The sequence below is a fragment of the Cytobacillus sp. genome (assembly GCF_032154635.1).
Classification (GTDB): domain Bacteria; phylum Bacillota; class Bacilli; order Bacillales; family Cytobacillaceae; genus Cytobacillus.
Genome location: NZ_JALDXW010000019.1, coordinates 1 through 86,046, shown reverse-complemented (window position 1 = coordinate 86,046; position 86,046 = coordinate 1). Strand labels below are relative to the sequence as shown.

78 protein-coding genes, 1 other RNA gene, 1 riboswitch and 3 other annotated features are annotated in these 86,046 nt (G+C 38.5%); of the genes, 7 read left to right on the top strand and 72 right to left on the bottom strand.

Annotation, left to right across the window (positions count from 1 at the left end):
- Positions 1-256: 256 nt before the first annotated feature.
- From ssrS to RUH74_RS14470, 4 genes are all read right to left on the bottom strand, one after another.
- Positions 257-441: non-coding RNA, 6S RNA (ssrS, locus tag RUH74_RS14485), on the bottom strand.
- Between the two features lie 67 nt (positions 442-508).
- Positions 509-2,278, bottom strand: coding sequence for an aspartate--tRNA ligase (gene aspS, locus RUH74_RS14480; RefSeq protein ID WP_313801158.1), 1,770 nt, complete (start codon positions 2,276-2,278; stop codon positions 509-511).
- A 109-nt stretch (positions 2,279-2,387) separates the two neighbouring features.
- On the bottom strand, positions 2,388-3,662 hold the full coding sequence (gene hisS, locus RUH74_RS14475) for a histidine--tRNA ligase (RefSeq protein WP_313801156.1): 1,275 nt from the start codon (positions 3,660-3,662) through the stop codon (positions 2,388-2,390).
- 81 nt (positions 3,663-3,743) lie between these two features.
- Positions 3,744-3,992, bottom strand: a binding site (T-box leader).
- Between the two features lie 91 nt (positions 3,993-4,083).
- The gene (locus RUH74_RS14470; protein ID WP_313801154.1) at positions 4,084-4,260 is read right to left on the bottom strand and encodes a hypothetical protein; all 177 of its coding nucleotides are present in this window, start codon (positions 4,258-4,260) and stop codon (positions 4,084-4,086) included.
- A 223-nt stretch (positions 4,261-4,483) separates the two neighbouring features.
- Here RUH74_RS14470 and RUH74_RS14465 point away from each other — a divergent pair, with 223 nt between their 5' ends.
- On the top strand, positions 4,484-6,250 hold the full coding sequence (locus RUH74_RS14465; RefSeq protein WP_313801152.1) for an N-acetylmuramoyl-L-alanine amidase family protein: 1,767 nt from the start codon (positions 4,484-4,486) through the stop codon (positions 6,248-6,250).
- A 33-nt stretch (positions 6,251-6,283) separates the two neighbouring features.
- Here RUH74_RS14465 and dtd read toward each other — a convergent pair whose 3' ends face one another.
- The 7 genes from dtd to RUH74_RS14430 form a co-directional block, all read right to left on the bottom strand.
- Positions 6,284-6,724 (bottom strand): D-aminoacyl-tRNA deacylase, encoded by a 441-nt coding sequence (gene dtd, locus RUH74_RS14460; RefSeq protein WP_313801150.1) that lies wholly within the window; start codon positions 6,722-6,724, stop codon positions 6,284-6,286.
- Between the two features lie 12 nt (positions 6,725-6,736).
- A complete protein-coding gene (locus tag RUH74_RS14455; protein WP_313801148.1) occupies positions 6,737-8,938 on the bottom strand; it encodes a RelA/SpoT family protein in 2,202 nt (733 codons plus the stop codon).
- Between the two features lie 233 nt (positions 8,939-9,171).
- Positions 9,172-9,684 (bottom strand): adenine phosphoribosyltransferase, encoded by a 513-nt coding sequence (locus RUH74_RS14450; protein WP_313801146.1) that lies wholly within the window; start codon positions 9,682-9,684, stop codon positions 9,172-9,174.
- Complete coding sequence (gene recJ / locus RUH74_RS14445; RefSeq protein WP_313801144.1) at positions 9,675-12,041, bottom strand: single-stranded-DNA-specific exonuclease RecJ; 2,367 nt, start codon at positions 12,039-12,041, stop codon at positions 9,675-9,677. Before recJ ends, RUH74_RS14450 begins: the two co-directional genes overlap by 10 nt.
- A 121-nt stretch (positions 12,042-12,162) precedes the next feature.
- On the bottom strand, positions 12,163-13,071 hold the full coding sequence (locus tag RUH74_RS14440) for a cation diffusion facilitator family transporter (protein WP_313801142.1): 909 nt from the start codon (positions 13,069-13,071) through the stop codon (positions 12,163-12,165).
- Between the two features lie 121 nt (positions 13,072-13,192).
- A complete protein-coding gene (secDF, locus tag RUH74_RS14435; protein ID WP_313801140.1) occupies positions 13,193-15,457 on the bottom strand; it encodes a protein translocase subunit SecDF in 2,265 nt (754 codons plus the stop codon).
- 218 nt (positions 15,458-15,675) lie between these two features.
- Positions 15,676-15,972 (bottom strand): post-transcriptional regulator, encoded by a 297-nt coding sequence (locus RUH74_RS14430; RefSeq protein WP_313801138.1) that lies wholly within the window; start codon positions 15,970-15,972, stop codon positions 15,676-15,678.
- A 165-nt stretch (positions 15,973-16,137) separates the two neighbouring features.
- On the opposite strand from RUH74_RS14430, the gene spoVB reads away from it, so the two are divergent.
- Positions 16,138-17,700, top strand: coding sequence for a stage V sporulation protein B (spoVB, locus tag RUH74_RS14425; protein ID WP_313801137.1), 1,563 nt, complete (start codon positions 16,138-16,140; stop codon positions 17,698-17,700).
- A 41-nt stretch (positions 17,701-17,741) separates the two neighbouring features.
- Here the strand turns inward: spoVB and RUH74_RS14420 are convergent, their stop codons facing one another.
- On the bottom strand, positions 17,742-18,392 hold the full coding sequence (locus RUH74_RS14420; protein WP_313801135.1) for a DUF421 domain-containing protein: 651 nt from the start codon (positions 18,390-18,392) through the stop codon (positions 17,742-17,744).
- 197 nt (positions 18,393-18,589) lie between these two features.
- On the opposite strand from RUH74_RS14420, the gene RUH74_RS14415 reads away from it, so the two are divergent.
- Positions 18,590-18,982, top strand: a complete 393-nt coding sequence (locus RUH74_RS14415; RefSeq protein WP_313801164.1) for a TIGR04086 family membrane protein — start codon at positions 18,590-18,592, stop codon at positions 18,980-18,982.
- A 125-nt stretch (positions 18,983-19,107) separates the two neighbouring features.
- Here RUH74_RS14415 and yajC read toward each other — a convergent pair whose 3' ends face one another.
- The 5 genes from yajC to ruvA all read right to left on the bottom strand — a co-directional run bounded on the left by yajC (position 19,108) and on the right by ruvA (position 23,348).
- Complete coding sequence (yajC, locus tag RUH74_RS14410; RefSeq protein ID WP_313801133.1) at positions 19,108-19,398, bottom strand: preprotein translocase subunit YajC; 291 nt, start codon at positions 19,396-19,398, stop codon at positions 19,108-19,110.
- 78 nt (positions 19,399-19,476) lie between these two features.
- Entirely contained in the window at positions 19,477-20,616 is a 1,140-nt protein-coding gene (gene tgt / locus RUH74_RS14405) for a tRNA guanosine(34) transglycosylase Tgt (RefSeq protein WP_313801131.1), read from the bottom strand.
- 35 nt (positions 20,617-20,651) lie between these two features.
- Positions 20,652-21,680, bottom strand: coding sequence for a tRNA preQ1(34) S-adenosylmethionine ribosyltransferase-isomerase QueA (gene queA, locus RUH74_RS14400; protein ID WP_313801129.1), 1,029 nt, complete (start codon positions 21,678-21,680; stop codon positions 20,652-20,654).
- Positions 21,681-21,695: 15 nt separating this feature from the next.
- Entirely contained in the window at positions 21,696-22,703 is a 1,008-nt protein-coding gene (gene ruvB, locus RUH74_RS14395; protein ID WP_313801127.1) for a Holliday junction branch migration DNA helicase RuvB, read from the bottom strand.
- Positions 22,704-22,736: 33 nt separating this feature from the next.
- A complete protein-coding gene (gene ruvA, locus RUH74_RS14390; RefSeq protein ID WP_313801162.1) occupies positions 22,737-23,348 on the bottom strand; it encodes a Holliday junction branch migration protein RuvA in 612 nt (203 codons plus the stop codon).
- A gap of 139 nt (positions 23,349-23,487) precedes the next feature.
- Between ruvA and RUH74_RS14385 the strand changes: the two genes are divergently transcribed.
- Positions 23,488-24,003, top strand: a complete 516-nt coding sequence (locus RUH74_RS14385; RefSeq protein ID WP_313801125.1) for an endonuclease — start codon at positions 23,488-23,490, stop codon at positions 24,001-24,003.
- A gap of 73 nt (positions 24,004-24,076) precedes the next feature.
- Here the strand turns inward: RUH74_RS14385 and RUH74_RS14380 are convergent, their stop codons facing one another.
- From RUH74_RS14380 to safA, 4 genes are all read right to left on the bottom strand, one after another.
- Positions 24,077-24,646 carry a BofC C-terminal domain-containing protein gene (locus RUH74_RS14380; protein ID WP_313801123.1) on the bottom strand — a complete coding sequence of 190 codons (570 nt, stop codon included), beginning with the start codon at positions 24,644-24,646 and terminating at the stop codon, positions 24,077-24,079.
- Positions 24,647-24,797: 151 nt separating this feature from the next.
- Positions 24,798-25,508 (bottom strand): YhcN/YlaJ family sporulation lipoprotein, encoded by a 711-nt coding sequence (locus RUH74_RS14375; protein ID WP_313801121.1) that lies wholly within the window; start codon positions 25,506-25,508, stop codon positions 24,798-24,800.
- Positions 25,509-25,614: 106 nt separating this feature from the next.
- On the bottom strand, positions 25,615-26,598 hold the full coding sequence (locus tag RUH74_RS14370; RefSeq protein WP_313801161.1) for a phosphotransferase: 984 nt from the start codon (positions 26,596-26,598) through the stop codon (positions 25,615-25,617).
- Complete coding sequence (safA, locus tag RUH74_RS14365) at positions 26,582-28,093, bottom strand: SafA/ExsA family spore coat assembly protein (protein WP_313801119.1); 1,512 nt, start codon at positions 28,091-28,093, stop codon at positions 26,582-26,584. Before safA ends, RUH74_RS14370 begins: the two co-directional genes overlap by 17 nt.
- Positions 28,094-28,288: 195 nt before the next feature.
- On the opposite strand from safA, the gene RUH74_RS14360 reads away from it, so the two are divergent.
- A complete protein-coding gene (locus RUH74_RS14360; protein ID WP_313801117.1) occupies positions 28,289-28,828 on the top strand; it encodes a transcription repressor NadR in 540 nt (179 codons plus the stop codon).
- Positions 28,829-28,869: 41 nt separating this feature from the next.
- Here the strand turns inward: RUH74_RS14360 and pheA are convergent, their stop codons facing one another.
- The 32 genes from pheA to RUH74_RS14200 all read right to left on the bottom strand — a co-directional run bounded on the left by pheA (position 28,870) and on the right by RUH74_RS14200 (position 61,136).
- The gene (gene pheA / locus RUH74_RS14355) at positions 28,870-29,745 is read right to left on the bottom strand and encodes a prephenate dehydratase (protein ID WP_313801115.1); all 876 of its coding nucleotides are present in this window, start codon (positions 29,743-29,745) and stop codon (positions 28,870-28,872) included.
- Between the two features lie 109 nt (positions 29,746-29,854).
- Positions 29,855-30,310, bottom strand: a complete 456-nt coding sequence (locus RUH74_RS14350; RefSeq protein WP_313801113.1) for an ACT domain-containing protein — start codon at positions 30,308-30,310, stop codon at positions 29,855-29,857.
- A 26-nt stretch (positions 30,311-30,336) separates the two neighbouring features.
- Positions 30,337-31,626, bottom strand: a complete 1,290-nt coding sequence (obgE, locus tag RUH74_RS14345; RefSeq protein ID WP_313801111.1) for a GTPase ObgE — start codon at positions 31,624-31,626, stop codon at positions 30,337-30,339.
- Between the two features lie 57 nt (positions 31,627-31,683).
- The gene (locus RUH74_RS14340; RefSeq protein WP_313801109.1) at positions 31,684-32,217 is read right to left on the bottom strand and encodes a Spo0B C-terminal domain-containing protein; all 534 of its coding nucleotides are present in this window, start codon (positions 32,215-32,217) and stop codon (positions 31,684-31,686) included.
- Between the two features lie 164 nt (positions 32,218-32,381).
- Positions 32,382-32,675 carry a 50S ribosomal protein L27 gene (rpmA, locus tag RUH74_RS14335; RefSeq protein ID WP_102274418.1) on the bottom strand — a complete coding sequence of 98 codons (294 nt, stop codon included), beginning with the start codon at positions 32,673-32,675 and terminating at the stop codon, positions 32,382-32,384.
- Positions 32,676-33,020, bottom strand: coding sequence for a ribosomal-processing cysteine protease Prp (locus tag RUH74_RS14330; RefSeq protein ID WP_313801105.1), 345 nt, complete (start codon positions 33,018-33,020; stop codon positions 32,676-32,678).
- A gap of 11 nt (positions 33,021-33,031) precedes the next feature.
- On the bottom strand, positions 33,032-33,340 hold the full coding sequence (rplU, locus tag RUH74_RS14325) for a 50S ribosomal protein L21 (protein WP_102274416.1): 309 nt from the start codon (positions 33,338-33,340) through the stop codon (positions 33,032-33,034).
- Between the two features lie 13 nt (positions 33,341-33,353).
- Positions 33,354-33,449, bottom strand: a sequence feature (ribosomal protein L21 leader region).
- Between the two features lie 73 nt (positions 33,450-33,522).
- Positions 33,523-34,968 carry an Rne/Rng family ribonuclease gene (locus tag RUH74_RS14320; protein WP_313801101.1) on the bottom strand — a complete coding sequence of 482 codons (1,446 nt, stop codon included), beginning with the start codon at positions 34,966-34,968 and terminating at the stop codon, positions 33,523-33,525.
- A 20-nt stretch (positions 34,969-34,988) separates the two neighbouring features.
- The gene (locus RUH74_RS14315) at positions 34,989-35,852 is read right to left on the bottom strand and encodes a M50 family metallopeptidase (RefSeq protein WP_313801099.1); all 864 of its coding nucleotides are present in this window, start codon (positions 35,850-35,852) and stop codon (positions 34,989-34,991) included.
- On the bottom strand, positions 35,845-36,627 hold the full coding sequence (locus tag RUH74_RS14310) for a peptidoglycan DD-metalloendopeptidase family protein (RefSeq protein ID WP_313801097.1): 783 nt from the start codon (positions 36,625-36,627) through the stop codon (positions 35,845-35,847). The genes RUH74_RS14315 and RUH74_RS14310 overlap by 8 nt, the downstream gene beginning before the upstream one ends.
- 152 nt (positions 36,628-36,779) lie before the next feature.
- Complete coding sequence (gene minD / locus RUH74_RS14305; RefSeq protein WP_131237885.1) at positions 36,780-37,583, bottom strand: septum site-determining protein MinD; 804 nt, start codon at positions 37,581-37,583, stop codon at positions 36,780-36,782.
- A 1-nt stretch (position 37,584) separates the two neighbouring features.
- Entirely contained in the window at positions 37,585-38,262 is a 678-nt protein-coding gene (gene minC, locus RUH74_RS14300) for a septum site-determining protein MinC (protein ID WP_313801091.1), read from the bottom strand.
- A gap of 310 nt (positions 38,263-38,572) precedes the next feature.
- A complete protein-coding gene (gene mreD / locus RUH74_RS14295; RefSeq protein ID WP_313801089.1) occupies positions 38,573-39,088 on the bottom strand; it encodes a rod shape-determining protein MreD in 516 nt (171 codons plus the stop codon).
- The gene (gene mreC / locus RUH74_RS14290; protein WP_313801087.1) at positions 39,085-39,969 is read right to left on the bottom strand and encodes a rod shape-determining protein MreC; all 885 of its coding nucleotides are present in this window, start codon (positions 39,967-39,969) and stop codon (positions 39,085-39,087) included. The genes mreD and mreC overlap by 4 nt, the downstream gene beginning before the upstream one ends.
- A gap of 121 nt (positions 39,970-40,090) precedes the next feature.
- Positions 40,091-41,107 carry a rod shape-determining protein gene (locus tag RUH74_RS14285; protein WP_313801085.1) on the bottom strand — a complete coding sequence of 339 codons (1,017 nt, stop codon included), beginning with the start codon at positions 41,105-41,107 and terminating at the stop codon, positions 40,091-40,093.
- A gap of 144 nt (positions 41,108-41,251) precedes the next feature.
- The gene (gene radC, locus RUH74_RS14280; protein WP_313801083.1) at positions 41,252-41,941 is read right to left on the bottom strand and encodes a RadC family protein; all 690 of its coding nucleotides are present in this window, start codon (positions 41,939-41,941) and stop codon (positions 41,252-41,254) included.
- A gap of 53 nt (positions 41,942-41,994) precedes the next feature.
- On the bottom strand, positions 41,995-42,567 hold the full coding sequence (locus RUH74_RS14275) for a Maf family protein (protein WP_313801081.1): 573 nt from the start codon (positions 42,565-42,567) through the stop codon (positions 41,995-41,997).
- Between the two features lie 291 nt (positions 42,568-42,858).
- Positions 42,859-43,962 (bottom strand): SPOR domain-containing protein, encoded by a 1,104-nt coding sequence (locus tag RUH74_RS14270; RefSeq protein ID WP_313801079.1) that lies wholly within the window; start codon positions 43,960-43,962, stop codon positions 42,859-42,861.
- Between the two features lie 128 nt (positions 43,963-44,090).
- Entirely contained in the window at positions 44,091-45,305 is a 1,215-nt protein-coding gene (locus tag RUH74_RS14265; protein WP_313801077.1) for a type II secretion system F family protein, read from the bottom strand.
- A 27-nt stretch (positions 45,306-45,332) separates the two neighbouring features.
- Positions 45,333-46,367: a type IV pilus twitching motility protein PilT gene (locus RUH74_RS14260; protein ID WP_313801075.1), complete on the bottom strand. Its 1,035-nt coding sequence runs from the start codon at positions 46,365-46,367 to the stop codon at positions 45,333-45,335.
- 50 nt (positions 46,368-46,417) lie between these two features.
- Positions 46,418-48,082, bottom strand: coding sequence for a GspE/PulE family protein (locus RUH74_RS14255; RefSeq protein ID WP_313801073.1), 1,665 nt, complete (start codon positions 48,080-48,082; stop codon positions 46,418-46,420).
- 179 nt (positions 48,083-48,261) lie between these two features.
- Positions 48,262-49,821, bottom strand: a complete 1,560-nt coding sequence (locus RUH74_RS14250; protein WP_313801071.1) for a hypothetical protein — start codon at positions 49,819-49,821, stop codon at positions 48,262-48,264.
- Positions 49,818-50,375 (bottom strand): hypothetical protein, encoded by a 558-nt coding sequence (locus tag RUH74_RS14245; RefSeq protein ID WP_313801069.1) that lies wholly within the window; start codon positions 50,373-50,375, stop codon positions 49,818-49,820. Before RUH74_RS14245 ends, RUH74_RS14250 begins: the two co-directional genes overlap by 4 nt.
- Before the next feature lie 42 nt (positions 50,376-50,417).
- Complete coding sequence (gene pilM, locus RUH74_RS14240; protein WP_313801067.1) at positions 50,418-51,566, bottom strand: type IV pilus biogenesis protein PilM; 1,149 nt, start codon at positions 51,564-51,566, stop codon at positions 50,418-50,420.
- A 26-nt stretch (positions 51,567-51,592) separates the two neighbouring features.
- Complete coding sequence (locus tag RUH74_RS14235; protein ID WP_313801065.1) at positions 51,593-52,825, bottom strand: hypothetical protein; 1,233 nt, start codon at positions 52,823-52,825, stop codon at positions 51,593-51,595.
- Complete coding sequence (locus tag RUH74_RS14230) at positions 52,803-53,261, bottom strand: prepilin-type N-terminal cleavage/methylation domain-containing protein (RefSeq protein ID WP_313801063.1); 459 nt, start codon at positions 53,259-53,261, stop codon at positions 52,803-52,805. Before RUH74_RS14230 ends, RUH74_RS14235 begins: the two co-directional genes overlap by 23 nt.
- A complete protein-coding gene (locus tag RUH74_RS14225; RefSeq protein ID WP_313801061.1) occupies positions 53,258-53,704 on the bottom strand; it encodes a type IV pilus modification PilV family protein in 447 nt (148 codons plus the stop codon). Before RUH74_RS14225 ends, RUH74_RS14230 begins: the two co-directional genes overlap by 4 nt.
- 11 nt (positions 53,705-53,715) lie before the next feature.
- Entirely contained in the window at positions 53,716-54,465 is a 750-nt protein-coding gene (locus RUH74_RS14220) for a prepilin peptidase (protein ID WP_313801059.1), read from the bottom strand.
- Positions 54,466-54,564: 99 nt separating this feature from the next.
- Positions 54,565-54,942, bottom strand: a complete 378-nt coding sequence (locus RUH74_RS14215) for a prepilin-type N-terminal cleavage/methylation domain-containing protein (RefSeq protein ID WP_313801057.1) — start codon at positions 54,940-54,942, stop codon at positions 54,565-54,567.
- A gap of 114 nt (positions 54,943-55,056) precedes the next feature.
- Positions 55,057-55,137: riboswitch (cyclic di-GMP riboswitch) on the bottom strand.
- 162 nt (positions 55,138-55,299) lie between these two features.
- Positions 55,300-57,015, bottom strand: coding sequence for a sensor domain-containing diguanylate cyclase (locus RUH74_RS14210; RefSeq protein WP_313801055.1), 1,716 nt, complete (start codon positions 57,013-57,015; stop codon positions 55,300-55,302).
- Between the two features lie 97 nt (positions 57,016-57,112).
- Positions 57,113-58,420, bottom strand: coding sequence for a bifunctional folylpolyglutamate synthase/dihydrofolate synthase (locus tag RUH74_RS14205; RefSeq protein ID WP_313801053.1), 1,308 nt, complete (start codon positions 58,418-58,420; stop codon positions 57,113-57,115).
- Positions 58,421-58,490: 70 nt separating this feature from the next.
- Positions 58,491-61,136, bottom strand: coding sequence for a valine--tRNA ligase (locus tag RUH74_RS14200; protein ID WP_313801051.1), 2,646 nt, complete (start codon positions 61,134-61,136; stop codon positions 58,491-58,493).
- 70 nt (positions 61,137-61,206) lie between these two features.
- Positions 61,207-61,482, bottom strand: a binding site (T-box leader).
- Between the two features lie 222 nt (positions 61,483-61,704).
- Here RUH74_RS14200 and RUH74_RS14195 point away from each other — a divergent pair.
- Positions 61,705-61,896, top strand: coding sequence for a hypothetical protein (locus tag RUH74_RS14195; protein WP_313801049.1), 192 nt, complete (start codon positions 61,705-61,707; stop codon positions 61,894-61,896).
- Positions 61,897-61,913: 17 nt separating this feature from the next.
- Here RUH74_RS14195 and ysxE read toward each other — a convergent pair whose 3' ends face one another.
- From ysxE to hemA, 8 genes are all read right to left on the bottom strand, one after another.
- On the bottom strand, positions 61,914-62,972 hold the full coding sequence (ysxE, locus tag RUH74_RS14190) for a spore coat protein YsxE (RefSeq protein ID WP_313801048.1): 1,059 nt from the start codon (positions 62,970-62,972) through the stop codon (positions 61,914-61,916).
- A 179-nt stretch (positions 62,973-63,151) separates the two neighbouring features.
- On the bottom strand, positions 63,152-64,291 hold the full coding sequence (spoVID, locus tag RUH74_RS14185; protein ID WP_313801047.1) for a stage VI sporulation protein D: 1,140 nt from the start codon (positions 64,289-64,291) through the stop codon (positions 63,152-63,154).
- A 195-nt stretch (positions 64,292-64,486) separates the two neighbouring features.
- Entirely contained in the window at positions 64,487-65,776 is a 1,290-nt protein-coding gene (hemL, locus tag RUH74_RS14180; protein WP_313801046.1) for a glutamate-1-semialdehyde 2,1-aminomutase, read from the bottom strand.
- A 109-nt stretch (positions 65,777-65,885) separates the two neighbouring features.
- The gene (gene hemB / locus RUH74_RS14175) at positions 65,886-66,863 is read right to left on the bottom strand and encodes a porphobilinogen synthase (protein ID WP_313801044.1); all 978 of its coding nucleotides are present in this window, start codon (positions 66,861-66,863) and stop codon (positions 65,886-65,888) included.
- Positions 66,863-67,654 carry a uroporphyrinogen-III synthase gene (locus RUH74_RS14170; RefSeq protein WP_313801042.1) on the bottom strand — a complete coding sequence of 264 codons (792 nt, stop codon included), beginning with the start codon at positions 67,652-67,654 and terminating at the stop codon, positions 66,863-66,865. Before RUH74_RS14170 ends, hemB begins: the two co-directional genes overlap by 1 nt.
- Positions 67,651-68,586 (bottom strand): hydroxymethylbilane synthase, encoded by a 936-nt coding sequence (gene hemC / locus RUH74_RS14165; protein ID WP_313801040.1) that lies wholly within the window; start codon positions 68,584-68,586, stop codon positions 67,651-67,653. The genes RUH74_RS14170 and hemC overlap by 4 nt, the downstream gene beginning before the upstream one ends.
- Positions 68,587-68,610: 24 nt before the next feature.
- A complete protein-coding gene (locus RUH74_RS14160; protein ID WP_313801038.1) occupies positions 68,611-69,444 on the bottom strand; it encodes a cytochrome C assembly family protein in 834 nt (277 codons plus the stop codon).
- Positions 69,445-69,458: 14 nt separating this feature from the next.
- Positions 69,459-70,805 carry a glutamyl-tRNA reductase gene (hemA, locus tag RUH74_RS14155; RefSeq protein WP_313801036.1) on the bottom strand — a complete coding sequence of 449 codons (1,347 nt, stop codon included), beginning with the start codon at positions 70,803-70,805 and terminating at the stop codon, positions 69,459-69,461.
- A gap of 248 nt (positions 70,806-71,053) precedes the next feature.
- Here hemA and RUH74_RS14150 point away from each other — a divergent pair, with 248 nt between their 5' ends.
- A complete protein-coding gene (locus tag RUH74_RS14150) occupies positions 71,054-71,539 on the top strand; it encodes a LiaI-LiaF-like domain-containing protein (protein ID WP_313801160.1) in 486 nt (161 codons plus the stop codon).
- Positions 71,540-71,580: 41 nt separating this feature from the next.
- On the opposite strand, the gene RUH74_RS14145 is transcribed toward RUH74_RS14150, so the two are convergent.
- The 11 genes from RUH74_RS14145 to leuC all read right to left on the bottom strand — a co-directional run bounded on the left by RUH74_RS14145 (position 71,581) and on the right by leuC (position 85,751).
- Entirely contained in the window at positions 71,581-72,318 is a 738-nt protein-coding gene (locus tag RUH74_RS14145) for an amino acid ABC transporter ATP-binding protein (protein WP_313801034.1), read from the bottom strand.
- A 15-nt stretch (positions 72,319-72,333) separates the two neighbouring features.
- Positions 72,334-72,981 carry an amino acid ABC transporter permease gene (locus tag RUH74_RS14140; protein WP_313801032.1) on the bottom strand — a complete coding sequence of 216 codons (648 nt, stop codon included), beginning with the start codon at positions 72,979-72,981 and terminating at the stop codon, positions 72,334-72,336.
- Positions 72,982-73,057: 76 nt separating this feature from the next.
- Positions 73,058-73,834: a transporter substrate-binding domain-containing protein gene (locus RUH74_RS14135; RefSeq protein ID WP_313801030.1), complete on the bottom strand. Its 777-nt coding sequence runs from the start codon at positions 73,832-73,834 to the stop codon at positions 73,058-73,060.
- A 293-nt stretch (positions 73,835-74,127) separates the two neighbouring features.
- A complete protein-coding gene (gene yihA / locus RUH74_RS14130) occupies positions 74,128-74,709 on the bottom strand; it encodes a ribosome biogenesis GTP-binding protein YihA/YsxC (protein ID WP_313801028.1) in 582 nt (193 codons plus the stop codon).
- A complete protein-coding gene (lon, locus tag RUH74_RS14125) occupies positions 74,706-77,033 on the bottom strand; it encodes an endopeptidase La (protein WP_313801026.1) in 2,328 nt (775 codons plus the stop codon). The genes yihA and lon overlap by 4 nt, the downstream gene beginning before the upstream one ends.
- 482 nt (positions 77,034-77,515) lie before the next feature.
- Positions 77,516-79,183 (bottom strand): ATP-dependent protease LonB, encoded by a 1,668-nt coding sequence (gene lonB / locus RUH74_RS14120; RefSeq protein ID WP_313801024.1) that lies wholly within the window; start codon positions 79,181-79,183, stop codon positions 77,516-77,518.
- A gap of 170 nt (positions 79,184-79,353) precedes the next feature.
- Positions 79,354-80,619, bottom strand: a complete 1,266-nt coding sequence (clpX, locus tag RUH74_RS14115) for an ATP-dependent protease ATP-binding subunit ClpX (RefSeq protein ID WP_313801022.1) — start codon at positions 80,617-80,619, stop codon at positions 79,354-79,356.
- A 535-nt stretch (positions 80,620-81,154) separates the two neighbouring features.
- On the bottom strand, positions 81,155-82,438 hold the full coding sequence (tig, locus tag RUH74_RS14110) for a trigger factor (protein WP_313801020.1): 1,284 nt from the start codon (positions 82,436-82,438) through the stop codon (positions 81,155-81,157).
- A 161-nt stretch (positions 82,439-82,599) separates the two neighbouring features.
- On the bottom strand, positions 82,600-83,622 hold the full coding sequence (locus RUH74_RS14105; RefSeq protein ID WP_313801018.1) for a tetratricopeptide repeat protein: 1,023 nt from the start codon (positions 83,620-83,622) through the stop codon (positions 82,600-82,602).
- A gap of 101 nt (positions 83,623-83,723) precedes the next feature.
- Positions 83,724-84,317, bottom strand: coding sequence for a 3-isopropylmalate dehydratase small subunit (leuD, locus tag RUH74_RS14100; protein WP_313801016.1), 594 nt, complete (start codon positions 84,315-84,317; stop codon positions 83,724-83,726).
- A gap of 21 nt (positions 84,318-84,338) precedes the next feature.
- Positions 84,339-85,751 carry a 3-isopropylmalate dehydratase large subunit gene (leuC, locus tag RUH74_RS14095; protein ID WP_313801014.1) on the bottom strand — a complete coding sequence of 471 codons (1,413 nt, stop codon included), beginning with the start codon at positions 85,749-85,751 and terminating at the stop codon, positions 84,339-84,341.
- Positions 85,752-86,046: the final 295 nt, after the last annotated feature.

Sequence of the window (86,046 nt, the reverse complement as noted above, 5' to 3'; positions counted from 1 at the left end):
TTCCGAAAGCCAATTCATTCCGTGAAAATTGATGCAACATTTATCTCAACTCCATCAAATTTTAATAAATATGTATTCTTAAAATATTTCCCGTAAATGAATATATCATACTTCATTATAAAAACAAGTAGAACGATAGGAATTTGTGTCATTAAACACTATAATTTTCTAACTCCTACAATTCATTCGTAACAAATTGTCGCACAAAAAATCCATGCCGTAAAAGACATGGATTTCAACATTTCATATGTACGTAAAGAGTCCCAATCGTGCCGTCGCTTCGATGCCTTCGTTTTGAACCCGCACTCAGCAGGTGGGTGACCTGTTTCTGCTTTTGTAAGTCCTCATCCATGAGGCGTTTACGCGGCTGGAAAACCCGATCTCCCGAAGAAATAATGTTGGTCAAAATTTTAGGTTACACAACGAACACATCAGGACTCTTTATTTAATTATCTGTATTTTATCATATACGATTTTCTCTTTCAAGCGCTCGCAAATAGGTCAATTCTCATTTTTTTAAATTTAGCTTTAAGTGTAAATCATCTAATTGCGCATCACTTACTTCACCTGGGGCATTCGTTAACACACAGCTTGCACTAGCGGTTTTCGGAAAGGCAATGGTGTCACGAAGATTCGTTCTTCCTGCTAAAATCATCACAAGTCTGTCAAGACCTAGGGCAATACCGCCATGTGGAGGGGTTCCATATTCAAATGCATCAAGCAAAAAACCAAACTGCTCATATGCTTCCTCTTTTGAAAAGCCAAGTACATTAAACATTTTTTCCTGTACTTCTCTTTCAAAAATACGCAGAGATCCTCCTCCAAGCTCGTAGCCATTTAATACAAGGTCATAAGCCTGCGCCCTTACTTTTGATGGATCTGAATCAAGAAGAGCTAGGTCTTCCCTCACAGGCATTGTAAATGGATGATGTGCTGCATAATAGCGGCCTTCCTCTTCCGCATACTCAAGCAATGGCCAATCCGTTACCCAAAGGAAGTTGAACTTGCTTTGATCAATTAGTTCAAGCTCTTTTCCTAGCTTGATACGCAATGCACCCAATGCATCCGCTACAACACTTGTCTTATCAGCCACAAATAATAGAAGGTCTCCTGCTTCAGCAGAAAGTGCAGTTTTCATTGCGTCTTGCTCTTCTTCAGTAATGAATTTAGAAATCGGTCCTTTCAGTCCATCTTCCTCTGCTTTTAGCCATGCAAGCCCCTTCGCACCATAGACGGAGACAAACTCTGTTAACGCATCAATATCTTTTCGGGAATATTTGCCAGCTCCATTTTTCACATTGATCGCTTTTACTTGGCCTCCAGAAGAAACAGCTCCAGCAAATACTTTAAAGCTTGAATCCTTTACAATTTCAGATAAGTCTATTAACTCCATTTCGAAACGTGTATCAGGCTTATCGGAACCGTAGCGGTCCATTGCTTCTTGATAAGTCATTTGCGGGAATGGGATTTGAACGTCAAGCCCTTTGACCTCTTTCATGATTTTACTCATCATATTTTCCATTAAGCTAATTATATCAGCTTGACTCATGAAGCTCATTTCCATATCGACCTGTGTAAATTCCGGCTGGCGGTCCGCACGTAAATCCTCATCACGGAAACAGCGGGCAATTTGGTAATAGCGCTCGAAGCCGCCTACCATTAACAGCTGCTTGAAAATTTGTGGGGATTGTGGAAGTGCATAGAATTCACCAGGATGAACACGGCTCGGAACTAGGTAGTCACGCGCTCCTTCAGGTGTGCTCTTGGTTAAAATAGGTGTTTCTATATCAAGGAAGCCTTCCCCATCGAGAAACTCTCTCATTGCTCTCGTTACTTGGTGACGCATTTTTAATGTTTCAAACATGACTGGTCTTCTTAAGTCCAGGTAACGATATTTTAAGCGGACATCCTCAGATACATCTGTTTTGTCATCAAGCATAAATGGAGGGGTTTTTGCTTCATTTAAAATCGTCATTTTCTCCGCTTTAATTTCAATATGACCTGTTTTTAAATTCGAGTTTACCGTACCTTCTTCTCTAGCAACTACAGTTCCTTCGATATCTAGGACAAACTCATTTCTCACTCGCTCTGCAGAAACCAGTGCCTCTGGAGATGTCTCCGGATTAAATACAACTTGCACGATTCCCGTTCGGTCACGGAGATCAATAAAAATTAAGCCCCCTAGGTCACGTCGTTTTTGTACCCATCCTTTTAAAATCACTTTTTCACCAATAGCCGCCTCTGTTATTTCTCCGCAGTAATACGATCTCCCAAACATGATGTTTCCTCCTGTAATGTAGTAATTTTATGAACAATAATTGATTGGCAATTATAAATATTTTTTTGCATGTTTATCTTTGCTTTTAAACGTTTTTCGCCACTATGCATTATTTTTGTAGTAATTCAGCAAACTTTTCTACAAAGGTTTCTAGGTCAAGCTCTGTTTGTTCCCCTGTATCCATTGACTTCAAGTTGATTTTATTAGCTTTCAGCTCATCTACACCAAGAATTGCTACATACTTCGCCTTTGCACGATCTGCTGCTTTAAATTGAGCTTTTATTTTTCGATCGAGATAATCTCTCTCAGCAGAGAAGCCTGCTAGACGTAGCTTGTGAAGCAGCCCAACAGTATAATCCTTCGCTTCTTCTCCTAATGAAACAAGGTAGCAATCAATTCCTTTATCAATTGGAAGCTCCACTTTTTCAGCTTCTAAAGCTGCTATAAATCGTTCAATACTCATCGCAAAACCAATGCCTGGTGCTTCTGGTCCGCCAAGTTCCTCTGTAAGCCCGTTGTAGCGGCCTCCCCCGCAAAGAGTAGTAATTGCTCCAAAGCCTTCCGCATCACTCATAATTTCAAAAGCAGTGTGTGTGTAATAATCAAGCCCGCGAACAAGATTCGAATCAACCTCGAAAGCAATACCAAGATCATTTAAATATTGTTGAACTTTATCAAAATAGTGCTTTGAATCCTCGTTTAAGTAATCAATGATTGATGGAGCATTTGCCATTAGCTCATGATCTCTATCCTGTTTGCAATCAAGGATGCGCATCGGATTTTTTTCAAGACGGTTTTGACAATCACTACAAAACTCGCCAATTCTCGGTTTGAAGTGATTGATTAACGCATCTCGATGTGCAGCTCTGCTTTCTTTATCTCCAAGACTATTAATAACTAGCTTTAGCTTTTTCAATCCTAATGATTGGTAAAGTGACATGGCTACCGCAATTACTTCCGCATCTATCGCTGGATCAGCGCTGCCAATCGCCTCCACACCAAATTGAACAAATTGACGATAGCGTCCAGCCTGCGGACGTTCATAACGGAACATTGGCCCCATATAATAAAGCTTGACTGGCTGAGTCGCATCACCGAACATTTTATGTTCAACAAATGATCGAACAACAGCAGCCGTACCTTCTGGTCGCAATGTTAAACTGCGTTCACCGCGATCCTCGAAAGTATACATTTCCTTTTGAACAATATCCGTTGTATCCCCTACACTTCGTAGAAACAGTTCGGTATGTTCAAAAATTGGCGTTCTAATTTCACGATACTGGAATTTTGCACAAAGATCTCTCGCCTTTTCTTCAATCAGGTGCCATGTTTCAATCTCACCAGGGAGAATATCCTGGGTTCCTCTTGGTAAACGAATAGACATATCGAATTTCCTCCTAATTTATATTTGGTTATGTAAAAGTTTATTAAATATAAAAAAGCCCCCGCCTCCTTGTATATACATACAAGGGACGAGAGCTTTTCGAGATTCCCGTGGTGCCACCCTAGTTGAAGCCGCTATGTTTCGCGATCTTCCTCTTTTACAGTTAACGCCTGTTAACGTTCAACTCCTACTAAAAGCTATTCCTTCTTTCAGAGAGAAACCTACGAAGTGTTCTTTCATTAAATCATCATGAAGAAATGTTTTCAGCCTATGACATTTCCTCTCTTTTCATGTGGGGTTTAATTACTCTTCTTCATCAAACGGTTATATAGCAGTGCCAAGTGCACATTGTCTTCAATAAATTCCTCTTAATATTTATATAATAATACGTATCATTAAGAGTATTGTCAATAGCGATTTGTTAAGATCTTTCCAAATGTTTTTTCAGCTTCCTAACGTCCTTTACGGTTAAGCCAAATTCTGAAGCCAATTCAATCATATTGGAACTTTGCTCCTTCTGAATAAAATCATGAAAATCCACACCAAAAAGCTGATTTTCCCCTAATTGAGCTGACATTCCCTTATCACCAAATCTCATTTCTATCACCCTCGTTTTCTTATTCTTATCTAGTATTCCCATGAATGGGAATAAACTATTCTTTCATCTAATTTCTTGTCTAATGAATCTTTTTGAAGGATATCGATAGCAAAAGAAGAATTTATAGTAGGGCAATTCTCGGGAAAGACTTGACTGACTGAAGCAATTTTGTTTTTCTAATAAGATGAGGACCGGTTAATCTAGCGAGGGGAGGAGTTTGCGCATGCATAGAAAGAAAAAAGTCATCCTATTTTTTTGTTTAATCCTTTTAAGCGGGATTTCATCGATTCACTTGTTACCTGCGAGTGCAGCGGGACAAACCGTTAAGATCGGAATCGACCGCTTAAATATTCGGGAGGGACCAGGATTAAGTTATCCTGTTGTTGCACAAGTGAATAAAGGGGAAAGCTACACGTATCTTTCAAAGAAAAAAGATTGGATTGAAATTCAATTAAAAGATGGAAAAAAGGGCTGGGCAGCTGACTGGCTCGTAACGCTGGAAAGCGGAGAAACCAGCACTTCTATTTCACAGCCTAAGAGCAATCATGCAACGATTAAGGCTGATGGACTTAGAGTTAGAAAAGGTCCAGGCACAAACTATCAAGTAATCGGAACGATTAACAAAGGAAAAAACTTTCAGGTTCTCGCAACAGATGGAGATTGGATACAGCTTGATACACCACATGGAGCTGGTTGGGTTTCAAGTGAATTTATCCAATTAAAAAGTAATTCTGTTACTAGTCCGACCTCACAAACGATAAATGGGAAAATCACAGTTAATTCACTTAATATTCGTAGTGAACCGTCACTGAACAGTTCAATTATTGGAAAATTAAATGCAGGGGATAAGGTGAAAATTTTATCTCAAAAAAATGGATGGACAGAAATCTCCTATTCAGGTAACCACGCCTGGGTCAGCAGCCAGTATGTTGAAGTGGATGAAGGGAAAGCAGAAAAAAAAGAACTAACAACGCAAAAATCTTCAAAATCAGGCAAAGCTGGGACAGGCACAGTAACTGCAACCACCTTAACTGTTAGAAGCAAAGGCTCACTTAACGGGAAAGCGATTGGTTCTGTTTCGATGGGACAAACCTTTAAAATCTTAGAGGAAGTAAATAATTGGGTCAAAATCGAATATAAAAAAGGCTCCTATGGCTGGGTTGCAAACTGGTACTTGGAAAAGCCTAATCATAAAGGAACTGAATCTAGCAAACAGGCTGTTCAAGAAAGCACGATTACGATCCTTCATAATGGTTCAAACATTAGAAAAAGCGCTGATCCTTCTTCTGCTATTGTTGAAAGAGCAGATCAAGGGGCAACCTATGATATCATCAGCGTACAAAATGATTGGTATGAGGTACGTCTTGCAAATGGAAAAAGCGGATTTATTGCTGGATGGATTGTATCTGTAAACGGTTCAGCACCTGTTGTTGAAAAACCGGGATCTAAAACAAGTTTAAAGAATAAGAAGATCATCATTGATCCTGGTCACGGTGGCAGAGATAATGGGACGACCGGTGCTAGCGGAACAATAGAGAAGACAGTGACGTTAAAAACCGCAAAGCTATTATATGATAAATTAAAAGCGGCTGGCGCCAATGTAATTCTTACGAGAAATACCGATACATTTATTCCTTTGTCCTCAAGGGTATACACAGCACAATATCATAATGCGGATGCTTTTATTAGCATTCACTACGATAGTATTGCCGATCGCAGCGTTAGAGGAATGACTACATATTACTATCACTCCTATCAAAAAGGACTTGCGGCTGATGTTCATTCTTCGGTTGCCGCTAATTCTAGTCTAAAAAATCGCGACTATCGCTTTGGTGATTATTATGTGTTAAGGGAAAATAAACGAAACGCAATTCTATTGGAGCTCGGTTACTTAAGTAATCCAGCTGAAGAAATGATCGTTACTTCAGATCAATACCAAGAAATGGTTACGACTGGGATTTATCAAGGGCTTGCGAAGCATTTTAATTAAAAAAAGGGCGAAATCGCCCTTTTTTATTTATCCTTATTTACTTTCCACGATTAATGTTACCGGTCCATCATTAATTAATTGAACGTCCATCATTGCGCCGAACATGCCCGTCGCGACTTTTATCCCTTTTTCCTCAAGGCTAGTATTTAAAGCCTCATAAATTTTAACTGCATGCTCTGGTCTTGCTGCATCCATGAAGTTTGGCCTGCGTCCTTTGCGGCAATCTCCGTATAAAGTAAATTGCGAGACAGATAATATCTCTCCGCCTTTATCTAAAATAGAAAGATTCATTTTTCCAGCATCATCCTCAAAGACACGCAGATTTGCTATTTTCTCCGCTAAGAACTGCGCATCTTCGATTTTGTCTTCATGTGTGACACCGACAAGCAATACAAATCCCTTTGCTATGCTTCCGACAATCTCTCCGTCTACAGTTACACTTGCTTCCTTGCTTCGCTGTACAACAACACGCATAACAAATACTCCTTAATTCATAATCCTGCGAACAGCATATACATCCGGAATTTGTTTAATCCGGTCGACAACTTTTTGTAAATGGCTGACATTATGGATGGCAATTGTCATATTAATTGTAGCTGATTTATTCCGATCCGAACGGCCTGTTACTGCAGAAATATTCGTTTTTGTCTCATTTACCGCCTGAAGAACCTCATTTAATAAACCCCGTCGATCATACCCGGTAATCTCAATTTCAACACTATATTCTTTCCGATCATTCAAGGCCGTTTCCCATTCCACAGGAATCAATCTTGCTTTCGCATCCTCAGTGACAATATTCGTGCAATCGGCCCGATGGACAGACACCCCGCGTCCCTTTGTAATGAAACCAACAATTTCATCCCCAGGCACTGGATTACAGCAGCGAGACAAACGAATAAGTAAATTGTCGATTCCCGCAACTCGGACGCCCGATTCTCGTTTTTTTGTAGATGGAAATGACTTTAATTCAGAAACTGCATTCGTAATAATGTCAGCTGTTTGCTCCATATCACGCTTTTTACGCCACTTTTCTGTAAGTCTGTTGGCAACTTGTAAAGCTGTCACGCCATTATAGCCAACTGCCGCATACATATCTTCTTCGTTGGTAAAATTAAATTTTTCTATCACTCTTTTAACATTTTCATTTGTTAAAATTTCCTTTAAATCAAAATCCATATTTCGGATCTCTTTTTCAACTAATTCTCTACCCTTTTCAATATTCTCATCACGTCTTTGTTTCTTAAAGAACTGTCGTATTTTATTTTTGGCCTGTGAGGTTTGGGCAAGCTTTAGCCAGTCTTTACTTGGTCCATAAGAATGCTTGGACGTTAAAATTTCTATAATATCGCCTGTTTTCAGCTTATAATCCAACGTCACCATTTTTCCATTTACTTTTGAACCAATCGTCTTATTGCCGATTTCAGAGTGAATTCGATAAGCAAAATCAATTGGGACCGAACCTGAAGGCAGCTCAATCACATCACCCTTTGGTGTAAATACAAAAACCATATCAGAGAATAGGTCTATTTTCAGAGATTCCATGAATTCTTCAGCATTCACCGTATCATCCTGAAACTCCAATATTTCACGAAACCATGTCAGCTTGTCCTCAATTGAGGGTGATCCTTCATTGACCTTTTTTCCTTCTTTATAAGCCCAGTGAGCAGCAATCCCAAATTCAGCAATTCGATGCATATCAAATGTACGGATTTGCACCTCAAGAGGATCTCCTTTTGGACCAATAACAGTGGTATGAAGAGATTGATACATGTTTTGCTTCGGCATAGCAATATAATCTTTAAATCGCCCTGGCATTGGTTTCCAGCACGTATGAATGATTCCTAGCACAGCGTAGCAATCTTTAATACTATTAACAACAATTCTTACAGCAAGCAAATCGTATATTTCACTAAATTGCTTATTTTGTAAAGCCATTTTCCGATAGATACTGTAAATATGCTTCGGGCGCCCTGATATCTCGGATTTAATCGCAACATCTTCCATCCTCATGCGCATCACTTTAATGACATCTTCAAGATATTGCTCCCGTTCTGCCCTTTTCTTTTTCATAAGGTTGACAATCCGATAGTATTGCTGTGGATTTAAATACCTTAAGGCCGTATCTTCAAGCTCCCATTTGATTTTTGAAATTCCTAGCCGATGGGCAAGTGGAGCAAAAATTTCAAGTGTTTCATTCGAAATTCGGCGCTGCTTTTCAGCTGGAAGATGCTTCAGTGTACGCATATTATGAAGTCTATCAGCTAATTTTATCAGTATGACCCGAATATCCTGTGCCATCGCTACGAACATTTTTCGATGGTTTTCGGCCTGCTGCTCTTCCTTTGATTTATATTTAATTTTTCCTAGCTTCGTAACGCCATCTACAAGCATCGCCACTTCCTCATTAAAGGCTTCTTTAATATCTGCAAGTGTGACATCAGTATCCTCTACAACATCATGAAGAAAACCGGCTGCAACTGTGGAAGGATCCATCTCCAAATCAGCTAAAATTCCTGCAACTTGAATAGGGTGGATGATATAAGGCTCACCCGATTTTCGATATTGTTCACGATGTGCATGCCTTGCAAATTCATATGCCTTCTTTACTAGTGCCGCATGCTCATCATTTAAATATACTTTTGTCCTGTCGATGACTTGTTCAGCGGTCAGAACATGATCGTTCGCCATGGGATCACCTTTATCTAATAGTAGTTTTATCTGAATTTCCGTTTACATATATTAAAAAAATTATGATTGTTACTATTATCGAAAAAAAAAACGAAGATGTAAAGGGTCAGGAGGTTATTTTTAAAGGAAAAGCAAAAAATCTGTCGAATATTGTCTTTTTTCTAACCTATTTTCTCTTTTTGAGATTGAATCAAAATATAAAAAGAGCGCTCTTTTTAGCGCTCTCATGAAAATTAAAATTCCATTAAAGTTAGTATATCATATTTTTCAAGCTTATCGCGACCTTTTAAATACGATAATTCAATTAGGAAAGCAATTCCAGCTACAATTCCACCAAGTTCTTCAACTAATTTAATTGTTGCCTCAATTGTTCCTCCTGTTGCCAGCAAATCATCTGTAATTAAAACACGCTGTCCAGGCTTGATTGCATCCTTATGGATAGTAAGAACATCTTTCCCATACTCAAGACCATAATCGACCTTAATTGTTTCACGCGGAAGCTTGCCTTCCTTTCTAACAGGAGCAAAACCTACTCCAAGTGAATAAGCAACCGGACAACCGATTATAAAGCCGCGTGCTTCAGGACCAACAACAAGATCAATTTGCTTTTCACGTGCATATTCCACAATTTGGTTTGTAGCATAGCGATATGCATCCCCATTATCCATTAATGTTGTTATATCTTTGAATTGAATACCAGGTTTGGGCCAATCTTGGACGATTGTAATATATTGTTTTAAGTCCATGCTTTCATTTCCTCCTCAATTTCAGGTAAACCTTGGATCACTTCGTCAAACCATCCTTTTAATTGCTGATAGGAAGAATACACTAAATCCCTTTCAAGTGTATACTGTGCCAGCACTTTCTGATATGTTAATGAATCTGACAAATCACGTTTTTCAGTAGCTTTATTAACAGAAATGAATCCATTTTCTATTTTAACAAAACCGAGTTCAAAAAACACCTTTGACATGAAGTCAATTGTTTGTCTGCTCCAGCCTTTGAATTTAGCAATGTCATCTTCATACTTTCTAAGATCAAAAGGTCCCTTTTTTACTAATAAGGCATAGAACCATTTAAAATGATCTCTTGTTGGAATCGTACTAAAATATGCATCATTTTCATTATAGAAATGGGCATATACTCTAGCTGGTCTTTTTCCAATAAATAATGTAGCCAATATTTCTTTGGAGGAGGGAAGATCTATCAAAATCACATTTTCCTTCTCTATGTTGAGTGCAGAGGCTTCCTCCACTGAACTTACTGTTATTAAATGATCATTCGTATACCTTTGAAATTTACTCAGATGATCTTGATTAAATACAATCCATTTCGATTGATCCTTTGGAATAATCTCGACTAAACTTTCAAGACGCTTTACTCCTCTAATATCAAAAAGCTGCCATGCATCAATAGCTAGATCTTGGAGAAACATTTGCGGTTTACGTATATTATTCCATTCATTTATCGATAGTTCCCCGATAACCGATATTTGTGAACTAGGAGAAATCTGTTCAAATAATGAACCAAGACCAAAACCAACCCCATCTAATGTGTGTCCATCATTTTCAATCGTCATCTTTAAATGATTTTGATCTGAGCCGATCTTTCTCATGGCAGATATATTGGCATTCTTAATCAATATTTTTGGTTTCGGATTATCCATTCCATATGGTGAAAGTTTTTGCAGTTCTTCTAAAGAAGACAAATGAATGTCATGTAATGCGATTTCCCCATCGATGTGGGTTACAGGGATAAAATCCTCCTCTGATAATTGCTCTTTCGCTGCCGTGTTAAGTCTACTCCGAAGATCATCCACATCATCTAGTTTCAATGTCATCCCCGCAGCCATCGGATGCCCGCCAAAATGTGGCAATATTTCTCTGCAATCTGATAAATTTTTAAAGAGATCAAAGCCTGCTATACTCCTAGCAGACCCTTTTGCGAGTCCCTTTTCTATATCATAGCTTAGAACAATGGCAGGCCGATAGAATTTATCTACGAGCTTTGATGCGACAATGCCAATTACCCCAGCATTCCAGCCTTCTCTTCCAATAACAAGAACAGCATTTTCTTTCACTGGGTATTTTTCTTCCACTTCACGAATCGCTTGCTCCGTAATTTCATTAACTATTGCTTGACGGTCCTTATTTAATTGCTCAATTTCCTCTGCAATAGCTTCAGCTACAAGATTATCATCCGTTAACAACAAATCAACTGCAGGATCAGCACTTTCCAATCTTCCTGCCGCATTCAAGCGTGGAGCGATAAGGAAGCCGATTGTTTCTTCATTTATTGAATTGACTTCTACTTTATTTAATTTTAATAATGCTTTTAATCCAGCATTTGATGTAGATTGAAGCCTTCTAATTCCTCTTTTTGCAATTAATCGATTTTCTCCTTTAAGGGAGACGAGATCTGCAATTGTTCCAATTGCAGCTATTTCAAGTAAATGTTCAGGAAGCCTTCCATACAGTGCATGTGCTAATTTAAATGCAACACCTACCCCAGCTAAATCGCGAAAAGGATAGTCACTATTTTCAAGCTTAGGGTGAATGATTGCCAATGCCTCTGGCAGTTCCGGACCTGGTTCATGATGGTCAGTAATGATAAGGTCAAGTCCTAGCTCTTTAGCCGCCTTCGCCTCATTTACTGCAGCTATTCCCGTATCAACAGTAATGATTAGTTTCATACCGGTTTCTGCTGCGTGCTGAAAAGCGGGTATATTTGGCCCATACCCTTCTGTAAAACGGTTTGGTATGTAAAATTCTACATTCGCCCCAAGCTCTTGAAGAGTTTTCATCATAACTGTAGTACTCGTTACACCGTCTGCATCATAATCACCATATATTAAAATAGCTTCTTGCTTCTCGATTGCCTCCTTTATTCTTGATACTGCAACATCCATATCTGTTAATAAAAAAGGATCGTGAAATTCCTGGTCTTGATCAAATAAAAAATGCCGTGCTATTTCCGGCGTTTCTATTCCACGATTAACAAGGAGTGAAGCCAAAAGAGGCGTTATATTTAATTCTTGTACAAGTAGATTTTCCTTTTCTTCATTTGATTTCCGAACAATCCATCGTGTTTTTGAATGTAACATCTGTTCACCCCTCAACTGTTTAATTATACAGGAGCGATTCTTTCGTTTCAATGAAAGAAAAGGATCTCATTTATGACAAAAAAAAACAGTGTATCGGACACTGTTTAAAACAACATCTTTATTATTCCATTTCATGCTCTCCATCATTAAACGGATTAATATGGACAAAGACATTCTGAACATTTTCCATCTCTAGCAACCGTTTCTTTACCTTTTTTCCTACTCGATGACCTTCTTCTACCGTCATATACGGATCTACTGATATTTTTAAATCAATAATTACATAATGCCCATGCTCCCTTGCATGTAATTCATCGATTTGCTTCACTTCTTCAAATTCTTCAACTGCCCGTCGCAATTCTACTGTATCTTCTTCATGAAGTACATGGTCAAGTGTATTATGTATAGCTTCTTTCCCAAGAGACCAGGCCATCCTAATTACCATCAATGAAACGATAATTCCAGCAACTGGATCGGCATATTCAAGCCATTCAATCCCGAGTTTCCCTCCAATAATAGCGCTGCCAATCCCCGCTAATGCAGCAATGGATGAATAGACATCTGAACGGTGCTCATAGGCATTAACAATTAAAGCGTCACTATTTAATTCACGGCCCAATTTATACTTATAGCGGAATAATATTTCTTTTACGATAATGGATAAGATCACTGCTGCAATAGCTATCGTTTTTGGTGCCTCAATCGGTTTAAAGAATGCCTCAAATGATGATTTGCCCATTTCAATACCTACTAATAATAAAAGAACGGCAACAATAATGGCAGCTATGGACTCTGCCTTTCCATGGCCATATGGGTGGTCTTCATCAGGCGGCTGTTTTGCAGCTTTTAAACCTAAGTAAACAGCAAATGATCCAGCTACGTCTGAAGCAGAGTGAACCGCATCTGCAACTAATGCACGGCTTCCAGCATAGACTCCAATCCCCCATTTAACAATAGCAAGAACAATATTTACAATGATCCCAAGCATAGCAGCAAACTCGGCTTTTTTAAAACGATCTTGATTACTCACATGAAATTTCCTCCCCTAATCATACAATTAGTTTAACCCATTTTCTCCAATAATACCTTTAATGAAATGAAAAAACCTCAGGAGATTCCTGAGGTTTCACTCTGTATACATTCTTACGCGTTTATACTTGTGGTTCGTCTGTGTACTTACGTTTTTCTTTAACTGTTGAAATTGGACCTTTTGCCTTTAATTCCTTGCACTTCCATTCATACCATATTTGTGAAGCTAAGAAGATAGAGGAATAAGTTCCTGCAACCGTACCAACAAGCAATGCGATAGAGAAGTTACGGATAGACTCACTGCCAAAAATCAGCAATCCTAGAACAGCAATAATAACTGTTAAAATTGTGTTGATCGATCGTCCCATTACTTGGCGTAGCCCTTTGTTTACGACATCAGCAATGTCTTCTTCCGTTTTCAAACGTTTTTTCTTCGCCATGATTTCACGCATACGATCATACGTAACAATTGTATCATTGATTGAATACCCGACAACTGTAAGTATGGCAGCGATGAAGGTAATATCGACTTCTAGTCTTGTTATACTGAAAAATGCAATAATGAAAAATGAATCATGCAGAAGTGCAAGAACCGCTGGAATCGCCATACGGTATTCAAATCGGATTGTAACATAAATAATAATTCCGATTGCTGCAATAACTAACGATTTCATTGCATTTTTTGCAAGTTCTTTTCCGACTGTCGGAGATACAGTGCTTACATTAGGCTCTTCTCCATATTTCTTCTTGAAGTGAGTTTTTAATTCAGCAATCTTGTCCTTGCTAAGTACATCATCTTTTACCCTCGCAACTCCAATATCTCTATTTTCTCCGGAAATTACAATATCCTCTGTTTTTATATCTAGTTTCGTAAGCTCAGCTTGAAATTCTTCCTTTGTTAAGGATTGATTCGCATCCAGTTCAATTCGAGAGCCGCTAGAGAAATCAATGCCCAGATTTAAGCGGAAGACAACTAACATAATAATTCCTATCGTCATCAACACACCAGAAAAAATAAAGAACTTTTTACGATGTTTAACAAAATCAATGTTATCAAATCTCGTTGGCAGGTCCTGTGCTTCATAATTTTCAGCAATATTTTTAATATCACCTTTTCTCACACCGAACCAGCCTGGTTTTTTGTTGAAAATATTGCTGTTAACCCATAATCCAAGTAGTAATCTTGATAAGTAGACTGCCGTTAAGAAGCTAACTACAATACTCAAAATTAGCATAGTAGCAAAACCTTTTACCGAGCTTGTTCCAAAAGCGAATAAAACAATCGCTGCTAATATTGTAGTAATATTCGCATCAAATATGGTAGCGAATGAATTCTTGCTTCCTGCTTGAAAGGCTGATTTTAATGTTCTTCCAACCTTCATTTCTTCCCTGATTCGTTCAAAGGTGATGATATTGGCATCGACAGCCATACCGACTCCCAGTATGAGTGCTGCAATGCCTGGAAGTGTTAATACTGCATTCATCCAGTCAAATACAACAAGAATAATGAAAATATAAATAGATAGTGTTACTGTTGCAATAAAGCCAGGAAAACGGTAGTAGAAGATCATAAATAAATAGATAATCGCAATCCCAACAATTCCACCAAGAACTGTTTTTTCCATGGCCTGCTCACCAAATTGTGCACCAACCGAAGTTGAATAAACTTCATCTAATTTCACGGGCAATGAGCCTGCATTTAATAAATCAGCTAATGTTTGTGCCTCATCAATTGTAAATTGACCAGTAATCGAAACGGTATCCTGATTAAATACTTGGCTTACACGTGGAGCAGATAAATATGCTGGGTCTTCCTTAGCCGACTCTGCTTTAAAGGAGTCTCCTTCTTCAAAATCAAGCCAAATAACAAGTAAATTATTTGGTGCACCCATATTCACAATCTTTTGTGTTACATCTTTAAATGTACTAGCACTCTTAAGTTTTAACGAAACACTAGGGTTTCCATTCTCATCAAAGGTCTGTTTTGCACCGCCTTCTGCAAGATCGGAACCATCCATCATTTTCACATCATTTACATCTCGAAAAGATAGATTAGCTTCTGTGGATAAAATTTCACGGGCTTTATTTTGATCCGTAACTCCCGCCAGCTGAACACGAATTCTGTCTTCCCCTTCAATTTGAATGCTAGGTTCACTAACCCCTAGCACATTAATCCGCTTGTCCAATGCTTTGGCTGTACTGGCTAAGGCAGCTTTATCGACCTTTTTACCATCAAGGGAAGATACTTTATAAAGAACTTCAAAACCGCCTTGAAGATCTAGCCCAAGTTTTATATTTTTTGTAATGCCATTAGTTGTTGCTCCAATCAAGCTCCCTACTAATATAACAATCAGGAAGAAGGCAACAATGCGACCGCGCTTTACCATTATGTAATTGTCCTCCTTAAATCAAGCCTAAAGGCTCCTTAGCGTAAACCGGTAATGCCATCTATGTTGACGCATTGACAGCATACAACATAAAAATGTATAAGTCGACCGGGAATATCAATATTTTTATTATGAAACAGTTTATAAAAGCTGTCAATTATCGGAGATGTCAGTTGATAGAAGTGTTCTTTAGCAAGTTTATCATACGAATATCTTTTCTATTTCAAAAGCTCCCGAAGCTCATCTTCATCATCAAATGCAAACTCCGCCCCTTTAAAAGCCTCAATCGTTGCAAAATTAAAGTAATCCCCCACTTTAACAGAGAGGATATCATCAACAATTTCAGCAATTCGTTTGTCTTCAGCAGACTTGCGCCATTTCTTCGTCGTTAAATAATCCCAAAGCTCCTGCTCTTTCACATCACCGTACCCTAATAAAGAAAATTCCTCCAACTTACTTGCAATTGCTGGCTGAACCTGATATCGAAAAGAATCAAATCTATGGTTTGTCCGCACTATTGACCCTCCTTTTATTCACTGTTCTAAAAATATTCTTTCACCCAATCCACTCAAAAAATGATTACACTGAAAAATTATTGAATGCTTGTCATGCTTTGTCCTTGTTCTTGCATATAGTTAATTGTATATGATAACACCTATTTTGAGAAGGCAGGGAAAGCAATGTCTAAGTTTTTAAAAGGCACAATGATCCTACTGGCAGCCGGACTTGTCACAAGGGTGCTTGGATTTATAAACAGAATTGTTATTGCACGATTCATTGGGGAGGAAGGCGTCGGGCTGTATATGATGGCCTTTCCTACATTAATGCTTGTCGTTACGATTACACAGCTAGGACTGCCTGTTGCTATTTCTAAAAATGTAGCAGAAGCAGAGGCACAAGGGGATTCAGCAAAGGTAAAGAAAATTTTAGTCGTATCACTTGCTATCACCATTTCACTATCAGTCCTTTTTACACCTGCTCTAATCTTGCTTGCTCCCATTCTATCTGAAACATTGTTCACAGACCCGCGAACAAAACTTCCATTGCTTGTCATTGCACCTATTGTGCCAATTATCGCCATTTCATCTGTCATTCGCGGTTATTTCCAAGGCAGACAACAAATGAAACCAGCAGCTGTTTCTCAAATGCTTGAGCAAATCGTAAGGATCACCTTAATCGCGGCCTTAACAAAGGCATTCCTCCCTTATGGGATTGAATATGCTGCTGCTGGAGCGATGGTTGCTTCCGTTATAGGTGAATTAGCATCTTTAGTCTACCTATTAACAACCTTCAAGCTTAAAAAGAAATTTCCTGTAAGAAAACAATTTTTCAAATATGTTAAAACAGGGAAAAGGACATTTAATGAGTTAATGAGTATTGCCCTACCAACAACAGGCAGCAGAATGATCGGATCCTTGACTTGGTTTTTTGAACCGATTGTCGTTTCGCATAGCCTTGCGATTGCTGGCGTTGCTGCCATTGCCGCGACAAAGCAATATGGGGCTCTCACCGGTTTTGCCATGCCTTTATTAATGCTGCCTTCCTTTGTTACTCTTTCTCTGTCAACTGCTCTCGTCCCCGCAATTAGCGAGGCAAATTCAATGAATAATAACCGACTAATCGAGTATCGCTTGCAGCAGGCACTTCGCTTCTGTCTTTTAAGCGGAGGATTAGCCGTTGTCATTATTTACGTTTTATCTGATGAATTGATGAGAGTGATGTATAATTCATCAAGTGGCACACAATTTATTAAATTAATGGCGCCCTTCTTTTTATTTCATTATTTCCAAGGCCCACTGCAGGCAGCTCTTCAAGCATTGAATTTAGCAAGAGCAGCGATGATCAATAGCTTAATTGGAGCAGTTGTCAAAACAGCGGTCATTTATTTATTAGCACGTCAAGCTGAATTCGGAATTACTGGAGTAGCAATGGGGATTCTCGTTGGCTTTGTCCTTGTTACATTGCTGCATTTCGCAACAATTTTAAAAAAAATACCTTTTACTTTTTATATGCGTGATTATATAAAAACCTTTTTTGTTATGGGGTTATCAGGATATATTGGCTATTGTGTTCTACAGAGCATAAATGAAGATATGCATCTCGTCATTCAGGTTTTACTTATCTCCATACTTATTACTGTTAGCTATTCCATTCTTTCTTTATTGCTTGGTTTAATCAAACAGGATGAATTGAAACGAATTCCTTGGATTGGAGAATACCTTTCAAAGTTTGCTTTTAAATAGTGTAGATCCTTGAGACACCCTTTCACTAGAGAAGGTGTCTTTTATCTTTTTTCATTTTTTAAATCAATATAGAACTGTCCATTTTCAAAGCTGCAAAAAGAAATTTTGCTCAAATCGTTATACCCTCTTTTTTTCAGCTGCTGCCGAAGCCAAAAATTTGTTTCATTTATCACTTCTAGATTTTCTTCCTGAACGATCCCATCTAAAATAAGCGGAATCGTCATATTTCCTTTCTTTTTCTTTTCTTTTTTTAACACAGATAGTTCCCCTGTTGTTTCAAGGATGGCAAACTCTACATCTGTTATGTTACGAATATCTTTCCCTCTAAGCTGCAGCAAGAGATCATCAAAATTATAGCGATGTTTCTTCATCGCCTCTTCATCAATTTTTCCTTTATTAATAATAATTGTCGGCTTCCCGTCCACAAGATCTCGGAGTCGCTTACTTTTTAGCGTAGCAAGAGAAAAACTGATTTGTATGAGCATCAATATCAACATTGGCAATATATTTGTAAGCAATGGGCTCTTTGGCTTTTCAATTGCCAATACAGCCATTTCAGCAATCATGATCGAAACAACTAGATCCACGGTACTTAGCTGACCAAGTTCTTTTTTCCCCATCATTCGAAATATCACCATGATAATGATGTACAAAAAAATGGTCCTTAATATAATTATGGAATACTCCTCCATACATCATTCCTCCTTAAAGATATCCCTTTTTAGTCTGAACAAAGGAAGAGAAATTATGTTTCAACTTTAGTTGCCTCATCTAGTGATAAGTTTTATATTCTATTTTTTCTTTATGTGAATATGCTTGTACTAAGGAATCAGGCGGCCTGGACGGCTGTACTGATTGATCCTTTAAGTTTAGAAGGGAGAGGAGCAAAATAGAAGATTCAAAAAATGTCGGCGGTGGAATTCTTTTCGGCTTAATTGCAGTTTTTGTACTTGCTATTATTAGCAGCTTAATCATTTCTTTGTTATTAACTTTTACATCTCTTCAGGAATCTTCCTTACAGTTCGTTGTAACGGCGATATCCTTTGTTTCACTTTTCATCGGGGGGTTCATCTCTGGGGGAAAGGGCAAACAGAAGGGGTGGATGGTTGGAGGGTTAACCGGCTTAATCTATTCCCTCATTATTTTTCTCTTTCAGTATTTAGGCCAAGATAGCTTATTTAATCTGCAGCAGATCATCTATCATATATGTTATATCCTTACAGCGATGATGGGCGGAATCTTAGGTGTGAATATGTCTAATAATAAGTCAAGAACCGCATAAGAAAAGCATAAGCATCTTGATCATCCAGTTTAAATCGGAGGGGATAAATAGTCGCCTATCCCTTTAGGTTAGTATCCTACCTTATAAAAAAGAAGCGGAACCCTAAGATTCCGCTTCTTTTACTATTAAGATTTTGCTAGCATATCTCCGCCAGCAGCTGATTCTGTTACTTCGCGAATAGCTGCACGGTCGTATGTAAGACGGCTTCCATCTCCACACTTGATGACAACTTTCCCTTCATCGATGGCATCGACAAAACCGTGGAGTCCTCCAATTGTTACGATTTTATCTCCTTTTTTCAAATCGTTCTGCATTTGCTGAACTGCCTTTTGGCGCTTCTGCTGCGGACGAATTAGCAAAAAGTAAAATAAAACAAACATTAACAATAATGGTCCTATTGTACTAATCATTTCCATATTATTTTCACCCCTTTCACCATGTAACGAATGTTCAAAACTCTAGGGTATGATCCTATTTTTGAACATCCATCTTGTTTAGAAGTTTTTCGCATTTGGCTTATTAAACCCATATCTTTCGAAAAATTCTTCTCTAAAGTCCCCCAGACGATCCTCTCTGATCGCTTGTCTGACCTGTTCCATTAATTTTAACAGAAAATAGAGATTATGGTAAGTTGTAAGTCTTATTCCGAATGTCTCATCACAGCGAATTAAGTGGCGAATATATGCACGGCTGTAATTGCGGCAAGTATAACAATCACAATGTTCATCAATCGGCCCAAAATCTCTTGCAAACTTTGCATTTTTAACAACTAAGCGGCCTTCACTCGTCATTAGAGTTCCATTGCGGGCAATTCTCGTCGGAAGCACACAATCAAACATATCAATCCCACGAATCGCTCCATCAATTAAGGAATCTGGAGAACCTACTCCCATTAAATATCTTGGTTTGTTCGAAGGCAGCAAAGGTGTTGTAAACTCAAGCACCCTGTTCATTATATCCTTTGGCTCTCCTACTGATAACCCTCCCACAGCATATCCTGGGAAATCAAGTGAAACCAAATCCTTTGCACTTTGTTTGCGCAATTCTTCGTACTCCCCGCCTTGGACAATGCCGAATAGTCCTTGGTCATTCGGACGTTTGTGCGCTTTTAAACAGCGCTCAGCCCAGCGAGAAGTTCTTTCAACTGATTTCTGCATATATTCATAGGTTGCTGGATACGGCGGACATTCATCAAATGCCATCATGATATCTGAGCCAAGCGAGTTTTGAATATCCATCGCTTTCTCAGGTGACAAAAACAGCTTGTCCCCATTTAAATGATTGCGGAAATGGACGCCCTCTTCCTCTATTTTACGGAATTCACTTAGGCTAAACACTTGAAACCCGCCGGAATCAGTTAAAATCGCACGATCCCAATTCATAAATTTATGCAGACCGCCTGCTTCCTCTACGATCTCTTGTCCAGGACGAAGCCATAGATGATATGTGTTGCTTAAAATAATGCCAGCACCCATATCTACAAGCTCTTCTGGGGACATAGTTTTTACAGTAGCAAGCGTTCCAACCGGCATAAATACCGGGGTTTCAAAAGACCCATGGGGCGTATGAACACGGCCAAGTCTTGCACCTGTTTGTTTACATGTTTTAATTAATTCGTAACGAATGGCTGTCAATTGATTTGTTCTCCTTCCAACATGTCAGTTTACTCTTAAATTATAAGCATCGCATCTCCAAAGCTAAAGAATCGATATTTCTCTTCTACCGCTTCACGATAAGCGTTCAAGACATTTTCTCTGCCCGCTAATGCACTGACAAGCATAATAAGCGTTGATTTCGGCAGATGGAAGTTTGTTATCATCCCATCAATAGCCTTGAATTCATAGCCTGGATAAATAAAAATATCGGTCCATCCACTTGCCTCTTCAAAGCGGCCATTATTGGCAGAAGCGATCGTTTCCAGCGTTCTTGTAGAAGTTGTTCCAACAGAAATAATTCTTCCGCCTTCCGAACGTACTTCATTTAATAGCCTCGCTGTCCCCTCTGTCATTTGATAAAATTCAGCGTGCATTTCATGCTCACTTAAATCATCAACACTCACTGGTCGAAATGTTCCTAGACCAACATGAAGAGTAATGAATGCAATATGAACGCCTAACTCTTTAATTTCCTCCAGCAGTTGTTCTGTAAAATGAAGGCCTGCGGTCGGAGCGGCAGCAGAGCCGCGCTCACGGGCAAAAACGGTTTGATAACGTTCTTGATCATCCAGCTGCTCTTTAATATATGGCGGAAGCGGCATTTCCCCTAATTGCTCAAGAACCTCATAGAATATCCCATCATATTGGAAATCAAGCACTCTTCCCCCATGCTCAGCAGTCTGCGTACATACCGCACTTAATTTTCCATCACCAAATACAATTTTCGCGCCTTCTTTTACGCGTTTAGCTGGTTTAATGAGCGTTTCCCACGAATCGCCTTCCAACTGCTTTAATAGAAGAACTTCTATTTTTGCACCTGTTCCTTCTTTTTCCCCAAAAAGCCTGGCGGGAAGGACTCTAGTATCATTTAATACAAGACAGTCCCCTGCTCGCAAGTGTTCTTTAATATGTTTAAAAACAGTATGCTGGGTTGTTCCTTTTTTCTTATCCAAAACCATTAATCTGCTGCTCGTCCTCTCGACAAGAGGAGTCTGGGCAATTAATTCTTCTGGTAAATAGAAATCAAATAAATCTACTTTCATGATGCACCAACTTTATTAATATTCTGTTTTCGGTACCTCCATTTGGAAATGGCGGTACACTAAGTCTGTTACAATCCTGCCTCTTGGCGTACGCTGAAGAAAACCAATCTGTAATAAATATGGTTCGTAAACATCTTCAATTGTATGTGCTTCTTCACCAATTGTTGCTGCAATCGTTTCAAGACCAACTGGTCCACCGCGGAATTTCTCAATGATTCCTCTTAATAATTTATGGTCAATATGATCCAGCCCTAAACGGTCTACCTGCAAAAGCTCTAACGCTTCTTTCGCAAGCTGTTCATCAACGACTCCATTGCCTTTAACCTGAGCAAAGTCTCTTACTCTTCTTAAGAGGCGATTGGCAATCCTCGGGGTTCCCCTAGACCTTCTCGCTATTTCCACAGCGGCAAGCTCATCTATCTCCGTTTCTAAAACATCTGCCGTTCTAATAACAATATCCGTTAATTGTGTTTCATTATAATATTCCAGCCTGCTAAGTACACCAAACCGATCTCTTAATGGGGCAGACAAAGAACCCGCCCTTGTTGTCGCTCCGACTAATGTAAATGGAGGGAGATCAAGTCGTACAGACCTGGCACTTGGACCTTTTCCAATGACAATATCAAGACAAAAGTCCTCCATTGCAGGGTATAGAACTTCTTCAATTGTTCGTGGAAGCCTATGAATTTCATCAATAAATAGGACATCTCCTGGTTCCAGCGCAGTAAGAATAGCTGCTAAATCACCCGGTCTTTCAATGGCAGGCCCAGAAGTAGTCCGTATATTTACGCCCATTTCGTTTGCGATAATTGCAGCAAGTGTCGTCTTTCCAAGACCGGGTGGACCGTACAGCAATACATGGTCGAGTGTTTCCTGACGAAGTTTAGCAGCTTGAATGAAAATTTCTAGATTTTCCTTCACTTTATCCTGACCAATGTACTGTTTTAAATTCTGCGGCCGCAAGTTCTGCTCAAAGGACAGCTCCTGAATATCTGCTTCGCCAGAAATAATCCGCTCTTCCATTTATTATCACGCCTTTTATTCAAACAATTTATATTATTTTAATAGTCGCTGCAGCGCCTTTTTTATGTATTGATCTGTAGTGAGCTGTTCCTTCTTTAGCTCAGGTGAAATCTTTTTAATTTCCTTTTCCGAATAACCAAGAGCCTGCAATGCAAGCATTGCTTCCTCAAACTCTGATGAATAGCCATCTTGCACGGGCTGTATTTTATCAACTGAAAAAAGGTCAGGAAAGAAATCTGGCACAATGTTTTGCAGCTTTCCTTTCAAATCTAAGATAATTTGTCTTGCTGTTTTCTTTCCTACTCCTGGAAATTTAACAAGGAATGCTTCATCCTCATTCTCAATCGCTTGGACCACTTGCTCTGGTTCTCCAGAAGCAAGAATAGCTAATGCTCCCTTTGGCCCAATTCCTGTTACATCTAATAGCTTTATAAATAACGTTTTTTCCTCGCGAGAATGAAAGCCATATAGGGCCATGAAATCTTGCCTAACATGGTGGTATGTAAATACCTTTACTTCCTTCCCATATTCGTTTTTAAAGCTAAATGGATTCGGTGTAGAAATTTGAAAACCTATCCCATTATTTTCAATTACAACAAATTCCGGTCCAATATAGTCGACCCGGCCTTTTATAAATTCAAACAACATACTCGCTCCCCCGAGATTTTTACGTACCTCATTGTACCATACTTTAAATTAGGTTCGTAGAAAAAAAGGTTGCAAAAGAAGAATAAGGATTATTATAATTGAAAATGTTTCCAAAACATCATAGGAGGTCATTCAAATGAAGAAACTATTAACCTTATTCGCAATTTTCTCTCTCTTACTTACAGCTGCAGGATGTTCCTCTTCCACGGAAGAACCAGCTAAAAAATCTGCAGAGAAAAAGACTGCTGAACTCACTGATTCTATTAAATCAAAAATATATAATTCAGTAAGAATCGCAGAATTAAAGGCAAACGAAGTATTCCATAAAGAAGTTGCAGCAGACGAAACAACACCTATAATTAATGCTAATTTTGCAGATAAAAAAAAGGCAGTAGACTTTCTCTCCAAATATTATAGTGAGGAATTAGCCAAGGATATTTATTCACATTATGCAACGGAAGAAAAAACTGATGAAGAACAAATGATCATAAATGCTGAATCCTACTTCACCTCATCCTTCCTTGATACAAATCAAGAAAGTGTAACGATTGAAGGAGACGAAAATGAAGCGACTGTCACTACAGCAGAAAATGTTACTTACCATTTAAAATTAAAGGATGGACAATATATAATCACTGGCATTGAAAAATAATAGTCAAAAGCTCCAGCACATATTAAGAAAGGTCGCTGGAGCTTTGATCTTATTTAACTGAGTTATCGCAGATTTACATGCCATATGCCTTCGCTGATTGAAGATTCACTTTATCTCCTTTTGAATAGGTTTTAAACGTTTCTAGCACTTCAACAAAGTTTTCTTTCGTCTTAATGGGAATTCCCTTTTTTAACTCCTCACATTTCTTGCTTTCCAGCTTTCCTAAATCAATTTGGAAAAAGGATTGAATAATATTTGTTTTCTGAGGTCTGCCATTAAAAATTGTCAGTACCCCTTCTTCTGTAATCCCAAAATACCCATTTGCTTTCAACAAAGGGGAAATATCATCAACCTGCATGCGAAATATAATTTTTTTATCATCCATATAGATAAGCTGCCAACCACTATATTTAGCCCAAAAGTCTTCCATTTCCCCAACCGTTTCTTTAACTGTTTCTTGACTAACCTCACCGTCTACATACACTCTTTCCAGTATGACATTTTTCTGAGTCGGATTCGTTGCCTCATTATTGGCATATACTATTTTTTCTGCGTTCATTTTGTATAGAGGACTATTCTGAAAAAAAATAAATAAAAAGCCAGATAAACAAAGGAGGCAAAAAGCCCACCAATTTGTTCTCATGTTCGGTCACCTCTTAAATAAATGGGACATCTATGTTTACTATCAGTATATAGTGTGACCCATTTTTACAGGCTTATCCGGATAAATTTTACATATTAATTTTTTTCTGTATACATAAAAAGACAGGACACATATGTCCTGCCTTTTTTTACTAATCAGTCATGTTTCGGAATAAATTTTTAACATCCAAATAAAGCTGGTCTCTTGGACCGCCATCGCGCAAATCATTATCAATTACTTTAAGGCGGTTGAATGTGCTTTTATCAGTAACAACTTTACTTGTTTTTCCGTTTAAATATGGCTGAACAGCTTGCTGTATATTGGCTATTGTTGCTTCTTTACGAGCCGCATTGTTAATATCCGCTGCGATAATGACATAATCCCCATTCACGACTGATTGAACATCATTTACATTGTTTACAGCTGCTGCTGCCTGGTTTATTCTTTCTACCATCCCCCCATTATATGCCTCATAATAGGAGTTACTCGCTCTCTTATTAAAGCCTAAATGACCATGGAAATTGATATCGTCACGGCTAAAGAGATAGGGTTCTCCGTTATCACTTACTCTTTGGGGAGATTGATTTTTGGCACGCCTATTTTGGAGATTGTTTCTTCCATATTGGCCTTCCTCACCAAGTGTGTGGTCCATCATTTCTGTTAGTGCGCCATCATTATCGGCCCCATCAAGAAATTGAACATTTCCGCCCTTATCCTGATGATTTTCATTTGAATAATAGCCGATTGGCTGAGCACGATCAGTAGAACGCTGCTGACCAGCTGATTCATCATTTGTGCCACAACCTGCTGCCCCTAATAACATAAGCATTGAAAATGGAAGAGCAATTAGTTTCTTATCCAAGCGAAAACCCTCCTTCGCTAATCAAACCAGTGAGCATGATGCTCATCAGTAGGTTGCCAAAAAAGGAGGATATTCATTCTTAAAATGATTACCAGCAAGTTCCCATTTACAATGAAAGAAACCGTTTCAGTTCATTAATAAAATTGTATCTTTGATGAAATTGTCCAATAGTCATTTCTAATAATGGCTGGATTTTTGACGGCTGTAAGTAAGTTTGTGCTCGGATTGCGCGATTCCACTCCCTGAAAATATCCGTAGGAAACGCAAGGGCGTAAATAAATCCTTTTTCATATAAATAGGCTGCGATTTCCTTATAATTAGTTAAATCTTGGAATGACCAATGGATAAATGGGAGAATGCGATTGGCATATTGCAGGTAGTCAGAACGTGGGGTACCAATACTTATTAAATCAAAGTCGATTAAATAGATGTCTTTATTCTTCGCTCGTAAAAAATTATGGTGAGCTACATCTCCATGTAGAATAACCTTCTCGCCATTTTCAAATACACCTAATTCTTTTTCGACTCCTTTCAAAGACCAATCGGCCCAAGCAAGAATTTCATCAATTATTTCTTTCTGGACAAAATAACGGATAACCGGGAGATTGTTCAAAAAAGAAACGGTTCTTTCTTGCCATTTTCCCAACTGATTAAAGCTTGTAATCTTCCCCATATATTGTTCAACTAATTTTTTATTCACATCATGAAAATGCGCGAGAAGCTTCAAGCCTTTTAAACGATCATGTCGCTTGAAAAAGGTAAATTCATTTTTAGACGTCTCAATCCATTCAAGGCAACCATAATACGTTTGTTCAAATAATAGAGGAGGATTTTTCTCTAATGGATAAAATGAATAGGTTTTTTGAAAGCCCACCTGTTTTAACGATGTTAAAACATCCTTCTGTAAAACGAATTGATGATAAGAAGAAAAACCTTTTAAGATAAATTCTAGTCCTTCTCCCTTTACTTTATAAACTTGCTTTCTAATTTGTGAAATTTCCTTAATATGCACATTTAGTTGTTCCTGTAAATAGGAGAAGAGACGATTTTGAAATAAATCGTCTCCTTCACCTTTAAACGTCAAATTCACTGCTCTCATCAAAGTTTCGTGGCATTCCAAACGCTTGCCCGCCCATTGGTTCATACCCATAAGGGTTCATAGGGAATGGTTGTGCATATCCCATTTGCTGTCCGTATGGAGCCCCATACGGCGGTACACCAGGAAATCCTTGACCATATCCATAAGGAGCCATTTGCGGCGCACCTCCGCCACATCCACAATCTATTTCCGCTCCTTTCACATTTTCAGTTGGCATTAGTGGCATTTGGCTCTGTGAAGGCATTAATGGCATTTGGCTTTGTGTTGGCATTAATGGCATTTGTGCCATATTAGGCGTTTCCTCCATTACACCTTGCACCTGTGGTGTCATTTGTGGATATCCAATTGGCATTTGACCGTATGGAACGGGGCCACAAAAGCCAGATCCAGGCATGACCGGAGACACTGGGATTAAATGAGCAGGGTATGGTGGACACGGATTTGGCGGGCATGGATAGCCATAGTTTGACTGCATGACTGGAGCTGTATATGTTGGCTGAAGCGGTAATTGGTGTTGTCCTACATCCTCAGCACCCATAACAGGTGCAGGATTCTGTGCTTGAGATGGCATATTCATATGCGGCATTTGATGCATCGGCATGAATGGGGAAGATTCCTCGTAATAACCAGGGCTTTCTACTCCTGCTAAACCATAATTTTGGTGAGGCATTTGATGCGGCATTTGATGCATTGGCATCGCTGCACCTTGAACTTGCGGATAGCCCATTTGCTGAGGATACCCCCCTTGAAAACCTGATCCTGGCATGACTGGAGAAACAGGATATAATTGATTTGGATGATTTGGATAATATGGATACATAGGCTGTTCATAACCTCCTTGTTGTGTTTCAGCAAATAATTCGCTTTCAATCTCTTTTGGCTTTGGCTTTTTTTCAGCAATTGGCATTACTGGTTTTATCGGTTTGCTTTCTATTGGTTTTTGTTTCGTTTCTATTGGCTTTACTTCTGGGAGTATATTGACTGGTTTTGGCGGCAATTGTGGTGCCGGCTGCTGAACAGATAAATTGGCCATATTCATCATGTAGTAATTATTTATATCGATTTCCGGCATAATTGGTTTTGGCATTTTCGGAATAAATGGTTTTTTGGGAACTTCCTTCGGTATTTCAACTTGTGGTGCTGTTACTTTCGGCACTTCCTTTTTTGGTGGTGCAGGAGTGACGGGCACTTCCTTAGGCGCTTCTACTACAGGCATGGTCTTCGGTTTCTCTTTTGCAAAAGGGTGTTCTGCTTTTGGCATTTCTTTTTTAGCACCCATTTTAATTTTTGCTTCCGGCATGCCTCCACTAGGAGCTTCCTTCTTCACGTTGCCTCCTGCTCCAGGAACTTTTATTTTCATACCGGGCATAATCATATCAGGGTTGCTGAGCTGTGTATTCATCTTTTTTAGCTCTTCAAAATTCACGCCGTACTTTTTGGCGATCTTCCAAAGAGTATCCCCTTTTTGTACGATATGGATCTTCACACTGATCCCTCCTACTAGTCATAAGTCCATATAGTGTATGACAAAATGGGCAAATTGCTAATACTTTACATAAAAACTTATGCTTTAATTATGAAAAATATGTTTGAATAACTGGTATCAAAGGTTTCCGAAAGCTTATAACTAGACTTTAATTATGATAAGATTAGTTATTATTGGGATAAAGGGAGTTTTACAATGAAGAATCAAAGAAAGGTGCTCGGTGAAGAAAGAAGAGAGATGCTGCTCCAGCTATTGAAGGATAAAGGAGAACCGATAACAGGGAGTGAGCTTGCATCTATTACAAATGTAAGCAGGCAGGTCATCGTCGGTGATATCACCCTTTTAAAAGCTAAGGGTGAACCAATTATTGCGACAAGCCAAGGCTACATGTATTTAATCCAAAATGGCAGCCATCTCCCGATGGTAGAGCGCATCATTGCTAGCAACCATTTACCTGAAAGAACAGAAGAGGAACTTAATTTACTTGTCGATTATGGGGTAACTGTAAAGGATGTTCGAATTGAGCATCCCGTCTATGGAGATTTAATAGCTTCAGTTATGGTTTCCAATCGAAAAGAAGTCAGTCAATTCATGAAAAAAATTAAATCAACGAATGCCTCCTATTTATCAGAGCTTACAGGTGGCATCCATCTTCATACGATTTCAGCAGCCACTAAGGAAAAGCTCGATGAAGCTGAAAAAGCATTGAAAAAAGCGAACTTCCTAATTGAATAAAAGGAAGAGGAGCACTATTTGTGCCCCTTTTCCTTTTATTTTTATATAGGTAGTTTCGATGTCTCGATTCCCAGCTGATAAAATGGATAGCTTCCTAAGATTTTCACTTTACATTCAAGTGCCTCTAATTCTGCGACAACTCCAGGAATTAATACATCATCCTGTTTCATATCTATATCTATGATAAAAAAATAATTACCTAGGCCCGTTTTCATTGGTCTAGATTCAATTTTAGAAAGATTCAATCTTCTCCAAGCGAAAGCGGATAATACCTGGTGAAGCGCCCCTGCACGATCAGATGGCAATGTGATCATCACTGTTGTCTTATATCCTTTAAAGGCAGAACCATCCTCATTTAATTGCCGTTCGTTTTTTGAAAGTACAATAAATCGAGTATGATTATAATGGACATCATGCACATCTTTACGAACAATGGAAAGACCATACTCTTCGGCAGCAAGCTCATTTGCAATCGCCCCAGCCTTGACGTCCGGGTGTTCCTTAATAAATTGTGCTGCTGCTGCTGTTGAAGTTGTATTCGTATAAGGAATTCCTTTCAATTCTTTGTGCAAAAACTTGTGACATTGTGCGATTGCATGGGAATGACTATAGATCCTTTCTGTTTTTTTCCAGCTATCCTTATTGTCTGGATGCACCATAAAATGCTGGCGAATTGGAGAAGTGAGCTCGGCAATGATCGGTAAATCAACTTCATGAACTAAGTAATCAAGTGTAATATTTACAGACCCTTCAAGGGCATTCTCTAAAGGCACTACTGCCATTTCAATTTCATCCTCGATTAACGCATCAAAGCAATCTGGAATCGTTGCATATGGAACCGTTTCTTCTTTAGGAAACATTTCTCTAACGGCAATGTCTGTAAAAGTTGCTTTTGGACCTAAAAAACCTATTTTCACAGTATTGTCTCTCCCCTTAAAAAAGCGCGATATGTATAATTAATTACTAACACTTTACCACTTTACATAACATATGTAAAAAAAGGTGAAAGGAGCAGGTGCACGTTAATCATGCACCTGAACCAAGCACCTCTACTCGTTCAACAAATTCTAATTTTCTTAGTCTAACTAATAACTCTTCAATTTCAATTTGCATTCCAGCTGTATTTAAAGAGAGCGTGACGTTTGCCCTTCCCATGAGCGGAATTGTTTGATGAATCGTCAACACATTGCAGCCTGAAGAGGCTACTTCCCCTAATAAATGAGATAAGGTGCCTGACCGATCTTCTAAGTAAAAAAATAATGTAATTAACCGCTCTTTTACAACCGTATGAAAAGGAAAAACAGTATCTCTATATTTATAAAATGCACTACGGCTTAAATCAACCTTTTGGGCTGCATCCCAAACAGACTCCGCTTTTCCTCTTTCAATCATTTCTTTTGCGTCTAATGTTTTTTTCATTGCTTCAGGCAAAACATCTTCTCGAACGAGGAAAAATTTTTTATCCAGTTTCTCATGTCTCATTTCTCCACTCCACCTACCCCTAGTGGTTACTCAATAAACTCGAATTCATAATCAAGCAGCTTGACGATATCGCCGTCTTTTGCTCCTTTTTGACGAAGAGCATCATCAACACCCATTCCGCGAAGCTGTCTTGCAAAACGTCTGACCGATTCATCTCTTGAGAAATCTGTCATCTTAAAGAGCTTTTCAATCGCATCCCCTGAAACAATGAAGTCACCAGCTGAATCTCGTGTTATAACAAATTCAGTCTGCTCTGCTTCATGTTTATAAACAACACGATGAACGCCTGTTTCTTCTTCCTCTTGGATGAGCGGGAATTCAGGTGTTTCTTCAATTTTGTTAGCAATCGCAAATATTAAATCTCTTAATCCTTGACGCGTAACTGCCGATATAGGGAAAATAGGATACTCATCCTCCAGCTGCTCTTTAAATTTCTCCAGATTCTCTTCAGCACCTGGCATTTCCATTTTATTCGCGACAATTACTTGTGGTCTTTCTGTCAATCGTAGATTATACTCTTTCAATTCTTTATTAATTGTCAGATAGTCCTCGTATGGATCTCTTCCTTCCATTGCTGCCATATCAATTACATGGACAATAACCCTTGTACGTTCAATATGCCTCAAAAATTGATGGCCCAGCCCTACACCTGAATGGGCACCTTCAATTAAGCCTGGCAAGTCTGCCAATACAAAGCTCCGTCCATCCTCTGTCTCAACCATACCTAAGTTAGGAGCAATCGTAGTAAAATGATATTCAGCAATTTTGGGTCTTGCTGAAGAAACAACAGACAAAAGTGTTGATTTCCCAACACTCGGGAATCCAACCAGACCAGCATCAGCCAATAGCTTCAGTTCCAGGATCACTTCCCTTTCAACTCCTGGCTCCCCATGCTCAGACAATTCCGGTGCAGGATTTGCTGGAGTGGCAAATCTTGTGTTTCCTCTGCCGCCCCGGCCACCTTTAGCAATGATGGCCCTTTGTCCATGTTCAACAAGATCAGCAATTACTTCACCTGTTTCTGCATCAGTGACCACAGTACCAGGCGGAACTTTTACAATCATATCTTTTGAATTTTTGCCATGCATATTTTTTGACATTCCATGTTCTCCGCGAGGTGCCTTGAAATGCCGCTGATAACGGAAGTCCATTAAGGTTCTTAAGCCTTCATTCACTTCAAAGACGACATCCGCACCTTTGCCTCCGTCCCCGCCAGCGGGTCCGCCATTTGGAACATATTTTTCACGGCGGAAGGCAACCATCCCATTGCCACCATCTCCGCCTTTTATATAAATTTTGACCTGATCGACAAACATATTATTCCTCCTGTCTTGGCTGTCTTTATCCTAAAAGACAGCAAGAACTGATTGTTCTCACTTATGTAGAAAAAATTCTAGCGAGAGTTCTTGATCTGTTAAAAGATGAAAATTAATTTTTGGAGCAGTAGCCGTTCTTTCAAAGAAACGTTCAATCTGTTCCTTATTTGTTATTATTCCTCTAAAATCGAAAAAGAAACGAGTACCTTCTATTTGAGGCTCAATTGTCACAGATAAATGGTTGTCATAATACTGCCTAATGGATGAATTTAAACAATCAAAAAACGCTCCTGTCCAGCTAACAAGCCACTCATCATCCAAATAATCACATTTCGAACCATCCAACACATCGTATTCCAATTGAAACATATGATTTTCCCAATTATATGTAAGAATCAGCGAGGCGAATTGAGGAATTTTCAAATTAGAAAGCTTTGCTTCCTGTTGGGCTTCAACAACAATCTCATCGATAATTTCTTTTGCCCGATCAATTTTATTAAGCGCAAGATTGCCTTTTATTAATTGGATTTTATTTAGCCAGTCGTGGCGTGCATAGCGCAGCACCTCGATCATATTCCAGTCCTTGTTCATACATGCACTCCTACACGGTTATTTTGTGAAGACTGCCTGCTGTAAGTATACCAAAAAGATGAGAAAGCGTAAGCATTTATTCGGAAATATTGAAAACTTTCACCAGCAATTTAAAGCCAAAAAGAAAACTCTAACCATAATGGCTAGAGTTTCCCATCAATTGCTTATGCTTCTTGAGCTGCAGGGTATACGCTCACTTGCTTACGGTCACGGCCAAGTCGTTCAAATTTAACAACGCCGTCAACTTTAGCGAAAAGTGTATCGTCGCCGCCTCTACCTACGTTTACTCCAGGGTAGATTTTTGTTCCACGCTGACGGTAAAGGATAGAACCACCAGTTACAAATTGGCCATCTGCACGCTTAGCGCCAAGACGCTTTGCGATTGAATCACGACCGTTCTTTGTAGAACCTACTCCTTTTTTAGAAGCAAATAACTGAAGATCTAATTTTAGTAACATTTATTCCACCTCCTGCTTTTTGAAGGTAATTTTTATATGCTGCCCGTATTCTTCTTCAATTGTCTGTAATGAGACAACCATTCCTTCAAGAAGAAGCTGAATCTTCTCATTTGTTTCATCCGGAAGATTGTCCGGAATTTCACAGCTGAGAAATCCATCATCCTTCTGTTCAATCAAAGGCGTCACTCCTGTTAAGGCGTGCACCGCATTAATTGCACCAACCGATACTGCAGATACGCCTGCACAGACGATATCCTTGCCTCGCTTGGCAAAAAAGGCATGGCCGCTAATCAGAAACGATTGAATCATACTGGATTTATTACGAATAACCGTAACATTAATCATCGAGCATGTCCTTAAGCGTTGATTTTTTCAATCACAACTTTAGTGTATGGCTGACGATGACCTTGCTTTTTGTGATAGTTTTTCTTTGCTTTATACTTGAAAACAATGATCTTCTTTTGACGACCTTGCTTTTCAACTTTAGCTGTAACAGTAGCACCTGCAACAACAGGATTTCCTACCTTCACACTATCTCCGCCAACGAAAAGAACTTTATCAAAAGTAACTGTTTCGCCTGCTTCTGCGTTTAGCTTTTCAATGTAGATTGCTTGACCTTCTTCTACCTTTACTTGCTTACCACCAGTTTCAATAATCGCGTACATGAACTGCACCTCCTCTTAGACTAAGACTCGCCATCCTCAGGCGCTTTGCTCACAAGCAAGATGCCTTGAACAAAATCTTATTACCTGTTCTGAGCGGTTGTAGCACGGGTGCGCTACAAACATAACATAGAAAATACTAACATAATTTATTCAGCTATGTCAATATACTTTTCCTATTTGCGCTACTGCTTTTCCCCAAACTTCCGAATTTCATAAAATGGCGTTTCTTTATCGATCACTGTAAACAATATTTTCATTCCTAGCAGTTCCTCTATCCGCTTTTTATGTACTCCCTGATCCCCAGAAAAGATTTTTTCCACTTCACCAGTAACGTCGATATGCACTGCCTCATAATCAGATCCACGATGCTCCCAAAGCTCTCTTTCTAAGCGAAAAGCAATAGTTTCTGGACTTAAAACCCTTCCTGTTCCCTCACAGGAAGGACATTTCACCGCCAAAGCCTCAGAGATAGCCGGTCTAGTTTTCTTTCTTGTCATTTGGAGAATGCCAAGCGGCGAGAAACCAATCAGATTTGTCCTTCTTTCATCTTTCCTCAATGCTGCTTCCATAACAGTGAAAATGGCTCTTCTATCACGTTCTTCTTTCATGTCGATAAAATCAATCAAAATCATTCCGGCAACATCACGAAGGCGGATTTGCCTTGCTGCTTCCTCAGCAGCCGCTTTATTTGTCTTTATAATGGTGTCCCGCATGTCCGTTTTCCCAGCAAACTTCCCTGTATTGACGTCGATAACTGTCAAAGCCTCAGCTTCATCAAAGATCAAATAAGCGCCATTATCAAGCCATACAATTCGTTTTAATGTTTTTTCAATTTCATGTTCAAGCCGATAGGCAGAAAAAATATTTTCTCTACCCGTGTAATGTTTAACAGTAAGCGAACTATTTTTTTGAATCAGCCTTTTCATTTCTAGATCATCTACAATCACTTCACCTGATTCAAGTTTTTTTACTTCTTCTAAAATTTCTTCAGCAAAAGAATTGCGTTCGAGCAGCCTCCCGGGTTTCTTTAGCTGCCCAGCTTTAATCTGCAATTCTTTGTATTCAAGACGCAATTTCTGCAGTTCATCTACTAGTACATCCTGTGTCTGATTTTCGCAAGATGTCCGAAATATCAGCCCCTCTTCTCCTTCTTTCATTCGTTGGCCAAATTTTCGCCATTCCTCTCTTATTTGATCATTTGCAAATTTTTTTGATATAGCCACATAGCGTCCTTGCGGCATATAGATAAGATGATTCCCAGAGAGTTCAACAATGCCTGTCAATCTTGGCCCCTTCGTTCCAGCAGCATCCTTTTCAACCTGAACAAGAAGTTTTTCTCCTTGATGAACATAAGCTGAGATGCTCCGTGCAGCTTTTACCGTCATTTCATCATCAGCTTGTACAAAGGAAGCCAGCTTATCTCGATGTAAATACCCGCTTTTTTCTTCCCCAATGGATACAAAGGCGGCATTCATTCCTGGGAGCACCTTTTCTACTATTCCTAAATAAATATTACCTACAGAAGAATGCTGTTTTGGCTGATCAATGAAAAGCTTTTCGACTACATCATCATTCAAAACAGCATATCGCTTTTCGCGATGAATCTGATTAACAATTAAGGTCTTCAATGTACTTCCTCACTTTTTAATTAATACACATATAGCAGATCCCCGATACGAGCGGTTACAATTTTTTCAGTAAAATATGCATGCAATAACTCATTTTCATCTAAGGATCCTTTTTCTTTTCCGTCTTTTTCGATAATAATCGGATGCTTATACCCTCTTTGAAACTTCTCAAGCACGTGAATCACCATTTCCTCTTCTTTTACAACAAGCGGCTTTAATGTGCGGAAGGCTCGATTCCCATAATACCGTTCTAGGAGAAAGCGGATAAACACATACCTCCCCTGCTTCCATTCATGATAAAGAGCAAACAGCAAAAATGAAACAACCACCCATATATTCAAATTAAATGGGGAAGTAAAGATGGTAATTACGATAAAAACAACCAAACTTCCTGCCGACAAAAACAAACATTTCCGATGCGCATCAGGGAATGGATAATAAAGAGATAGCCAGAGGAAAATAAGTTTCCCCCCATCAAGCGGCCAGATCGGAAGAAGATTAAATAGTAAAACCATTAAATTGAATTGAATAAAATGCTGATAAATCACGTCTGGCAGCAATGAAAACTGAAATAAAGCATAAGCTACACCCATCATCCAAAAATGCTGAAACGGACCGGACAATATCACAATCATCTCTTCTTTTAACGGGCGATTCCCATGCTCCTCCATTTCTGCAACACCACCAAATGGCAGAAGAGAAATCCGTTTAATCCTCCACGAAAAAAAAGACGCTGCGCCTGCATGTCCCAATTCATGTACAAGAATAATAAATAGCAATAGAGATAGCTCAATAAAATGAGCAGTCATAACGGCTAGACCAATCACTACCCACAAAAGCGGATGAATATGAATATATTTTATCAATCCTGCCAATTTAATCAAATGGGATCACCTGTATCGGGTCGATAAAGTCATCCCCTTGCTTGATCGCGAAGTAAAAAGATCCTTTGTTACCGTTCTCGCTTGCAGTCGGCATCCCGACTTCTGCCCCACTTTCAATATATTCCATGAATTCCACACTAATATCCTCTAAATTGCCATACCATGTTTCACTATTATCCGCATGCTTAATAATTACCGTTTTTCCAAAACCATCCTTTTTTCCTGCAAAACTGACAAGCCCTTCACTCATCGCTTTTACAGCAGCACCTTTTCCGGTTTCAATGGTTATTCTTTGGCCATTCGCACTAAATTCCTCAAGGATCTTTGCTGAAGCTGGTAAGGCATATTCGGTATTTGAAGCGGTGTTCTTTTTGCCGCCATCATTTTTTTGATCTTTAAAAGGCAATAAGGCCAATGGCTTCCCAAATTTCTCCTCATACCAGTTGGAAACGGCAACAAATTGAAAGTCCTTTTCCATCGAAGTCTTAACAAAATTTCTTGCAGAATCAAAGGTAGCAGCATTATTTTTAAACATAATCGCTACGATTAAAAACAAACAGGCGGAAGCTAACAGTTTAAATAAAAACCATTCCTTTCGAAATAATGGATGATTCCCCCCGCCGCTGCTTCCTTCATAAGATGAAAGTTTGTCAAAACCGTAACGCTCTTCATCCTCTGCCCAAAGAACACGGTTATCTATATTTTTAGTCATTCTCTCGCGTTCTCGTTTTCTTCGTGCAACACGCTTCCGAATCTCTTCCGCTCGATTACTCATCTCTCACCAATCCCCTGCTATCTTTTGTACAAGTCTATGACTCGTCCCATTAGAATATGACAACAAAGAAAAGCGGAGGCGACTGTTTAGCCCCGACAAGCATAAGACGGGCTGGAAGATAAAAAAAAGCCAGGGATTCCTGACTTTTTAATCTATTTTACACCAAAAAACTTTTTGAGTTTTGAAAAGACACCTGGGTTGTCCTCTTCTAGCGGCTGAAGAGGGATCGACTCGCCTAAAATTCGGCGGGCGATATTTCGGTATGCAATAGATGCTTTGCTGTTCGGATTTAACGCAATTGGCTCCCCGTGATTAGAAGCTCTAATCACCTCATCATCATCAGCCACAATACCAATTAGATCAATCGATAAATGGGTAGCAATTTCATCTACGTCAAGCATGTCTCCATTTTTCATCATTTGGTTACGAATACGGTTGATTATGAGCCTAGGCGACTCTACATTTTCCTCTTTTTCTAGTAAACCAATAATACGGTCAGCATCTCTAACAGCTGAAACTTCTGGGGTCGTCACAACAATTGCTTTATCCGCACCAGCCACTGCATTTCTATATCCATGCTCAATCCCCGCAGGGCAATCAATGATGACATAATCATAATCTTGCTTCAATTCATCGATTAGTACCTTCATTTGCTCTGGTGTCACAGCTGTTTTATCACTTGTTTGTGCGGCAGGCAATAAGTATAAAAGATCTTCAAATCTCTTATCCTTCACAAGCGCCTGGTGAATTTTGCATCTGCCTTCCAAGACGTCGACAAGATCATAAATAATCCGATTTTCAAGTCCCATGACAACATCTAAATTACGAAGGCCGATATCTGTATCTACAAGGCAAACTTTTTTTCCTTGCAAAGCTAGCGCTGTTCCTACATTCGCACTTGTCGTCGTCTTACCGACCCCTCCCTTACCGGATGTAATCACAATGGCTTCTCCCATCCTAGAATCCTCCTTCCAATCTAGTAATATTCGGTCTAATATGCATTAAAACTTGTAATCTATCAACAGTGATTTGATCTAAATCATTTATGTAAGCACATTCCATTTCTCTTTTTTCATCATCCTGATATTGGTCAGGAGCTCTTGTAATACAATCACTAATTCTAATTTGAGAAGGCTTCATAATAGAGGCTGTAACAATTGCTTTCTTATCTCCGTTAAAACCTGCATGAGCAATTCCTTTTAATGAACCCATTATATAAATGTTGCCGCCTGCAATAACCGTACCGCCTGGATTAACATCTCCCACAAGAAGCAAATCACCAGGCACTTGAAGAACCTGTCCAGATCGAATGATTCTAGCAACAGGTACAATTTCATTTTCTTTCTTTATCTTCTCTGCTTCATCTTTTGTTATCACATTTGAGCTAATCGAATCTACGACAAGATTTTTCTTTTGTCTCACTAAGTCTTTTAATTCCTCTACTTGTTCAGCTGTTAAGTATCGATTACCAACCTGAACATGGACAGAGATTAAGCGGTCCTCACGAGACTGAGAGCTTTCTGAAAGCTTTCGATCTAGTTCTTCCTTTAATTCTGCAAAAGAACAGGAATCATCAAGATGAAGAGTCAGCCCATCCTTTGTCCCTTTAATCGTTACATTTTGGAATTTCTTCATAACAAGTTGTTCACCTCAGAGCAAATGCGTAAGCAGCCTCTACCCTACTTAAATAGGAAGGCGCTTTTGCTAAACACTAAGAAAAAACGCATGGCGTTTTTTCGAAAAAGCTGGAGGCTAAAGAGTAAAGTAATAAAAATCAGCTGCGGTGAGCCAAATCCTATACTTCCCTTTGCTCCTAAACTTTATTTTACTACAATTCGACACGGACTTAAAAAAATCCTTTTTTGATCAAAATAATTTGGCCAATCGTAAATAAAATCAATACATCTAATGCAAGTTTTCTTTTGACAATGTTTAGGTTCTATTTTTATGCATCCAAGCTCATAGCTAACTTTTCAAAATGCTTTTTAAACGGATAGATAGTAAGAATGATAAAAATTAAATTGAGGATAAGTGTTGGTATTAAACGATCCATACTAAAGGTTGCAAATGTCATACCTGTCCGCTTAATTAATACATTCATTTCATATGCGCCCAGCTCTACAAGAGCGACACCTAAAATTGAAATGAACGTGACCATCACAATATTTGTTTGTAAAACTTTCATTAATTTATAACAAATGTAGGCAACTAAAGGAAACAGACAGACATATATCCCCATAATTTCTGTGTAGACAATGTCAAACCATAAACCAAAAAGAAATCCATAAAGGACCCCATAGTTTTTCGGTCCATACACAGTCAGAAGGATAATGGCAATTATTAAAAAATGCGGAACAAGAATATACTCATTTCCGAACACTTTTGGAGGCATTAATTCAACAAATATACTTTCCAATATAAAAAAAAGTAATAATAGAAGAGGAAGAAGGAATTTTCTCACAGTTCCTCCTCCTTATCATCAGTCATATCTTTTATATCTGGCTGTATTGAACCTCTTTTTGCCACCATGACATGCTCGATATCATCAAAATTTGCCCCAGGCTCAATGTAGGCCGTTTGTGTAAGCCCATACTCTGCCGGCTCAACCTCTACTACTTTCCCAATAAGGAGCCCTTTAGGGAATACGCCTCCTTTACCAGAGCTAATTACCGTCTGTTCCTTTTTAACCTTCGCGTCTGATGGGATTCTTTTCATCATCAAAAGACCTTTTTCATCATCATAGCCCTCAATAAACCCAAAAACGCTTTCCCCATCCGCTTGGATTTCTGCAGATATCCGGTTCGTAGGGTCCATTGAACTAAGAAGCTGAACAGTAGAAGTAAACGTCTCACTATTTTTCACCTTACCAATTAGTCCATTTGCAGTAATAACAGGCATATTTTTCTTTATTCCATCGCTTTTTCCTTTATTAATAATAAGCAATTCTGTCCATTTATCAGGATTCCGTCCAATAACCGTTGCTTGTTTTGGCTCAAAAGCACTTAATGCATCTTTTTTATCAAGAATTTCACGAAGCTCATTATTATCTTTCTTTAACAATTGAACCTCTGATTCAAGCCGTGCCAGCTCATCTAGTCTTGATTTCAATGCTTTATTTTCCGTATATGTATTTTGCAAGTCTTGCAGATTTTCAAAAAAATTCGCAACATACTGAGTTGGGCGTGAAACGGCTGTTTGAACCCAGCCAGTTGTATCTTTAATAAATTGTTCAGGCCAGCTTAACTTTGAACGTCCGCTTAAAGAAAACCCAATCAATGCCACTAGAATAATGATACTGACAAGCAAAATAATCAGGCGTTTATTCAAAAAGAACTGTGGCATTCCCTACACCTCGATATATTTTTTCTCTCTAAAGTATTTATGTTCACAAGAACGGAGAGCTCGCCACATTTTTAGTGAACGAGCACGCACTTCTTGTTTATACATTGTCACATAATTCTAATTAACGAGAGTCCTTCGATTTGTTTTTAAATAAATCGATATGATCTAGCGCTTTACCTGTTCCAATCGCAACACAATCCAACGGATTTTCTGCAATTAGTACAGGCATACTTGTTTCTTCACTGATCACACGGTCTAAATTACGGAGCAATGCACCTCCGCCAGTAAGTACAATTCCACGATCCATAATATCTGCGGCTAATTCTGGGGGTGTTTTTTCAAGTGTTACTTTCACTGCCTCCACAATGGAGTACACCGTGTCATGCAACGCACGAGAGATTTCCTCTGCTGTGATTTCAATCGTCTTCGGAAGTCCTGTTAAAAGATCACGCCCGCGGATCTCAATGTTCTCGATTCCTTCTGGCTCTCCAGCAGACCCAATTTCCATTTTAATAATTTCTGCTGTCCGATCTCCGATTAAAAGATTATAATGTTTTCTAATATAATTGATAATCGCATCATCCATTTCATTTCCGGCAACCCGAACTGATTGACTTGTTACAATTCCTCCTAATGAAATGATGGCGACCTCTGTCGTGCCTCCGCCAATATCAACGACCATACTACCAGTTGGTTCCCATACAGGCAAATTCGCTCCAATTGCTGCAGCAAATGGCTCCTCAATCGGATAAGCATCTCTTGCTCCAGCTTGGCGCGTTGCATCAATAACTGCTCGCTGCTCAACGGCTGTAATTCCCGAAGGAACACAAACCATTACATATGGCTTTCCAGAGAATAAGCCTTTATTTTTTATCGCTTGATTAATATAATATTTCATCATCACCGCAGTTGTTTCATAATCAGCGATAACACCATCTTTCATCGGACGAAGCGCGACAATATTTCCTGGCGTACGGCCAATCATATTCTTAGCGTCATTCCCAACAGCCACGATATTTTTCGTATCCGTCTGTAAAGCAACTACTGATGGTTCCCTTACTACGATGCCTTTTCCTTTAATATAGACCAGTGTATTAGCAGTCCCCAAATCGATTCCAAGGTCCTTTGTTCCAAACATAAGTGTATCTCCCTTTCTGATACGAAGTACAATAAATTAAGATAAAATGTAATTTTTTATTTAGCTATAAACGCTAACTTTATTTAATTAGACGTAAAAAAGCATAGATAATATTATAGCTTATCAGCGGACAAAACTAAAGTGTTATAAATACCCTTTTTCCTTCAGGCTCACAAATTTATTATCCCCGATAATCAGATGATCGAGCACTTCAATTCCAATTATTTTCCCACACTCAGAAAGGCGTTTCGTTACTTCAATATCCTCTCTGCTTGGTGTGGGGTCTCCGCTCGGGTGATTATGAAGGCAAATAATCGATGCTGCTGAACGCCTAAATGCCTCTTTGAATACCTCTCTTGGATGAACAATGGAAGCATTTAGACTGCCGATAAATATTGTCTGTTTGTGCAGGACTTGGTTTTTCGTATTTAAATATAAGCATACGAAATGTTCCTGCGATAGAAATCTCATATCATTCATTACATATTTTGCCCCATCCTCGGGTGAGCGGATAACGTACCGGTCATCACAAGAAAGATTCGAGATTCTTCTGCCAATTTCTACTGCAGCCAGAAGCTGAATAGCCTTTGCCTTGCCAATTCCTTTTATAGAAGTGATTTCATCTAAAGATGCATCCTTTAATAACCTGAGACCTTCAAAATGTTTAATCAGCCTGTTAGATAATTGCAGCACGGATTCATCCTTTGTCCCAGTCCTAAGCAAAATAGCCACAAGTTCATGTATAGATAAACTTTGCGGACCATTTTGGATAAAACGCTCTCTTGGACGCTCTTCCTGTGGAAAATCCTTAATCATTAAGGATTCGGTTTGCATGAATTATTTCCTCCCTATATCGGGCGTTAGGGATCTGAAGATGAGGAAATATATCAGATAGGAATCTCAAACCCTACATTCCTTAATTCTCGAACTGTTTTTGAAACAGGTAGACCGACAACAGAAAAATAATCACCTGTTATTTCTTTGACGAGTAAACTGCCCTTGCCTTGAATGCCATATGCACCTGCTTTGTCAAACGGTTCACCGGTGTTAATGTAAGCGTTTATTTCATCATCTGTAAGCTCCCAAAACACCACATCCGTTTTTACATAGAATTTATTTTCCATTCCAGGAGCAATAATAGAAACCCCTGTATAGACAGCATGTGTTTTTCCCGCTAAAGCTTTAAGCATTGCGAATGCCTCTGTCCTATCTTGCGGCTTGCCTAATATCGTCCCATCTAAAACTACTACGGTATCGGCTCCCATCACATAAGAGCCTGGGTATTTCTTGCTCACCGCTTTTGCTTTTCTATTGCTGAGCTCCATGACAATTTCTCCAGGTGCTAGTTCGGGATTAAAGCTTTCATCGACATCACTGCTGGAAACTTCAAATGTTAAATGAAGGTTTTCAAGAAGTTCTTTTCGTCGTGGAGAAGAAGAGGCTAAAATGAGGTTTTGCATTTCATCACCTTACCTTAATTTTTGTATCGATTTGGGAGATACACCATCATCGTACCAAAATTCAGCTGGACAAACAATTTTTAAACCGACAAATAGTGAAAAAGTTCATAAAATAAAGCTGGAATTTTCACACAAATACTAAAACTAAATTGCATAGGTCTTTTCATTTGCAATTGCTGTTATCATACAAAAAGAAGCCTGTCGATATTGATCGAACAGACTCCAATAACATATGTTATTTCCCGGAAAATATTCGAATTATGCCAGGTTTTGTCATTTCTAAAAAAAGGATTACATAGAATGATAAGCGGCAAGAAAAGCAAGTAAATGCTGTTGAAGCTTTGTTTGAATAGAAGGATCTGGTGTTTGCTTAAATGCCCTAAGCTGTCCAAGAGCCTGATCAAGTTCTGCTTTAATTGAAATAACCCCATCATGCTTAAGTTTATCTTCAGTTATATCCTTTAAGATTGAACCTTGTTTTTCAGCATTTTCAAGTGTTGCTGCAGAAATCGTTTGACTAACAGCAGCTTCTGCAGCACCTGCCGCTAATGATTGATAAATAGCTCCAGCAGCTTCCATTACTTTTCTATCTTGTCCTTGAAGGTCTTTAAGTGTTTTTCCATCAAAAGTAATTGGCTTTGCAAATACCTCTATCCCCTTATTTTTTAATTGTGCACCGATCTCCTTCGCATGTTCGATACTGTCTGCCACACTTACATATAATATAGCTTGTCCGTTCATTTCTACCACTTGAGCAGGAGCTCCCAGCTGAACCGCTTCATCCTTCATTTGATCAGCTGCCTCTTTATTTGAGAACACCCCTCCTTGTACAACAAAGGTAGATAGCGGCTCCAGAGTAATGCTCTCTGTCCCTCCTCCTCCAGCAGGAGTATCCTCTGTTTTCTCAGGGATTGGTTCGGCAATCACTGGCTGATCTGATGCTATTTCATTTTCAGTAATCACTAGCTTCAGCAAAAGCAATCCAAAGCTTGTCCCTAAAAGAATGGCAAAAAACACTGTCAGAAACACTGAGGAGCGCATGCCATGACGATTATTTTTCTTGAAGTTTTTACTAATCGTCCCTATGCCTTTTTGATTTTGTTTTTTTGGCTGCTTCGCCATTTTGTATTCCTGCACGTCCATATTGAAATCCGAAGATTCATCGGGCAATATCCAGTCAAAATTTTCTTCATCTGCTGTTTCCTTTGAAGCAGCCGCTTCAAGAGCAGAGGGATAGTCATACGTATGATTTGGATCAGTCTCCTCCATTAAGGGATCTCTATGATTTTCCCCTTCCATTCTTTTATTCTCTTGTCGCTTACTATCCTGAAAAGTATGGTTCTTGCCATTTATTTTAATCGTAATTGTTTTTCCCTTCTCTTCTCTCTCCACCATTTCCTCCTCCTCTCTTCCCAATCCATTGTTAATTTTGTTCCATCCTATCATAAGGGCAAAAAAAAATAACAAGACTTTTGTCGTCTTGTTACTCGGGATTTTCGTCAAATTTTTTAAGAATAGCTTTCTTAATTAAAGTTCTCGTAGATTGAAAACATTGGCAGCATTGCAGCTAATACGATTAGTCCAACAATCCCACCTAAAATCGCAATCATTAACGGTTCAAGTATTGCGCTTAAGCGCGATGCCATTTGCTCAACTTCCTCTTCATAAAAGTCTGCAATTTTTTCAAGCATCGTATCTAGCTGTCCTGTTTCTTCACCTATCGCAACCATATGGCTGACTAACTTCGGAAAAACCCAGCTGTGTGCAAGCGGAGTGGATAAACTTGACCCTCCACGAAGTGATTCAAGTGATTGTTTAAGTACTTTTGCAAAAACTAAATTATTTGCCACTTCGGCACTCATTCTTAAAGTTTGTAAGACTGGAACGGAGCTGGCAAATTGTGATGCCATTGTTCTAGTGATTCTAGCAATAATTTGTTTTTGATTTAAAACGCCAAATACAGGCATTTTTAACTTTACAAGGTCCAGCATATATTGCCCCTTTGGATTACGTTTTATTGCAATAAACACAAGGATAATAAGCATGACTATCAAAAGACAGAAATACCATTTATCTATTAGAAATTCCGAGATTGCCATTACGATTTTTGTAGGTAAAGGGATTTCTCCGCCAACCGACAATAAGTTATTTAGTAAACTTGGCAAGACCTTAGTAAGTAAAATAATAACAACGATCACCGCTACAAATGAAACCACAATGGGATACATCATCGCAGACTTTACCTTTTCCCTAACTTTATGTTCCTTTTCATAAAAGATTGCTAGACGGTTCATTACCCTTTCTAGATCTCCACTTGTTTCACCAGCTAGTACCATATTCACAAAAATTTTATCAAAGATTTTCGGGAACTTTTTACATGCTTCTGAAAATGCAATACCTGATCGAACATCTTGAAAAATAGTAAGAAGTGCCTTTTTAAAAACCTTTGATGAAACTTGGTCAGAAAGTAGCCGAATTGAATCTACGATTGGTGTACCCGCATTTAATAAGGTAGCAAGCTGACGGCAAAATACGACAAAGTCTTGATTCTTAACTGGCTTACCTATAATGATATTTAAATCTTTATTTAATATAGACTCTTTTTTCTCAATTATTTCTATAATATAAAGACCTTTTCTTTTTAATTCTTCAGTAGCTTCTGCTTTTGAAGAGGTGCTTAGTTTTCCTTTTACTTCTTTTCCTGTTCGTGAGTCAATTCCTATATACTGATATATCACTTTCTTGCCCCCTTTCCTAGAAGAAGACTATTCATGCTTGTCCCAGTTTGGTATGTATTCATCCGCAATGGTACGAGTCACCATTCCTTGTTGGACTAGTTCTGAAACTGCCCTATTTATCGTCTGCATCCCGGTATTTCGGCTAGTTTCTAATATTGTTTGTATTTGATGAATTTTATTAGAACGAATTAGGTTTGCGACAGCATGATTCGATACTAATATCTCTAAAGCTGCTGTCCGTCCTCTGTTATCGACTGTCGGTAATAAACGCTGGGATATTACTCCAACCAATGTACTGGCTAGCTGTGTACGAATTTGCTGTTGGTTTTCTGCAGGAAAGACATCAATAATTCGGTCAACTGTTTGAGCAGCTCCCGTTGTATGAAGCGTGGCCAATACTAAATGGCCAGTTTCTGCTGCAGTTATAGCCGTTTGGATCGTATCGAGATCACGCATTTCTCCAACTAGGATTACATCTGGATCTTGACGAAGTGCTGCACGCAATGCATTTGAAAATGATTGACTATCTTGACCAATTTCACGTTGATTGATGATACTTTTTTTATGGCTATGCAAATATTCAATCGGATCCTCTAGGGTTAATATGTGCTTACTAGATATTTCATTTATATAATCGATAATTGCTGCCAAGGTTGTCGACTTCCCACTGCCAGTTGGACCAGTGACAAGCAATATCCCTTGTGTTTGCATTGCAAAATCTTTTGTAATTTTCGGCAGGTTTAATGATTCCAATGTTGGAATTTTGCTATTAATTACACGGCAAACTATTCCAATAGAACCTCTTTGCCTATATAAATTTACACGAAATCGGCAAACTCCAGGAAGCGAATATGAAAAATCAAGTTCCCCTTCTTTTTCAAAACGATCCAACTGCTCGTTCGTAGTAATTTCTTTAGCCAGCCGTAACGTATCAATTGGTGTAAAACTTTCAGTACCCACCTTTTTAAGCTTCCCATTAATACGAACAATAGGAGTGACTCCTGTAGTAATATGCAAGTCAGATGCATTATTATTAAAAGCAAAATGTAGTAATTTTTCCATATTCAAAACATTCGTAGTCATAGTAGCTATTTTCTGTCCCTTCATCCTTATTATACTGTGACTCGATAAATTTCCTCTATTGTGGTTTTTCCTTGTGAAACTTTTAGTAATCCATCATATAACATTGCTTTAAAGCCCTTTTCTTCCACATACTTCCGATAAACAGAATCTGCTTGCTTCTTTGTAATCATTTCCCGTAGCACATCATCAATCAAAACAATTTCGTGAATCGCAAGCCTCCCTTTATATCCAGAACTATTACAATTGGAGCAGCCTGAACCTTTTACAATTCCACCTGTTGGAAGACCTCTCGATTCAAAAAGTTCTCTTTCTTCATTTGTAAGTGTATATGTGCTTGCACAATACGGACATACTTTTCGTACAAGCCGCTGAGCTAAAACACCAACTAAAGATGAAGCAACAAGAAACGGCTCAACACCCATATCGATTAATCGACTGATCGCACTTACTGAATCATTCGTATGAAGCGTACTTAACACAAAGTGACCTGTCATCGCTGAGCGCAAAGCAATTTCTGCCGTTTCTGAATCACGTATTTCTCCAACCATTATAATATCTGGATCTTGACGTAAGATGGAACGTAATCCAGCCGCAAAGGTCATACCTATATTCGATTTTACTTGTACCTGATTGATTCCCTTTATTTGATACTCTACTGGATCCTCAACTGTGATAATATTTACAGTATCAGTATTCAACTCTTGAAGAGCTGTATATAATGTTGTAGATTTACCTGAACCAGTTGGACCTGTTACTAATATAATCCCATATGCATGGTTAATCATTTTACGAAAATTTACCTCGTTTTTTTCGGCAAACCCTAGTTTCTCAATCCCTAAAGAAACACTTCCAGTATCAAGCAAACGCATAACTACCTTTTCACCATACACCGTTGGCAAGATGGATATTCGAAGATCAATCGTCTTTAATTCTAATTCCATTTTAAAACGGCCATCCTGAGGTAATCTTTTTTCTGCAATATTTAATCTAGACATAATCTTAATTCTTGAAACGAGTACATTATTCATTTTTGTCGGTAATGTACGTTCTGTCCGAAGAATTCCGTCTACCCTAATTCTAATGAGCGTTTCTGTTTCGTGTGGATCAATATGGATATCACTAGCCCCTAGTTGGACAGCTTGACTTATTAATTGATTAACCATTTTTGCAACTGCTGAGTCATCTGATTGCTGAGCTTCAAGGAATGCCTGATCATCTTCACTTGTAGGCATTTCTTGTATCATTTGATCAATTGATTTTTGCATCCCATAATAACGATTGATCGCTAAACGGAGTTCATCTTTTTTAGCTATTGCCGGATCAATTTCAAATCCCGTGCTTAAACGCAGATCATCAAGTGCAAAGTAATCAAGTGGATCATACATTGCAACCATCAAACGATTATTTGTCTTTTTTAGTGGTAATATTTGATACTTTCGAGCCAATTCCTCACTAATTATATTTACTAACTTTCTATCTATTCTCTGTTTATATAAATCAACATGCGGAATGCCCAATTGAAATTCTAATACTTCAATTATTTGCTGCTCGCTGACAAGATTCATCGCAATTAATTGATCTCCTAGTCTGCGTCCTGTATTCCTTTGTTCCTGTAATGCGTTCGTTAGCTGTTCTTCTGTGATAACTGAAGTTTCAACTAACAAATCTCCTAATCTTTTTCGTTTCTGAATCATTGAATATCCCTCATTTTCATAAAATGAAACTTCAATCAGTGGGAGTTTTCTTTATCACTGATTGTTAGTTGAACTAATCGGGCATATACAGGTTGTTGATCCCCTACTTAGAAGTATTCCCTCTTCTTGAAATGGGGGTCTTACAGCCCGTTAATCTGCGATAAAACTAATAGATTATATTACTTTTTATCAACAGGAACATAACTATTAAATATCAGCATATAATCAAGTAATAAGCCTTCTATTTTCCAAAAAGATTCAAGTTCTCCATTATTCATACCAGTTTCAAGATCCTCTTCTATTTGACTTAAAATTGACATTGTTTCCTGTAGCTCTTGTTTCCTTCCTTCACTTATATCTTTATTCAACATTTGCAGAACCTTAATTTCATACGATTTTTTTTTCATTTGAACAGCATTTAATTGTTCTTCAGTTATTAATGCCTTTCTTTCTATTATTCCATCAGATAAGAGTTTAGTAATAGTGGATACTACTTCTTCTGCTTCTGGCAGAAGATTTTCTATTTCATCTGCCGTAAGCCGATAGGGTAATGTTTTCACATAGGATTCAAAGCCTTGTTTTCTTAAGATTTCTACAATCTTTTGAGCGGAGGCAACACTGTTGTCTGTTGCGGTATAGATATAGCTCATTTCATCTCCGATAATTCTTGGGTGTACTCCATTCCCCACAAGGTTTTCAATAGCTATATTCAAATATTTCGTAGATGTATACGCACCCGCTTGAACAACATGGAATACAGGATCGCCATTCTTTATCCCTTCGTTTTTACGATCTGGCCTTTGATAGATTCCAAAGTCAGGATTGACTCCAGCTAAAGGTGCTTCTTTACGTTCATCATTATTTTGTTCTGTTACAGTCTCCGGCCTTGTTAAACTGTTCTCTTCATTTGACTGACCAGTATTTGACTCCTCTATATCAATATAGCGCTTAATTTTTTCAGGATCGAACTCATAATCAAGCTCAAATTGCGTATCATCATCAATAAAATCCGCAAAATCTTCGGAATAAAATGCTCTAATCGTAATTATTCCTTCCAATCGATTGTCCTTATCCTCATTGATTGTATACTCATAAGCTTGAATATGAATGGTTCTTTTCAAGTTTTCAAGCCCATAAATAAATTGATTAACTGCTTCTGCTTCACCATTGACATTAATCATCATTTCAATATATGCGATATCAAGATTATAAACATTTGGATACTTTTCCTTAAGGATATTTAATAATTTCTCAGGCAATATAGCATCCCAAGCATTCACTCCCTGCTGTTGAATTACCTCGCTTGCGTGATCTTCATTATTATCTTGAACTTCCACATCTGCTTGATTCTCTGTATCCATTTCACCATTGGGCTGATTTTTTATATCGGCTGGATTCCCCGAATTGATATTGAACGTAACGCTATCTATAACTGCCCCAGTTTTTAATTCCGTTCTCTCTATATCTTTGATTAATTCCTCAACATTCGGTCTAATCGGGATACTGCTAAGTAAACGCTGTTTTTCCTCATCTGTTAACGATTGTGGCTCTAAATTTTTTTTTACCTGTTTATAAAAGGCATAATCCTCATTTATTCTATTTAATTGCTGCAATTGGTTCTTTTCCTCAGCTGTTAGTGGGCGAACCATAAAAAAGTAGAAGATGAATAATATCATAAATAGAATGAGAATAACGATTAAAACGGCGTTTTTATTTTTTTCAAGCCATCTGGTCATCATTCTTCACCCACTAACGTGTAAAGCTTAATTTGATATAGAGATTTGTAGGCTATTTCTTCCTCATCAGCGATAATACTTTCCACCTGTGCTTGTTCAACAAAACTTGCATTAAGTAAGCGATGAAGAAAGATGGCCGAATCACCTTTTGATTTAAATGTGACGGTAAAAGTCAATTCACCAGTATTTATATATGTAAACGCATTTACTTCAGCTAGATCAGGCAGTAATCGATTTACGCGATCCTGTAAGTTAGTTGTATTTACATAAATATTATTTAAATACCTATCCAATAATTTATAGTTATCAGCATAGTTATATTCCGTTGCTCCAGTAGTATAAGAATGATATTCTTGCTGCAATTGATCTCGAGCAGCTGTTTGTATTTCAATTCTTTTTGTCAGTGTTTGGACAGTATTCTTTGTTTCAAAATAGGCATAGATTAAAAAAGAGGTTGAAACTGCACATGCAATAATGCCTAAAATCGGAATGAGATAGACTGACCTTTTTTCTTTTCGACTATTCGTTTGAGGTAACAAATTTATACTAAATTCCACGATAGGCCTCCATTCTTACATACGCTTTGAAAGTTCCTCTTTTTATCTTTTTTTACTTTTTTCATTCGCTCTAATTGCAAGGCCAATAGCAACGCTGCATGCATCTAAAAGGTCATTTCCCATGAAATTATTGGCAAGAATTGAACGATAGTCAATCTTAACAATCGCTTCTGTTTCCAAACGTTCCTTTAATTGTTCAAAAATCTCGTTCGTTTTTTCACCCGTAACGATAATCCTTTTAAATTCACTGTCTCGCTGGTTTAAGGAATAACGAAAAAAGTTTTGCGCTCGCTCTATCTCAAGAACAATTTCATTAACATATGAATCTTCGAATAAGCTTTTAGGTTCCTCTTTTGTAACAGCAACTTCCAAATGGGCAGCAATTTTAGAAAACTCCTCCTCCAGCAGCAACACTTCATCCTCTGAATTTTCTTGTGGAGTTGAGTAGTAGTCATTACGAATAATAGACATCATTCTTGAGAAAACAATTATATTATCTTTAAATATATGAATATCAACAGAAGTCTCTGAAGCGTCAATAATCATTTCCGTCTCTTTCAGCCAGCGCGGATGAACATAAAACAATAATCTTTGAAGTGCTAATCCGCGAATTTCAGCTGATAGTGGTTTAAGACCAGCAGTTGTACATATGTCGGCTAAATCCTGTGCTAGTGATTGAGATGTAGCGAAAAGCAGCAGCTCGCTTTTCGGACCTTCCATATTTTCTTCAATCCCTTTAGCAAGTTCGTCTAAGGAAAGCTCATCTTCTTCCTGTTCCTCAACATTTCCATCCGCATTTAATTCACTTGGCGCAATTGAACCTATTTTCACAAAATCATAGATTGGATTCTCAAATGGCAAATGAATGCTCTCGCCTATTTGAAACTGCAACAGCTTCGCTAACTCAGTTTCGCCGATATCAGGTAATGAGGTAATCTTACGAACAAGAATATTTTGCGTCGGGATAGATAGATGGACATTTTTTGATAAACTACCATTTTTAAAAAAATCTTTTAATTTTAGTGAAAGGAGATCATTATTGGTAGTTCGGCCCCCAACAATAGTTTCATCATGTAATTCTATATTGCCGATATTTTGCAGTACAGGTATGCCTCTTTCCATCTTGATAGTAGCATAGACTATCGATCTGTCATGAAAGTCTATTCCCGAGAATTTGTTGTTGCGTAGCATTTGATTCACCTCAGTGTAGTCTTCTGTTATTGCCTTAATGTCTCATAATCAATAACCTTCATACTTGATTCCCATAAATTATTTTCGGGATTGGAAGTGCCATTATCTGTTCTATTACAAATATCACCAGTTAACCCCAAAAGTGAGCAATCAATCCCTTTTGCTGCACCACTAAAATTGTTTTTACCATTAGTAGAAATATGATTTGCAATTATCCCTGAATTGATAATCACTGAATCATCGTTTCCCCCACCACTTTTACTAAACTGGTTCGTTACAATTAAGGCACCGTTTATTACAACAGTAGAATTCCCACTCATATTAAAACTTTCTACTACAAGAATCCCATCAATTTGAATTGTAACTTTTGTTTTTCCAGAACCACTTATATTTACACTTTGGGCAAACACTGTTGCATCTTTAGGAATAACCATTCGATCCCCATTCCCAGAGTAAGTAATTTGTATTGGATTATGAATTCCTGGTGTAAAACGGTATGAGTTATAAATAACCCAAGAATTATTATAAGTTACTGGGTAGCCAATATTGTTTAAAATCGTATTGAAAGTTTGATTTGACATTCTTTCACTGTTCTCTCTAATATTTATTTCATCATGCTGAGAACTTCCGTTGTAATTCAAACTTCCTTGGTAATAAACTGGTTTATTTAATGTCCCTGTCCCCCCATCAAAATTAGGATTTCCCTTCTCCGCTTCTAGCTCTATATTCCTGGATACATTAGAACCATTAGCAGTTATGCTTGCGAGAAACTTATCTGAATTAATAACCGTTTTATTGATCGTAATCGTTATAGGCGGTTTATCCCCAATTGATTTTTTAACTGTTAAAGGACTTTTATCTTTCAAATAAAAATAGGGTCCAGTTTGTGTAACCATGACTATTATCGGCTTCCCTTTTTTATCAGTTATTACATTCCCTTGCTTATCCCGTAATTCTACAGGTACAGTTTTTCCTATATAAGAATTCATCTCTTCTAAAACTAGATCAACCGCACCTTCAGCAGTATAGAAATCATCTTGAATTTTTTTATTTTTCTCATTTGATTTTAGACTATACGTCGTTGAGGCTAGAAGAACAGCACTAATAATTGACAAAAATAAAATGACAAATAACACTAACATAAGCGCTGCACCAGATTGTGAATTAACGTTTTTCCAACCTTTCATGTCACCACCACCGATATTATTTCGGAATAAGGAAAATAAAGTTTTACATTCAATATTCAAACCGTCGTTCACGAATTACCTCACTTTTCAATTCAAATGCAAAGCCAGATTTTTCAATAATTAATTTTACCTTTAACGGATTTTCATGCCCACTTACAATAAATTCCTTTATATTTTCCGATAAAACTATACCGTCTTTTTTTATCATTCCTTTACTTCCTGCGCGTTCCTCATACTCTAGCAATACTTTTTTATTTGAGCCATCAATCAATTTCATTGATCCAGAACCATCATTGGATTGATACCAGGTAATATTATTATCTCTCATCTTTTCCGTTACATATTCCATAATTAAACGGGCTTCACGCTGAACATCATTTTTAATTGATACTTCTTTTTCAGTTTTCAAAGTAATAATAACTAAATTAGAAATTGGAACAATTATAATTCCCATCACTAGAATAACAACCAGCAGTTCTACTAAAGTAACACCTTTCTCATTTTTCATTTAGTTTTCACCACTGTAACAAGTTCTATTGTTCCATCCTTTTCCTTTACTCCACTAGAAGCACCGTTTACTACTTTTGTAGGGGTTTTAACAATTACTTTAACTTCGCTAAAATTAACGTTTTCAGGTGATGCTTTAATTGCAGTTTCAATATAAACAAATAGATTCGTGCTTACATCTATTTCATCTAAAGAACCTTTACAGTTATTTTCAATATGATTTATATTCGTCCAGCAACCATTTGATAGCAAAGCTGGAGTATGTTTAAGTCGAACCTTCTCCATTACCTCCTGGGCAATATAGGCAATTTCCGTCTCTTTTTCTTGACTAATTGTTCTTGAAAATGTGCCTGTCATAATCGTCAGTAAGGGAACGATGACAATTCCAGCAATGACTATCGCTGCTAAAAGTTCTACTAATGTAACCCCTTTTTCATTCTTCATAAACTGCCCCCTTACCAAAAGCCTATATACCATTTCCATATCTCTTCACCATATGTATAAGCGATGATGGTTCCAATAAAGATTGATGGACCAAATGCAACTGGCTGCCCTCTTTTGACTTTTCCTGTCATCATTAGAAAAAGTCCTCCAATTGCTCCAGCAAAGGACGCAAGGACGAGACTTAAGGCTGTTAAAGACGGTCCTAAGGTTACCCCAATGGCGGCGTACAATTTAATATCGCCCCCACCCATGCCTCCTTTACTGATAATGGCAATGAATAATAATAAAGAAAAACCAACTAATCCTCCTAGTAAATAGTACCAGAAAGGTTCCGAACCGATAAACATGCGACTAATAACTAATAATCCAAGCAATGGCAACGTCACTTTATCAAGGATCAGATGTTCACGTATATCTGTTAAAACAGAAATTATTAATAATATCGTTAAAATAAAAGCAGGGATAATTTCAATTGATATACCAATAGTTTTATAAATATAGAAAAGAGAAACTGCTGTTAACAATTCACCGAATGGATATAATGGTGAAATTGCAGTTTTACAATATCTGCATTTTCCTTTAAGGAATAGATAGCTTAGAACAGGAAATAAATCAAGAATACTTAATCTATGACTGCAATGTGGACAATGAGATGGAGGGAAGACAACCGATTCCTTTTTTAATAAACGAATCGCTACAACATTGAAAAAGCTTCCTAATATCAATGTGAAAATAATAAACAAAATATCGATAAAGCCCAATTAAAATCCTCCAATCTGATTGTTTTGTATGTAAATTTCTTTATTTAAAAAAGCTGTCGCCGCCAAAAATGACGCGACAGCTTAATATAATATATATTTTTATTTTGGCATTGTACACTGACCATCATTAACTGTACCAGCTTCTCCCGGATTCTTCCCTTCAACATACTTAAAATTTTTATCTTTGCTTTCCGCACAAGTTGGGACTTTATCGATATAATTTTTATCTACTAAATCTTTTAGTTCTACAGGACTTGTTCCCTCAACCGTGTAATACCGGTTTACTGCATCCTGTAAGATTGCTTTATTCTGAGCATTAGTATTTTTAGTAGCATCATCTCTGTTGCTCATCACCATCGGTATCGCAATTGCCGCAATAATCCCTAAAATCACAATTACTACTAGTAATTCAATCAGTGTTAAACCCTTCTGGTTTTTCAAACATTTCATTTTTTTGTTCAAAAGTTTTTTGATCATTTGAACGAATTCCTCCCTCTTGAATAAAGTAATAATACCATATTTTATGAGTTAATTAACTCGTAAAATATATAAAAACGGCCCTTACAAGTATGTACAAATTAATACATAGTCTGTAAAGGCCGGTTGCACCAACTGCTCCATATGACTCAGGTGCCCATTTACAAGTCATACTTCCACACATCCTATTATTCTATTATTGCTTGTATTATATCCAATTTTACAAAATAAGTAAATGGATTTTCTGTGACTTTTTAACTACCTCCAATCACTCTTCATTTCAATTATAGTTAATTTATCACCTGTATATAAGACCGGAAAGCTAATACGTAATGAAATTTCAGGAAAACTACTTTTTCACCTCACATACTCCGCCACCCGATTCCGTCCAGCCCTTTTCGCGCCAACATACAGTGCGCGGTCGGCATGCCGGATTAACCCGAGCGAATCTTCTGCATCAAATGGAGCAACCGCGACTCCGATCGAGGCAGTGATGTTCACACCAAGTGGGCAGCCGTCCCACTCCATATGCTGAGTTAGTTTAAATGTATGAATAGCTATTGTTTGCCTGATCGTTTCAGCTGTTAGAAGGGCTTCGTCTTTTGCAGTGTTTGGAAGAAGAATGACAAATTCCTCCCCGCCATAGCGGGCGACCGTTCCTTTTTCCCCTATTAGCTGCTGCAGCTTTTCAGCGAGCTGGCAAAGAATTTCGTTGCCGCTTTGGTGACCATATGTATCATTTATTGATTTAAAGTGGTCGATGTCAAGGATGAGCAGTGATAATTGTTCTCTTTCAAAGGTTTCCAGTCTAGCAAATTCTTTGCTTAAGAGATTGTCAAAATAGCGGTAATTGTATAGCTTTGTTAGAGCACAGCGCTCGCTTTGGGCTTTTGTTTCTTCATAATGTCTAGCATTCTCAATTGCTACCGCAAAATGTGAACAAAGGATATCGATAATCATAAGCTGGGACTTCTCATATGCTCTTTTTTGGGTGGAGGCAAGGACTAACACACCGGTTACTTGATTATTTCGAATCACCGGAACACATAAGATACTCTCAATCGAGTCTGGCAAATAGCCATTTGCAATATGGCTCCATTCTTCCTTTTTATGAAATAGCACCGGCTTGCGCTGATCCCAAACAAGTCCGCTAATTCCTTCTGTCGTTGTAAACGAGCGAATATTTGACGATTTCACTTCCCCTTTTTCTATATATCGAAGAATCTGTAATTCCTTTTCATCCACTACATCAAGTATGTATGCGTAATCAACGGTAAGCATCTCTGTTATCTTCTCGATAAATAAGTCGAGCACTTCATTTACGATTAATTTTTCTGCGAGCTGGTGTCCAATTTCAGCTGCCTTTTGCAAAAGTCCGTTAATTTTATCACTAGAATAATAGAGATTTAAAATAATTGATAGACTGGAGAAAGGCACGCCAACGAATAAAATAGCAGCTGATCCAATTTCCACATAAAGCGTGTATAGAACAAAACCGATTGGAAAGGTTATTAGTGTTGCAACCGTTTCCCAAACAAAATCTTTTCCAAAAAGAACTTTACGGCCATTATAAACGAGTATATTTAAAATAATAATGATGAAATGATTCAAAAGGTAATAAAAAATAGGATAAATGATGATAAGCCAAAAAGATTCATGTAACTCCCCTATATTGATTCCCGTTTTTCCACCAAGAGAGTAATAAAAAATACCACTAAAAAGAGAAACTAAAAAGAACATAAGAGAGTTTAACGGGATTCGAAAAAATTCAGTATTAGGAAGCTTAATGCGGATAAATAAAACAATGAGCGCAAACTGGATGATTACTAATTCAACAAACAGACCAAATGCTAAAAAGACCGCCCAGGAAACCCACTGGATTAAAAATACAGGAGACCTATTAATAATCATGGGTGTAGCTGCAACGAATGACGCAAGCAATAAGAAAAGCAAAACGTCTACTTCAAGACCAGAAATTTGAGGAGGATACTTCTGGTAAGTAAACCATAAACCTAACGGAAATACGAACAACCAAATAATCCAAGTTATTCTTTTCTTAAGTAAACTTACCATTTATATCCCCCCCATCGTTGTTTTATAGGTCATTAGTCACATAATATGATTATCTTATCAAATTTCTAAACTGATGTCACACGAATCCTTCATAATTTTACCTTTTTACAGCTTCTAACAAGAATGGCTTCACCTCTGATAGAAAGTATAAAGACCCTGTAACAACGAGGACTTCCTCGTTTTGTAGGGAATGGATTTCCTCATTTATTGCTGCTTTCCAATCCTTTGCGAAATGTTTATTATCATTTTGACTTCTATTGAATAACGCTTCTGCACTAGCTGCTCTTGGAAAATCAAAGGTTACAAAGGTAATTTTATCTGCAACTTCATCTAAATTTAGGATCATTTTATCCAACTTTTTATCAGAAAGCGCAGTAAAAACAATTCTGATTTTCTTATTAGAATATCGCTTTTTCAATTCATTTACCAATGCTGTAATCCCTTCTTCATTATGAGCCCCGTCAATAATAATCATCGGGTCCTTTGAAATGATTTCAAATCTTCCAGGCCAATAAGCTTTTTTCAAACCGGAGTAGATATGCTCGTCCTCTATTAAGAAAGAATAGTATTTATTTAATAGCTCCACTGCCATAACCGCTAAAGAGGCATTTTCCGTTTGGTGGCTGCCTGCCATAGAAATCTCTAAGTTTGACCATTTACGAAAAGGGGTTTTTTGTGAAAATTTTTCCCCAGTCGTTGTTGAATGATGCTCCTCAATTGAAAACTGGCTGCCGAGAGAGTATAGTGGTGCCTTCATCTCAAGCGCCTTATTTTCAATGACCTGCTTAGCATCTGCTTGCTTTACCGCTGTAATGATACTCGTTCCCGGTTTAATAATACCTGCTTTTTCAAAAGCAATTTCTGCATGTGTAGAACCGAGTATTCCCGTATGGTCTAATCCGATATTCGTAATAATCGATAGAATCGGAAAGATAATATTGGTAGAATCGAACCTTCCGCCCAGACCAACCTCGAATAAAACAATATCTACTGACTGTACATGACCAAAATATTGCATCGCCATCGCTGTGATGATTTCAAATTCTGTCGGTCCGCCGAGATCGGTTGCTTCCAGTTCTACAGAGAGCGGGTAAATATCATTCGCCAATTGAACAATATCTTCGTCTTTAATTGGAATGCCATTCCATGCAATTCTTTCATTAAATTGCTCAAAATAAGGAGAAGTAAAAGTCCCCACAGAACAGCCAGACTCCTGAAGGATGTGGCGAAGATAAGTTAAAGTGGAACCTTTCCCGTTAGTTCCTCCGATATGAATGGTTTTCATTCTTCTTTCAGGATGTCCAAGCTTCTCCATCATCCATTCCATTCTTTTCAATCCAGGCTTCACCCCAAGTCTTAAGCGGGAGTGTATCCATGAAACCGCCTCATCATAAGTTGTAAACATGCTAGTCCCTCCAAACCACACATAGGAAGACGAATCCAGTGTAGTTTGGATTCGCCTCCTAGTTACTTTGTTATTCGCCTTTTAATTCTTTAATACGCGCTTCCACAGCTGCTCTCTTCTCACTATAATCTCGTTCCTTTGCTCTCTCTTCTTCAATTACTTTTTCTGGTGCCTTTTTAACAAAGCCCTCATTGCTTAATTTCTTCTGAACACGCTCAACTTCTTTGTTCAGTTTATCCCACTCTTTTTCTAAACGGGTGATTTCTTCTTCTATATTGATTAAGCCCTCAAGCGGCAAGATAATTTCTGCTCCTGTTACAACCGCTGTCATCGCCTTTTCAGGGATTTCAACCTCTGTTGCAACGATCAATTCCTCTGGATTACAGAAACGTTCAATATAGCCACGGTTGTTTTTTAATGTACTCAAAATAGCTTCATCTTTTGCTTTTACTATCATCTTAATCTTTTTACTCATAGGTGTATTTACTTCTGCACGGCTATTGCGAACAGAGCGGATGATTTCGACTAATAGCTTCATTTCATCAGCAGCCTTCTCATCCGTGAATTCAGACTTCACTTCTGGCCATGTAGCAGTTGTAATTGATTCTCCTGAATGAGGAAGGTTTTGCCAAATTTCCTCGGTAATGAATGGCATGAACGGATGCAGCAATCTCATAGTATTGTCTAATACATAAGCCAAAATGGAACGAGTTGTTTTCTTCGCTGCTTCATCTTCTCCGTATAGCGGAAGCTTAGCCATTTCAATATACCAGTCACAGAAATCGTCCCAAATGAAGTTATAAAGAATACGGCCCACTTCACCGAACTCATAGCGGTCTGATAGTCTCGTTACCGTTTCAATCGTTTCATTCAAACGAGTTAAAATCCATTTATCAGCCACTGATTTTTCACCGCTTAGATCAATTTCGTCATAGGTTAAGCCGTTCATATTCATTAACGCAAAACGGGATGCATTCCAAATCTTATTCGCAAAGTTCCATGTCGCCTCAACCTTTTCCATGCTGAATCGCAAATCTTGACCTGGTGAACTTCCTGTTGATAGGAAGTAACGGAGCGAATCCGCACCATATTTATCGATGACATCCATTGGATCGACACCGTTTCCAAGTGACTTACTCATTTTGCGGCCTTCTGAATCACGAACAAGCCCGTGGATGAGAACATCTTTAAATGGACGTTCGCCTGTAAATTCAAGCCCTTGGAAAATCATCCTAGATACCCAGAAGAAGATAATGTCATAACCTGTAACAAGTGCTGCCGTTGGATAATAGCGTTTATAATCAGGAGTCTCTGCATCAGGCCAACCCATAGTTGAGAACGGCCATAAGGCAGAACTGAACCATGTATCTAAAACATCCTTATCCTGCTCCCAGTTTTCGATATCTTCTGGTGCTTCGTGGCCAACGAACACCTCACCAGTCTCCTTATGATACCAAGCTGGGATTCGGTGTCCCCACCAAAGCTGACGCGAGATACACCAGTCGCGAATATTCTCCATCCAGCGAAGATACGTATTTTCGAAACGGTTTGGTACAAAATTAACTTTATTTTCTTTTGCCTGAAGGGCAATTGCTTCATTAGCTAATGGCTGCATTTTTACAAACCATTGAGTGGAAAGATATGGTTCAACAACCGCACCGCTTCGTTCAGAATGTCCAACCGAATGCATATGCTCTTCAATTTTAAATAGTACCCCTTGCTCTTGCAGATCTTTAACAATCTGCTTGCGGCATTCGAATCGATCCATTCCTTTGTACTTATCGGCCTTTGCATTCATCGTTCCATCTTCATTCATAACAAGAACGCGTTCAAGATTGTGGCGGTTTCCAATTTCAAAGTCATTCGGGTCATGTGCAGGCGTAATTTTTACAGCACCTGATCCGAACTCCATATCTACATAATCATCAGCAACAATTGGAATTTCACGGCCAACGATTGGGAGCTTAACCATCTTACCAATTAAATGCTTATAGCGCTCATCTTCAGGATGAACAGCTACAGCTGTATCGCCAAGCATGGTTTCAGGACGTGTTGTTGCAATTTCAATATGTCCTGATCCATCGGCTAGCGGGTATTTCATATGATAGAATGCACCCTGAACATCCTTATGAATAACCTCAATGTCAGAAAGGGCCGTTTTTGTTGATGGATCCCAGTTAATAATGTATTCTCCGCGGTAGATCAGTCCCTTATTATAAAGAGAAACAAATACTTCTCGAACCGCTTTTGATAGCCCCTCATCCAGCGTAAAACGCTCACGGCTGTAATCTAATCCTAGACCTAGCTTAGACCATTGCTGGCGGATATGACTTGCATATTCCTCTTTCCATTTCCAAGTTTCTTCAACAAATTTTTCACGGCCTAAATCGTAGCGGCTTTTTCCTTCATTGCGAAGCTTTTCTTCTACTTTTGCCTGGGTAGCAATTCCAGCATGGTCCATACCTGGCAGCCACAAAACATCATAACCCTGCATTCGCTTCATACGGGTTAGAATATCTTGAAGAGTTGTATCCCATGCATGCCCAAGATGCAGTCTTCCTGTTACGTTAGGCGGCGGAATAACAATCGTATAAGGCTCCTTCTTTTCGTCATCCTTCGCCTCAAAATATTTCCCCTTTAGCCACCAATCATAGCGCCCTTGTTCAATTGCCTGTGGATCATATTTAGTCGGCATTGTCAGTTCCTTCGTTTCCATCGTCAATCTTCCTTTCCAAACAATTTATCAGCTAGTGCTCTTAAATAAAATAAAAAAACTCCATTCGCCTTAAAAGGACGAATGGAGTTAGCTTCGCGGTACCACCTTTTTTTCAATCACATAAGATAAACAGAAACCTCTAGGAAGGCACTGATATCTCTTAAAGAAATGATTGACTCTTAAATAGATAACGGATTTCCCGTCTTTCACTACTTGAACATTAGTCCTTTCGCGAAAGAAGCTCGAGGGCGACCTTCCAATAGTTCCGCTTAGAAAACCTTTCAGCTGACGGTTTTCCTCTCTAAAAGCAAATGGCTATTGTACTCTTCCCTGTCAAAGCCTGTGATTTAATTTATAAATATACTACCGAAAAATGATGGCTATAGTCAATATTAATTGCCTATTTATTTATAATTTATTCATTTATATTTTTTGCGTTCATGTTTTATAAAGTGAAACTTCCAACTTAGTTGGGAACCTTTCGGGCATTTACTAAATTATAGGCACTAACCATGCGAAGCGTACATAGAATAGTTTAAGAAAGGAATGTTTGAAAGGGGTATGCTGATTGAGAAGAAGATACAATCCTTATATTCTCCCACCATGGTTAAGAAAAATTAGAGGGGTTTGTGCGCAATTTATTATTCCAATTTGTGTATTTCAAGGAATTCGAACGATTCTTTTTCCTTTTACACTCGATGTATTGCTGCTAACCGCATTAATATTATTAGCCATTGCTTTTCACTTCGAATTACTATAAGAGCCCAAAATTCACATTCAATTTTGGGCTCCTCCTTGCCCATTTGCCTCTTCACTAGCTTTTGCTTGTTGTTTTTGTGCCTCAATTTCTTCTATTCTCATCAAAATATACTCTGTATTTTTCAGAAGCCAGTACTGCCTTTGGAAGTGCAGAACTGATTTTCTTTCCCCTTTGCGATCCGACGCTTTAAAATAGTTTTCTGCTGATCGTATAACTGCACCCGGATGGGCAAAATAGCTCTGGAAAAGTAATAACTCATCCTCTTTAAACGGAAAATACTTTAAATACGTGTATATCCATTCAATGCATTCCTCCGACCTTTTTGGATATGTTTTTAACGTTCTCGATAAAAATGGCAATAAATCATGAAGGGGGGAGCCTAGTCTTGACTTTTCAAAATTGGCGAAATACCCATGCCCTTTATCATCAAATAGAAAATGTTCAGTAGAGACCTTTCCGTGTATAATTACTGTTCGGGCTTTTTCATTTTCCTCCGTCTTTTCATACCATGCTTTAAATCTTTTAATGGAAAATTGCAGTGCCTGGCTAATGTCGTGATAGGAAAGAGAAAACAATAACTCGAAGGGAGACAAGTATTCTCTTCTTTCACACGATTCAATAAACCCAATTAAAAATTCGTTTTCTTTTTCCCATTCAAGCAATGTCTTTTCATAATGCTCTGCTCGATCCTCCTTGCTGATTGTTACTTCCCTTACAGATAAGGTATGAAGTCTTGCAAGTTCGCGAAACAGCTGCTGATTGCGCTCAAATCGATTTTCCTTTACTTCATTTGCCAACCAAGGCATTAAATAATATAATTCATTTTCATGTAAAACCGCATATCTACCATCAATCGCAGGAAATATAGGAACAATTCGGTTATAGCCTTTTTGAAAGAGAGACTGGACATGGCGTATAAAGTCACCGCCATGCTTTGGATCAATTTTCTTTAAGGCAAATACCCCTTTATTCGTATAAATTTTCCGAATGCGTCCACGCTCCTCAACAAAATGCGGCTCAAGGGCATAGTTCCTCAATATCGGTGCAACCTTAAGTAAACGGTTCTCCTTTTCCATAAGAATCCACTCTCTTTCTAAAGAAAGGCTGTCTCCTCGTATATTGCTGCTAATTTAGCCATAATGGGTAAAAAGCTGACTTACACTCCAGCCAACCAATATTACAACAACCACTTATAAAAAAAGAAAACAGCCTAAGCAGGTGTTTGCTAACCCGCCAAGCCTGTTTTGCATTTTTTCTAACGGGCTACTACAGCTGGAATATAAAGCACTTGCCCTTCATATAAATCTTGATTTAATTCTAAATGATTGACACTTAGCAACTGGTTCACACCAATTGAATACCTTTCAGCAATAAGATCAACTGTGTCTCCGCTTTGAACAATGCATACCTTTAATTTTGCTACGTGTTCCGCCTCTTCCTTACGGGCAAAAAATTCGGTTAATGTCATGCTCTTCTTTTTCGATTTCTTCTTTTTCTTATCCGTTTTTTCAGGACTTTCATCTATTGATTCTGGAGATTCCGGTTTCTGCTCCTGTTCAGGGCTTTCGACCTCGGCAATATCCACATCCTGTACTGGACTTTCATCTACAGGAATTTCAAAAATGTCTTCTGCAGATGGTGGCGACTCTTCACTTCTTTTTGCGGAATAAAAAGTGATTTCCGGCTCATCAACTTTTTCTTCCTCTTTTTCCTTAAGCTCTAGTTCCGGCTCTTTTCTTGCCTCTGCTTCAAATGGGATAAAGACTTTCTCCTTCCCCTCATCTTGGCTTTCCATTTCGTTAACCGAACGGACAAAAATTTCTGTACGATCCTCTTCTTGTTCTTTTTCTTCTGCAAAAGCTTTTTCTAATGAACTCACATCTACTACATCTTCCGAATTGGATGAACGATTCAAAAATGGCTCTAATTCCTCTTCCTCTGTGTCGATTTCGTCGGTTAGCTGTTGCTCCTCATATAAGCCAGTAATCATTAAATTAGCAGAAAGCTTCAAGCAGCTTCTTTCCGGAAACACATAATCAAAGGATTCGATTTGTACATCAATTTCATTTAAACTCTGAATTCTGTTAATCGGTATAGTTATATCCACTGGGAAGTAATGTCTAAATTCACATATCCCTTCTTCTCTTTCTTCGACCACTTGCATGAATTTTGGAGCGGCAAAAGTTTCTTCATCATCCGCCGTCTCTGTTTCATTGCGTTTATATTCACCTGATAGCTCGAGCGCTCCTTGAATCGTAACATATTGATCATCTTCCTGAATAAAAATATCAGGGTCTAACGAGATTGAAATCAAATCAAGTACTTCCTGTCCTTTTTGAAACCAGACGGACTCTTCCAAAGAAAATCGTAAACACGTTTGATTCCCCTGAGACAAAGCGACTCCTCCTTTCATACCTTTCACGTTTAATCACTATGTCATTTACACTTTATGAGAAAAATTATTTATTTATGACCTGAAAAAGAATGACATAGTAAAAAGAAAAGGGGGGAACAGGCAGTTTGCAAAAACAAACAATTTTTCGCAAGAATATAAAAAACACCCATCATAGATGATGAGTGTAAAAATAATTTATCCTTTAATTTTTGAAAATGCAATTTCGATTGCTTGTAATGTCTTTTCTATATCTTCGTCACTATGTTCAGTTGATAAGAACAAGCCTTCAAATTGAGATGGTGGCAAAAAGACCCCTTCATTTGCCATTTCACGGTAGTATGCTGCAAAATAATCTAAGTTGGAAGCTTTTGCTTTATCATAATTAATAACCTTTTCATTCGTAAAGAAGAATCCGATCATGGAGCCTGCACGATTGACGGTATTCGGAATACCATACTTTTCCGCAGCCGCTTTAATACCGGCTTCAAGCATATCCCCTTTACGTGTAAATTCCGTGTATGCCTCAGGTGTCAGCTGACTTAATGTTTCATATCCAGCTGTCATTGCAAGCGGGTTTCCTGACAATGTACCAGCTTGATAGATAGGACCGCTCGGCGCAATTTGTTCCATAATTTCAGCCTTACCACCGTATGCACCTACGGGAAGTCCTCCGCCGATTACTTTACCAAGACAAGTAATATCAGGTGTAACATGGAAGTAGCCTTGGGCACAGTTATAGCCGACACGGAAGCCTGTCATTACTTCATCAAATATTAGCAATGCCCCGTATAGTGTTGTAATTTCTCTAAGTCCTTCTAAAAAGCCTGGCAGTGGTGGTACAACACCCATATTACCTGCAACTGGCTCCACTATAATTCCAGCAATATCCTCGCCGAATTGCTCGAAAGCATACTTTACGCTTTCTAAATCATTGTAAGGAACAGTAATCGTATTTTTCGCAATTCCTTCTGGTACCCCGGGACTATCTGGAAGACCAAGCGTTGCCACTCCTGAACCAGCCTTAATTAATAAGGAATCACCATGGCCATGATAGCAGCCTTCAAACTTTAGAATTTTATTTCGGCCTGTATAGCCGCGTGCAAGTCTTAGCGCACTCATCGTTGCTTCTGTTCCTGAGGAAACCATACGAACAATTTCAATAGAAGGAACTCTTTCGATTACTAGCTTTGCAAGGTCGTTTTCAGTAACTGTCGGTGCTCCAAAGCTTGTTCCTTGCTCAGCAACTTTTTTAAGAGCTTCAACGACACGTTCATTTGTATGCCCTAAAATGAGCGGTCCCCACGATAAAACGTAGTCAATATATTCATTGCCATCGATATCATAGATTTTCGACCCTTTTCCTCTTTCCATAAAAATGGGGTCCATATTCACTGATTTAAATGCACGAACAGGAGAATTCACTCCGCCCGGCATTAATTTTTTCGCTTCTTTAAAGGCCTGAATGGATTTTTCGTAAGAGCGCATCTAATCCCTCTTTTCACTTTTTTATGCTTGAAAATAATACCGTTTGCCGTACAAATACCCTATCTTATTTAGAAAAGTTCATACATCTTTTAACGAAGTGTATTAAAAATTACTGTTCTTTCAGCCATCTTGCTGCATCTTTTGCATGGTATGTAATGATTAGATCGCAGCCAGCACGCTTCATACCAGTAAGCATTTCCATTACGATTCTTTTTTCATCAATCCAACCGTTTTGAGCTGCTGCTTTAACCATTGAATACTCGCCGCTTACATTATAAATAACAAGCGGAAGATTGAAATGGTTCTTCACATCACGAACAATATCAAGATAAGGCATGCCAGGTTTCACGATGAAGAAATCAGCGCCCTCCATTAAATCAGACTCTGCTTCACGCAATGCCTCCATTCGATTAGCAGGATCCATTTGATAAGCCTTACGGTCGCCAAATTGCGGAGTACTGTCTGCCGCATCACGGAATGGACCGTAGAAGGCTGAGGCATACTTCACCGCATAAGACATAATTGGCACATTTTCAAAACCAGCCTCATCTAGCCCTGCACGGATAGCAACGACAAATCCATCCATCATATTAGATGGGGCAATAATGTCCGCACCAGCTTTTGCCTGGCTTACAGCTGTCTGAACAAGCAATTCAAGTGAGGCATCATTTAATACTTGATCCCCTTCAATCAAACCGCAATGGCCATGGCTTGTGTATTCACATAGACAAGTGTCAGCAATAACGATCACTTCTGGAAACTTCGCTTTAATTAAACGAGTTGCTTCTTGGACAATCCCATGATCATGGTATGCTTGCCCGCCACATTCGTCCTTCTCCAAAGGAATACCGAATAGTAGAACGGATTTAATGCCTAATGACACTACCTCATTCATTTCCTCTTCAAGATGATCCAATGATAAATTATATATGCCAGGCATCGACGTGATTTCTTTCTTAATATCCTTTCCCTCTGCTACGAAAATAGGATAAATGAAATCATCAATTGTTAAATGATTTTCGCGTACAAGTGCACGCATATTAGCACTTTGGCGTAAACGTCTATGACGAGTGAATTGTAAATCCATTATAATGCCCTCCGATATTCATTTTCTAAATAATCAATTGTACTTTTTATCATATGATGAACGGTGTATACATCTGGTGCAACATCCACTTTAAGCCCATATGACTCAATTCTTTCCTTCGTAACTGGACCGATACAGCCAATGATACATGCTTCTACCTTCTCGTAAAGATTGTTTTCTTCAACAACAGCCATTAGATGGTCAATCGTAGATGGGCTAGTAAAGGTTAGGATATCTAATTGGCTGTTAGCCAGCTTATCTTTAATGAGTTCTCTGCTATCTTCAGGAAAAAAGGTTTCATATATAATCGCTTCATCAATAACAGCACCATAGTTGGATAATTGAGCGGCAATGTAATTGCGAGCTAAATTCCCTTTTGGAATAAGGACTTTCATCCCCTTTTTAACATACGGTTTGAACTCTTCAACAAATCCTTCAGCAACGAATTCCTTTGGCGTAAAGTCCACTTGAAAACCTTTAGTTAATAAGTAGCTTTCCGTCTTCTTTCCGATCGCAGCAATTTTTGGCATATGCTCTCTATTCGAGTGATGAAGAAAGGAAAGAAATGTTTCAACTGTTATACTGCTTGTAAAAATAATCCAATCATACGCATGCAGCTGATTGATCATCGCATGTAGTTCTGGAGATTTAGCAGGTCTAAATGCAAGAAGAGGGATTTCAACAGGACTTCCGCCATATTTCTCCACTAATTCCGAAAAAGATTGTGCCTGCCCCTTACTTCTTGGAACAAGAATATTTTTTCCTTTTAAAGGGAGGGAGGAGGCTGTCATTTGCCCTCCATCTCCGCTTTAACCTGATCAATCAATTCTTTTCCGCCTAGCTTAATTAAGCTATTTGCTGCTTCAATTCCAACCTCTTCTGGATTTTTACCAGTAATCTGTTCTTTATAAATAATTTTCCCATCTGGCGAACCAACAAGTGCGGTTAATACAACTTCTTCTTGCTCATTAAGCTCGGCGAACCCTGCAATCGGCACTTGGCAGCCACCTTCCATTTTATGAAGGAAAGCACGCTCCGCTCTTACTGTTGCGTCTGTCTTTTCACACGTAAATTTCTTTAACAGTCCAAGGAGCTTTTCGTCGTCCTCACGGCACTCAATAGATAATGCACCTTGTCCGATAGCTGGCAGGCAAATATCTGGATCTAGAAACTCAGTTACCACATCTGATGCCCAGCCTAATCTTGATAACCCAGCAGCTGCTAGAATTATGGCATCATACTCTTCCGTTTCTAATTTTTCCAGTCTTGTATCAATATTTCCGCGAATCCATTTAATATTGATGTCCGGACGGCGTGCTAATAGCTGGGCTGCTCTCCTTAAGCTGCTTGTTCCAACGATAGCACCAGGCTTAAGGTCATCAAATCGGATATGATTTTTAGAAATAAGTGCATCCCGGTGATCTTCCCTTTCTGGTATACAGCCAACCACGAGACCTTCTGGAAGTATGGCAGGCATATCCTTCATACTATGTACAGCCATATCAATTTCTTTATCAAGCATGGCCTGCTCAATTTCTTTCACGAATAAACCTTTTCCGCCAACCTTTGAAAGGGTTACATCAAGAATTCGATCCCCTTTTGTAACAATTTCCTTCACTTCAAAATCGAAAGACGGATCCAGTGCCTTTAACTGATTAATAACCCAATTCGTCTGTGTTAATGCAAGTTTACTTCTCCGTGAACCAACGATAATTTTTCTCATGACTGCCTCCTAAATTTAAAGCGATTATGAATACCAGAAATGGAAAGATGATAGTTTTCCAAATAAGAAGAAATTAATTAAAACAACGAGAAAGGATGCAAGATTCCATAAAGCAAGCTTATTTCCTGTCAGTCCTTTACCAACCTTCAAATACAAATAAATGCTGTAAATCGCGAGTACGATGAACGAGCCAATTACTTTAGAATCGTACCAAATCATATCAGGAACCTTAATATACGCCCAAGTTGTGCCAAGAATTAGACTTATAATCAGCATGGGGACGCCAATTAGATTTAAGACGAAAGACATTTTATCAAGCTTGGATAAGTCAGCAAGCCGCTTCAGACGGGTGCCCCATTTCTTTCTTTTCAAAAGATCGTACTGAATTAGATACAGCACGGAAAACACAAATGAGAGGGAAAACGCCCCATAAGATAGAATGGCCACAGTAATATGAATAAGCAGCAATTCAGAAATCATCTGCTGTGCCATGACATGGGATTCATATTGTATGGGGGCAAACGTATGGATCGCCATGATCATAAACCCGAGAACATTTGTAAAGAAAACAATAAAATCTACTCGGAGTAATCGATTGATGACTAAAGATAACGTAATGAGTACCCAAGCATAAAAATAAAGCCCTTCAAATATTGTCAAGACAGGGAACCTCCCCGTCTTCAACATATACAAAATAAGAAATATTGTTTGTAAACCCCATACAAATGCAAGTAACCAGAAGGCAATTCGATTTGCCTTCCGGTTAGACGTCAGAAAATCAACAAAATATAATAAGACACATAAGGCATAAAGAACGACTGTAAACTCATGCAGCCGTGTCATATAAATTTCAAACATGGACAGTACTCCTTTTATGATTGAAAGGAAGCCTGCGGTGATTGAGCAACCGAGTGCCTTAGTTCAGCTGCACTCACTTCCTGCTGCTCATTAACAAGTTCTCCTATATTAAAAATTTTCACGAATAGATCCAATGCCTTGTCTGCATCTTTTTGGCCGGCCATTTCTTTAGCCTGTAAGATAGGATCTTTCAATAACTGATTTATAATACTCTTCGTATGTTTATTTAACACCTTTTTATCCCGATCACTTAAATTTGGCATCTTTCTCTCTATGCTTGTCATCGTTTCTGCTTGAATCGCTAATGCTTTTTCACGCAACGCAGAAATGACAGGAACAACGCCAAGCAAATTCAGCCATTGTTTAAATTCAACGATTTCTCCTTCAATCATTAGCTGTATCTTTTCGGCTTCCTTTTTGCGCTCCTGAAGATTTGCTTCAACGATCCCCTCCAGATCATCAATGTCATAAAGGAACACACTATCTAATTCAGCAAGCTTAGGATCTAAATCCCGCGGAACTGCAATATCTACCATGAATAGCGGCTTGCCTTTGCGCAGTTTTTCAACTTGCAGCATCATGCATTTTGTAATCACGAAATCTTTTGCTCCTGTCGAGCTAATAAGAATATCGGCTTCGAGTAATGCACATTGAAGCTCTTTCAATGTTTTTGCTTGCCCTTCATAACGGTTTGCTAAGTCCTGCGCCTTTTCAAACGTACGATTGATAACCGTCACCTTACTTGCACCGTTTGCATGCAGGTTTTGAATCGCAAGCTCTCCCATTTTTCCAGCACCTAAAATAAGAACATGCTTATTCTCTAAGGAACCGAAAATTTTCTTCGCTAATTCAACAGCTGCATAACTTACAGAAACGGCATTTGCACCGATTTCTGTATCTGAATGGGCTCGTTTCGCAAGTGTAATGGCCTGCTTAAATAAATGGTTGAACACGGTTCCAGTCGTACTCTCTTCCTGTGCCTGAAGGAAGCTCGTGCGAACCTGTCCTAAAATTTGGGTTTCACCAAGAATCATGGAGTTTAACCCGCAAGACACACTGAATAAATGCTCGATTGCGCCTTCTTGCTCATATATAAACAAAAATGGTGAAAATTCTTCCTTCTCTATTTCAAACCACTCTGACAAAAATTCTTTAATATAATATCGGCCTGTATGAAGCTGATCAACAACTGCATAGATCTCAGTCCGATTACATGTTGACAAAATCACGTTCTCTAAGATGCTCTTCTTGTTCTTTAATGTGTTCATAGCATCTGCAAGCTGAGACGGGTTAAATGTCAAGCGCTCACGAATTTCGACAGGGGCTGTTTTATAATTTATACCGACAACTAAAATATGCATGTTTCAATTGACCCCCCCAATTAAATTGCACAAATACTACTATAATTGTAACATTTCTATCCCTTTATCTAATGGTAAAATGTGAACAGATAGTGAATTCATATGATAAAATAAATAAAGGAAGATTGCACAATAAAAAAGAATTCAGTATGCTATCCACTTTCTATCATTCGACAAAATCCTCCCATATGTACAGTAACAAAAAAACATAGCAGATTCAAGTGAACCTGATTGGAAGCGGTGTAATGATGAAAAATCAACGTTTTTTTCCTGGAATAATTCTAATTGGCTTTGGAGCTTACTTTTATCTTGAACAATCCAATATCCCAGTTTTGCAGCCTTATTTTACATGGCCTTCCTTGCTAATAATTATAGGTATCGCTTTTTTGTTTCAAGGGTATGGAGCAAAAGAATACCATGCGATTCTTCCCGGTGTTATTCTTACTGGTTTTGGTTTGCACTTTCATATCGTCAACCGCCTGGAGATTTGGCCGGATCATATTGGTATCTTTATTTTAATCCTAGCTCTTGGTTTACTGCTGCAGCATCAAAAGACTGGATCAGGATTATTTCAAGGGCTTCTCTTCTTATTATTATCTATTTTGCTTCTCTTTTATGATCGTGTAATTGTCTGGCTTGGCACATTAGAAAACGGTGTGTCAAACGTTTGGAAATTTTGGCCTGTCATTCTTATTTTTATTGGCGGCTACCTCCTCTTTATTAAAAAGAAATAGAAAGAGACAGGGATATATATAGTTTTCCCTGTCTTTTTCTATTACAATACAGAATCTAAAAAATTTTTTGTACGTTCTTCCTTTGGGCTGGAAAATAATTGCATGGGGTGTCCAACCTCAACAATTCGTCCTTCGTGCATATAGACAGCCCAGTCTGCCACTTCTCTTGCAAAGCCCATTTCATGGGTAACGACAACCATTGTCATTCCCTCCTCAGCCAACTCCTTCATAGTCGTTAGCACCTCTCCAACTAATTCTGGATCAAGCGCAGAGGTTGGTTCATCAAAAAGCATGATTTCCGGCTTCATAGCAAGAGCCCTTGCTATCGCTACACGCTGCTTTTGCCCCCCGGAAAGCTTTGATGGATACACATATTCTTTATCAGAAAGTCCAACTTTCTTTAATAATGCCTTTGCCTCCTCTTTCACTTCCTCTTTCGGACGCTTTTTAACATAAATTGGCGCCTCCATTACATTTTCAAGTACCGTTTTATGCGGAAATAAATTAAAATGCTGAAATACCATCCCTACTTTTGCTCTAACCTCATTAAGATCATGCGTTTCCTTTTCTATTTTTTCTCCGCCAATCATCACAAGCCCGCTATCTTTTATTTCTAAAAAATTGATGCAGCGGAGAAGCGTGCTCTTTCCAGATCCGCTCGCCCCAATTAGGCAAACAACCTCACTCTGCTTAACCGTCATATCGATATCCTTTAAAACATGCAAATCACCAAAGGATTTATTTAGCTTCTCTATATTGATCATAATAGATTTACTCATATCATCTTCCCTCCTTTAATCGCTGCTAGACATTTTTTTCTCAATTATTCTTACGATAATGGAGAAGAATAGAACGAGAACTAGATAATAAACAGCTACAATAAGCAAGTAGCTCATATAGTCATATTTAAGAGAACCATGCGTAGTAGCAACATTAAAAAGCTCATACATGCCAATAAATGAGGCTAGCGAGGAGTCCTTTAAAGCAATAATAAATTGATTTCCTAACGGCGGAAGCGCTCTGCGACTTGCCTGCGGCAAAATAATTCTTCTCATCGTTAAACTCTTTGTCATTCCAAGTGAACGACCAGCTTCCATTTGACCATGATCAATTGATTGAATGGCCCCCCGGAAAATCTCTGCAATATAAGCCCCATTATGGAAGGCTAGTCCTAGAACAACAGCTAGAAAATCGGAAATATTAAAAGCGGTTAATCCAAAATAGAAGATAAAGATTTGGACAACAAGCGGGGTTCCACGAACTAAGAAGATATATAAATCAGCAATCCATTCCAATATTTTTACATTTGATATTTTTAAAAAGGCAAAAAATAATCCGATAAAAATAGCAATAAATATAGAGACGATTGTTATTTCAAATGTTAGAAGCATCCCTTTCAAAAAAACAGGGTATGTGTCGATAAATTTTGTTAATAAATCCACAGGTTTCCTCCTTTAACCCAATTGTTATAAAAAAAGACGAATGTATTTTTTCTACATTCGCCCTGTATAGTTATCCTTACTCTGGAACAACAGTGATATCTTCGCCGATATACTTTTTGCTTATTTCGGTTAACGTTCCGTTTTCGTGTAATTTTTCAAGCGCTTTATTAATTTTTTCTAGAAGCTCCGTATTTTCTTTTGCAACAGCTATGGCTTGTTCACTGCGGCCAAGCAATTCTTTGCCGACAATGTTCATCCCTGCACCGATGGCCTCTTTGCCTGTAATAAAGTCAGTAATAACTGCATCATGCTTGCCTTTGCTTAATGCCTCGAGCGCTACTACATCGCTATCATAGAATTTGATATTATCCGTTGCCTTTTCTGCTTCTGCTGTGTATGTGGTACCTTTCGCTACTGCAACTTCCAGCCCTTTTAAATCATCGAGCGTTTCCACTGTGCTATCAGGGCGAACATAGATTTGAGGACCTGAGAAATAATAGGGAATCGAAAAATTAACAGCTTCCAATCGTTCTTTAGTAATTGTGTGACTAGCAACCGCCGCATCAAATCGACCAGATTTAACGCCTTCAACAATTCCGCCAAACTTAAATTTATGCTGGACAGGTTCCAGCCCTAATTCCTTTGCAACCGCTTCACCCACTTCAATATCGAACCCGCTCATTGTCCCATCGTTATTGGTCACGCTGAATGGATTAAACTCTCCTGAAGATGCATAAGTAAACTTTCCATCATCTACTAATTTCATGCCTTTATTTGAAGCTTCTTTAGCTCCGCATGCAGCTAGTACAACTATAACCAATAGCAAAAATACACCCTTCCAAAAATATTTCACTAGTTTAAATTCCCCCTTTTCTCTCTTCCAATATAAGTTCTCTCCTACCTTATCATATGTACTCAATATTCCCAAAATTCATATTTTGTGATAATTTATAGTATCCTCTCATATTGCAACTTCTCAATTACTTGCCTCTAAGATACTCCCAATTTTGTCATTATCCTGCTATCTCCTGTCTATTCCCTTTTTTCCGACAAGATTCGCGGTTTTTATTCATAAAGTCAACATTTTCATAGTCACTTTGGTATAAAAAAAGAATTCCATCGCCTCTTGCAATGGAATTCTTTTTCTTACATATAAGCTTGTAATAATGCCCACGCCTGATCTTTTCCCTGACCTGTTTCTGAAGAAAAGAGAATGATATGATCATTTGGGTCTAGTTCTAATGTTTCTTTTGCGACTTTTAAATGCTTTTGCCACTTTGATTTTGGAATTTTATCTGCTTTTGTTGCAATAATGATGCACGGAATATCATAATGTTTTAAAAACTGATACATCATGACATCATCCTTTGATGGCGGATGACGAAGATCAACGATTTGAACAACAGCTTTTAGCTGCTCCCTGCCAGTTAAATACGTTTCGATCATTTTCCCCCAAGCTTCTCTTTCCTTCTTGGAGACTTTCGCATAGCCATATCCAGGAACATCAACAAAATGCATCATTTCATTAATTAAATAAAAGTTTAATGTCTGTGTTTTACCTGGTTTCGAAGAGGTTCTTGCTAAATTTTTTCGATTGAGCATTTTATTAATAAATGAAGACTTCCCGACATTTGATCTGCCTGCTAAGGCAAACTCTGGTAAATCTTCAACAGGATATTGATCTGGTTTTACCGCACTAATGATAATTTCAGCTGAATTTACCTTCATCCTTGTTCACCGCCATTCAATGCATGTTTCAAAACATCATCAACATGAGAAACAAGGACAAAGTTTAGATCTTCTCTGACACTTTCAGGGATATCATCGATATCCTTTTCATTATCCTTTGGAATGATAATCTTCGTAAGTCCAGCACGATGGGCACTCAATGATTTTTCTTTTAAACCCCCAATAGGAAGGACCCGGCCTCTTAAGGTAATCTCACCAGTCATTCCTACTTCTTTACGGATCGGTTTTCCAGAAAGAGCAGATACAAGTGCTGTTGTTATCGTAATTCCGGCAGATGGGCCATCTTTCGGAACTGCTCCTTCAGGCACATGGATATGAATATCATACTTTTCATGAAAGTCTTCTTCAATTCCTAATTCCTTTGCTTTTGAACGGACATAGCTAAACGCTGCTTGTGCCGATTCCTTCATTACATCGCCAAGTTTCCCTGTTAAAACAAGCTTCCCTTTTCCTGGTGCAAGTGAAACTTCAATTTGAAGTGTATCTCCACCAACCGTAGTATAAGCTAACCCAGTCGCTACGCCCACTTGGTCCTCCAATTCTGCCTGGCCATAGCGGAACTTCGTTTTTCCAAGGAAGTCTTCCATGTTTTTCTCAGTTACAACTACTTTTTTCTTCTCACCAGAAACTAAGATTTTTGCTGTTTTTCTGCAGACTGTAGCAAGTTGGCGTTCTAAGCTACGGACACCAGCTTCTCTAGTATAATAACGCACGATTTTTTGAATTCCGTCTTCTCTGATCTGTAGCTGGGATTTTGAAAGCCCATGCTCTTTAATCTGTTTCGGCAAAAGGTGATCTTTTGCAATATGAATTTTTTCCAGCTCTGTATAGCCAGCAATTGTAATAATTTCCATCCGATCACGGAGAGGACCAGGAATGGTTCCTAAATCATTTGCTGTTGCAATAAACATCACTTTAGAAAGATCATACGGTTCTTCAATATAATGATCACTAAAATTATGATTTTGTTCCGGATCCAAAACCTCTAACATAGCCGAGGATGGGTCGCCACGGAAATCATTTGACATTTTGTCTATTTCATCCAAAAGGAACACCGGATTAATGGTACCCGCTTTTTTCATTCCTTGAATAATACGGCCTGGCATGGCACCCACATAGGTCCTTCTATGGCCGCGGATCTCAGATTCATCACGCACGCCCCCTAAAGAGATTCGGACAAATTTCCGATTTAGAGAAGCTGCAATGGAACGAGCTAGACTTGTCTTCCCAACGCCGGGAGGTCCAGCAAGACAAAGAATAGGTCCTTTTAACGAATTTGTTAGCTTCTGAACAGCTAAATATTCAAGAACGCGCTCCTTCACCTTTTCAAGTCCATAATGATCATCGTTTAATATCCGTTCAGCTTTATGGATATTTAAATCGTCTTCTGTTGCTTGACTCCATGGCAAAGCAACAAGCCACTCAATATAGTTGCGGATAACTGCACTTTCCGCTGAACTAGAAGGAATCTTTTCATATCTGTCCAATTCTTTTTTCGCAGTTAGTTGAATGTGCTCAGGCATGCCAGCCTTTTCGATTTTTTCGGTGAGGGTAGCAATTTCGCCCGTTTTCCCTTCTTTTTCACCTAGCTCTTTTTGAATCGCCTTCATCTGTTCACGCAAATAATATTCCTTTTGCGTTCGTTCCATTGATTTTTTAACCCGCTGACCAATTTTCTTTTCTAAATTAAGAACTTCTTTCTCATTATGAATAATTTCAATCACTTGATTCAGTCGCTCTTTTATATTGGTTGTCTCCAAAATTTCTTGCTTATCCTTTAATTTTAAAGGAAGGTGTGAAGCGATAATATCTGCCATTCTCCCTGGCTCTTCAATATCTGCAACTGCTGCATACGTTTCAGCTGAAATTTTCTTAGAAACCTTTATGTATTGCTCAAAATATTCAAGCATCGTTCTCATTAATGCTTGGTCTTCAACATCCTTTGTAGTTGGTTCTTCAAACGCTTCAATACTGACGGCATAATGACTTGTTTCATCATAAAATTCAATTATTTCAGCTCTTTGAAGACCTTCAACTAACACTCGAATCGTTCCGTTTGGAAGTTTAAGCATTTGTTTGACACGTGTTAATGTGCCTCTTGTGTACAAATCTTCTTCTGCAGGTTCATCTATCGAGATTTCTTTTTGTGTAGTTAGGAAAATTAAATGGTCATCTACCATCGCTTTTTCAAGTGCCTGTACCGATTTTTCACGGCCTACATCTAAATGAAGGACCATTGTTGGATAAACAAGCAAACCCCGAAGCGGCAGGAGGGGGACGATGATTTCTTTCTTTTTCGCCAAACTAAAGCACCTCCAAATGCAAATCTATTCAGTATAAAAATACTAATAATTTCTTTGTACAATTCTATCGTATTTACAAGATAGTGTCTAATCTGAAATGCGGAGGCGGCTCGGTCACCCCCGACAAGCACAAGACGAGCCGATAGGAAGGTTGTTCTTTAACCTTCTTAGCGGATTGGCTTGTGACCTCGAGGGGGTAGCCGCCGCAGCTAGACACCCTGAAATGCGGAAGCGCTTTGATCATCGCCGTACAAACTGGAAGAGCCTCGACTGAGATAAAGGAGACACAATGAGCGATAGCGAATTGATGTCAACTTATCGTAGGGAGGGGACCTGAAGTTTGTTAGGCGATAGGCGCTGGAGCTAGACACTCCGAAATGCGGAGGCGGCTTGCCCAGGGGCGACAAGCATAAAACGAGCCAACACGCATAAATAAAACTTCGGCTTTTCGCATCCATAGCAAGCCGAAGTTTTTTCACCATCTAAATGCTTTCTTTTTTTGCAAGTTCGACTGAAGCCGTTATTGATTGCTCCATATGAATATTCTTTAGAAGGGCTATATCAAAAACTTCATTTAAATGAGTGACCGGAATTATCTTTATTCCTGTTATTTCTTTTAGAATGGATTGCATATTTTCTTCAGGAATGATCACAGTTTTTGCGCCAGCCTTTTTTGCTGCCTTTACCTTCGGATAAACGCCTCCAATCGGTTTCACATGCCCATGAATACTTATTTCTCCTGTCATTGCTACTGTATGATCAATTGGAAGCTTGTAAATAGCAGAGTATATACCGGTTGCCATTGCAATACCGGCAGATGGCCCATCAATTGGAACACCGCCAGGAAAATTCACATGAATATCATAATCATTAGCAGGAACACCCATAGAACGGAGGACAGTAATTACATTTTCAATCGACCCTTTTGCCATGCTTTTTCTTCGTATCGATTTCCCTTGTCCGCCAATGCTTTCCTCTTCAACAATTCCGGTAATATTTATGCTGCCTTTCTCAACTGCAGGAATAACAGTAACCTCAATTTCAAGAAGTGCCCCCGTATTCGGTCCATAGACGGCAAGACCGTTAACAAGACCTACTGCTGATTTCTCATTCACTTTCCTTTCCATTCTAGGAGTAAGCTGACTTGATTGAATCACCCACTCAATATCTTCATCCTTTATGTAATCTCTATCTTCTGTTATTGCTAATCCTGCTGAAATTTGAATGAGGTTGACTGCTTCACGCCCATTCCTTGCATACGATGCTAGTATGGTTAATGCATTCTCACTTATTGTGAGATTAACCTTTTTAGCTGCTTTTCTCCCAATTTCAATAATTTCATCTTCTAACAACTCCCTAAAAAATACTTCCATGCATCTTGATCGAATGGCTGGAGGAATTTCACTTGGAGTTCTTGTTGTCGCACCGATCAATCTGAAATCAGCTGGAAGGCCATTTTTAAAAATATCATGAATATGATTAGGAATTTGGGTATTTTCTTCATTATAATAGGCACTTTCAAAAAAAACCTTTCTATCTTCTAAAACCTTCAATAATTTATTCATTTGAATCGGGTGCAGCTCACCTATTTCATCAATAAAGAGTACTCCTCCATGGGCATTTGTTACCGCCCCTTGCTTTGGCTGAGGTATACCTGCCTGACCCATCGCACCCGCTCCTTGATAAATAGGATCATGGACAGAACCAATAAGAGGATCAGCAATCCCCCGTTCATCAAAACGGGCAGTGGTCGCATCTAATTCAATAAATACGGAAGACGGTTTAAATGGAGACTTGGCTGTTTTTTTGGCTTCTTCTAATACTAACCTTGCAGCAGCTGTCTTCCCCACACCTGGTGGTCCGTAAATTATTACATGCTGCGGGTTTGGACTGCATAATGCAGCTTTTAGTGATTTAATCCCATCTTCCTGTCCAACAATATCCGCAAAACTAGACGGCCGTACCCTTTCCGCCAAAGGTTCTGTTAGCGAAATGGCTCTCATCTTTTTTAATTGATCCATTTCTTTTTTAGATTCTCGGTCAATTGAAACCTTTTGGGTTCGCTGGTTTTTTAACAAGTTCCAAAAATAGAGCCCTATGACAATTCCAAAAAACAATTGTATAAATAATGCGATCCCCGTCCAACTCATACTATTCCCTCCTGCATTAAAAGTTCTCGCTGATAATGCTAGTATCTCCTTCACATAGTTGGAATAAACAAGAATCTATTGTAAAAAATTGGGCTGAGAGATTTCTGATATCACATAAAAAAGCCAAACCTTTAATGGTTTGGCTCCTTTTTAGTAATCGCTTTTCTTAATTAAGCTGAAGTTTTTCGTTCCTCGTCAATAATTGTTCCATCTTCAAGAATAAGCTTCGGTGCAGCATTATCAGTAATCGCTTCTTTCGTAATAATGCACTTCTTGATATCCTCGCGTGAAGGAAGCTCAAACATAACATCAAGCATAATTCCTTCAATGATGGAGCGCAGACCACGCGCACCTGTTTTACGTTCAATCGCCTTTTTAGCGATTTCAGTAAGGGCTTCTTCTTCAAACTCTAGCTCAACATCATCAAGTTCGAGCATTTTTTGGTATTGTTTAACAAGCGCATTTTTAGGTTTTGTTAAAATTTCAATTAATGCTTCTTCGTCTAATGGTGTAAGACTTGAGATTACCGGAAGACGGCCGATGAATTCTGGAATTAATCCGAATCTTAATAAATCTTCTGGCAGTACTTTTGATAGCAGACTCTTTTGGTCAAGCTCATTTTGTTTCGTATCAGATCCAAAACCAATGACCTTCTGACCTAATCGGCGCTTAATAATTTGTTCAATCCCGTCAAAGGCTCCACCACAAATAAACAAGATATTTGTTGTATCAATTTGGATAAATTCTTGGTGAGGATGTTTGCGCCCGCCTTGAGGAGGTACACTTGCAACCGTCCCTTCCAAAATTTTCAACAATGCTTGCTGGACACCTTCCCCAGATACATCTCTTGTAATGGATGGATTTTCAGACTTTCTGGCAACTTTATCAATTTCATCAATATAAATGATGCCCTTTTCCGCTTTTTCAACGTCATAGTCAGCAGATTGGATAAGCTTTAAAAGAATGTTCTCTACATCTTCTCCAACATATCCAGCTTCTGTTAATGAGGTCGCATCAGCAATAGCAAATGGGACATTTAATATACGTGCCAACGTTTGTGCTAGCAATGTTTTCCCGCTTCCAGTCGGTCCTATCATCGCAATATTACTTTTTGAAAGTTCCACATCATCAATTTTGCTGTTAGAGTTTATGCGCTTATAATGGTTATACACGGCAACAGATAATGATTTCTTTGCTTGGTCTTGCCCAATGACATATTCGTCAAGAATATCTCGGATTTCTGACGGCTTTGGCACATCCTTAAATTCTACTTCCTCTTCCGTGCCGAGCTCTTCTTCTACAATTTCTGTGCAGAGTTCTATACACTCATCACATATATAAACACCTGGTCCGGCAACAAGCTTTCGCACTTGATCCTGTGTTTTGCCACAGAATGAACACTTTAATTGCCCTTTTTCATCATTAAATTTAAACAAATCCTTCACCCCTTGAAAACTTCAAATCATTATATTAAGCTTGTGCGAATCATATGCAAACAAATAAGTTCAGCCTGTTTTAACTTCATGGACTTTGGCACGTAACGAAATGCACATCCTAATTAAATCTACCTTATCCTACAACAATTGTTATGTATTGCATTGTAACACATTTCCACTTTGGACAGGAAATGAAAACTCTTAATAAATGGATTAGATTATGTATGACTGCTTGCATAGCGGATTCGTTTATGTTGGCTGAAAAAAAGATATTCTAAATAAGCTTAACCAATTATGGTCAAGTTAAGTCAACAGATTTTATCCAAAAACTTCATATGTATGGTCTGGAGGTAAGTTATGAGATGCCGGAGTTGGAATTAGAGGAAAGCGACCGATTTCTTTATTTTCCTTTCCTTTATCTATATACACCACCAGTTTATTCAAAAAACTAAAATATGTAATTCTATTGTACAAAACAAGGCACGATTCACTCGCGCCTTGTTCATTATATTTTATCTAACTTTTAATATTACTATTAGACAGTTTTGCTGTTTTCTACAATGAAGTCAACTGCTTTTTTAACTTGAAGATCTGTTTTTAGGCCTTCAAGGCTGCCTAATGCTTTTTGAATATTTTCAACTGTCATATTGTACATTTCAGCCATTTTATTAAGCTCTGCAGTTACTTCTTCATCTGATACTTCAATGTTTTCTGCTTTCGCAATTGCTTCAAGAGTTAAGTTCGTACGCACGCGCTTTTCAGCATCTTCTTTCATTTGCTCGCGTAATGCACTCTCTTCTTGACCTGAGAATTGGAAGTAAAGTTCAAGGTTCATTCCTTGCATTTGCAGGCGTTGTTCAAATTCGTTCATCATACGGTCAATTTCTGTATCAACCATTACTGATGGAAGATCAATTTCTGCATTTGCAGAAGCTTTTTCCACTACAGTATCTTGAACAAAATGTTCTGCTTCATGCTTCTTGCTTTCTTCAAGACGAGTTTTTACTTTTTCTTTAAGAGCAGCTAACGTTTCAACTTCTTCATCTGCGTCTTTAGCAAACTCATCATTTAACTCAGGAAGTTCTTTTGTTTTAATTTCATGAACAGTCACTTTGAATACTGCAGGTTTTCCTGCTAATTCAGCAGCATGGTATTCTTCCGGGAAAGTAACTTCCACATCTTTTGATTCTCCAGCAGCCACACCTACTAGGTTCTCTTCAAATCCTGGAATGAATTGACCTGAACCAAGTTCAAGAGAATAATTCTCAGCTTTTCCGCCTTCGAATGCTTCGCCATTTACAAAACCTTCAAAGTCCATAACGACTGTATCGCCGTTTTCAGCTTTGCCTTCTTCTTTTACAACAAGCTCAGCATGTCTTTCTTGCATAGACTTTAATTCCTTATCAACATCTTCATCTGTCACTTCAGTATCGAACTTTTCTACTTCAAGTCCTTTGTATTCGCCTAATTTAACTTCAGGCTTTACAGTTACAGTTGCTTTGAAGATTAAGCTCTTGCCTTTTTCAATTTGCTCTACGTCGATTTCAGGACGATCAACCGGCTCGATACCAGTTTCTTCGATTGCATTTGCATATGCTTCCGGAAGAAGAATATCAACAGCATCTTGATAAAGTGACTCAATACCGAAACGCTTTTCAAACATGCCACGAGGCATTTTCCCTTTACGGAAACCTGGTACATTTACTTGTTTAACTACTTTTTTGAATGCAGCGTCTAAACCTTCGTTTACTTTTTCTGCATCTACTTCAATTGTAAGAACTCCTTGGTTCCCTTCTAGCTTTTCAAATTTTGCAGACATAAATTTAATTCCCTCCAACAATCTATTATCATTTCATACGTAACAAATGGATATGAATAAGGCTTGTTTAGCAAGCATTATACATTTTTAACATAAAAAATACCATCTACATATACAACCATTATATTATACCACACGTTCCTTTTCTTTCAACATGGAAGCTAAAAATCGGAAGATGAAATTTCTTCAAGCTGTTTTAATTCTCGCAGTGCCTCTTTCATTTCTTCCATTTTCACCTCATATAAAAATACGAGATCTTCTTCTATGTTTAGACCTAGATATTCAGCTATAAGAGTATGATACGCAGCTGCCAAAGCCTTTTCCTCATGCATATCTAGCTGAAATGGATAAAGAATAAAGGAATGTCGGCTAATAAGACTTTTTATATTCTCAAACAAGATTGGATCTTCATGCTCAATTCGGCTGCTAAGGACGCAAAGAAGCGATTCTATCTCTGGCAGCATATGAACAGGCGGAAGCTGAGTTGGTATGACCGAGAGCGTTCTTCCTAGCTTTTCAACAATGACCTCTTTGTCATATGCATGCTCTATTAATACATTAAGCAGCATCGTCTTGAAGAATGGAGATCCTTCTTTCGAGTGAAGATATGTTTTTATTTCATCAATATAAGATTGAATATTTCTCTCTGCTAACTGGGCAGCGACATTCATTTGCTCTTGTTGGGTCTTAAAAGCAAACAAATCAATGTCTGTATCCCCTTCTTCCACTGCCGCTTCTTCATATTCCATTTCTGATTTTTCCTTTGCCATTCTCCGGCTAAACTCTAACATTCGGGTAAAGCTTTCATATTTTTCCGTTGGAATCTCTTTTTCTTCTAATAGAATCTCTATCGTGGTCACAATTTCATCATACTGATGAAGCTGGACAAGAATCATTAAATACAGATCTATAATTTGGATGTATTCTCCGATTCCCTTTTGCAGCATATCCGCTGCTATTTCTTTCGCTTTTTGCAAAGAACCCCACTCGAAGTAAGCGAGTACTAATCCAATATGAATATCGCTATTTTCTGGGTCTAATCGTATCGCTTCTTCTAAGTGCTCGATCGCTTCCCGAAATCTTTTCTGCTGCATTTTCTCAAGCCCTTTTTCAAGAAGCCTTTTTTCCAGATCGGGAAAAAGGATTACTTTATCATTTAATTTTTTCCGATCTCGTTTCTTCATGCAGTCCCCGCCCTACGTAATTTTGAAGTAAGTTTAGCATGAAAACTTAAAAAAAACAAAAAAGATCCACAGCTCCTGCCTTTGCTGTGAACCTTTTGAACCTATGATTTGACCGCTTTAGAACACTCAAATTGTGTTATTTTTTCTTCTAATTGCAAGGTAATTTCAATTTCATCCCAACCATTTATCAGCATCATCTTCCAATACGCTGTAATCGGAAAAGAGGCTAAAAAACCACTATTATCTGTTACCGTTTCCTTTTCAAGATCAATTGTTAAGTCATACGGCTGATTCTTAGCCATATCTAATAAATATGCTACTTCATCTACTTTAAGCCTGATTGGCAGCATCCCATTTTTCAAGCAATTTTGATGAAAAATATCGGCAAATGATGGAGCAATCACGACTTTAAAACCGTAATCCGATAGTGCCCAAGGTGCATGCTCTCTTGAGGATCCGCATCCAAAATTCTCATTAGCAATTAAGATTGAAGCACCTTGGTTATCGGGCTGATTCAATTCAAAATTCGGATTTTCTTTGCCATCCTTCGTATACCTCCAGTCATAAAATAAATATTGTCCAAACCCCGTTTTCTCAATTCTTTTCAAGAATTGCTTTGGTATGATTTGGTCTGTATCAACATTTGCTCGATCCATCGCAACAGCTTTTCCAACTATCATTCTAAATCCACTCAAACTATTCACACCCTTCCCATTTTAAATTGCTTCAACAGATACTTTTTCACTGACATCAACAAACCTGCCATATAATGCGGCAGCCGCAGCCATCGCCGGGCTGACTAAATGTGTTCTAGCTCCAGTCCCTTGTCTTCCTTCAAAATTTCGGTTCGAAGTGGATGCGCAATGCTCTCCACTTGGAACAATATCGTTATTCATACTTAAACACATGCTGCAGCCTGATTCACGCCACTCAAAACCGGCATTTCGAAAAATGATATCTAACCCTTCTGATTCAGCCTGTTTCTTAACTAGCTGAGATCCTGGTACCACTAAAGCTCTTACGTTTTGATGAACACGTTTTCCTTTTACAATTTCCGCAGCTTGACGCAAATCTTCTAATCGAGAATTTGTACAGGATCCTATAAAAACATGTTGTATTTTAATATCAGCAATCTTCTGTCCTTCTTTTAGTCCCATGTAATCAATGGCTCTTTCTAGCGATTTTTGTTCAAGTTCATTTTTACAATCTTTTAAGTATGGAATAGATTCTTTAATACTGGATGTCATGGAAGGATTTGTCCCCCAGCTTACCATCGGTGTAATGTCATTAGCCTCAATCATTATCGTTTTATCAAATACGGCATCATCATCAGACGCAAGCTCCCTCCACTGCATGACAGCCTTTTTAAACGCTTCTCCTTTTGGTGCATGCTTTCGTCCTTCTAAATAAGAAAAAGTCGTTTCATCGGGGCTGATTAAACCGGCTCTTGCGCCTCCTTCAATGGACATATTACATATGGTCATCCGCTCCTCCATCGACATTCTTTCTATTACCTCTCCGCAATATTCAATGACATGCCCTTGACCAAAGTTGACACCATGCTTGGAAAGAATATAAAGGATGACATCTTTAGACGTAACGCCTTTCCGAAGCTGTCCATTTATTTCGATCTTTAAAGTTTTCGGTTTCGTTTGCCATAGTGTTTGCGTTGCTAGCACATGCTCTACTTCACTCGTACCGATTCCAAAGGCAATCGCTCCAAATGCGCCATGTGTAGAAGTATGACTGTCCCCACAAACAATCGTCATCCCTGGCTGTGTTAGTCCAAGCTCTGGTCCAATCACATGAACGATTCCCTGCTCTGGACTGTCCATTCCAGCAAGAGGGATGCCAAATTCCCAGCAGTTTTTTTCTAAGGTTGTCATTTGATTTAAAGCTACTGGGTCATCGATCTTATATCTATTAACAGTTGGCACATTATGATCCATTGTCGCAAATGTTCTCTCTGGTTTTCTAACTCGCCGGTTTTTTATTCTTAACCCAGAAAAAGCCTGAGGTGAGGTTACCTCGTGTACTAAATGAAGATCAATATAGATTAAATCAGGCTTCCCTTCCTCTTGATGGACCACATGCTTTTCCCATATCTTATCAATTATTGTTTTCCCCATTTTTTTCCTCCTGCTTTCTTTTTTAAAAGAAACACGACCAATTATGGTCGTGTTAGTGGTAGAGTCAATCTAGCTTCATTATGCTTGTCGGGGCTGAACAGTCGCCTCCGCTTTTCTATTTGTCTAGCTCCGGCTCCTACCCCCTCGAGGTCATAAGCCAATCTGTCATGAAGGTTAAAGAACAACCTTCACGCCAGCTCGTCTTATGCTTGTCGGGGCTGAACAGTCGACTCCGCTTTCCTATTTGTCTAGCTCCGGCTCCTACCCCCTCGAGGTCATAAGCCAATCTGTCATG

Coding starts and splice junctions, on each gene's coding strand:
- RUH74_RS14285 (WP_313801085.1), bottom strand. CDS start 41,107: ATGTTTGGAACAAAGGACCTTGGAATCGATTTGGGGACTGCTAATACA.
- recJ (WP_313801144.1), bottom strand. CDS start 12,041: ATGTTACATTCAAAAACACGATGGATTGTTCGGAAATCAAATGAAGAA.
- mreC (WP_313801087.1), bottom strand. CDS start 39,969: ATGCCACAGTTCTTTTTGAATAAACGCCTGATTATTTTGCTTGTCAGT.
- hemA (WP_313801036.1), bottom strand. CDS start 70,805: ATGCATATTTTAGTTGTCGGTATAAATTATAAAACAGCCCCTGTCGAA.
- RUH74_RS14465 (WP_313801152.1), top strand. CDS start 4,484: ATGCATAGAAAGAAAAAAGTCATCCTATTTTTTTGTTTAATCCTTTTA.
- yajC (WP_313801133.1), bottom strand. CDS start 19,398: ATGGAAATGATTAGTACAATAGGACCATTATTGTTAATGTTTGTTTTA.
- RUH74_RS14360 (WP_313801117.1), top strand. CDS start 28,289: ATGAAGAATCAAAGAAAGGTGCTCGGTGAAGAAAGAAGAGAGATGCTG.
- hemB (WP_313801044.1), bottom strand. CDS start 66,863: ATGGATTTACAATTCACTCGTCATAGACGTTTACGCCAAAGTGCTAAT.
- RUH74_RS14270 (WP_313801079.1), bottom strand. CDS start 43,962: ATGGTGGAGAGAGAAGAGAAGGGAAAAACAATTACGATTAAAATAAAT.
- tig (WP_313801020.1), bottom strand. CDS start 82,438: ATGTCTGCAAAATTTGAAAAGCTAGAAGGGAACCAAGGAGTTCTTACA.
- hisS (WP_313801156.1), bottom strand. CDS start 3,662: ATGTCTATTCGTTTACCAAGAGGAACCCAGGATATTCTCCCTGGTGAG.
- RUH74_RS14230 (WP_313801063.1), bottom strand. CDS start 53,261: ATGAAAAATGAGAAAGGTGTTACTTTAGTAGAACTGCTGGTTGTTATT.
- RUH74_RS14250 (WP_313801071.1), bottom strand. CDS start 49,821: ATGATGACCAGATGGCTTGAAAAAAATAAAAACGCCGTTTTAATCGTT.
- RUH74_RS14160 (WP_313801038.1), bottom strand. CDS start 69,444: ATGTTTGAAATTTATATGACACGGCTGCATGAGTTTACAGTCGTTCTT.
- minC (WP_313801091.1), bottom strand. CDS start 38,262: ATGAAGAAATTCCAAAATGTAACGATTAAAGGGACAAAGGATGGGCTG.
- yihA (WP_313801028.1), bottom strand. CDS start 74,709: ATGAAGGTAAATTCAGCTGAAATTATCATTAGTGCGGTAAAACCAGAT.
- RUH74_RS14260 (WP_313801075.1), bottom strand. CDS start 46,367: ATGGAAAAATTACTACATTTTGCTTTTAATAATAATGCATCTGACTTG.
- dtd (WP_313801150.1), bottom strand. CDS start 6,724: ATGCGTGTTGTTGTACAGCGAAGCAAGGAAGCAAGTGTAACTGTAGAC.
- rpmA (WP_102274418.1), bottom strand. CDS start 32,675: ATGTTACTAAAATTAGATCTTCAGTTATTTGCTTCTAAAAAAGGAGTA.
- RUH74_RS14105 (WP_313801018.1), bottom strand. CDS start 83,622: ATGAAGAAACGAGATCGGAAAAAATTAAATGATAAAGTAATCCTTTTT.
- minD (WP_131237885.1), bottom strand. CDS start 37,583: ATGGGAGAAGCCATTGTGATTACATCCGGTAAGGGAGGGGTCGGTAAG.
- secDF (WP_313801140.1), bottom strand. CDS start 15,457: ATGGTAAAGCGCGGTCGCATTGTTGCCTTCTTCCTGATTGTTATATTA.
- RUH74_RS14205 (WP_313801053.1), bottom strand. CDS start 58,420: ATGTTTACAACTTATGATGAGGCGGTTTCATGGATACACTCCCGCTTA.
- RUH74_RS14200 (WP_313801051.1), bottom strand. CDS start 61,136: ATGGAAACGAAGGAACTGACAATGCCGACTAAATATGATCCACAGGCA.
- RUH74_RS14215 (WP_313801057.1), bottom strand. CDS start 54,942: ATGATCAAAAAACTTTTGAACAAAAAAATGAAATGTTTGAAAAACCAG.
- RUH74_RS14470 (WP_313801154.1), bottom strand. CDS start 4,260: ATGAGATTTGGTGATAAGGGAATGTCAGCTCAATTAGGGGAAAATCAG.
- RUH74_RS14340 (WP_313801109.1), bottom strand. CDS start 32,217: ATGAACAAGGACTGGAATATGATCGAGGTGCTGCGCTATGCACGCCAC.
- RUH74_RS14385 (WP_313801125.1), top strand. CDS start 23,488: ATGAAGAAACTATTAACCTTATTCGCAATTTTCTCTCTCTTACTTACA.
- RUH74_RS14380 (WP_313801123.1), bottom strand. CDS start 24,646: ATGAGAACAAATTGGTGGGCTTTTTGCCTCCTTTGTTTATCTGGCTTT.
- aspS (WP_313801158.1), bottom strand. CDS start 2,278: ATGTTTGGGAGATCGTATTACTGCGGAGAAATAACAGAGGCGGCTATT.
- RUH74_RS14275 (WP_313801081.1), bottom strand. CDS start 42,567: ATGCAAAACCTCATTTTAGCCTCTTCTTCTCCACGACGAAAAGAACTT.
- ysxE (WP_313801048.1), bottom strand. CDS start 62,972: ATGGAAAAGGAGAACCGTTTACTTAAGGTTGCACCGATATTGAGGAAC.
- hemC (WP_313801040.1), bottom strand. CDS start 68,586: ATGAGAAAAATTATCGTTGGTTCACGGAGAAGTAAACTTGCATTAACA.
- radC (WP_313801083.1), bottom strand. CDS start 41,941: ATGCAAACCGAATCCTTAATGATTAAGGATTTTCCACAGGAAGAGCGT.
- obgE (WP_313801111.1), bottom strand. CDS start 31,626: ATGTTTGTCGATCAGGTCAAAATTTATATAAAAGGCGGAGATGGTGGC.
- RUH74_RS14225 (WP_313801061.1), bottom strand. CDS start 53,704: ATGAAGAATGAAAAAGGGGTTACATTAGTAGAACTTTTAGCAGCGATA.
- hemL (WP_313801046.1), bottom strand. CDS start 65,776: ATGCGCTCTTACGAAAAATCCATTCAGGCCTTTAAAGAAGCGAAAAAA.
- RUH74_RS14210 (WP_313801055.1), bottom strand. CDS start 57,015: ATGGTAAGTTTACTTAAGAAAAGAATAACTTGGATTATTTGGTTGTTC.
- RUH74_RS14150 (WP_313801160.1), top strand. CDS start 71,054: ATGAAAAATCAACGTTTTTTTCCTGGAATAATTCTAATTGGCTTTGGA.
- lonB (WP_313801024.1), bottom strand. CDS start 79,183: ATGAGTTGGACGGGGATCGCATTATTTATACAATTGTTTTTTGGAATT.
- ruvB (WP_313801127.1), bottom strand. CDS start 22,703: ATGGAAGAGCGGATTATTTCTGGCGAAGCAGATATTCAGGAGCTGTCC.
- RUH74_RS14255 (WP_313801073.1), bottom strand. CDS start 48,082: ATGATTCAGAAACGAAAAAGATTAGGAGATTTGTTAGTTGAAACTTCA.
- RUH74_RS14455 (WP_313801148.1), bottom strand. CDS start 8,938: ATGGCGAACGATCATGTTCTGACCGCTGAACAAGTCATCGACAGGACA.
- RUH74_RS14310 (WP_313801097.1), bottom strand. CDS start 36,627: ATGAGTAATCGAGCGGAAGAGATTCGGAAGCGTGTTGCACGAAGAAAA.
- rplU (WP_102274416.1), bottom strand. CDS start 33,340: ATGTACGCGATTATTGAAACTGGTGGTAAGCAAGTAAAGGTAGAAGAA.
- RUH74_RS14450 (WP_313801146.1), bottom strand. CDS start 9,684: ATGGACTTAAAACAATATATTACAATCGTCCAAGATTGGCCCAAACCT.
- pilM (WP_313801067.1), bottom strand. CDS start 51,566: ATGCTACGCAACAACAAATTCTCGGGAATAGACTTTCATGACAGATCG.
- RUH74_RS14420 (WP_313801135.1), bottom strand. CDS start 18,392: ATGGAGGAGTATTCCATAATTATATTAAGGACCATTTTTTTGTACATC.
- RUH74_RS14350 (WP_313801113.1), bottom strand. CDS start 30,310: ATGAGACATGAGAAACTGGATAAAAAATTTTTCCTCGTTCGAGAAGAT.
- queA (WP_313801129.1), bottom strand. CDS start 21,680: ATGAAAGTAGATTTATTTGATTTCTATTTACCAGAAGAATTAATTGCC.
- leuC (WP_313801014.1), bottom strand. CDS start 85,751: ATGGGGAAAACAATAATTGATAAGATATGGGAAAAGCATGTGGTCCAT.
- spoVB (WP_313801137.1), top strand. CDS start 16,138: ATGTCTAAGTTTTTAAAAGGCACAATGATCCTACTGGCAGCCGGACTT.
- RUH74_RS14170 (WP_313801042.1), bottom strand. CDS start 67,654: ATGACAGCCTCCTCCCTCCCTTTAAAAGGAAAAAATATTCTTGTTCCA.
- RUH74_RS14330 (WP_313801105.1), bottom strand. CDS start 33,020: ATGATTAATGTTACGGTTATTCGTAATAAATCCAGTATGATTCAATCG.
- RUH74_RS14145 (WP_313801034.1), bottom strand. CDS start 72,318: ATGAGTAAATCTATTATGATCAATATAGAGAAGCTAAATAAATCCTTT.